This is a genomic window from Candidatus Cybelea sp. (genome assembly GCA_036489315.1).
Taxonomy (GTDB): Bacteria; Vulcanimicrobiota; Vulcanimicrobiia; order Vulcanimicrobiales; family Vulcanimicrobiaceae; genus Cybelea.
Genome location: DASXFZ010000022.1, coordinates 57,495 through 145,798, shown reverse-complemented (window position 1 = coordinate 145,798; position 88,304 = coordinate 57,495). Strand labels below are relative to the sequence as shown.

The following is an 88,304-nucleotide window of genomic DNA, read 5'->3' as shown; positions in this document are numbered from 1 at the left end:
ACGGGTATCCGCCCGGCGGCCCAGCCGGCGGTGTTTAGGGCGCCGCTGCGCTCGGGGGCTTCGACCACGAGGACCGCGTCGCTGAGCGCGGCGACGATGCCGTTACGCTGCAAAAACTGACCCGGCCGGGCCGGTTCGCCGGGCGGATAGGGCGAGAGAACCGCGCCGCCCGCAGCCAGCATCCGCTCGGCGAGTTCCAGGTTACGCCCTGGAAAGAAACGGCGGTGCCCGCCGCCGATGACGCCGACCGTCGGAGCCCTCGCGTCCAAGGCTCCTTCGTGCGCGGCAGCGTCGATTCCAAGCGCCAATCCGGAGACGATGCAGCAGCCCGCACGACCCAGCTCGGCCGCCCAACGCCGAGCCACGCCGCGGTCCGTACGCCGTCGCGGCGCGCGTCCCGACGATCGCAACACAAGGGTGCGCTAGCGCGCTCAAGCTGCCGCTGCACCACAGGCCGCCGGCGACGGCTTCGAAGCCGCGGCCGGTTCGCGCAACCTCGATTCGCTCCCGGGTCTCGAAGATCGGCTCGTGCATCGCCGGCTCCATCACGCCCTGGCCACGCCCGTGCAAGAGATGCTCGCCAGGGGGAATCGGGAGCGCCCGACGGAATAGGCGGGCCGAACGGAGGTAGCACAGTTGGCAGCAGAAGCCTATTGCGTCAAGTGCAAGGCGAAGCGGGAGATCAAAGACGCAGTCCAGATCACGATGAAAAACGGTCGTCCGGCAACCGAGGGCAAGTGCCCCGTTTGCGGGACCAAGATGTTCAAAATCGGCGCCGCGAGCTAATCTTTGGCCGCGCTCCCGTTGCCGGGCCGCTGAAATCAGCGGCCCTTTTTGCTCTCCAGCGTTCCCTAACCCACCACTAGTGACGTATAATACGCTCGCCCACAAGATATGCCGTGGGGGGGATATTTACCACTGACTTGCCCGACCTGTCGTAAGAGCGAGACCCGCGTCGTCGACTCGCGCGACGACGAAACCGTGGTGCGCCGCCGCCGCGAGTGTCTGGATCCGCGCTGCAAGCACCGCTTTACGACCTACGAACGCATGGAAGTGCCGCGCCTCTTCGTCGTCAAAAAGGATGGCCGGCGGGAACAGTACAGCCGTGATAAGATTTTGGCCGGGCTGCGAAAAGCGTGCGAAAAGCGGCCGATCTCCGAAGGGCGTATGGAGGCGGTGGCCGCCGATTTGGAACGCGAACTCTTCGCCCGCGGAGAGAGCGAGGTACCCTCGGCGATGGTCGGCGAGAAGCTCATGGAAGCGCTGCGAAAACTCGATCCGGTCGCGTACATTCGCTTTGCTAGCGTCTATCGATCGTTCCGCGATATCGAAAGCTTCCGAGAAGAGCTCGCTCAGCTTTAGTGGAGACCGCATAGTGGAGCGCGTGCGTGTCGCGGTTGCGCGCCTGCCGCAAGGCGAAGGTCTGCCGTTGCCTGCATATATGAGCGAGCATGCCGCGGGCGCCGATCTCTGCGCGGCGATCGGCGATCAGCTTACGCTGCTGCCGGGGGCGCGCGCACTCGTGCCGACGGGTCTCTCGATCGCTCTTCCGCCCGGCTACGAGGCACAGGTTCGGCCGCGGAGCGGGCTTGCTATTCAAAGCGGCGTCACGTGCCTCAACTCACCCGGGACGATCGACGCCGACTATCGCGGCGAGGTTTGCGTGGTGCTCGCAAACCTTGGAAGCAAACCGGTTCTCATCAATCGCGGCGATCGCATCGCCCAGATGGTCGTCGCGCCGGTCTCGCGTGCCGAGTTTGAAGTTGTCGAGGAGCTCCCGCCCAGTCCGCGCGGCGAAGGAGGCTTCGGTTCGACGGGCGTCGTCCCGTGAACGTGTACATTACCGGCCGGGGCGCGGTCGGTACGTACCTCGGCGACCTGTTGCGTTCGGTCGGAGTCGACGTCGCCTACGCACCGCGCGACCTCTCGGCCGTTCGGCCGTACGATGCCGACGTGGCGATTATTGCGACCAAGTCCTACGACACCGACGGTGCAATCGAAACCCTGCGTGCGGCGATCGCCTATCCGGAGAAGTGCGTCTTCGTCTCGCCGCAAAACGGCGTCGGCAACGAGGAGAAGCTGGCGGCCGCGTTCGGCCCCGACAACGTCGTGGCCGCGGCGCTCACGACCCCGGTCGACCGCGATCGAGACGGAAACGCCCATCCTGCGAAAGACGGCGGCGGCCTCGCGCTCGCGCCGATCGGCTCCAACGCATACAACTGGCTCTCGGCGACCTTCGCGAGCACCGGGCTAAACGTGAAGGTGGTCGAGGACTGGCGTGCGCTCAAATGGAGCAAGCTGGCGCTCAACGTGGTGGCTAACGCGAGCTGCGCCATTCTCAACGTCCTGCCGAACCGCTTCGTGCACTTCGATAAGATCTTCACCCTCGAAATTCGCATGATACGCGAAGTTCGGGCGGTGATGGCGGCTCATCGGATCGAAGCGATCGATCTCCCTCGCTACCCGGTACGCGCGCTCTTCGGCGTCGCGACGCTTCCGAGCCCGGTTGCACGAACGCTGCTGGCGCACACGATCGCCGGAGCTCGCGGGACGAAGCCGCCGTCGCTGCTCATCGATCTCCGCCGGGCGAGGCCGCGCACCGAGGTCGACGTGCTCAACGGGGCGGTAGCCGCGGCCGGACACGAGGTGGGCGTGCCGGTTCCCGTCAACTCGGTCTACACGCGCGTTCTCAACGACATCGCGCATACGCCGCCCCTCTGGGCAAAGTATCGAGAGCATCCGGACCGGCTCGAAGCCGAGGTCGAGGCCGAAGTAAAGCGCGTGAAAGTATTAGCGCGCCGCTAGCACGAACGAAGCCGCGAGCAAATGCGCGATCCTAACGTTCCCGAATCGCTCGAAGGCTGGTGGATTCTCCATCGCATGTTTGCGTTCGACCGGCGCGCGTGGGACGCGCTGCCGGAAAAGCGCCGCAACAGATACTCGGGCCACGCGGCCGACCTCGTCGATCACCTCAAAGGCAGCGACGAGGGCGACGTCGGGCTCACCCAGATCGTCGGTCACAAGGGCGATCTTATGCTCACGCACTACGCACGAACCTTCGACGGCCTCGCCTACGCGCAGACGCTCGTCGATAAGCTCGAGCTGCGCGCATTCTTGCTGCCTGCGGGCTCGTACGTCTCGGTGCTCGAGCTCGGGCTCTACGACGCGACCGGAAAAATTCACGCCGAGCTCAGCGGCCGCGGGCTCGCCCCTCACTCTCCGGAATGGATCGCCGGCTTCGACGAACTCGTGCGCAAGCAAGCCGAGAACCCTCACATCGGCCCGCGCCTGTGGGCGAAGATTCCCGCGCGGCGCTATCAGTGCTTCTACCCGATGAGCAAACGGCGCGGCGAAGTGCAGAACTGGTACATTCTCGGCTTCGAAGCGCGCGCGAAGATGATGAGCGAGCACGGTGTGGTCGGCCGCTCCTATCACGGCCGGGTAACCCAGGTAATCTCCGGCTCGATCGGGTTCGACGATTTCGAGTGGGGCGTCGATCTCTACGCCGACGATCCGCTCGTCTTCAAGAAGCTCGTCTACGAGATGCGCTTCGACGAGGCCAGCGCGCGCTATGGCGATTTCGGGTCCTTTTGGGCCGGCCTGCAGTTCTCACCCGGGGAGCTCCCGGCTTTTCTTGACGGCGACGCGATCCCGCAGTTCGAAGTTCCCGAGCAGTAGCTCGTCGACGTTACGGCGCGGCGAGGCCGTACGGGCCGTTGCCGAGCGGAATCGTTCGCCGCACTCTGCCCGTCGCAACGTCGATGAGCGTGGCCGTATTGTCGCGCGAGGAGAGCACGACGGCGGTGCCTCCGTCGCGCGTGAAGGCAACGCCCGCCGGAGCGCCGCCCGCCTCGAGCGCGGCTCGCGCCGTACCGCTGCGAAGATCGATTGGAGTTATCGTCGAGTTCGCATGGTTCGAAACGTACGCCAGGTTTCCGTCGGGAGAAATTGCGATCGCCACGGGGCCGACGCCGACACGAATCGGTGCTAGTGCCCGGGCGGTTCCCGAAATATCGACCGGCATGACGTCGTTCGACGCGCTTTCCACGACGTAGAGCCGCCGGCCGTCGAGCGAAACCGCCATTCCCCACGGCCGCTCGCCCACCGCGATCTCGCCCCCGACGCTGCGAGTGCGCAAGTCGACGGCGGTGACGGTGTTTGAGCCGCTGTTGCTAACGTAGAGCATCGCGCCGTCGGGACGCACGGCGATGCCGCGCGGCGCGAGGCCGACGTGCAGTGTCGTCGTCGCGCGCAAGCCGGCCGTGTCGATCGCTTCGATCGTGGCGTCGTCGCCGTTGACGACCCACAGCGTCTTGCCGTTGGGTTCGAGCGCGAGTGCGAACGGATCGTTGCCGACGCGAACGTCGGCGACGGCGCGGCCGGACGAAGTATCGATGACGCGGACCGCATTTGCTCCGGCATCGGCGACGTAAAGGCGATCGCCCTTTGACGAAAGGACCGCCGCGCGCGGTTCCTCGCCGGCAGGAATCGTGGGTCCGGCGTATCCGGTCGCGAGATCTAGCGGAGTGACGTCGTTTCCAAAGCGGTTCGTCGCGTAGGCCATCGAAGCCGGGTTGCCGCCGCGCGTAACGCGCACGTAAAGCTCCAGGTGCTCGAGCCGTGCCCGATTGCTCGCGCTCGCATCGATCCGGACGGCGTACAAGCCCTCGGGCAGCGAGGAATCGGCACTCAGGCGCGCCGGGATCGTCCGCGTCTCTCCGGCGCCGACCGTCTCGCTGCCGCGCGAAATGTTCAGGTGCAGACCGCCGGGCAGCGATGCTTGCCAGGTAAGATCGACCGCCGCATTGCCCGCGCGGTTGGAGAGTCGAAAGCTCAATGGCGTCTGCGCGCCCGGAGCGAGAGCGACGCTGGTCTGCGCGGCTCCCAGCTGCGCCGGCGTCGCGGGAGCAAACTCAAGGTGGGATTGCACGAACGACGGCGGCCCGGCGTTCGGGGAGCCCGCCCAGCGTGGATTCGGCGAAGGCGCGAGCACGTAGTCGAGATGCACGGTCCCGCGAGCGGGCAGGTCGATCCAACTTTGGTTGTGCGAGCGGCCGTTCAGCCGAAGCTCCTCGACGTACGAATCGGCCAGCGAGGCCTGCGGCGCGCGGATCTCGATCGTCGGGCCGTTCGGCGACTGCAGGCGAACCGACGAAAACAGCGGCGCACCGACGTCGAGATACCGAACCGCGGGATTCTGCGGGTAGAGGCCGATCGCGCACCAGAGATACCACGCGCTCATCGTGCCGAGGTCGTCGTTCCCGGGCAGACCGGCAGGCGCGTCCGCGTAGAGCGTCGTGAGCGCGCGGCGGACGATCTCTTGCGCGCGCCAGGGCTCGCCGAGCGAGAGATAGACCCACGGAGCTCCGAGGCTGGGTTCGTTGCCTAGCCACGCGTACGGCTTATCTTGGCCGGCATCGAGCTCGGTAAAGAACGCGTCGAGCTTGGCCGTCGCGGGGCGCACGCCACCCATCGCAGCGGTGAGGTCTCGCAGATCCTGCGGCACCATCCAGGTGTATTGGGCCGCGTTGCCTTCCTGGAATCCGCTCTGCCCGTTTTCGGTCAACGGCGTCTGCATAAATGCACCGTCTTCGTCCCGCGGCGCGATCCAGCCGGTCGCGCCGTCGAAGAGCGTCGTCCAGTTCGACGACCGGCGCATGAACGCGTCATACGTCGGGCGATCGCGCAGTTCGAAGGCCAGGCGCGCGATCGAAAAGTCGTCGAGCGCGTACTCGAGCGTTTCGGAGGCGCCGTTGGGAACCGGCGAGACCGACGTGGTGTGGGTATTGACGACGTAGCCGCGGCTCAAGTAGTCGTCGTGCAGCTCCCACCGCTCGAAGTACCAGTCTTGCGCGGGAGGCGGCTGCGTGCTCGTCGCGCCCTTGACCATCGCCATCAGCGCAGCGTGCGCGTCGTAGTCTCGGGCACCGAAAGCGAAGGCCCCGGAGATGACCGGATCGATCGAGTCGCCGCCCATGACGCTCGAAGGGCCGTTGACGAGCGGCCAGCGCGGCAGCCAGCCTTCCTGCATAAAGGCGTCGACGAGGGACTGCATCATGTCGCTGGTCTGCCGCGGCGCGATCAGCGCGATGAGCGGAACTTCGGTGCGGTAAATATCCCAATCCGAGTAGTTGGCGTATTCGTCGTGCCCGGCACGAACGCGGTGGATCCGGCCGTCGAATCCGCTGTAAAAGCCGGTGACGTCGCTGATGACGTTCGGATGGAGCAGCGTGTGATAGAACGCCGTGTAGAACGTGCGCTGCGCATCGGTGACGCCGCCGGAGATCGCGATCCGCCGCAGCATCGTACCCCATCGGTCGGTCGCGCGGTTGCGCACCGTAATGATGTTCCAGCTCCGGCCCTCGGCGGCGAGGTTTGCGCGGGCGCCCGCGAGGCTGACGAAGGAGAGCCCGACTTTAACGGTGACGCTGCGGCTGCTCGTTGCGTCGAACGTCACCCAGCCGCCGGTCTGCGGCCCGTCGGAGACAGACGATCCTAGAGATGCACGCGCGCCTTGCCAGGTGCCGTACTGGCGAAACGGCCGGTCGAAGCGCGCGACGAAGTACGCGGTGTAGCGATCGGGCATTCCGCAGAAGAAGCCGCTCGAGGCCGAACCGGAGACCTCGTCGGGAGCGTCGATGCGCAGATGCGCGCCGGTGACGCCCACTTGATTCGACGAGGCGTTGAAGAGCAGGTTGGCTTGCGATGCCGCCGGGAACGTAAATCGCCCGATTCCGGTTCGCGTCGTTACGCTCAGCTCGGTGCGAATCGCGGGATTTCCCAAAGATACCGCATACCATCCCGGGGCGCTCTCCTCGTCTGCGTGCGAGAACGGCTGCGCCGCGTTCGCCGGGTCGGCCGAAATCTCGCCGGTCGTGGGCAGAACGCCGAAATCGCCGAAGACGCTGCAGCCCGGGCCGCTGAGGTGCGTGAGGCTGAAGCCGGTGATCTGGCGATCGGTGTACTCGTAGCCGCCGCCGGCGTTATGGGAGGGAGTATCGGGGCTCCACTGGACCATGCCGAAGGGCACATCGGCACCCGGAAACGTGTCGATCGGGCCGCCCGTCTGCGTGCCCGATGTCCCGACGAACGTATCGACCAGCGTCGTCACCATCGCGGCAAACACGATTGCAAAAACGTGCACGCCGCCTTGTTGCGCGCGGAGATCGGAGCTGCCTTCCGCTACGCGGCCGCGCCCAGGCGTTCGAGGCTGCGGTATACGATCGCTTCGGCCACGTGCTCGGCGGCGATCGCGTCGCAGCCGGCGAGATCGGCGATCGTTCGCGCGACACGCGCGATCCGGTCGAGCGCGCGCGCCGAGAACTGACGCTTGGAACTCGCGTGCGCGAGCAATCGCATCGCGGGTTCGTCGAGCCGGCAGTAACGCCGCATCGCGTTGCCGGGAATCTCGGCGTTGCAGGTCGGCGATGTCTCGCCGAAACGCTCGCGCTGGCGCTCCCGCGCGGCGATGACGCGACGGCGAATCGTCGCCGAATGCTCGGCGCCGTCGTAACGAACCATATCGTCGAACGGTACGCGGGCGATCTCGATCTGAAGATCGATGCGATCGAGCACCGGACCCGAGAGCTTGCCGACGTACTTCGCAACGGTTGCGTCGTCGCAGCGGCATTCCGCGGTACGCGTGCCGCGATAACCGCACGGGCACGGATTCATCGAAGCAACAAGTTGAAAGCGAGCCGGGTAACTCAGCGTGCCCGCGGCCCGCGCGACGGTCACACTGCCCTCTTCGAGTGGTTGGCGCAGCACCTCGACCGCGCTGCGCGTAAACTCCGGGAGCTCGTCGAGGAAGAGAACGCCGTGATGCGCGAGTGAGATCTCGCCGGGCTTGACGAGCGCGCCTCCGCCGACGAGGGCGGTCTGCGTGATCGTGTGATGCGGAAATCGAAATGGGCGTGCGCGCACGACGCCGGCGCGTCCTCGCAGCAGCCCCGCAACGCTGTAGATCTTCGTTACCTCGAGCGCTTCGTGCGCCGACATCGGCGGAAGAATCGAGGGCAGCCGTCGGGCGAGCATCGTCTTGCCGCAGCCCGGAGGGCCGACGAAGAGTAGATTGTGGCCGCCCGCCGCGGCGATTTCGAGTGCCCGTTTCGCGGCGAGCTGCCCGCGTACGTCGGCGAAATCGCCGTGCGCGCGTTCGTCTTCATCGAGTTCGAGCGCAAGCGTGCGCCGCCGCCATTTTGCGCCGTGGCCCAAGACGACGGCGACCGCCGAGCGTAACGAATCGACCGCGAACAGCTCGAGCCCCGAGACGAGCCCCGCTTCGTCGGCGTTGCACTCTGGAACGATCATCTTGGTAAAGCCGGCGTTGCGCGCGCCCAGAACCATCGGCAGCGCTCCGCCGACCGGCTGCAGCTTTCCGTCGAGCGCAAGCTCACCCAGAGCAAGGAACTCTCGCAGGGCGCAGTGCGGGACTTGCTCGTCGATCCCGATTAACGCAAGCGCAATAGCTAAGTCGAAGGCCGGCCCCGCCTTGCGAACGTCGGCCGGTGAGAGGTTCACCAAAAGTCGCCCCGCCGGATAGGCAAAGCCCGAGTTGAAGATTGCCGCGCGGACGCGCTCGCGGGCTTCGTTGAGGGCCCGGTCGGGCAGTCCGATGATCGCAAAGAACGGCGTGCCCGGAGCGCTGTCCGCCTCAACGCGAACGACGTAGCCTTCGATGCCGAGCATCGCGGCCGAAAAGGCGAGCGAGAGCATACGAAGCCTCTGTGCGGTGCAGGCGGCGTGTCTAGGGGTCGCCGCAAGCCGCCAAGAATGCGGCAAGCCGTGGGCTTGGAAGCGCTTAGCGCCTGGTCGACCGCCGTCGCCGCGGCGGCGCAGCTCGGGACGCTGGCGGTGATCGCCGGCAGCGTGATCGCCGCGCTGGTCCAACTACGCCACGTGCAAGCCAGTAACCAACTTCAAGCGTTGCTCGCGCTCGAGCACGACTTTCGTGCGCCCGAACTGCAAGCCGCGATTACCTATGTCCAAGAGGACCTTTCCCTCAGGCTCGAAGATCCAGCCTATCGCCGCAAGCTCGAACAAATCGGTTTCATCGATCCGGCCGCTCACCCCGAGATGGTCGCCTGCAACTGGCTCAACGAAATGGGGACGCTGGTGAAGCGCGGTCTCGTCTCGGAAGATACCTTTATGGACCTTTTCGGGCGCTTGATCGTGCATTGCTGGAGAAAGCTCGAGCCGGCCATCGCAATCATGCGCCGGCGCCGCGGTCAGGTGCAGTACCATGACTTCGAGTATCTCGCGGTACGGGCGATCGCATGGCTGGAGCGCAATCCCCACGGCACTTCACCCAAGGCCTTTAATCGGCTGACGCTAGGCGACCCGTGGCTTCAGTCCGACACCTCCGCCCAAAAAACCGTTCATCCCGGCGGCCAGCTGGAAAGCAAGGAAGGCTAAGGCACCCTTAAGCCGGTGCAGGCATCGTCCATGCGCAAGCGGCTAAAACCCGAAAAAAGCCGAGATTCTCCACAGAATGCACAAGACGAACGTCACAGGCTGTGGACAGTATTAAAAGGCGGCGCGCTTCAAAACGTTCAAAAGGACCGCCGTTAATGGCTCAGCCGCGAAGGAGAAGAGATTGAAAAGAGCCCCCGCTCCGATTGCCGCCACGCTTCTGACGGCGATTTTGGCCGCTTGCTCGCACGGAGGCTCGCAGAGCTCGGCTTCGCCCGCGCCGAGCTCGCCCGGCTCGGCGCACAAGACGATCGGCGTCTCGATCCAAAACCGCGAGGCGCAGTTTTACCAAGATATGGAGGCCGGCATGCGCGCCGAGGCGGCCAAGTACGGCTACGCGCTGGTCGTGGTCGACGCGAGTCGCGACAACGCGCGGCAGCAGAGCCAGGTCGAGGATTTCATCTCCAAGCGGGTCGATGCGATCGTGCTGACTCCTTACGATTCGGCCGCGATCGGCAGTGCGATCGCCGAGGCGAACGGCGCGAATATTCCGGTCTTCACCGCCGACATTGCGAGCACGAGCAGTCAGGGTCACGTCGTCGCCCACATCGCAAGCGATAACGTGCAGGGCGGGTTCCAGGCGGGCAAGCTCGTCTGTACGGCCGTCGGCAAGAGCGGCAGCATCGCGATCGTCGACGAGCCCGAGGTCACGAGCGTTCAAGATCGCGTCAAAGGCTTCAAACAAGCGATCGCGCAGCTCTGTCCCGGCGTTACCATCGTCGCCGATATCGACTCCGGCGGCACGCGCGATAAGGCCAGCAGCGACACGGGCGACATTCTGCAGGCGCATCGCGATCTCAAAGGCATCTTCGGCATCAATGACGATTCGGCGCTCGGTGCGCTGGCCGCCGTCCGCGCCGCCGGTCTGACCGGAAAGGTCGCAATCGTCGGTTACGACGCGACTCCCGAAGCGCGCAAAGCGATCGCGGCGGGCGAGATGTACGGCGATGCGATTCAGTATCCGGCGAAGATCGGATCTACGACGATCGACGTCATCAGCGGTTATTTCGCCGGCAAGCAGCCGCCGGCAGTGGTGAAGATTCCCGTCGGGGCCTTTACCAAGTCGTCGTCATAGGCGTGCCGCCGCTGCTGGAGATGCGGCGCATCGGGAAGAGCTTTCCCGGCGTGCGCGCCCTCTCCGACGTATCGCTCACGCTCGACGCGGGCGAAGTGCTCGTCCTGGTCGGGGAGAACGGCGCCGGCAAATCGACTTTGATGAAAATCCTTTCCGGCGCGCTGCATGCGGACTCCGGTGAAATCTTCATCGATGGTGCGGCGGTCGCGATCGATTCGCCCCAACGCGCACAGCAGCTGGGGATCGGCATGATCTACCAGGAGTTTACGCTGGTTGGGCAACTGAGCGCGATCGCCAACGTTACGCTTGGCTCGGAGCCGACGCGAAATGGTTTCCTCGACTCGGCCGCCGCCGCGCGGCGCACGGCCGCGGTCTTCGACGAGCTCGGCCTGCGCGTACCCCTCGACGTTCCGGTCTCCGATCTCTCGGTGGGGCAACAGCAGCTCGTGGAGATCGCCAAAGTGCTGGCGCGTTCCGCGCGTATCATCGTGATGGACGAACCGACCGCCGCGCTCTCAGATCGTGAAATCGAGGGGCTCTTAGGGGTGATTGCGCAACTGCGCGCTGCCGGGGCGGGCATCATCTATATTTCGCATCGGATGGAAGAGCTCTCGCGCGTCGCCGACCGCATCGCCGTGATGCGCGACGGCAGCATCGTCGCGGTAAAGCCGGTCGCGGATTTCTCACCGGACGAGATCGTCCGCGACATGGTGGGGCGGCAGCTCGACGCACATTTCCCGGAGTTGGTTTCGCTCGCGCCCGATGCGCCGGCGCGCCTGGACGTCCGTATGCTTTCGCTGCGGCCGGCATTCGAAGACGTGAGCTTCACCGTGCGCAGCGGCGAGATCGTGGGTCTCGCGGGCCTGATCGGAGCCGGACGCACCGAGATACTGCGCGCGATTGCCGGCGCAGACGTGCCCGACGGGGGCGAGGTCAAAGTCGACGGCGCGATGTTGCGGCCGGGAGACATCGCGGGCGACATCGCCGCCGGCGTCGCCTTCATCACCGAGGATCGCAAAGGCCAAGGCTTGGTGCTCGGGATGACGGTGCGCGAAAACGTTTCGCTCGCGCACCTGGCCGACTTCGTCGACCGCGACCTGCTCATCGACGTCGCGCGCGAACGCATTGCAGCGACACGGATGATCGAGCAGCTGCAGATTCGAACCCCGAGCACCGAACAGCTCGTCAGCAACCTTTCCGGGGGAACGCAGCAGAAGGTCGTGCTCGCGAAATGGCTGCTCGGAAACGCGCGCGTCTTTCTCTTCGACGAACCGACGCGAGGAATCGACGTGGGTGCCAAAGCGGAAATCTACCGCATCATGCTCGAGCTCGCGGAGCGCGGCGCGGCGATCGTCATGGTCTCGAGCGACCTGCCGGAGGTCTTGGGAATGGCTCACCGGGTTCTCGTCGTTCGCGCGGGGCGGATCGCGGCGGAGTTCGCGCGCGAGCAAGCCACGCCGGAGCGCGTGATCTCCGTCGCCACGGGTGCGGCGGCGTGACGGCCGCCGAGCGTCGCGCGTACTGGCTGCGCATCGGCGCAGCGTCGCTGGTTTTGGTCGCCTTGATCGCGATCGTAGACGTCGCCTCGCACGGCTCGTTCCTCGAGCCCAGCAATATCGTCCGCGTGCTCCGGCAGATAACCTACAACTGCATTCTGGGCATCGGCCAAACGTTTGTGATCATCACTGCCGGCATCGACCTTTCGGTCGGTTCGCTGGTCGCGCTGACCGGCGTCGTGGCAGCGCTCTTTGCCAACGCGGTGCATTTGAGCGGTTTTCCCTTGATCGCGGCGACCCTGATCGTCGCGGTTGCCGTGGGTTGCGCGGCCGGCTGGGTAAACGCGCTCCCCGTCGTCAAGCTCAACCTGCCCCCCTTCATCACGACGCTTGCGATGCTCGAGATGGCGCTCGGCGCTTCGTTCATTCTATCCCACGGACGCCCGGTGGCGCTGCAGACGACCGATTTCCAAAATACCGGCATCGGTTCGTTTCTCGGAGGGGTGACGAAGGCGTTGCACTTGCCGAGCATTCCCGTGCCCGTCATCTGGATGCTCGCCGTCATTGTGGCAGCCTCGGTGCTGCTGAACCGCACGCGTTTTGGCCGCTACGTCTTTGCCATCGGCGGAAACGAAGAGGCGGCGCGGCTTGCCGGCATCAACGTCGCACGCGTCAAGACGATGGTTTATGTGATCAGCGGCGGCTGTGCCGCGATCGTCGGCTTTTTGTATATGGCGCTTTTTTCATCTGGTTCTCCGCAGACCGGAACCGGCGACGAACTGCTCGAGTCGATCGCGGCGGTCGTAGTCGGCGGGACGAGCCTGATGGGTGGACGGGGCAGCGTCATCGGTACGTTTTTTGGCGCGCTGCTCATCGGCGTGCTTTACAATGCGATGAACTTGCTCAACGTCGATTCGTATCTCCAAAAAGTTTTACTCGGCGCCGTGATCCTGCTCGCGGTCGTACTCGACGAACTGCGCAAACGATACCTTTCGCGCTAGCCGCGACGTCTAGAAAAGTCGCTCGCGCAATCAAGGAAAATCAAAGAAAACTTGTGTTTCAACTGTGAAACACTCGGCGCAACGCGCCCGGTATATTAGGCGGCACACCAAGCTGTCTACTGAAATGGAAAACGACCAAATGATGAATCGAAATTCGCTGCGGCGCGCACTCTGCGCGATGGGATTGTTGCTGGCAATCGGAGGCCAAGCAAGCGTAGCACTGGCAGGTACGAGCGGGGGCATCGGCGGCATCGTCACCGACGCAAAGACCGGCGCGCCGATTTCGGGCGTGCGCCTGGAGATCACCTCCCCCTCTCAAAGCGTCAAGACGACGACCGACGCACACGGCCGATACATCGTCTTTGCCCTGCAGCCCGACAACTACACCGTTTCGGCTGAAAAAGATGGGTACGACGCGCGTTCGGTCACAGATGAGGCGGTCTTCGCCGATCAGACCCAGCAATACGATCTGAAACTCACTCCGGCATCACAAGAATCGAGCTCCGGCGCCGCGACGCATTAAGCCCGGCAGCACTGGTACGAGCATCGTTCGCGCGGCCTACAGCCGTAGGCCGCGCACCGCTCGATCTAAAACGGGAAGTCTTTTTGCGCGAGGCCGACGTTGGTCTTGAGGTCCGTGACGTTCTCGTCGAGTACGATTTGCGATCCGCTGTAGAGGATTTGACGGAGCGGCCAGTGCGTCTCTTTTGAAATATAAAGGATCTGATCGGTGATTCCGAAGTTTGCGTTGGGATCGGATGGCTTCAGCTCGAGACGGTCGGTCTCTACGCCATTGATCTTCCCTCCGTCGACCTGCGTCAACTTGCCCGCAATGGTCCCGTAGTTGTCGACGATCCGCTGCAGTAAGCCGTCGGGGATCGTCACTCCGCGCAGCGACGTCGCGCGCGGGTCGTTGATGCTGACCTTCAGGTGAATTCCCGAGAGAAAGCCGCCCTGGTGACCGCTGACCTGATCGCCGCCGGTCCAGACGCCGCCGGATCCCTTGCCGTCGCCCGCGAGGATCAGGGTCTTCACGTAGTGCGGTTTCATGAACTCGTACTGATAGACGCGGTCCTGCGTTTGAGTGCCTTTGGCTTCGTGCACGTGCAGGACGCACGTGTAGTCGGTGATGGCGGCAAAGGCTTTGTCGAAGGCTGCGATCGCCGTTACTTCGTTGGCGGCGCGGACGGCGACGCAGTTTGCAGCGACGAAAAGGGCAAGCAGCGGCAGAGAACCTCTGAAATTCACGGTTGTCTCCTCAGGTGACGAATCTTTACGTGGTGGACTGCGAACTCTCGTCCATCAATAGCGTACCGTGCTTGCCTTCGACGCCGATGAGGACATCGCATTTTGCGTCTGCAGCGATCTCCTCGATCGTGCGCCCCAGCGGCGCACCGGTATATTTTCCTTCGCGGAACGAGCCGAGAATAATGAGATTTGCCTTAACGCGTTTGGCCACATCCAGAACGGCTTGTTTGGTCGAACGGGCCTTGATCGTCTCGGTCCGGATCGCCACGTTGTGGCCGTTAGCAATCGTCTCGGCCGCACCGAGCGCGTCGAGTGCCGTGCGTTCCTCGAAAGTCATCTCCGCATCCGGCGGCAGCGTGTAGGGAACCTCGATCACGTAGAGCGCCAGCAGCTCGGAGCGCTCGCCCCGCGCGAGCTTTACGGCCAGCGCCATCATGTGCGATGAATCGATCTCCGGAGAGAAGACGACAATCAAGCTGCCGACCAGCCGCTCGAGCTCGCGCTCGGCTTCGGCGGCGATGCGCAACACGTGCGACTGGGGCGGATGCAGCATCCAGTTGAGTGTCGCACCGACCGCCGCAGCGATGAGCAGCGCGATCAGCGCGCCGGCGATCGTGATGTGGACGTCGCCGCCGAAGGAGATCACTGCATCCCCGCAACGCGGGCGATCAGCCTGAGCCGGTGGACGCCGAGCGCAATCATCGCGACGCCGAGGACGACGCCCGGCACAACGGCAAAACCGCCCATCGGCAATACCACGAGCATCCGCACGAGGATGACGATGCCCAAGAGAATCATCGCGCCCGCGAGCACCGCGCGCAGAAGCAGCATTGCGAGGTTCCCTAGCTGCGGCCCGCTGCGCGCCGTTCGTCGCTGGCGCGCAGGTTGCTCAGATACTCGTCCATCAGTTCGAGCTCGCCGGCGCGGCGGAGGATCTCCGTCTGTTCGTTACGCCAGTCGTGTTTCTGCGAGCGAAGAAGCGGAAGGCGGCGGTGTCGCCGGTAGAACAGATAGGCAATCAGTCCGAGCAGCAGCCACGTCGGACCGAAGATGCGCCCGAGCGCGTGCGTGCGCAAGGTAAAAAGCAGAATGGAGAAGATGCCGAGGAAGCCGATGACCGCGACAACCGGAAAATCGACTCGTTCGCCGCGAAATCGCATCGGTATGTTGAACGGAATCTTGAACTTGCGTGGGCTCAGCGGATCCATCAGGCGCAGACCGATCAGGCCTAAGAAGACGAACGAATAGCTCGTTGCGGCTCCGAAAGCGTAGAGGTCTGCGAGGAATTCGAGGCCGTTTTCTCCATGGAAGAACCGGACGTACAGCGACGAGACACCGGGAAAGAGCGCCGGGGCCGCCGCAAAGCCGAGCTCGATGAGCGCGATCGCGGAGAAGAAGACGATCGAGATCGCCGGCGTCCGGTAGGCTCGGTTCACGCGCTGGAAGAGTGACGGCAGCAGGTTGCTGCTGCTCATCGCGTAAGCGATGCGTGAGCTGCCGAAGACGCCCGAGTTCGAAGAGATCAGTAAGAGCACCGCACCCAGCACGGGAACGTAGAGAGCTGCGAACGCCCCGTAGTATGGCACCTGTGCGGCGAGCAGCGCGACCGCCTTTCCTTGATTGTCGGAGTTTTGCGGAAAGATCTGCCAGAATTGCATCGGGTGTCCGGCCGAGTCGGTGATTGGATGCCACGGCTGCAAGCCGAGCGCGAGGTTCGAATAGGCCAGCGCGAAGATCAAAATCGTCAGAATCAGCGCGACCGAAGTTCGCGGGATGATCGAAGCGGGGCGCTGCGTCTCCTGCGCCGCCTGCGAGATCGACTCCAGGCCGACAAACGAGATGATCGCCAGCGAGGTCCCCAGCATCAGCTCGTACGTTGAGGGCCAGTGCAGCTGCATCGTGTGGATTAGGAGCTGCGGTCGAAACGCGAAGAGGAAGCCGAAGCAGAGGATGCAGGTTTCGCTGATAACGTCGAGCGCCGAGACGACGCCGTTGAACGCGGTGCTCTCGCGGACGCCGACGACGTTGAGCAAGCAGAGCCCGATAACCAGCCCGAGGACGACGATGAAGTGCAGCCAGGGGTGTACCGAGTTGACGAGCGCCGGCGCAAGCTGGCTTGTGTAATCGACCGAGGTCCAGGCGAAGAGCGTCACATCGATCGTGAAGTCGAGCAAGACCGCCCACCCGGCGATAAAGCCGAAGATGTCGCCGAGGCCGCGCATTACGAAATACTGGCCTCCGCCGGCGACCGGGTAGGTCGCGGCAAGTTCCGTATACGCTAGACCGATGCAAACGTAGACGACGCCCGCGAATAGGAACGCGACGTTCGAGGCTCCCGCGGCCCACGCCAGCACGAGCCCAAGCCCGACGAAAATATCGGCGCCGACGTCCGAATAACCCCAAGAGAAGGAGCCCCAGGGCGTGACGCTGCGGCGCAGCTCCGGCTTTGGGGTACTGCTCGAAGTACTCACTAAAACGCGTTTCGATGGAGGCTCAAGCGATGACCGTCCAGCGTGACCACGTCGAAGCGAAGCTTCGCCGAAGGTGCGACGATCTGCGCGTAGTCCGCGGCGACCCGCCGAAGCGTGGCGCGTTTGCACGCGTCGACGGCTGCGAGCGCTGAGCCGAACGTTCTCGAGTCACGCCGCTTCACTTCGACGATCACGAGCGTCGGCCCGTCGAGACAAACGGCGTCGATCTCCCCGCCGGGCAGACGTACGTTGCGGGCCAGCACGCGGTAACCGCACGATAAAAGGAAGCTGCTCGCACGATCCTCGCCCTGTCTCCCTTTTTCAGAGTTAGTCTTCAACGAATTGCAGCCCCAACGCCAGCTGCGCGTCGCGAACGCGTGCCCAGTTCGCGCGATGGTGGACGCTCGGCCCGTGCGCGCGCAGCGCCTCGATGTGCAGCGGCGTCGAATAGCCTTTGTGAAGGGCATAACCGTAACGGGAATCCTCCCGATCGAGCTCGACCATCAACGCGTCGCGGAATACCTTGGCGACGATCGAGGCGGCCGCGACCACGGCGCAGCGTGCGTCGCCTTTGATCAGCGGTTCCTGCGGGCCGGCGAACGAGCGTATGCGCACGGCGTCGGTGATCAGATACTCGGGCGCCGCTTGCAATCCGGCTATCGCGCGTTCCATCGCAAGCACGCTGGCCCAGTAGATGTTCAGCCGGTCGATCTCGGCCACGCACGCGCTTCCGACCGACCATGCGGCCGCGCGCAGCTTGATGATCTCCGCCAGTTCGACACGCAGCTCGGGCCGGACTTGTTTCGAATCGTTCAGTCCCTTGATCAGCAGGGGCTGCGTCGCTACGACGCAGGCGGCGACGACGGGGCCGGCCAGCGGTCCGCGCCCAACCTCGTCGATGCCGCCGACGAAGAGAAAGCCCTTGGCGCGAGCGGCGTCTTCGAAGCGGTGCAGACGATGCAGCCGCCGCCGTTCGCGTTCGTAGGCGTTGCGTGCTTTACGTTCTTTCGGAGTCACCGGCGTTCTCGAGGGAGATGCGTCCGAAGACGCCTTCGTTAAAAGCGCGGATGTACGAGTGTGCGGCGTTGTGGTAGTCGAGTTCGCCGCCGTGCCGCACGAAGCCGCGCGCAGTCGCGAACGTGTGAAGATCGGGGACCGTCGTTGCGGGGTGCGAGGCGAGCAGCCATGCATGGAACTCCGCGACGACCTCTTGCGCGTCGTAGTGATCGCTGGGAACGGCGCCGCAGATCGCCAGCCTCCACTGGGCGGCCGCCGTCGAGATTCTCGGCGGGAGAACGCCGGGCGTGTCCATGAGCTCGATCGCCGGCGAGAGACGGAACCACTGCACTTGGCGGGTGACGCCGGCGCGCGCCTCGGTTTTTGCCGCTGCGCGCCGCAAGAGCGCGTTTACGATCGTGGATTTCCCGGAGTTGGGTATGCCGACGATCATCGCCCTCGACACTCCGGACGGCCCTTTGCGGCGACCCGCTGCGGGTACGATTGCGGCCGCGACACGCGCGACGCTGCGGGGGTTTCGCCCGTCCACGGCAATGGCGGTGTAACCGCGCAGCGAGAACTCGCGCAGCCACAGCTTGGTCGCTGCCGGGCTCGCGAGATCGTCGCGGTCGAGCGCGACGACTCGTGTCCTCTCTGCAGCGAGCTCGTCGAGTACGGGATTGCGCCCGCTGCGCGCGATGCGCGCATCGACAACTTCTATCACCACGTCGATCGTCCGAAGATATTCACGAATTCGGCGCAGAGCCTTGGCCATGTGGCCGGGGAACCATTGAACATGACGCTGCAGCTTGGTATTCACAGTGCCCCGCTCGCCTTCCACGTGGTCGCCTTCCCTACAGCGCGCCGAACATCCGCGGCGGCCAGACGCCCGCGATCGCGCGGCCGATCAAGCGGTCGTCGCCGACGGTGCCAAAAATGCGCGAATCTTCGCTGTTGGCCCGGTTGTCGCCGAGAACGTACACGGAGTTCGCCGGGACGACGACCTCGGCGAAGGTGCGGTCGTCGGGATCCTTGACGTATTGTTCGCGCAGCGGCGCGCCGTTGGTATAGACGCGCCCTCGATCGATGCGAATGCGGTCGCCCGGAACACCGACGACGCGCTTGATGAAAACCTCTCGATCGTCGCCTTCGTGGCGGAAGGCGACGATATCGCCGTGCTTCGGGCTGCCGAGCCGATAAGCGAACGTATTGATGAGAACGAACTCGCCGGAGTGGATGTGCGGCTCCATCGAGAGCCCCGAAACCTCCGGCAAACGCATGAAAAAGGCCGCGATCAGAACGGAGAGTACGGCCAGCTGCAGCGCCAGGCTCGCGATCGACCGCCATCGCAAGATGCGGGGCACGCGGTTCGACTTCGCGCAGGCGCCTACAGAATCTTGGCTTCCGAGGGTGGCCAGAAGATCAGAAAGGCGCGTCCGGTGAAGCCGCCCTGCGTCCCTTTGCGCGGCCCGGCGGCGAACGCTCCCTGATCCTGTGCAAAGCCCCAGATATGTGAATCCTCGGAGTCGTTCCGGTTGTCGCCGAGCATGATGTAGCAATGCGGCGGAATCTTGTCCGGGGCGGTCCAGCTAGAGGCGGGCGGAACATTCGCCGAGCTGGGATCGAGGCGCTGCCAGCCGACGCCGTAGCTCACGTAGATGCCGTAGTCGCGGATCTCCAGGCTGTACGCCGGCTTTTCGGCGATATACGGCTCTCGCAGCGCCGTGCCGTTGAGGTACACGCTGCCTCCGGAGACTCGAAGCCTGTCGCCGGGACGCCCGATCACGCGCTTGATGAAGTCGTCCGGCGTCGGGACGGGCGGCGGGAAGACCACGATATCGCCTTCGTTGGGCCGGTGAAAGCGATATTCGAACTTGTCGACGAGCAGTACGTCGTGAATCTGCAGCGTGGGCAGCATCGACCCCGAGGGAATGTAGTAGGTCCGCGCCACGAACGTGATGAGAACCCACGCGGCCAGACCGGCAATGATGAACGGATCGAGAAACTCGCGGGCAATCGCCGTGCTGCGCCCCGCCGATCCAGCGACGACCGGACGCAGCGAGAGCACCGCACGGGCAACGGCGATGATCGCGACGATGGCGAGCAACTCGTAGGGCGTCATTACCGGCTATTTCTCCAAAACGCGCAGGCGGTCGAGCGGCCAAACGATCGCGAACGCTCTGCCGGTAAATGCCGCTGTGACCTTGCGCCGGGCGAGCGGGCCGCCCGCAAAGCGTCCCTGCAGCTGCGCGAAGCCCCAGACGTGCGAGTCGTCGGAATAGTTTCGGTTATCGCCCAGAACGAAATAGAAGCCGTTCGGCACGCGGTCCGGTGCCTGCCAGAGGGCGCGCGGCGGCACGTTTGCGCTCCGCGAGTCCAGCGGCGCGCCGTTGACGTAGATCGCGTAGTTTCGGATCGCCAGGTCGTAGGCCGGCGGCTGGTTCTCGTAGGGCTCGGCCAGGCGGAGGCCATTTCGGAAGACGGCACCGTCACGGATGGCAATCGTGTCACCCGGCACGCCGATAACGCGCTTCACGAAGTCGTTTCCGCCGGCGGGAACCGGTGGAATGAATAGGGCGATGTCGCCGTCGTGCGGGCGCGCCAAGCGATAGGCAATCTCATCGACGAGCAGCACGTCGCGGACTTGCAGCGTCGGCACCATGGAGACCGACGGAATATAGAACGTCCGGATGACGAACGTGATCAGAAACAGCGCGACTAAGCCCACGATGATGAGCACGTCGAGCAGTTCCTTGAGGGTCGCGTTCCCAACGCGCACGCTCCACTTTGCGAAGGCTCCGGCAGAGAGAGCGGCCCGAGCAATCGTTAAAAGGCAGAGGAGCCCTACGAGCTGGAGCGGTGTCAGAGCGGCGCGTCAGGTTCCTTTGGCTTTCTTTTCCTTGATTCGGGCTGCCTTGCCGACCTTCTCGCTCAGATAGTAGAGGCGGCTGCGCGAGACGATGCCGCGCCTCCCGACTTCGATGCGCTCGACGCGAGGGCTGTGCAGCAAAAAGGTCTTTTCGACCCCGACGCCATGCGCGATGCGCCGAACCGTGATCGATTCGGCGGCGCTGCCGCCTTTGCGTACGATGACGACGCCTTCGAACATTTGCGTCCGCTCCTTGCCGCCTTCGACGACCTTGGAGTAAACCTTCACCGTGTCGCCGGGGCGAAATTTAGGGACGTCCTGCTTGAGCTGGTCGCGTTTGAGCGCGTCGATCACGTTCATTTATCTGTCTTCCTGAGTGCTGGCGCGGCGGGCGCAACGAATAGCCGGGCACGGAGCCCGGCAGAACCCCCGTATCCTATCACGGGCTTTCCTCGAGGTGCAAGGCGTTATCGAGCAGCGCATTATCGAGCAGGTCTCGGCGCCGTCCGGCGGTTCGAAGGCGGGACTGCTCGCGCCTCCATCGTGCGATCTTGGCGTGGTCGCCCGAGAGAAGCACCTCCGGCACGTCCACGCCGCGGAACGTTGCCGGCCTGGTAAAGCTGGGATAATCGAGCAGGCCGGCCGAGAACGACTCGTTTTCGAGCGACTGCGGGCGGATCGTCCCGGCAAGCAGCCGGATTGCCGCATCCATGAACGCGAGCGCCGGAATTTCGCCGCCGGTCAGGACGAAGTCGCCAAGCGAATACTCCTGGATTGGATAGAGCCGCCCGAGGCGGTCGTCGATCCCTTCGTAGTGTCCGCAGACGATGACCACGCGGTCGAGGGCGGCGAGCCGCTGCGCGTCTTGCTGGTCGAACGGCTTGCCGCTCGGGCTTGGGACGACGATCAGGCGGCGTTCGTCCGCGGGGGCCCCTGCCAGAACGCGGTCGAGAACGCGAGCGATCGGCTCGATGCGCAGCACCATGCCCGGTCCTCCGCCAAAGGGTGCGTCGTCGGCGCGTTCCCCCTCCTCGAGATAATCGAGGAGGTGGAGGTAGCGCACGTTTGCGATTCCCGCCTCGACCGCGCGTCCGACGATAGAGAGGCCGACGAAGGGCGCGAAGACTTCGGGAAAGAGCGTGATGACGTCGATCTCGAACACCGCGCAGAGTGTTCCGGAATCGACGGGAATTTGCTTGCGCGCTCGAGGCTCTGGGGAGGCGCGATTTTGCCCGAGCCCAAGCAGAGCTCACTGCCCTGCTTGAGGGGGCGTCGGACGACCTGGAACGCGCCTTCCTCTTCAACAAGCGAGGTGTAGCGCGCATCGGGCTCGAGCTGCGCGAGCTTGCGTGTGACGATTTTTCCGCGGCGCTAGAAGCAAACGCGCGCCACGCGCCGGCGCTGACCAATCTCGGCAACCTGCTGCTCGAGGCGGGCCGGGTCGAAGAGGCGATCGCGCACTACGAGCGCGCGGTCGAGAGCGACGGCGATTACGCGGTCGCGTATTTGAATCTCGGGGTCGCTTATAAGCGTGCGGGCCGCATCGCCGAAGGGGTGCGCGCGCTGCGCTGCGCGCAGCGCTTGGAGGACCGGCAGAGAGCTACCGCTCTGCGCTCTTTCCCGCGGTTTCGTTCGCGGTGATCCCTTCGAGATATTGGAACAGCTGCGGCAGGCTGATGCGCTCCAAGGCCGTTTGCTCGTGGATGGCTTCCCCGTCGGCGCCTTCGTCGCGGAGGTAGCAGCGAGTCTCTACCGCGCCTTCACTTCCGCTGACGAACGACACCGCAAAACCGCGGCCGGGAGCTTCGTCGTAGATGCGCATCGTTTCGGGATTGAGAATCTCGATGGAATGCGCGGCGTCGTGCGCATCAAAGATCAGAATTTTCAGGTCGTCGAAGTTCGTTACTTCGATCAGGCCGACGACGAAGATGCTCTTGGTCGAGAAAAACTCGTGCCCGCGCTTGCTGCGGCTCGAAATTTCGTAAAAGACTCGTCGTGCAACGAATCGGTTGAGAATCTTTCGCAGGGTCGCTAGCGAAGCGAGCGTTTCCGTGCGATTGCCGCGGGTATAGACGATCTTCACGGGGGCCCTCATGCTTGCACAGCCCCGCAGGGAAGCCCTTCTCCGGGTCGGCGGAAGTCTGCAGGCGTTCGCGGAAAGGCGAGGCTGCGATGTTCTCGGTACCCGATATCCTCGTCGTCTCGGTGCTCGCGCTCTTGCTCTTTGGGCCGGATCGTCTGCCGGGCCTCATGCGTCAGGCCGGGCGCTTCATGCGCGAGGTCCAGAACACGTCGCACTCCTTTATTTCTGAAATGGAGCGCGCCGCCGATGCGGGCGACGCGCCGCCGAACCTCTATCCGATCGAGCCTCCGCCGGCGCCGCCGCCCGAGCCCCCGACGGGCCCGGCAAGACGGCTAGACGACGACGCTTAAATATTGAAGTTCTGACGGATCTCCGTGATGCGCTGCTGGACGATCGAGCGCACCTGCGAGTGAAGCCGCTCTTTCTGTTCGTCGGGCAGCCGCCGGTAGACCATGTAGCCGGCGGCCGAAAGAAGGCCGCCGAGCAGCCCGGCGAGGACAATTTTTCCGGCCTCACCGGCCCCGTCATCATCGCTCGGCGCGGGTTCTCCGAAGGCGTTCTGGTGCCCATTCCCCGGCCGCGGCGAACTCGACCACGGCTGGTCGGCGGGAGTCGTGCGAAAACTTTCAGACATCGTGTGAGTCTCCTTTGGGTCTGCCAAGCTTGTTACCCTGATTGGAGCGTCCCGTTTCACGTTTTCCCGATTCGTTCGCAGGCGAGGCTTACGTGCTCCGGATAGCGCCGGGCGACCTGCGCGACGGCGAGCTCCGCCGTGGCGAGGATCGCGGCGACGCTTTCTTTATCGCGGGCGCTTGGGGCGCAGTCGATTCGCAGCCTCCCGGACTCTTGCGTGGCCTCGATCTCGCCGCCGGCGTAGTGCTCGAGGCCGAGCCGGGCGGCTTGGAGCACGGCCGAGATCGCAGCGCAGACGATGTCCTGCCCGTACTCGTCAAAATCCGCATGGCCGCAAGCGAATACTGCCGCGAGACGATCGCGGTCGTCCCGGAAAAAGACTACCTCGAGCACACGGCCTGCGCTCCCGCTAAGGGAGTGTAATCTTGGTGATTTTGACTTCGGCGAACGGCTGACGGTGGCCGTTGAGCTTGCGAACGCGCTTCTTGGGCTTATAGCGGAAGACGAGAATCTTCTTGTCTTTGGCCTGGCGCAGAACGGTTCCCGTAACGGAAGCGCCGCTCAAAATGGGGCTGCCGACCGCGACGTCGTCGCCGTTGGCTGCGAGGACGACCTTATCGAAGGTGACGTCCGAGCCAACCTCGGTGGCGACCAGGTCGCAGCGGATAACGTCGCCCTCGGCGACTCGGTACTGCTTCCCGCCGGCTTCGATGATCGCGTACATAACTTCGGTACGATACCAGGGAGGGCGGCCGCAGTCAACGGGGCAGGGCGAGCTACAGTCCGGTTGCTACACCGACGAACGCGCCCCCCTTCTCGCCCGCGATCGTGTCGACGAGGGTCCCGGCGGGATAGGCGTACTCTTCGATCTCGTTGCGCTCGAAGTCGGCGACGAAGAGGCGCGTTCCCTGGCGGTTAAAAGCGATCGACCAGGGCCGGCCGCGATGTCCGAAGCGCCGCAACGGCTTGCTCGCGCCTCGGGCGAAGACCTCGATCTCGCCCGCGTAGTAGTTGGCGGCAACCAGATCGTCGTGCTGGTCGAAGGCCAGGCCGAAGTAGGAGCCGCGCTCGAGCCCGAGGTTGTGCCCCGGCCCGCTGGATCCGGGCGGAAATTTAGCCACCGCGCCGTTTCCCGTTAGGTCGACATAGCTAACGTAAAGATTGCCGTGACGATCGAGCGCCATGCCGTAGAGGTACTCGAAACTCGGGTCGGTGATCTCGTATTCGGCCTCCGTACTGCCGGCGGGATAGTAGTTGACGAAGCCGGCGTCTTCAAGAAGGAACGTGTTCGCGACGTAGGCATTTCCGGAACGGTCGACGGCAACCGCATACGGTTCGTGCCCGGCATCGTCGAGATATGAAAACGGCACGGGCCTGCCGAGATCGAAGATGTAGGCGCCGTTGCCGGCCGCTTCTGCGACGTACACGTTCCCTTTCGCGTCGGTAGCCAGACCCGCCGGCTCGAGATTGAGCTGAGTGAACTGCATAAACGGGCGCTGATGCAATCCGTTTTGGTCGAACACGTCGACGACGTTGTTGAACCAGTCCGAGGCGAAAACGACTCCTCCGCGTACGGCGCGCGCCGGCGGCGCGGTGCGTGCTGCCGCCGAGGGCAGCGTGTGCAGGGCCGGAAACTCGCCGGTGCCGCCCGGCGCGGGTCCCGAGCACGCGGCGAGCGCGAGGACGAAAAGGCCGACGCGTTTCATTTCGCCGCTGCCGGAGAGATCGCGACACCCGCGGCGTCGCCGCCTGGGATCAGTGGAATCGTTTCGATCAGTTTCCCGCGCGGATAAGAGAAGACGTCGACCTGCGGCGTTTCGCGATTCTGATTGATATAGAGCTTGGTCTGCGCCGCGTTGAACGCGAGCCCCCAGGGCCGCGGCGGCGTCGAAAACGTGAACTTCGGCGTTTTCGATTTCGGTGTATAAACGTATACTTCGTTCGCCAGCGCGTCTACCACGACCATGTTGCCGGCGGCGTCGAACGCGATGCCCACCGCGGTGCTGAATTGCAAGCCGAGGTCGATTCCGGGACCGTGCGAACCGGGCGCAAACATACCGATCCGGCTGTTTCCGGATGGATCGTCGTGGACGACATACAGATTGTTTGCGGCGTCCAACGCCATCCCGAAGACGATCGCGATTCCAGGATCGCTAATCGAATACGACGGTGTCAGCGATCCGCCGGTGAACACGTCGACCTTATCCGTGCACCCCGAGCAGTCGGTACCAACGTAGACACTACCGTCCGCACCGACCGCCACCGTCGTGGCGTAGACATCGGGGGAGAGCGTCTCATACGGCCTGCGCGTGCCGGGAGCATAGACTTGTACGTTCCCTGGGTCGTTCACAACGTATAAGTCTCCCGACGCGTCGACGGCCAGCGAGTTCGGATAGTAGATTCCGGCGCTGATCTGGCCGATCGGCGCGCGATTCTTTCCTGACTCGCGGTAAATGAGCACGACGCCGTTGAGATAGTCCGCGACGTAAAGCAGGCCCCGAGAGGCGCGCTTTGCTGCGGTTGGGGCGGTTTGCGCTACCGGCGCGATCCCGGGAATCGAGGCGACGCCGCCGGGGGAACCGTTCCCGCAGCCCGCGAGCGCCGCGAGCGGCAAAACCAAAGAGATGAACTGAAGTCGCACGATAGACACCCGTATCCTTGTGCGTGCTGGTACAGCGCGGATTTCAGAGGAGCCGAACCGGCCTCCCCCTGCCGTCTTGACAAAGCCGGCAGTTCGCAGTATTAAAGAGTAGTCTAGAAAATAGAGTAATCTGGAGGAACAACGATGTACGACGCGAGCCGGCGCTCGGGAATCTGCGCCGGAAAGCTGATCTTGTTTTGGGGCATCTACGGATGCGCAATGGCCTCACTGGCCGCATCGGTGCGAGCGGCCGGCGGCAGCGACCTGGTGGCTTGGGGGCTGGCACTGGGGGCCGGGTTCGCGCTCGCCTTCCTACTGGGAGAGATTTAGCGTGGATCCCGGCCTTACCGCGCCGCAAGCGCGCGATCACATCGAGATGGTCGACCGCATCCTGGCCGAGTCTCACCCGCGGCTCTGCAGCGGCGGTGAGTTTTTCGTCGTTTGGGGCCTGATCTCGGCGTACATTACCGTGCTTTCCGAGCTGGTCGCTCGTGCGGCCCTTCCGAAGCCGATCTTATGGACGATTCCGGCCGTCTTGGCAGCCGGCGCGATCTTTTCGATCGTTCGCGGCGCGCAGACGCGCCGGCGAATCGCGCGTACTTCGCTGGTTCAGCGCGAGTTCTTTAACGTACTCTGGCTGACGCTTGGGTTGGCCTTCGTCGTCGACATCGCCGCGTTTCGAATCTTTCCCGGTCTCGCGTCGGCGGCAATCTGGAGCGTGGCCGAAGCGATCGTGCTGCTCTTTATCGGGATGCACGGCAATCGCCGCGCGCAGCTCGCGGGCGTCATCGTGGTCGTCTCGCTCGTCGCCGCCAACTTCGTTGCCTCGAACCTCGCGGCGTACGTCCTGGCCGCGGGAATGCTCGGCGGATATGCAGGGTTCGGCCTGAGCGAACTGGCTGCTCGCGACTGACGCCAAAATGGACGAGCTGCTGCTATCGAAAGTGCGCCTCGGCGTCGTCGCCGCTTTGCTGAACTACGATTGGGTCGCGTTCTCCGAGCTAACGCGCTCCGTCGACGCAACCGCCGGAAATCTCGGCGCGCACTTGCTCAAGCTCGTTGAGGCGGGCTATGTCGACGAGGAGAAAAGCTTCGTCAATCGACGGCCGCTAACGCGGTACCGGTTGACCAAACGCGGCCGGAGTGCCTTCGCCGCGCATGTCTCGCAGCTGCAGGCTCTCTTGAAGGCGGTACGCTGATGGTATTGCAATTCGAAAACGTCGTGAAGAGTTACGGGTCCGTTCGCGCGCTCGATGGGTTGTCGTTTTCGCTCGAGCGCAACGAAATCGTGGCGCTTCTCGGCCCCAATGGCGCGGGTAAAACCACCGCGCTCGAAATCGCGCTCGGATTGCGCAGCCCCGATGCGGGAAGCGTGACGCTCTTTGACGGCTCGCCCCGAACGCTTGCGGCGCGCCGCCGCCTCGGCGTAACGCCGCAGGAGAGCGGATTTCCCGACATGCTCGCCGTCGAGGAGATCGTCGCTTTCGTTCGGCGTCACTACGAGTCGCCGGCGGACGAAGCGCAGACGCTCGAAGCCTTCGGGCTGCACGATTTACGCAAACGCCGCGCGGGAACGCTCTCCGGCGGCGAGGCGCGCCGTCTGGCGCTGGCCTTGGCGTTCGTCGGCAACCCGGAGCTGATCGTGCTCGATGAGCCGAGCGCCGGGCTCGACGTACAGGCGCGACGCGGGCTCTGGGAGTTCGTCCGCGAGTCAGGTCCCCGGCGGTCGATACTCTTCACGACGCACTACCTCGAGGAAGCGCAGGCCTTGGCGTCCCGGATTTTGCTCATCGACTGCGGGCGTCTGCTCTTCGATGGAACCTCGCAAGCACTGCGCGAGCGCGTCGGCGGCCGCCGATTGACGTACGTTGGTGAAAACGGGCCGGTCGTCTTCAATGCGGGCGATACGGATGCTTACGTGCGCGACCTCGTTGCGTCGGGAGCGGTGTTCAAGGATTTGGAGATCACGAAGCCCTCGCTCGAAGAGGCCTTTCTTTTGCTGACGGGAGGTGCCGCATGAGCACTCTTGGACTCGTCCGCGCGCATGTGAAGGTGCAATTCCTCGACCTGCTGCGCTGGCCCGGATACGTCGTTCCAACCGTCGTCTTTCCGGCGATGTTTTACGTCCTGTTCGATCTGCCGTTCGCCCGCAGGAACGCCGAGGTCGCCGATACGACGGCGCTTGGCTTTATCGCGTTCGCGATCGTCGGCGTAACGCTGTATCAGTTTGGCGTCGGCATTGCCCAGGAACGCGGACGGCCTTGGGAGCGTTACCTTCGCACGCTGCCCGTCGGCGCGGGGGTGCGGCTCTGCAGCCGAATCGTGACCGCGGTGCTCTTCGGATTGATCACCGCTGCCGTCGTGGCCGCCGTCGCGCGGGCGCTGACGCCGATCGATCTGCGCCTGCTGCAATGGCTGCAGGTATTACTCTTTTCGATGGCCGGCGGCGTGCCGTTCGTGCTGATCGGAGTCTCGATCGGCTACTGGACCTCTGCGCGCGCCGCGGTACCGATCGCCACGGCCTGCAACCTGTTGCTCGCCTATGCGGGCGGACTCTGGATTCCGCCGCAATACCTGCCGGATTTCGTGCAGCGGATCTCGCCGTATCTTCCGACGCGGATGTTCGCGGATCTGTTGTGGAGCGTCACCGGGACCGGGCGTGCGCCGGCTGCTCTGGCGGGGCTGGCGCTCTACACGCTGATCTTTGCCGCCGTCGCGACGATCGGATACCGCCGCGACGAGCGAAAGCGTTACGCTTAGGAGCCCGTCGGGCTATGCCCAATTCTCGTCTTTGGGCCGCCTTTTGTCCGAATACGTCGTTGCTCTTCGCTCGCAAAGCGCTGCTTTTGTCGCTCATCGCGCCTCGTCTTCGAACAAAACTCGGCGCCAAATCCGAAAATTGGGCTAACCCGACGGGCTCCTAGCCCAGCTCGTACGCGGCGCGCAGTCCCTCGTCGAAGGCGCGTACCGCGTCCAGCTCCGTTGCCTCTTTTGCGCCGCCGACGACGCGATATGGAACTCCGAGCCGCTGGATCTCGGGCAACAGCGAATCGTTGCGTTCTTGGCCGGCGGCGATCACGACGCTGTCGGCCTCGACGAAGCGAGCGATCCCATCGGCGTCGCGAAAACGAATGCCTCCCGGGACGATCGCGTCGTATTCGACATTGACGAAGCTGTCGACACCGGCGGCGCGCAGCGCCGCAAGGACCGCCCAGCGCGTCGTCTTGCCGATGTGCTGGCCGATCGGGCGCCCGCGCCGAAGCAGCGCGACTTGCTTTCGTCCGGTGACGATCAGCGTTCCGTCTTCGAGCGCGGCCAAACTCTGCTCGTAGAGAAAGCGCGTGCTTTCGGAGGCGCCGGTCTCTCCGAAGCTCAGGTAGTGTGCGACGTCGACCCCGATTCCGCCGGCCCCGACGATTGCCACTCGCGGCCCGGCGTCGGCGTTGCCGAGCAGGAGATCGGCGTAGTTGATGACGTGCGGAAGGTCGCTGCCCCGGAGCGTTATCCGCCGCGGTACGACTCCGGCCGCGAGGATCAGTCCCGCGAACCCTTTGAGCGCGCGAGCGTCGCGGCAGCGTTCGCCCAAGCGTATTTCAACGCCCAGCCGCGCGAGCTCGTTCGCGTAATAGCGAAGCGTTTCGTTGAAGTCCCCTTTGCCCGGGATGCGTCGCGCCATACGGAACTGTCCGCCAAGCTCCGGTTCGGCTTCGAAGAGGACGACTTCATGTCCGAGAGCGGCGAGCGCGCGCGCGCTCTCCATGCCCGCCGGTCCCCCGCCGATCACGGCAAAACGCCGCCGCTGCGAATCCTGCGCTGCCCGCTCGGGAAACTCGAGTTCGTGCGCGGCACGGGGGTTGACCATGCACGAGACCGGAGCGTCGATTAGCGACCGGTCGATGCAGGCTTGATTGCACGCAATGCAGGTATTGACCAAGGCCGCTCGACCGGCGGCGGACTTGGCGACGATGCGCGCGTCGGACAGAAACGGACGTGCCATCGAAACGAAGTCCGCGCTTCCCGCTGCGATGACGGCATTCGCCGCAGCTAAGTCGTTGATGCGATTGCTGGCGATGACCGGCAACTCCGCAGTGGCGCATTTGACGCGTGCCGCAAAGCGTATCCAGGTACCGCTTGGAACCATCTGCTGGACGGTCGGGATCGACGACTCGTGCCAGCCGATGCCGACGTTAAGTGCGTCGACGCCGTCACTGTTCAGGGCGCGCGCGAACTCGAGGGTCTGCGCGGGGGTCGTCGATCCGGCCATCAAGTCGGTGCCCGAAATGCGAAAGATGACTGGATACGTGCTGCCGGCAGCGCTGCGGATCGCGCGCAGGACCTCCCGCGGGAAGCGCATGCGCCGGAAAAAGTCTCCGCCCCATGCGTCGTCGCGCCGGTTCGTTAGCGGTGAGAGAAACTGATTGAGCAGATAGCCTTCGGACGCCATCACCTCGACGGCGTCGAATCCGAGTTCGCGCGCGCGCGTAGCGCCCTGGGCGAAGTCGCCGATCGTCTCGAGTATCTCGGCGTCGCTCAGCGCGCGCGGCGGATCGGGAGAGAAGCGTGACGGTATCGCGGACGGCGCAACCGGTTGGATGCCGAACGACGACCGATAGGCGTAGCGCCCGGCGTGGAAAAGCTGAAGCGCGATGCGCCCGCCCGCGCGGTGCACCGCTTCGACCGCTTGCAGCAACGGCCCGTGCGAAGCCGGATCGTTGATGAAGCTATAGTTTCGTCCGCCGGCTCCGGCTAAATTGACGCACGAGCCGCCGGTCACGATGAGCCCGGCGCCGCCGGCGGCGCGCTGCGCATAAAAGGCGGCAAGTGCCTTGCCGTCCGACTCGATGCCGAGGTGCATCGAACCCATCACGATGCGATTTGCAAGCCGCAGCGTGCCGATCGATCCGGCCTCGAGCGCGTGCTCGAACAACGCGGGCGCCTAGGTTCCTAAAGCGAGAGCGGCGGTGACGTATCTGCGAAGAAGGGCGGGGCGATTACGCTCAGGCCCCCGTCGACGCAGATCGTTTGCCCGGTGATGTACTCCGATTCGGGCGCGAGCAGGAACGCGATCGTGTCGGCAACCTCCTGCGGCGTGCCCATCCGCGCCTTTGGGATCTTGGAGAGCACGCCTTCGATCGGAGCCATTCCCGCGACGTTCTCATAAAAGTAGGCACACGACTCGGTGTCGATGAGGCCGCCGTTGACCGCGTTGACGTTGATGCCGCGCGGCGCGAACTCAACGGCCATGTAGCGAACCCAGGCTTCGACCGCGGCTTTGTTCGAGCCGAGATTTGCATACGTCGGATAGGCTCGCATGCTGCCGTAGCTCGAGAGCGCCACGATGCGTCCGCCGTCGTTCATCAGCTCGATCGCGCGCTGCGCGCCCAGCACGAAGGCCCGCACGTTGAGCGCGTACGACCGGTCGAGATTGTGAGCTTTTAGCTCCTGGATTTTCTTGAACGAGCTGGCCGCTGCGTTGGACACGAAATGATCGAGACGGCCGTATTCGCCGTGCACGCTCTCGAAGAGGCGCTCGATCTGCTCGGGCTCCTCCATATTGGCTTGGACCGCGATCGCGCGCGTACCCAGCGCCTCGATTTCCGCTACCGCTTCCTGCGCGAGCTGCGCGTTGCGATTGTAGTTGATGACCAGCGTCGCGCCGTCGCGCGCGAGCGTTAGCGCGAGCGCGCGGCCGATCCCGCGCGAACTCCCGGTCACCAGCGCAACCTTTCCTTCGAAACGACGGTTCATGCGCTCTCCCCTCCGGAACCGAGCAGCTCGCGGGCGATGACGGTTTTTTGAATTTCGTTGGTGCCCTCTTCGAATCGCTGCGCGCGCGCGTCGCGGTAGACTCGCTCGATCGCGTGGGGCTGCCAAAACCCGCTGCCGCCATGAATTTGCAGCGCTCGATCGGTCACGCGCGTCAGCATGTCGACGGCCTGCAGCTTCGACATCGACGATAGCATCGTGGCCTCGCCGCTCCCGCCCTCCCATTGCCGAGCCGCGTGCAGCACGAGTTGCCGTGCCGCCTCGATATCGGTCGCGTTCTCGGCGATCATGAAGCGGATCGCCTGCCGCTGCGCGAGCTTTTTGCCGAAGGTTTCCCGCTTGCGCGCGTACTCGATGGCGAGCTCCTGCGCCCGTCGCGCGAGGCCGACGCAGCTCATGGCGACCGAGATCCGGCTTGGCGTCAGAAAACCGCCGAGCGCGATATCCAAACCTTGTCCCTCCGCTCCCAGCCGGTTCGCAACGGGAACGGGGGTCCGCTCGAAGGACAGCTGCCCGTGATCCGTTCCGCGAACGCCCATCGACTCGTCCATCTCGACGACCCGCGCGCCCGGCGAGCGGCGGTCGACGAGCAATGCGACGGTTCCTTCGGCGCCGCGCGTTCCCGCAAGCCGCGCGAAGAGCAGCCAGTAGTCGCAGATCGTTCCGAACGTGATCAGGTGCTTTTCGCCGCTAAGGTAGTACGTATCGCCCTCGCGCTCGACGCTGCAGCGAAGGTCGGCTCCCGTCCCCGCCGTCGGCTCGGTCAAGGTGAAGGCGACTTTCAGCTCGCCTTGGATCGATGGCAGAATGAAGGACTGGCGCTGCTGCGCCGTCGCGAACCGGTCCATCGCACGCCACGTGCCGTTGACGACGTGAACGATCATGCGAATCGAAGCGTGTGACATCGAAAAAAGCTCGATGAGCTCGAGATAACGCGAGAACGGAATGCCCCGGCCTCCGTACTCGACCGGCGCCGCCAGCGAAAGGAAGCCTCGGTTGCGCAGTTCGTCCCAAAGTTCGAGCGGGACGTGCCGGTCACGCTCGATGCGCTGCGCCCATTCTTCCCCGCGGCCGGCGACGTAAAGCGCGATCTCGTCGCGAAGCGCGGCGAACGAGGCGTCGTCGAACGCGGGCGCTGCGTCGAGCTGCTTCAAGAAACGTTCGCCTTGTCGCGCTCGTAGGCTCGCAGCTCGCGCGCGCGCTCGCGAAGCAGATATTTCTGCACCTTACCCGACGGGGTGCGGGGCAGCGCGTCGACGATCTCGAGACGTTCGGGCCAATAGTGCTTGGAGGCTTGGCAGGCGTACAGATAGTGCTGCATCTGATCGAAGTCAAAGCGAGATCCCTCATGCAGCGCGGCGAATGCACAGGCGCGCTCGCCGAGACGCGGATCGGGCATGGCGACGATGGCGATCTCCGCGATCGCCGGATGGTCGCTCAACAGCTGTTCCATCTCCGCGACCGGAATTTTTTCGCCGCCGCGATTGATGACGTCGCGCACGCGTCCGGTGATCCGGATGTATCCGGCTTCGTCGATGATTCCGAGATCGCCGGTCTTGAACCACCCGTCGGGCGTATAGGCGGCGGCCGTCCATTCGGGATGATCGGCGTAGCCGACGAACATCGTCGGCGAGTGCACCTCGAAGTGCCCTTCCTGACCGGCCGGGAGCCTGCGCCCTTGCGCGTCGGTGATGCGCAACTCGATTCCGCGCAAGGCGCGGCCGTCGGTTCCCCAGACCTTCGCCGGCTCGTCGGTAGGAGCCGCGAGCGATCCCAGACACGATTCGGTGGTACCCCAAGCGCCGCAGACTGCGGTGCCGAGAACGCGCGTCGCGCGTTCGGCCATGCCCCGCGGCACGGCGGCACCGGTCGCGACGAAGATTCTCAAGGCCGCCGGCGCGCGCTCTCCGCTTTCGACGGCGTGCAGGAGGTCCGCCAAAAACGGCGTTGCCGCCTGCACGAAGGTCCCGTCCCAATCGTTGAGCGCGCGCAGCGCGCGCGATGCATTCCAGACCGGCTGAACGATCTGCGCGACGCCCATCACGAGCGCGAGCCACATGCCGTAGAGAAAGCCGGTCTGGTGCGCGAGCGGCGAGGGGATGAAGATCCGGTCTTGCGCTCCGAGGCCCAGGTGCTCGACTTCCATCGCGGCGGCGCGCATGAGGACGTCGTTACGGTGCAGTACGCCTTTTGGTTCACCCGACGTACCGGACGTAAACAGCAGCTGCGCGATCGCCCGAGGATCGCTGACCCGCGCGTCGAGCGCGGCCCGGTCAATCTGAGTCGTTCGCAGTGCATCCTGATAGCGTAGCCAGTGAACCGATTCGTCGTCGTACTCTTGCACGGGTAACGCGTACGGCTTGCGGCCGCCGGCGCAGACGACGACGTGCTCGAGCCGCAGCGGAAGGTCCCCGCTGAAGACGCGCGTCTCCCCGAGCATCGAAGCAACCTCGCCGGCGTGCCGGCGCCCGCGCGCCTCATCGGGTACGAACAGGACGCGCGCGCGCGACCGCCGCAGGCAGAACGCAATTTCGCGCTCACGAAAGATCGGCATCAACGGGCAGCAGACCGCGCCGATGCGCAGCACCGCCAAGGAGATGATGACGAACTCCAGCTGGTTGGGCAGTTGATAGGCGACGCGTTCACCGTAGCGCACGCCGAGGTTGAGCAGCAGGGTCGCCGTGCGTTCGACGCGTTCGAGCAGCTCTTCCCACGTAAGGGCGACGTCACTTCCTTCGCGGGTTTCGACGACGGCGAGGCCGACGGGCGACTCTTTTGCGTTGCGATTGAGCAGCTCGTTGATCGTCAGCGCGGCAGCACGGTCGGGTTTCGGGATCGCGGGTGCGTTCTTGCCGCCCGCGAGGCGGGCGTTCGCGGGGGTGTCCGACGTCGCCATCGCAACGCCGATGCTGCGCATCGCGTCGAGAAAGCGCGGATACGAGATCCGGTACGCGTTTGGGTACGTCAGCGTGCTCTGACCCTCCGCGCGCGAGGCCGCGACCGCCAGCGACATCAGAATCCGGTGATCGTTGAACGACGACAGGTGGGCTCCGAAAAGCTGCGAAACGCCGTGCGCCACCAGCCGGTCGTCGTGGAGCTCGAGGTGTCCGCCCATGCGGTTGAGCTGCAGCATCGCCGCGACGCGATCCGACTCTTTGAGGCGGACGTGTGCGATGTTCTCGAGCACCGTCTGCCCTTTCGCGAACGTACCGAGCGTCGAGAGGATCGGCAGCATGTCGGGAATGTCGCGGCAGTCGACGCGCACGCCCCGCAATTCGATTCCGTCGTGGCGCACGCGCACCGCGTGGGCGTGCGTGTCGTATTCGATCGGGAGGCCCATTTCCCGAACGATCTCCATAAACGCCCCCTCGGGGTGGTCGGGAAGCTCACCCGGGAGCTCTTGCAGTCCGCGAAAGAGCACGTCGGAGGGATGGAGTGCGGTGACCGCGAGCCCAAAGGCCGCCGAGCCGATATCCGGCGGCAGCGCGACGGTCGCGGGGCGCGCCTCCTGGCCCGGCTCGACGTCGAAGCGTCGCCAATCCGGCGAGATGCGGACGTGAAGATTGAAAGCGCGCATCATCTCGACGGTCAGCGCGATGTACGGGCGTTCGTTGAGCTCGCCTTCGACTTCGATCGTCGTGGATTGCGTCGCGAAGGGAGCCAGCAGCAACACTCCGGATATCCATTGAGAGAGCGTGCCCGGGATGACGATCGTCCCGCCCCGCGGCCGGCTCGGCGAGATCGCAATCGGTGGACAGCCGGCGGCGGATTCGAAGCGAACGCCCAGCTGCGCGAGCGCATCGAGCAGCGGTCCCACCGGACGGCGGCGGAAGTACTTCTGTGCCGTCAACGTTACCGGCGAGTCGGCCAGGGATGCCAAGCCGATCATGAAGTAGAGCGTCGAGCCGGAGCTGCCGACTGAAACGACCTTGCGCTTCACGCGATACGGGCCGCCGGAGACGAGCAGCGTTTGCCCTTCGACTTCGATCTTCGTCCCTAACGCCCGCAGCACGTCCATCGTGAACTGCACGTGGCGAGCGTCGGAAAGCCCGAGTATCCGGCTCGTTCCCGGCGCGAGCGATGCCAGAATGAGCGCCCGGTGCGCGTGATATTTCGAGTTCGGTACCTCGACCTCACCGGTCAGCGGCCCGCTCGTTCCTTTGACGAGTAGATTCATCGGCGTCCTACCTCGAGGCGTTTAGCCTGCAACCTTCCGAGCATTAAGGAACGCGCCCTGCTCGTCATCGAGAGACGACCAGCGACGCGTTTTGACCGCCGAAGCCGAACGCGTTCACTTGAAAGGCAGAGTAGGCGCGCGCTCGCGGCTCCCCGATCACCAAGTCGAAGCGCGCGGCGGGATCGATTCGTTTGGTTCCCATCGTCGGGGGAATCTGCGATTCGTGCATTCCCGCGATGCCCGCGACGACGCACATAGCCCCGGCGCTGGCCATGCTGTGGCCGACGTGTCCTTTGATCGAGGTTACAACCGGCCGCCGATTTGCGAACGCTGCGTCGATCGCCGTTGCTTCGGCAGCGTCGCCGACGATCGTCCCGGTCGCGTGGGCGTAGACGACGTCGCAGCTTTCACCGGCTTCCTGCGCGGAATCCATTGCGTCGCGCATCGTCTGGACTTCGAAGCGGGCCGATGGATCGGGCGAGGTGATGTGGTGGGCGTCGGCCAGCGAACCGTACCCGCGAATGCGCGCGAGCACGTGCGCGCCGCGCCGATCCGCCCGCTCGAGCCGCTCCAAAACAACGACCGCCGCGCCGTCGCCCATTACGAATCCGTCGCGGTCGACGTCGAACGGGCGCGACGCGAGCGTCGCGTCGGAATTGCGCGAGAGCGCGCCGGCACGTACGAGGCTTTCGTAAACCAGCGGGCTCAGCAGCGTTTCGGTCCCCCCGGCGACTGCGGCGTCGATCTCGCCGCGCTCGATCATCCCGGCCGCCAGGCCGATCGCGTCGAGTGAAGATGCGCACGCCGTGCTGATTGCGAGTTGTGGTCCGTGAAGCTTCCAGCGCATTGCGATCAGCGCGCTTGGCATATTCGGTATGACCAGCGCCATGAGTTTCGGAGTCACGTTGCGGCCCCCCGACTCGAGCAGCCGTGTCTGAGCCTCGGCGACGAGCGGAAAGCCGCCCATCGTATTACCGATGATGACACCGGTGCGAGAGGGCGGCGCATCGAGGCGAGCGCCTTCCATCGCTTGCGCCGTGGCGATTAGTGCGTACTGTGTGAAGCGGTCGGTATTGCGCAGGACGGTCGCATCGAGCGCGTTGGGTGCGAGAAAACTGTCGGGGACCGCCGCCCAGAATCGATTTCCCGAGAGCCTCGGGAGCGGCGAGCGCATCGGGCCGACTGCACGCTTGCCGATGAGAAGGCTTCGCCAAAAGTCGTGTGCCCCGGTGCCGATGGGCGAGACGACCCCTACTCCGGTTACCGCAACATGCTCCACCGCGCGTGATTTGCGGGAGCCGACGCGACCTGGCCTGCTGGAGCGCTCCGGGCATGATGAGCGGGAGAGCCGTCGAAGCGAGAGAGGTGGAGCGAGGGGTAAACGTACCGCAATCGTACCGGCTGGTCCGCCGGGACGCGCGCGCGCAGCGCACGATCGTGCGGCTGCGCAGCGGGGCGACCTTCGGAGGCGAGGAGGTCACGATCTGCGCCGGGCCGTGCGGCGTCGAGTCGGAGGAACAGCTCGAGCAGGCTGCGCGCGCAGTAGCGGCCGCGGGCGCGAATGTTTTGCGCGGCGGCGCCTACAAGCCGCGAACCTCTCCCTACTCATTTCAGGGTCTGGGTGAAAAGGCTCTGAAGATGCTGCGCGAGGCCGGGGATCGCCATGGCCTCGGCGTCGTAACGGAGGTCCTCGATCCACGCGATGTCGAGAAGGTGGCCGGCTACGCCGACATGCTGCAGATCGGCACTCGCAACATGCAAAACTTTCCGCTGCTGCGTGAAGTCGGCGCGACGAGGACGCCTGTGCTGCTCAAGCGCGGCCTCTCCGCGACGGTTCAAGAATGGCTTCTCGCGGCCGAGTACGTGATGCTCGGCGGCAACGAGAGCGTCGTGCTCTGCGAACGCGGAGTGCGCTCCTTCGACGTGGCGACGCGCAATCTGCTCGACATCTCGGTGGTGCCGCTGCTCGAAGAGATGACGCACCTGCCGGTGATCGTCGATCCTTCGCACGCCGTGGGGATCGCGCGGCTGGTCCCGCCGATTGCGATCGCGAGCATCGCTGCCGGCGCACACGGGCTGCTGATCGAGGTCCACCCCGATCCGCCCAACGCCCTATCGGACGGCGCGCAATCGCTCGACTGCGAACAGTTCGATCAGTTAATGCGCAAGTTGGAACGGATCGCCGAGTTTGCGGGGCGTAGGCTGCCGCCGCGTCCTTCCGCGAAATCCGCCGACTCGCGCAAAACCGACGGCGAGGTCCGATCGAGCAAAAGCGGCGTCAGACTCGCGTAACCGGCGTCGACGGCGCCGATGTCGGTTCCGGTCGTTTCTCGATCCGTCGCGAAGGGCGACTCCCAGGCACGATAGTAGCGCGTTGCGCCCCCATGCTCCTCGCCGATCATCCGGCCGCAAATGCGTTTACGGCCGAGCCGTGTAACGCGGATTCCGCCGATCTCTTCGAGCGGGAGATTGGGAACGTTCAAGTTCCAGTAGCAACTCGGGTTCTCACCCGCAGCGGCCACGCGTTCGATGCAGCGCAATGCGATGAGCGCGCCGCTGCGCCAGTGACGCTGCGCCAGCGGTTCTTCGTGATCGGCCGCCAGCGAGACGGCAAGCGCGGGAATTCCCAGCAGGCAGGCCTCCACGGCGCCGGCAACCGTACCGGAGTAGTTGACGTCGTCGGCGAGATTCGGTCCATGGTTGATACCGCTTACGACGAGCTGGGGCCGCTCCGCGAGCACCGTTGCGCCCAAGAAAACACAGTCGGCGGGCGTTCCCGAGCACGCGTAGGACGGTACTGCCCAGCCTTCCCGCCGCGCCATCGTTATCGCTTCGTCGGCGGTGATCGCGTGCGAGACGCCGCTGCGGTCTCCCGCGGGCGCGACGACGATCACGGAGTGCTCCCCGCGCAGCGCGTCGGCGAGCGCGAGGATGCCGGGTGAGTCGATGCCGTCGTCGTTGGTGACTAAGATGCGCGTACGCGAACTACTTTACGCCGGGACGAAGCGAAGGGCGAGACCGTCGATGCAGTATCGCAGGTGTGTGGGCGCCGGACCGTCGTCGAAGATATGCCCGAGATGGCCTCCGCATTGCCGGCAGTGCAGCTCGGTGCGCTGCTCGACGAGCGCGTAATCGGCTTGCGTTCGCGTTGCGTTGGGCAGGACGTCCCAGAACGACGGCCATCCGTCGCCGCTGTCGTACTTCGTCTTCGAGGAGAAGAGTGCCAGGGCGCAGCCTGCGCAGCGATAGACTCCGGCTCGATTTTCGGCGATCAGCGCGCTCGAGAAGGCCGGCTCGGTTCCCCCCTGGCGAAGAATGCAGTAGCGATCGTCACCGAGCAGGGCGCGCCATTGCGCATCGGTGCGCGCTACGCCGTAGGTTTGCTGCGCGGCGGATCCGCGAGCCACGCAGCCGGCAAAGGCGAGCGTGGCTGCCGCGGTCAGAAACTCGGTGCGTTTCACGTCGCGACCTTCGGAATGATGTGGCACGACGCCCCGCCGTTCTTCTCAAAATAGCGCTGGTGATACTCCTCGGCACGCGAAAATCGAGAAGCCGGCGCGATCTCGGTTACGATTGGGCGCGCGTGCTTTTGCTGTTCCCGGTCGCGCGACGCTGCGGCCGCACGAGCCTGCTCGTCACCGTGCGTAAAGATCGCCGAGCGATATTGGTCGCCGACGTCGGGCCCCTGACGATTGAGCTGCGTCGGATCGTGAATCTGCCAGAAGAAATCGAGCAGCTGGTCGTACGATATCCGCTGCGGATCGTAGGTAACTTCGACGGCCTCCGCGTGGCCGGTCGTGTGCCCGCAGACCTGGCGATAGGTCGGGTTGTCGGCGTGGCCTCCGGTGTAGCCGGAGACGGCGTCAATAACGCCCGGCAGCTGGCGAAAGGCGTCTTCGACACCCCAGAAGCAGCCGGCGGCAAAGGTTGCAGTCTTACTCTCCATACACCCTTTACAACGCTCCAGCTCCCCTGCCGGATGCATCGAGCCCCGCACGCACGCCAGGAGCCTAGACGGCGTCGTTGCGGAGGATATCCTCGACGCTCTCGCGTCGCGCCAAGGGCCGGCTAAGACCCTCGTGCACGCCGACGACGGCAGGGCGCGGTATCCGGTTGTAGTTGCCCGCCATGCTGTAGGTATACGCGCCGGTCGAACACATCGCGACGAGCGCGCCGGCGGCGATGCCGCCCGGCAAGCGAACGTTGCCGAGCTCGTCGTTTTCGCAGGAGCGGCCGCAGAGCGTCATATCTTCGCCGGTGCCCGAAACGGGGGACACGGTTACGACGTGATGGTACGCGCCGTACAGCGCGGGTCGCGGATTCTCGCCCACGCCGCCGTCGACGACGAGGAACGTACGTTCCGACTGCCGCTTGACGGCGAGAACGCGATAGAGCGTCGTTCCCGCCAGCGCGATGATCGCGCGCCCCGGTTCGAGGCCCAAGCGAGGGACCGGCAGCGAGCGCGCGACCGCAGCCGCTCGCAGACTCTCGGCCGCGCCGGCAATAGCGGTTTCGACCTCGAGCTGCTCGGGCACGGCGCCCGGGTGGGAGGGCACGCCGAAGCCGCCGCCGATGACGATCTGCTCGGAGTTCAGACCAACGTCTGCGAAACGGCCCGCGGCTTCGACGAGTGCCGACGCATTCTGCGCGTAGGCGGCGCTCTCGTAGATCTGCGAGCCGATGTGGGCGTGCAGGCCGGCGAAGTGAAGCTGCGGGTTATTCCTGATCAGGGCCGCGGCCGCGTGCTCGTCGCGAAGGTGAATGCCGAACTTCGTGTCGTTTCCGCCCGTGCGAACGTACGCGTGACTGCCGGCTTCGATACCGACGTTGAGGCGAAGCATCACGTTGACGCGCGATGCAGCCTGTGAGAATGCCGCGAGTCGCGCGAGCTCTTCGAGGCCGTCGACGACGATGCGCCCTAGCCGTCCCGCCGCGGCGGCGGCGAGCTCTTCGTCAGACTTGCCGGCACCGTGCAGGGTGATGCGTTCGGGGCTAAACCCCGCGCGTTCGGCAGTGACGAGTTCGCCGAGCGAGCAGACGTCGACGCCGATCGGATGCGCGGCGAGATGGCGTAAGAACTCCGTCGTTGCGAAGGCCTTCGCTGCGTACGATACCTCTGCACCGGACGCCGCTGCCGAGTCCGTAAGCGCGCGCACCGCGTCGTCGACCACGCCGAGGTCGATGACCAGCAGCGGCGTTCCGTAGCGGTAGGCCAGTTCGCGCGCCGGAACCTCGCCGAGAAGAAGTTCGCCGCCGTTGTCGCGGCGATGCCCGGGCGCGAGCTCGCCCTGCCACCCGAGAAGCGACGTCAGAACTGCTCCAAGAACCCGTCGATGACGTCTTGTGCGATCCCCGCCGCGATCAGCCGGCTCGCGAGCTGCTCCCGGTCGAGCGGCGGCGTGACGAACATGAACGGCGCCGCCTCGCCGCGCGCAGCGCGGACGGTGCACCACTGCGAGGCCGCTGGAATCAAAACGGTTTGGTAGGGGGTCAGCGCGACGCCATCGCCGTTGCCGGAAACTTCGAGCGGCTCGTGGAGCGACATGATGATGAGCGGGCGCAGACCGGTTCCAAGGGACGCCGGCTCGCTGGTAGCAACGATGCGTTCGACGACGAAGTTGGCGTCGGCGATGAGCGCCGTACGGTCCAGCCCTTCGAAGTGGTAGGGAATTTGCAGCAGCGTTCCGGTGGCCGTGGCCTCGTAATGCAGGACGTCCGCGGCTTTTTCAACATTGAGCTCCCGCGGTTTTCCGTCGAGCCCGAGGCGGTTGTAATCGAACATCCGGTAGGTCAGGTCCGAAGCCTGCTGCGTCTCGAAGACGGTCACTCCCGGCCCGATCGCGTGAACGACGCCGTGAGGTATGTAAACGGTATCGCCGGTTTTCACCGGGATGTGCCGAAGCAGTTCGCCCAGCGTTCCGTCGGCAACGCGCTGCAGATATTCCTCACGAGAAGTATCGCGCGTCCAGCCGTAGACCAGCTGGGCATCGGGCTGCGCGGCGAGCACGTACCAGCATTCCGTCTTGCCGAACGGCTGGTGCTCGACTCGCTGGGCGTAGGCATCGTCGGGATGCACCTGCACCGAAAGCCAATCGTGCGCCGTGATGATCTTCGTCAGAATCGGAAAGATGCGCTTGGGATCGATGTTTCCCAGCAGCTGCGGGCCCAAGCGGCCGCGCAGATCGGCGACCGTATCACCCGCCAAGGATCCGTTGGTGACGGGATCGGTGTCCCAGCACTCCCACGATTCACCGAGCTTTGCATTTGGATCGCCGTGCTTGCCGTAGACGTGCACGAGTTCGTCGCCGCCCCAGACCTGCGTCGTCAGCTTCGGGTCGAGAATGTAGGGATAAAGCGAGGCGCTTTGCATGGCCCGGCTACGATACGATGCGTTTGAGTCGAATTCCGGCTCGTAAACGGGCCCGCGTGCCGGCGGCGAGAAGAGCGCCTGGTGCACGAGCTCTATATCGGCATCGGCTCGAACCTCGGCGACCGGCAGGCAAACATCCTCGGCGCGCTGCAGCGGCTGCGTGCCCGCGCGCAGATCCTCGCGGTTTCGGCTTTTTACGAGTCCGCGGCCGCCGACGGGGCAGAGGGGCCGCCATATCTCAATGTCGCCGCGGCGTTGCGATCCGAATTAGATGAGGAACGCTTCGCGAGTTTTGCCCGAGAAGTCGAACGAGCGGTCGGCCGCGCGGGAGGTGCCCGGCGTCTCGAGCCGCGTCCGATCGATATCGACCTGCTCGTTTTCGACGAGCGGGTCGTACAGCAGCGGCTCGATGCCCGTCCCTACAATGCCGTGCCGCTGGCGGAGATTGCGCCGGGCCTGGTTAGAGTCTCGCTCAACGGGGCTGTCCGCCGGCTCGAGCGCGGCCTTCGCTTCGATACCGATCGGCAGTCCGAAGAGCCCGAGGTGCGGCTCTCACTCGCCCGCGCCGGCGTCTCGGGCGTGCGCCGCGTCGTTCACTTGGAGGTCGACGGCCGCGCGCGCGTCTATAACGGGGAGTTCTCGATGGTTGCCGATCTTGCCGCGGACAAGGCCGGCGTGCACATGTCGCGCTTCTCCGAGATCCTCGAGGAGGCGACGCTCGACGTGCTGGCCGAAGCAGCGCAGCCGGCTCGTGTCGAACGCCTTGCCGAAGCGATTGCCACGCAGATCGTTCGCAGCCAGCGCGCGATTCGCGCCGACGTACGGCTGCGGGCGCAATTCGGACTCGAACGCTGGACTCCGGTGAGCGGGAAGCGAGGCGAGGAGACGTACACGCTTATCGGAATTGCACACGCCGACGAAGCCGGTACGCGCCGCGTCGTCGGCGTTGAAGCCGAGGGTATGACCGCGTGCCCCTGCGCCCAGGCGATGGTCCGCGAGCACTCTCTGCACGAACTACAGGAAGCGGGGTTCAGCGAGGGCGACGCGCAGCGCGCGCTCGATGCCCTGCCCGTCGCGACGCACAATCAGCGGGGTCGCGGCACCCTGCTGCTGGGCGTCGCGGACGATCGCAGCGAGGCCGTTCGCGCCGAAGACCTCGTAGAGATCGTGGAAAACGCGATGTCGAGCGAGACCTACGATTTGCTCAAGCGGCCCGACGAGTTCTTCATCGTCAACAAGGCCCATCACAATCCGCGGTTCGTCGAAGACGTCGTGCGCGGTATCCTCGCTCGGACGCTCGACATGTACGACGACCTCGGCGACGACACATTCGTTTTTGCCGGTCAGGTCAACGAGGAGTCAATCCACAAGCACGACGCGTTTGCGGAAGGGTTCGGGCTGTTCGGCGAGTTGCGGCGCGAACTGCACGCAGCTGAGAGCGAGGCGAAGACCGATCTCGCCGCGTGGCTGCGCACCCGGTCGACTCTAGGCTTCGTCGAGCGCGGCGATTCGCGCTCGCAGTGACGGATGCGACGCGAAGAAGAACTCGTACCATCCCGGAGGATCTTCGTCGGCAAGATTCTGGTCGCGTAGGCGGCGGAACGCGGAGGCCCCGGCCGCGGCATCGCCGGTTGCATCGAGCGCAAAGCGATCCGCGGCCCACTCGCGCGAGCGCGAGAACGCAAAGAGCAGCGGACGCAATATCTGCGTTGCAACCAGCATGAGCGCGTAGAGCCGTACGATTAGCAACGGACGATCGCGAAGCTCTTCGCGCTCCTTTTCGGAGACGGCGAGACTTGAAGTGAGAAAGAGAACGATCGCCAAGGCTTCGCTGAGGGCGATTAGGCGCCACGTGTCCTTGTTCACATAGTGGCCGAGCTCGTGCGCGACCACGAACTCGGTCTCCGTCTCCGGGAATGCACCGATCAGCGTATCGCCGAGCACGATCCGGTGCGTGCGGCCGATCCCGGTTACGAAGGCATTGGCTTTGCGGGTTTGGCGGCTCATGTCCATTCGCAGAATTGCCGCGTCGCCGACGCCGAAACGTTTGGCGAGCGCGCGGAGGCGCTCTTCGAGCGATCCGGTTATCGGTTCGAACTGGTTGAAAAGCGGCATGACGTACAGGGGAACGATGATGTTGCCGATCACAAAGAGCGGAAAGGCTCCGAGGCTCGCCCAGAGCGGCCACGACCGTGACGCCCGGCGCAGCGCAAAACCCAATAACGTCGCGAGCAGTCCCGAAAGCGCGGTTGAGAGGATCGAAGACTTCGCATAGTCGGTCACCCATCCGGCCCGCGTTTGATCGCTCAAACCGAAGCGGCGCTCCAGAGCGTATCCCTCGACGAACGAAACCGGAAGCTCGAATGCCGACGATATCAGCGAAAAAGCGCCAAAATACGCTGCGGGACGCAGCCATACCGGCAGGCCGGCCGTGGCCTCATCGGCTCGACGCGAGACCGGGGCGTAAGCGAAGGCCGCGAATTCAGCGGTTGCGCGAAGAGTCCCGACGACCTCGAGTGCCCGGCGAGCGCTGGAGTAGGCGCGCGCGTCTTTCGCGACTGCTCCGGCCGGTTCGCTCCACTCGCGCCACGCTTGCACCGCGCGCACGCAAGTGTAGCCTGCGCCGAATCCGACGCCCAGGCCGACGAGAATCTGGCGAAGGCTCACCGTCCGGTTCTACTCTCGCCCGAACTCGGCGCGCAGCGCATCCTTCGCCCGCTCGAGTATGTCACGGCGCTCTTGCGGAAGGCTTCGCCCCGCTCGATTAATGTAAAAGGTCAGCATCGACATCGCCGACCGATACGGAGAACTCTTACGCCGCGTGCTTTGCTGCGCGGATCGCTGCAGCGATCGTGCGATCGCTTTCGGGTCCTTCTTTTCGAAGACGCCGGGCTCGAGGTCGAGCGCGTTGCTGCCGCGCGTGACTTCCTTCGACCACTCTTTTTTCGTGCTCATCGCCACGTTGTACCCAGGCCGCTTCAGACCAGCGAGATCGTCTCTTTGGGCTTCGGATGTGCCTCGAGCGCGGCAACGAGCCGGTCGGCGAGCAGGTCACAGACGGGGTCGTCGAGCTCTTCGATTCTCCCTTCGTCGGCAAGCGTGAGCTTCACCGGGTCGATGGGGATGCGAGCGAGGACCGGCGCCTGCGCGAGCTCCGCGACTCGCTGCGCGTACGACGGTCCGAAGATGTCGTATTGTCTGCCGGTATCCGGGGCGACGAAGTACGACATGTTCTCGACGATCCCCAGGATCGGTTTCTTCAACTGGTGGATCAAGTTTGCGGCCTTGCGCACGACCATCGTAGCAAGCGCCTGCGGCATCGTGACGAGGACGACGCCGTCGATCGACAGCGACTGAAGGACGGTCAATGGGGCGTCGGAGGTTCCGGGCGGCAGATCGACGAGCAAAAAGTCGAGCTCGCTCCAGAGAACTTGTTCGTAGAACTGACGAATGACGCTGGCCACGATCGGTCCTCGCCAGATCATCGCGGTATCCTCGCGATCGGTTAGCAGATTCGAGCTGACGACTTCGATCGCGCTGCGCGTGATCGCCGGCGACATCAGCGGCTGCGGCTGGCCCTGCGGCGTCGTTTTGACCGGGTCGGGCTGGATGTCCAGGGGTTCGTGCAACCCGAAGAGGCGCGGGATCGAAGGTCCGGTGATGTCGGCGTCGAGGATGCCGACGCGGAAGTGCTTTCGCCGCAAGCCGATCGCGAGCAGTGCGGTGACCAGCGACTTGCCGACGCCGCCCTTTCCCGACATGATCGGTATCGTGTGCGCGATCTTCGTTCGTCCCGCAAATGCTCCGGGGGCGCGCGCGGCCGGGCGACGCGCATCCGCCGGGATCGGCGGCACGCCGCCCGAACGGCGAGCCTCCTGCAGGGCGGCGAGAACCGGCTCTACGCGTAGGCCGTGGGCGCGCGCTCCCTGCTCGACCGTCTCATATTTGCTCACGCCGCAACCGCTGCAGCCCAAACCGAAGGCGGTCAAAACCTCGGCGGCGAGCGGCCAGTGCGCCACCAGCTCTTTGATATTGGTCTGCGCGGCGATCTGAAGTTCGGGCATGGCTTCTTGGTTGAACCTGCGAACGGCGGCGGGGTATGCAAGGGTCGATCGATCGCGCTCTCGACGTGCTCGCCGGCGGCTGCGATTCGCCGGTCCGTTCGGGGTGGGGAGTTGGCCTTCCCATGTTCGTCCAGAACTCGGCACGCGGCGCCTATGCCTTCGACGAAGCCGGGCGGCGGTACATCGACTATGTCATGGCGTATGGCCCGCTGCTCTTCGGCCACACGCATCCGGCGCTGGTCCAAGGGCTCGACGCGCTCGCTGCCGGCGGCTTGGTTTGGGGGACGACTCATCCCCAAGAGATTCATCTCGCGCAGCGCGTCAGAGGCCACCTGCCCTCGATGCAGCGCCTGCGCTTCGTCACGTCCGGCACCGAAGCGATGATGAGCGCGGTTCGCGTCGCGCGCGCGTACACGGGCCGCTCGCACGTGCTCAAGTTCGCCGGGAACTACCACGGGCACTTCGACCTCGCGCTGCTCGATGCGGGAGCGTCGGCGGGTCTGGCGAGCGCGCGCAGCGGAATTCCGCAAGGCGTATCCGGCGACGTGCTCGTTGCGAGATACAACGACCTCGACTCCGTCGACGAACGCCTCGAAAAGGCGCGCGGCGTGCTCGCGGCGATCGTCGTCGAACCGATCGCCGCGAACATGGGCCTCGTACTTCCGGCTGAGGGCTTCCTCGAAGGGCTGCGGCGGCGTGCGACCGAGATCGGCGCGCTGCTGATTTTCGATGAAGTCATAACCTGGCTTCGCTTCGGATTGGGAGGCGCGCAGGGGCGCACGGGAATCGTTCCCGACCTGACGGCGCTTGGTAAGATCATGGGCGGCGGCGTTCCCATTGCCGCGTTCGGCGGCCGCAGGGACGTGATGGAAGCGCTCGCGCCCCACGGCTCCGCGTTCACCGGCGGTACGCACGGCGGCAATCCGTTTGGGGTGGCGATGGCGCATCGCGTACTCGATCTGCTCGAGACCCATCCCGAATACTACACGCAGATGAGCGGGGTCGCAGGCCGCCTCGCCGACGGTATCCGCACCATCTTCGCACAGCGCGGCCTCCCGTACGCGGTGTTGCAGCTCGATTCAGTCGTCGACTTCAAGTTTCGCGCGGGTGCGCCGTCGCGCGACTTCGACGATGCGCGCCGTTCGAATCGGCAGGCATACGCGGCCTATTGCGCCGCGATGCTCGAGCGCGGCGTTCTCTTGCCGCCTTCGCAGAACGAAGTGATGTTCGTCTCCACCGCGCACGGGCAAGTAGACGTCGAGGAGACGCTCGAGGCGATCGCCGCCTCATTGCCGGCCTCCTAGGACTGTCTCCCTAAACGCGAATCTTTCGAATCTGGGGCCGTTGGGGCAGCAGGTTCGTCGCGACCAGCGCGACGGGGATGCCGAAGAAGACGACGTGCGCGACGAGGATGTAGAGGAAGACTCCTGGCGAGGGAAACGGCCGCACGAGCGCGTGTCCGAAGTGAATGAGCAAACGCATCACCCCCATCGCCACGACTCCGAGAGCGATCCCCGCGGTCAGCGCGTGCTTTTGCAGCCCACGGATGCGCAGGGCCGCAAAGACGAAGAGTATGCCCCAGACGATGCTGACGGCAAAATGCATCAGCGTCCCCAGCGCGGCCGTCGCCCAGCCCCCGCGGTACGCGGCCGCGCCTAAGGCGTTGGACGCATCCCACTGCATGACGAGCAGCGCGGTCACGTGCTTGGCAACCCAAGGCTCGCTAATTACGAGATAGAGGTCGATGAGAACCGCGCCGCACAGGCCGGCGAGGGCGCCGATCCCAACGGAGCGGGCGCTCATCCGGGCGGCGCGCCCTTCGGAATCTCGCACGATTCGAAGGCGAAGTCGTAAAAGCCGACACCTTCGCCCTTCGGCGCGAGCCTGATCTCGTGCTGGCCGTATCGAGCATTCATGATAATGTCGTACGCTCGAGGCGCGTCTACTGTGACGTACGATCCGCCGGGGTCGTAGCGGAGGTCTTTTCCGGCGTCTTCCTTCGGCACCGGCTTTCCGTCCTACGTGACCTCCACGCGCGTGTTCCCCCCGCGTTCGGGTTTTAAGACGGCGACTAGTTGGATCGCATGATAGCGCAGCGCCAAGTACCCGCCGCTCTCTCCGGAGACGGCGGCCTGCGGCGAGAGGTGCCAGTATCCCTGAAGCTCGATCGCGCCGTCGCGCGGGCCGGCGCCGCTCGGCGAGTAATTCGTGTCGCGCGAGGGATCGTTCTGCGCGGTCGCGTCGGCGATGTTCTGATGCCCGACCAAGAGCTCCGGCGTATGCGGATAGCAGACGGCACCGGCCTTGTCGTAGCTGTCCTGCGGCAGCAGCGCCATGATCGGCGGAAGCTTGCGAACCGCCTGATCGCTGCGAAGGAGTGCTTGAATGCGAGCCTCGGTGTCCTGATAACCGCCCTCACCTTCGAAACTCTCTACGAGCTGGCCGTTACGGCCGTAGAGGTACTCGTGTGGCCAGATGGTGTTGCCGTAGCGCTTCCAGATCGCGAACGAGTCGTCGAGTACGACCGGCCAATCGACGTTCAAACGTTTCACCGCGGCGGCGACGTTGGCGTGTTCCCCGGAGAAGCGGAACTCGGGCGTGTGTACGCCGACGATCACGAAGCCGTCGTCGTGATAGCGCCGATACCACTCTCGCAGATACGGCAGCGTGCGAAGACAGTTGAGACAGGTGTACTCCCAAAAGTCGACGAGAACGATCTTTCCGCGAAGTTGCGCGGCATCGAGCGGTGGGCTGTTTATCCAGCCGGCGCCGCCGTCAAAGCTTTGCAGGGAGGGAGGCTCCGCGCCGAGGCCGACCTGCCACGGTCCCGGCGCGAAGGCGGCTATCACTGCCGCAACCACGAGCGCTGTGCGCACGCAGAGCCCTTTCCTAGATTTTCACCTGGGCGTTGAGGTAGATGTTGAAGGGCTGCAGAACGCCTCCGATGGCGCCATTGTTTCCCAACGTCGGCAGATAGCTTTGCTGAAATGCGGCCGGCGTGCGAGCTTTGTTGGCCGCAAAGTCGTTGATCCCGGTGCCGTTGTAGAAGTTGCTGGGATAGAGGGTGCTATTGAGCGAGCTGCCTGCCGGAGTGTATCCGCAGATGTTGCCGCCCGCCGGATAGTACGAGGTCCAGGGCTCCGACGAGCCTCCGAAGCACGCGTGGAAGAGATTCGTGCCGAGCACCATCAGCCGAATCTTCGGCGTGAGGTCGTAGGTGACTTGCAAGTTGCCGACGAGGAAGTTCGGATTCTGGTACGACCCGAACCCGAAGCTTCCCGTTTGAGGATCGGGAATGTAGAGGTAGCCGAACGCTCCGCTTCCAGCTGAGGTCGTCGTGAGGTAGTTGCACTGCAAGGGATTCGTTTTGGGCGAAAGCTTCGTAATTCCGGTCGACGCCGAGTTGAGCGTGCAGGTGCGCGGATCGAGCCCTTCGATGTCGAGCGGGCTGCCGTAGTAGCCGCCCGATTGGAACGAGAGGCTCGGCGTTACCGCGAGCTTGTGCTTGCGGTAGTTGAGAATCACCGAGGCGACCTCGGGGGAGATATAGCTGATCACCGCGCCATTGAGATTCGGAGCGACCGCGGTCGAGTACGGATTGTACCATCCGTTGGGGTCGATCAAACCCTGCTGCGGCTGCTTGTAATACGGATTGAGAACCGTGTCGAAACCGGCGGCCACCTTGCCGTTCGCGGTGTTGCACGGGACCGGCTTACCCCCCTGATAACACGGGCTGCCGCCGCCGGCCTTGGTCAGGGCGTTGTATTGTGAGATCACTTGGTTCAGAGCGATCGTCGTATTCGGGATGACGCCGCCGGTAGCCAACGGGACGTTTTGAAACTGAACCTTCGAGTTGGTGTACGTGAAGGCGATCTGCCCCGAGAATCCGTCTCGGCTGAAGTCACCTTTGTTCAGCTGAAACTCGGCGCCGTAGACGCGATTAACGCCGACCGGAACCTGGGTTACGAAGCCGGCACCGATGAACGTCTGCTGCTGCCAGTCGTTGACCCAAGTGTAGAAGGGCGTTAGCTTGAGGCTCACGTCGGTGTTACGGAAATGGTGCTCGAGGGACGCGTCGTACTGCGCCGACGAGACGCCCGGAATGGGATGGAACGGTGAATAAAAACCGAGGTTCATCGTATTGTTCCATACCGAGCGTTCGTCGCCCGACGGGCTTAGGTACTGTACCGACGCCGTAATCGGCGGCTGCGTGAAGCGGCCCGCCGAGAAGCGCCAAACGGTGTCGGGCGATTGCGTGTACGTGGCCGAGATTCTCGGTTCCCAATAGTCCAGCGAATACGATGCCGGAGAAGCCGCCGAGAAGTTCGGTGCAGCGACGCCGTTTTGCGTCGTTCCGTTGGGGTGAACCCAGCCGGTGTGGGGGCCCGAAGGGTGAAGGGCCGCCGCCGCTTGATTGCAGTTTCCGTTGACGAACTGCGCCGGCGCCGGCGGAAACTCGCCCGACTGGAGTGGGATCGTTAGGACCTGGTTGGTAGCGGCGAACACGCACGTGTAGTTTGCGGTCATTCCGGCATAGAACGAGTCGCCCGGGGTCAACGAGTCGGGCAAGTTGTAGGTGAAGTTGTCGTACCGTACGGAGGCGTTGACCAAGAACTTGTCGTTCGGGCGAAACTGGTCGCTGAGCGAAGCATTGGTAAAGCGCGGTTGAACCTCATTGAGCGAACCCGTAATATTTCCGCTCCAGAGGCTGTCCCACGTGGCGCCTGCGGGTCCGCCGAAACCGGTCGGGCCGGCCGTCGCGGTGCTGCTCCACGTCGGCGTCACAAAGCACTGCGGGACGGATTTTAGCGCGCAATTAAAGCGCTTGCCGGAGGCTTTGCCCTTGAGATTCGTGTCGTAATAGTCGTTGTTCTCGCCGCTCGTGCCGAGGACGCAAGCTTCTGGCGTCCCTTTTGTCGGGTCGTAGCAGGTGTACTGTCCCCCCGCACCGGCCGTCATGTACCCGATCGGCGAATCCTCGACGCCTGCGATCGCCGAGTTGTTATTGAGGCGGCTGACGCCGGCGGTCGTGTAGTTACCGTTTAGCGTCAAAAGGTTCTGATCGTTGAGCTGGTCTTGAAAATCCAGCGCGCCGCCCGCGGTATGGGTTATCAACTGGTATTGGGCGGCGCCGTTGAAGCCGACCAGCAGCTGCCCAGTCGCACCGTTGAACGGTGCGTTCTCCAGCCAGTCCGAGTAGAAGCTGTAGGCGTACGCTCGCAGGTAGGCCGACTGGCTCAGCGCGTGCGTGTACTGCAGCTTCACGATCCCCGTGTCGTTTTGGTTGACGTCGACATCCGGGTTGTTCAGCGGAAAGGGGCCGTCGAACGCGTGCTGGGGCGTGTCGGGCGCGAAGTACGGGGTCGGCGCCTTGATCGACGACATGCTCTTGGCGATGGGCGTGCCGAACGGCAGATTATAGGCGACTCCGTCTGCGTACGCGAGATAGGTCGGTGCGCATTCCGGTCCTCCCGTCGCCGGGTTGCACGCCGGGAAGATCGACGACGGGATGCTCGCCATCGAGATGATCTGCCCGTTGCGGGAGCATCCGTTGAGCGTCAGCCCGGGGGCGACGGATTCGGGGCCGCACGTCGGCGCCTTATAGTTCGTATTGTAGAGCGAGTAGATGAACTGCCCGTTGCCCGGGCCGACCGCATCGGGAGTCAAGTACGCGTAGTTGTTTTCGGCAGAGCCGCTCCAGAGCAGCTGCACGTCGTCGCGCAGCCCGTTCTTGTAGGGGATTCCCATGTGCAGGTTGACGACGTTTTCTCGATCGGCGATCTGTGACGTCACGCCTGAGAGACCGTTGTAATACTGCCAGCAGCCCTGCTGTCCCAGCGTCGCGACCGGCTGATCCCACTTTTGTCCGTAGAGCGGGCACACGGGCTTGACGCCTTGGCAGGTCCCGATCAGGCAGGTGTAGCCCGTGGACAAGACCTGATTGCTTCCAAACCCGTAGCCGATGGCATTCTCGACGGTGGCGTTGCCCGAAAAATAGTCGCCCGGCGTCATGAAGCTTTCGCCGTTATCGTTGTCGATGATGCCGAAGGCTGAGTTGTAACCGCTCAAGCCTATGTAGTAGCTGAAGGTGCGGTCCGGCGTTGCCCCCGCGAGTTCGAACTGCGCTTGATGGTAGTACAGCGGCGTGCCGATCCCGACGTTCGCGGTCGCGAACCCGGGGAACGTTCCGGTTTTGATGACCTGGTTGATGAAGCCGGAGGTGCCCGCCGATGCGACCGAGGCGGGACCGCCGCCGGTGTAGACTTGAAGTTCCTGCAGCCCCAGCGTGGATTCGGTCGACGAGTTGTAGTTGTCGAACGCGCGGTTCACCGGGATTCCGTCGTACTCGAATCCAGTGTAGTACTGGTTCTGTCCGCGCACGTAGGCCGCGTTGGTCATCCAGCCGGCGCCGGTCATCGATGTCTGAACGCCGGGTACCGACGCCATCGCGGAGTAGGCATTGTTGAGATTGCCTCCCCCGCCAAGGGCCGCGGCCGCCGCTGCCTGCGCGGAGTTTACGCTGTAGAGGTCGCCGCCGACGCCGGACTTGACGAGCGATACCCCCGCCTGCGACGTGACGCGGCCGATCGTCCGCAGCGTCTTGGTCAGGGTCAGCGAGACTTGTTGCGTTTGATCTGCGAACACGACGTTACCCGAGAAGGAGACGGGCTGATACCCGCCCTTGGTTAGGCTGAGCGTGTACGTATCGGGAACGAGCGAGAGCAAAAGAAAGTGACCCGTTGAATCCGTCGTGGCGGCCGCGCTCTGGGACGGCGAAACCGCCTCGACCTTTACTCCCGCGATGGGTGCCCCGGCCGTGTCGCGAACGATGCCGTTGAGATTTCCGGTTACTCCCGCCAGTGCCCACGTTTCCTGGAACAGGAGGAAAGCCAGAAACAGAACGGACGCACGCGTGAAGCGGAGCGTGAGTTGCCGTTTCATTGTTTGCACGATTCCTTCTTGCGTAGAGTTCGAGTGGTGCGTCGAATACGACGCCCTGCTCGCCTTAAGAAAGCCTGGGTTCGCGACCTTTTGATGTTCGTTGACGTACGCGCGAAGCGGACGACTTTCGCATCAACGGCTTTCAACGACGCAAGACACTGCATTGCACAACCGGTTATCGTGTTGCCATGTCGACGACGACGGAGCGGTACGTTTTTACTATGCTGCACCGGGCGAAAGACGAAAGCGCGCTCGCCGCGGTGCCGCTGATCGCATCGCTCTGCCGCCGCACCGGCATCGAATGCTCGACGGCCGCCTTGGCACGCATCGTACGGCGTGCGCTGCCGGGCAGCGATCCCAAGACGGCCCGCCTGCGCAGCGCGATTCTCGACGTCGACTTTGCCCGCACCTCAAGCAACGCGGAGTTAGCCGCTCGCACGGGCATCTCGCGGCGGCACTTTCAGCGCCGGCGTGCCGCGGCGGTCAGCGCGATCGCGCGCTACGCGCAACGGTTCTTGGAAGAGGAGCAGGGTTCGCGGCACGATTCCCGGTCCCAACGAGAGCTGCACGCCTTTTGCGAGGCGCGCGAGCGCGGACTCTCGCTCGAAATGCGCAGCATCGCGAAAAACCTCGTGCGGCTCGCGCCCGATCGCGCCGGGCGGCGGACCGCGCTCGCCTCGCTTGCCGAAGCGAACGTGCACTGCGGCCGAATCGAAGAGGCAACCGGCCTGCTTGAATCGATGGCTCCCGCCGACGCAACGTTGGCGCGCGCAAAGCTCGAGCTTCTTGGCGGCGCAGCCGGCGAAGCAGACGATCTTGCGCGCAAAGCCGCGGCTGCGGGCGCCGCTGCGGAGCGCGACCGTGCGGCGGCCTTGGTATTCGCCTTGCAGGCGTGTCGCGACGGAGTGCGTTCGCTCGAGCCGGTGGTGCCGAAGGTGCCTCCACGCTCGTGGACCGCGCTATCGTGGGAGGTGCAGCGCGCCTGGCAATCGCTGGACTCGGGGCGAATCGCTCGCGCCCGAACGATTGCGACTGCGGTTTTTGCGCGGGCGGAGCGACTCGGTTTTCTCGGAGTCGCCGCTCGGGCCGCGGCTGCGCTTCATTGCGTTGCGTCGGCCGGAAACGACCGCCGCACGGCCCGGGCGTGGTGTTCGATCGCCCTCGCCCGGTTGTTGCGAAGCGGCGATCCCCTAACCGCAGCCGGTCTTTTTCGCGGGCGTGTCGAGATTCGCGAGTTGGACGATCCGTCGCTTGCTGCCCTGTACGAGCGGCTTTGCGCGATAATTCCCCAGATGATCGCCGACTCGCCCGCGCAGCGCGCGGCCGTCTGCGAACTGGTGGCGGCCGTCCTCGAGCGGCAGGTCGACGCGCCGGGCGGCCATCGACTCGCGTCCGCCATCGAGGTCGTGATCCGCGCGGACTCCGCGTTCGCCCACTACGTGCGGGCGTGCTTCGAGCAAGTACACGAGGCGTTCTCGCTCGTTGCGGCGGCAACGCAGTGCCTGCGCTGGAGCGCCGCCGTGCATTGCGCTCGAGAGTCGCTCGGCCCCGTCGCGAGACTGCAGCCGAGTCACCGGCGCGCGATTCCTATCGCACTGACCGGAGGAACTTTGTCACAAATCCCCTTCTTCGAGCATTTGAGGATTGATGATGGAGCGGGCGGAGGCGAAGAACCCAAACCGGACCTCGCCGGTCTACGCGTTCGGATCGTTTCGCTTCGATCCAGCGCGAGCGGTGCTCTTTCACGGCGCGACCACTATTCCGCTGCCGGAGCGTCTCGCGCAGCTGCTGATTTTACTGATTCACGCTAACGGCGACGTCATCGACAAAGAGACGATCGCTTCGAACCTTTGGCCCGCTGCCTCGCTGAGCGACGGCAACCTATCGCAGCACATGTACATGCTGCGGCAGCAGCTCGACGAGCGCGCAAAAGATCGAGCCTACGTCGTGACCGTGCGCGGACGCGGGTATCGTTTCGTCGCTCCAGTTACCGTCGTCGGACCGGTCGCTGCCGAAGGAGCCGCGCCTGCCGAAGACTTCGGCGACGCGCTGCTGAGCTGTGGCGCCGAAGCGTTTGCCCACTACTGCCGCGGCTGCTACCTGCTGGAGAAGCGGACGGCGACGGCGCTCACCGCCGCGACCGAGCAGTTTCAAGCCGCACTGCAGATTGACGCTGAGTACGTCCCGGCGTTGATCGGCTTGGCGCGCGCGCACGCCCTGCAAGCCGAGTACTGGTACGCATCGGGCTCCTACATGTTTCCAAAGGCGAAGGCCGCGATCGTTCGCGCGCTCGAGATCGATCCGGGCTGCGCCGAGGCCCGCGCGACGCTCGGGAACCTCGTCCTGTTTTGCGATTGGAACTGGACGGAGGCCGAGCGGGAAATCGAAAGCGCGGTGCGGCTCAACGCGAAGTCAGTCTGCGTCTACGTCAACGCCGCGTGGTTCTACCTGTGCAAAGGCGCCGGCGCCAAGGCGCTGCGAGCGATCCAGCATGCCCTCGCGATCGAGCCGTCCTCGCCCGCGCTCCAGCTCTCCCTCGCCCGCACGTTCGTGCACACGGGCGAGTACCGTCGCGCGATCGACGTGTTTTCGAGCCTGATCGAAAGCGGGCCCGATTTTTCAATCGCGAGGCGCTATCGCGCGCAAGCCTTTATCCTCTCGAAGCAGCCGGCACGGGCGATCTCGGACCTGCTCTTGCTTCCCCAGGATCGCGCCGAAGATATTGCACTGCGGCTCCCGTTGCTGGGGCGTGCGTACGCCGATTGCGGCGAGAACGAGCGCGCCGAGGGCATCTATCGGACGCTACAGGAGATGTCTCGCACGGAGTTCGTGTGCGAGTTCAATCTCGCCACCGTCGCCGTCGGCCTCGGGCGTCTCGAAACGGCGCTCTGTCATTTGGAAGAGGCGTTCGCGAAGCGCGAGCCGGCGCTGCTCATGCTGCGCAGCTTGCCGTGGTTCGCTCCAATCGAGCAGCGGGCGCGTTTCAAGGCGCTCCTGGCCGCGATTTGGCCTCGTCCCGAGGCGCCCCCGAAGACGCTAGCGTATTATTCGCGCGCGGCGGCGGGGTACACGGCCGGGCTCGGCAGCCCGTTGGCGTCGACGCTGCGAACGCCTAGGATATAGTCGTCCTTCGAAACCGGCACGGTCGCCTGCGTGACGTCGCCGGCGTTGCGTGCGTACTGCCACTGAGACGCGTCGGTCGCTCGCCAGAGAATCTCGTAAGAGGCGGCATCGGCCGCGGGACTCCAGCGCAGCGTCGAGTCGTAGCCCAAGTGCGAGAGCACGAGGCGTACTTTACCCGGCGGCGCCGGGCCCAAGGCGAGGGTCCCCAGCGACGCGACGTTGGCTTCCGTCGCACGCTGTAAATACTGCCAGTCCATGAAAAGGGGCAGGTCTCCGAATTGGACGCCGTCCTGCACGCGAACGTCTTGGTGCTGGTGGGTGAAATTCTCGTGCGCCTCGACGAAACGCACCGCGGAGGCGAAGCCTGCATCCTGGAACGATTCCTGATCGCCGCCTCGCAGAAAGCGATCGGCGCGATAGATCTGCCGCACCGAAAGATCGATGTAGGCGGGCACGACCGAAGCGATAAAGCGAGACAGCTCGCGCGAGGGCGAGTCGTTCTCGGAGCCGACGAGGTTCACACGGGCGATGTCGGTGCCGGCCGGCAGCGCCTGGCTGAAGACGCGAATCACGTTCTTCTCGGAGCTTCCGTCACCGCCGGTGGAGTTACCGATGATATCGTCGTTCAGAACGGCGAGCACGGGCGCGTGGGCTGCCGCCAGCTCCTGCGCGTAGTGATTGCTGCCCCACAGTCCCAGCTCTTCGCCGTCGAAGCACGCGAAGACGATCGTTCCCCGGAAATGCGTACCCGCCATCACGCGCGCGGCCTCCAAGACCGCCGCGACGCTGGAAGCGTTGTCGTCCGCGCCGGGTGCGGTTCCCACGCCGTCGGTACAATGGCCGTCGCAATCGTCGAAGTGGCTCGACATCACGTAGATCCGGCCCGGCTCGCTGCCTTGCAGGGTTGCGATCACGCTCGATTCGGATACCGCCCGGGGTGTCTTGGGCGTCTTTGCCTGCAGGTACGTATCGAGCTTGACCGTCATCCGTCCACCGGTCGTGGCGGCGATCGCTTTGAACCTTGCCGTGATCCAATCGCGCGCCGCGAAGACGCCGTGCGTAGCGGTCGACGTCCGTTCGGAGAAATCGTTGCGCGTTCCAAAGTTTACCAGCGTCTCGACGTCGCTCTTTAGACGGTTGGCGCTGACGGCCGCGACCATCGTCGCGATCGGCGGATAGGGGGCGGTCGCCGGCAAGGCTGCATCGGCGCCGGCGCCCAGCAGCGATCCGGCGGCGACGAAGCAGGCAATCCGCGCAAAACGAGGCAGGTTGAGCAAGGTCATGACCCAACGTTGCACGGCGCCGTGCGATCCTCCTGATGCGCAAGAGGCACTAGCCGCAGAACCCGCCGTCTACGTGCTCCGCTGCCGCGATGGATCGCTCTACACCGGCGCTACGGTTGATTTGCCGCGCCGCCTGCTCGCGCACCGGGAGCGTAAGGCGGCAAAGTATACCCGCGGCCGGCTGCCCGTGTCGCTGCTCGCGTGGTGGCATCCGGGCACCTTTGCGCTGGCAAAATCGCAGGAGGCTCGCTTCAAGCGGCTTACGCGTGCCGCGAAGCTCTCGGCGTTGCGGTCCCGCGAAGTCTACGGCTGCCGAGTTCAACTTGCGGGCGAGGCGTAGCGCCTGCGCGCGGAAAGATAGACATCGCGAGTAACCGCGTGGATCGCCGCGTACGCGGCGGCGTAGTCGTATGCGTCCTTCGTCATGATCGCCAAAACGAACGGATCGCCGCCGTAGGGTGACACGACCGCGACGTCGTTGCGCGTCCCTTCGATCTCGCCGGTCTTGTTAGCCACCGCGGTGTGCGCCGGAAGCGCCGCCGGTATTCCGTCGCGGTCGGTTTGACCGCGCATGATGTCGAGCATCGCGCGGCAGTGACGCGGGCTGACGATCGTCGGGATTCCCTCGTGCGCGCCGAGCTCGATGAGGTAGAGCAGGTGTCCCATATCGGCCGGTGTCGACACGTTGTCGTTGTGATGCGCGATGGCCGAGTAGTCGAGGAACTTGCGCGCGAGGTGCGTTCGAGTCATTCCCGCTCGCTTTCCCACGGCGTTGATCGCGTGGACGCCGAAGTGTCCGATCAGCAGATTCGCGGCCGTGTTGTCGCTCACCGTGATCATCGGGACGATCAGCTCGGCGACGGTAAATCGTTGGCCGTCTCGCGCGCTCGCCATGAAGTCGGAGCCGCCGATCAAATCGCCGCTGCGATAGACGACGACCGCGGAGAGCGCGCCGGGATGCGCCTCCTGCTTCGCATAGGCCGTCGTCATCACGAGCACTTTGATGACCGACGCGGTTGGGAAGTGCTCGCCGGCGTGGTAGGCGGCCAGCGGCGCGCCCGGCACGAGCGTGCGCGCGTAGACGCCGATCCTGCCGGGCAGCTCGCCGGCGATGCGGGCGATGCGGAGATTGAGAGAGCGTGCGACTGCGCGACCGGAAAGCAGGGCGGCGCCGCCGCCGGCCAAGAATGCGGCGCGCTTCACGACCCCGTTCCTTGGTAGTGCCGCAAACCGAAGATCCAGAAAACGTAGGAGGCGCCGAACCACGCTAGGCCGATCGCGGGGGTGACCAAACCGATCGCCGGACTGAGGTGCAGCCCCGTATCGGCCTTCTGCAAAAAGTACGCTGCGGGGAAGTAGTTCATGAAGGCAAACGGCAGAACGAAGGCGAGGACGATGCGCACGCCGCGGTTGTAGATGCTGATCGGGTACCTCGTGAAATCCTGTTCCAGGGACATCACGACCCAGCGCAGCGTGTCGACGCGGATCACCCAGAACGAAAGCGTGGCGATCGCTAACGAAATGCCGAGGTCGATCAGCGCGCCGCCGGCGACGATACACGGAACGAAGAGCACGAAAAACCAGTCGACGCGCACTCCCGCCGCCTGCGTCGCGACGACGAGCGTCGCGACGCCGAGGATCAAGCCGTCGGGCACGATTTGCTGCGGCACGGTCAGGACCTGGAAGAGCGCGTCGAGCGGGCGCACGAGGAAACGGTCGAAGCGGCCTTCGCGCACGTACTCCGGGACGCTGACGACGGTGAAGAACAGCGTGTTGTGGAGTTCGTGCCCGCACATCCAGAGCGCGTAGAGGAAGAATATCTCGCGGAAGCTCCAGCCGTTCATCGACGGAAAGTGCTCCATCGTCACGTAGAGCGCGCCGAGCGCGACGCCGTGGTAGATAATCGTGAAGAAGAACCACATCACGAAGTTGGCTCGGTACTCGAGCATCGTGAGGATATTGATCCGCCAGTACTGCGCGTAGGCGCCGAGCATGTTTAGCCCTTCGTGCCCCTCCGGCGGTTCCCCATCCCCGGCGCAACCCGGCGGGAGGCCCCGGCGGTCAGAGAGGCCATGAGCACGGTAACTTCGCGTCTACCCGTTTTTCAGGTGATCCCGGCCGCGTCGCGGGAGCACGTCGATGCCGGCTGGCTCGATACCTATTATTCGTTCAGCTTCGCGGATTATTACGACCCGGCGAACCTCAACTGGGGGGCGCTGCGCGTCTTCAACGACGATACCATCCAAGGGGGCGAAGGCTTTCCAGAGCACCCGCACCGCGACATGGAGATCGTCACGTACGTCCTTTCCGGAGAACTCGCCCACCGCGACAGCATCGGCAATCACGGTGTCGTCGGGCCCGGCGGGGTCCAGTTCATGAGTGCCGGCACCGGCGTTCGCCATAGCGAGTACAACAACGATCCGGTCGAGCCGCTGCACCTCGTGCAGATGTGGGTTCTCCCGGGGCGTGTAGGAACGCCGCCTTCCTACGGGCAGCTGGCGCTGGACGAAGGCGATCGGCGCGATCGCTGGCTCGACGTGGTCAGCGGCGATCCCGACGTTGCAGCGCCGATTCGAATCACGCAGGACGCGACGTTCAAAGTCGCCCGGCTCAGCGGTGCGGATCGCGTGCTCGAAGCAAAAGTTGCCCCGAACCGATATGGGTTTCTCTTCGTCGCCTCCGGATCGGTGCAAGCGAACGGCAGCGGGCTTTTGGCGGGCGACGCGGTGCGCTTCTACGACGTCCCGGAGCTGCGCGTCAGCGGCGAGGCCGAGCTCGTGCTCTGGGACGTACCCGAGGTCCCCGAAACGGCCCGATAAAAAGCAAAAAGCGAACTGGACCCCCGTTCGTCATCCGCCTTGGATGACGACGCGACGCGCGGCGGCCTGCCAAACCAGTGAGGAGAGCGCGGCGAAGAGTAGGAGCCAGAGGACCTGTACGCCGATGCTGATCGCCCATTGCGAGGGCGGAATGATGCCGACGTAGATCAGCAACGGCGTCGAGTAGATCGCCGCAAACGGCAGTGCGAAGACGAGCCGGCCTAAGAGGCCTGGGAAAAACGTCAACGGGATGATCTGGCCGGAGAGCAGATCGGACGCCCAGCGTACGATCAGCTGTGCGGCAAACGTTTCGAGCGTCCAGAAGGCGATGCAGTTCATCAAGAAGTTGAGAAAAAAGTTCACTCCATAACCGATCGCAAACGTTACGAGGAAGACGCCGAACGTTGCGGGCGGCGGAACGTCGATGTGCACGAGCAGCAACGCGCAGAGCAGCGACGGTATGACGAGCAGCCCGTGCAGCACCGTCTGCCCGAGTCCGTCGCTGAAGAAGTAGAACGGCACGCTGATCGGCTTCATCAAATCGGTCGCGATCGTCCCTTCACGAATCTTTTCGCGAATGAGGCGCGTCGCGTCGACCTCGAGGATCAGCGACATCAACATCGCAACCGTTGCATAGGTGATCATCGAGTGCAGCGGCAGGCCGGCCGGCGCGGCGTTCTGCGTGTAGAGCGCGGTCCAGAGCGAGCGCAGGATATAGACGCGAAGGACCAGCGAGCCGATCTCGGTGAGCACCTCGACCCGGTAGGTAGCCTCGCGCGCGAACGCTTTCTTTGCGAACTCGATATACGGAAGAAGCGCCGCCTCCAAACGGACTCCTAGCGGCCTTTTTGCCGTTTGATCGCCGCTTGGCGGCGCTGCTCCATCTCTTCGAGCTCGAGCATCATGACGTCGACGACTTTGTCGACCTCGGCCACCTGTGTGGGCGGCGGCTCCTCTCCCGAACGACGCGGCGGCTTGACGTTTCGATGCTCGTCGAGCGCGGAGTCTTGCGCGTGAACCTTTCGCAGAAACTTCGAATACGCCTCGGCCGCGCGAGCGCGCGGCGCGTCGGTTCCCTCCAAGTTGAAGACGTCGGCGAAGAACTGTATCTTTGCGTGGAGTTCGGGCGCCTTCTCCGGGGGATAGACGATGGCCGGGTCGCCGAGCGCGATGTGCTGCATTGGAACGCTGCCGCCTTTGGTGAGGCGCGAGTTTACGTGAACGATTGCGCCGAGCGCCACGCCGCTGCCGTCCTCCAGCGTGGCGCCGTTGAATATCTTCGCCCCGCTGGCAATGAAACAGCCGTCTCCGATCGTCGCGCCGACGACGTACGCCTGCGGGCCGACGATGCAGCGGCTGCCGATGCGCAGCGGAAACTGCAGCGCGCTTCCGCCGCTGGCCTTGAGCACGGCGTTCTCCATGACGACCGTGTCGGAACCGATGGTGATCGGGGCGCCCTCCGCGACGACGACCGCGCCGTGCAATATCGCGCAGCCGGCTCCGACCGTTACCTCTCCGCCGATCGTGGCGGTCGGCGCGACGTAAGCGCTCGAGTGGACCTTCGGCCGCTTCGTGTTGCTTGATAGAATCATCGCGCGCCCTCCTTTGGCCGCTCTTCTGGGCGCTCTTCGTAGCCTTCGATGTAGATGCGCCGAATGATCGATTCGAGATCGGGCTCCTCCAGGCTCACGTCCTCTACAGGATATCGCTCGCTCGCTTGCCGCACGAGCAGATCCGCGCGCTGCCGGTTGCGATCGAAGCGGAATCGCGCGACCGAATCCTCGACGCCGGCAAGCTCCGTGCCTTCGAGCTCCGGATGGGCGATCGGCTCGCAGAAACGCACGACGAGCGTGCGGAAGCGGCCGTACTCGCTCTTGATGCGATCGATGTCGCCGTCGTAGATGAGCGAGCCGTTATCGATCAGTACGATTCGCCGGCAGAGCCGCTCCACGTCCGCGAGGTCGTGGGTCGTCAGGACGATCGTTGCGTTGCGCTCGGCGTTGATCCGCGCGATGAACTCGCGAATCGCCTGCTTTGCGACGACGTCGAGCCCGATCGTCGGCTCGTCCAGGTAGACGACGCGCGGGCCGTGCAGTAGTGCCGCCGCAAAATCCCCGCGCATCCGCTGGCCGAGCGACAACTGGCGTACCGGGGTTCGCAGAAAATCCTCCATCTCGAGGATCTCGACAAACTCGCCCAGGTTCCGGCGATAGCGATCGGCGGGAACGCCGTAGATCGCCCGCAGGAGTTCGAATGACTCGATGAGCGGAAGATCCCAATAGAGTTGGCTGCGCTGGCCGAAGACCACACCGATGTTGCGCGCGTTCTCCTTACGGCTTCTCCACGGCACGAGGCCGGCGACTCGGACCTCGCCGGAGGTGGGAACCAGGATGCCGGTGAGCATCTTGATGGTTGTGGACTTGCCGGCACCGTTCGGGCCGATGTAGCCGACCAGCTCGCCGGGCTCGAGCGCGAACGAAACCCCGCCGACGGCGACCCGCTCCTCGTATTCGCGCGTGAAGAGGGAGCGCAGCGCGCCGAGTGCTCCCGGCGTGCGCTTCGTCGTCCGAAAGACCTTGCGCAGGTCGCGCGCTTCTACGATCGGCAGGACACGGCGATTCGCCATTGCGTATTTCATCCCCGGTGATCGTAACGGTCTCGAACGAATACGGATCCGGCGCGCTCGCGATTGCCTCGCGGGCCGCCGAGACGTTGGGATACGACTACGTCGATCGGCAGCTGCCCGTGGTCGTGGCAAAGCGGCTGCGCATCACGCCCGAGGCCGTTGAGGCGAGCGAAGATTCGCCACGGTCGTTGGGAGAGCGGCTGATCGACAGTCTCGAACGCGCGACGCCGGAGCTCGCCGAGGCCGCGGCGACGCAACCGCTCGACGAGGAGCTTGCACAGGCCGTCGCTCAAGCGGTGCGCGACGCTGCATCCGCAGGGCGCTGCGTGATCGTCGGGCGGGGAGCCTACGCGATCCTGGGAGAGCGGCCCGATGTTCTTCGGGTCTTCATGCACGCTCCGCGCGATTGGCGGATAGCCCACGTCGTGAAAACCTCCAACGTCTCCCCCGAAGTCGCGCAGACCGAGGTCGATCGGATCGACCGGGCACGCACCGCCTACATCCGCCAGTGGTACGGGCTGACGTTTGGCGACATGCGGAACTACGATCTCTGCATCGACACGTCGCGCCTCGACGTCGCGCAGAGTTGCGCGACGATCGTGGCGGCCGTGCGAGCGCGCGCGTGACGTTCGCGGCCCCGCTTCGCTATCGCGACTTTCGCCTTCTGTGGATCGGTCTGCTCGTCTCCAACCTTGGGACGTGGATGCAGTTTACGGCGATGGGGTTCTTCGTCGCGAGGATGGCCGGCTCGGCGCATCACGCCGCGCTCGACCTCGGCATACTGGGCGCCGCTCGAGCGATTCCGGTACTGCTCTTCTCGCCGCTGGCCGGAGTCGCCGCCGATGCGCTTCCGCGACGGCGCGTCTTGCTGGTAACCAACACGACGATGGCGCTGGCCGCATTGGTGCTCGCCCTGCTGGCGACGACGAATACCTTGAATCTCGCCGGTCTCGTCGTGCTTTCGGCGGTGAATTCGGCCGCCAACGCGTTCGACTCGCCCGTGCGCCAGAGCTGGGTACCGTTGCTCGTCGACCGCCAATATGTCGGAAACGCGATCGGTCTCAACTCGGTCGCGTTCAACGCGCCGGCGGTCGTCGGGCCGGCCGTCGCGGGCCTGCTGATCGTGTGGATCGGCGTCTCCGGCGCTTTCTATTTCAACGCGGCCGCGACGCTCGCAGTCGTCGTCGCGGTGGTGATGATGAGTCCGTCGCCGCCGGTGGTGCGCCATCGCGAACCGCCGTTGCGCGCGATGCACCAAGGCATCGCGTTCATCGTGCGGCATCCCGCGCTTCGCTGGATCGTCTTCGGTCAGTTCGTTACCGCCATCTTGGTCCGGCCCTACAGCCAGCTCATCGCGGCGTTTACGGTCAACGTTCTGCACGCCGGCCCTCGCGGCTTGGGTTGGGCGGTCTCGGCAATCGGAGTCGGCGGTTTCGGCGGGGCGCTCGTCACCGCGTACTTCGCCGGACGGGAGCGGCGCTCGCGCCTATGGCTCCAATCGGGGATGCTGATGTCGGTCGGGCTGCTCGTGCTGGCGTTCGTCCCGTCGCTGCAGGTGGCGCTGGGCGTGCTGTTTGCGATCGGTGTCGGAACGATGGCGATGATGGGCGCCACGAACACGCTGATTCAGATGCTTTCGCCGGACGAAGTGCGTGGGCGAGCGCTCTCCGTTTACACGATGATTGCCATCGGCGTCGTGCCGCTCGGGTCGCTGGTCGACGGTGCGATCGGCGCGGTAGCCGGGCTGCGCGAAACGTTCGCCTTTGCCGGCGCGGTCTGCGCGGTGCTCTTTGCGGCGACCTGGCTCTGCGCGCCGGCCGTGCGGACCGTATGAAAAAAGCGAGCCGCGTAGGCGGCTCGCTTAATCAATTCCGCACCGGCGGAATCATGAAGGTTCGAGGTTAGGCGGCCTTTTTGCGCCGGACGCGCTTGCGGACTACCTTGCGGGCCACCTTCTTGCGAACGGCCTTGCGGGCTACTTTGCGAGCCACTTTCTTGCGAACCACCTTGCGGGCCACCTTTCTGCGAACCGCCTTGCGGACCGCTTTGCGGCGGACTTTCCTGCGCACGATCTTGCGCGCAACTTTGCGGCGAACGGCCTTACGAACCAGCTTTCGTCGCACCTTCTTGCGGATCGCTTTGCGGACCAACGCTCCCACGACCGCTTTTCTCACGGCCTTGCGAGCGGCTTTCTTTCGAACTGCCATTGTTGGTACGAGTCATCCTTTCTCTGGTCACCAAGCGACCAGGGGTATTGCCCTTCTTATACCGTATTGCGAGCGTCAATGCAAGTTTTGGCCGATGACGGAGCGCGCATCGAAGCGCGCGTAAGCGGGCGACAACACCGTAACGCGGTCGTTTTGATCCATGGATTCCCACTCTCTGCGAGCATCTTCGACGCGCAGTCGCTAGCTCTCGAGCGCGAGTTTTGTGTCGTTCGTCCAGACCTTCGAGGCTCCGGTGCATCGAGCTCGCCCGATGGTCCATATCTAATGGAAACGCTCGCCGCCGACGTCGCACTCGTTCTCGACGCGCTCGGCATCGAGCGTGCGGCGATCGCGGGACACTCGCTGGGCGGATACGTTGCGCTCGCGTTTGCGCGGATGTTTATCGAACGGGTGGAGGGCCTCGCGTTGATTGCTAGCCGCTTGCGGGCCGACACCCCGCAAGAAGCGCGGAGGCGGCGAGAGCTGGCGGATCGCGCCGATCGCGAGAAGAGCATCGAGCCGATTGTCGAGGCCATCGTGCCGCGACTGCTCGCTCCGCAAACCGTTTCAAAGCAGCCGCAAATCGCCGAAAACGTCTATCGCATAGCCCGTGCCAACGATCCGGCGGGTGCGGCCGCGACGCTTCGCGGGATGGCGCTGCGCGCGCCGGCGGAGGATATCGCGGAGGACCTCGACGTACCGGTGCTGGTCATCGCCGGGGCAAACGACACGGTCGTCGGGGAAGAAGAGGCGCGTACGATGACGCGGCATTTTCCGCGCGGCGAGCTGGCGGTTTGCGCGAACAGCGCGCATCTGCCGATGCTCGAGGACCCCGGATGCACCAACGAAGCGCTGCGCGCGTGGCTAGCGCGGCAAGTCTAGTCTAGCGTCAGCACGCTAGCGAATGACTGGGTACTTGTTGCGCCGGAAGAGGTTGTAAACGAAGAAGCAGCCGATGACGATGGCTGCGATGACCGCGGCGATGATGACGGCCTTGAGCGCGAGCAGGAGCAGGTGGCTCAGGATGACCAGGAGCACCAGCCCAACCGCGATGACCGCCGTAAGCCGGAGAAAGAGCGCGAGTGTCGGGTTCACGCCATCATCTACCTTGCGGCGGGGCCGCGGGTTTCAGCGATCGCCCAGCGCCCGGAGGTAATCCAAGGCTCGATAGCCGGCGGCGATCGACGCCCCTGAATCGATCGTACCGTCGGCGAGCATCTCTCGAAAGCGCGCCAGCGTTGCCAGCTCGACCGTCAGATGCTCGGTGGCATCGAGCTGGGGCTCCCGGGTCTTGCGCGCATCGTAGCCTATATAAACGTAGGCGCGCGCGGTCGACCGGACGGGCTCGGGGAGATATTCGGCGGCGGGCTCGCTGCGGGCGACCTCGTAGCCGGTCTCCTCGGTCAGCTCCCGGAGCGCACAGGCCTGCGGGTCCTCGGCGTCCTGCAGCATTCCAGCCGGCAGCTCGAGGTGAATCGAGTCCGCGCCGTATCGGTACTGGCGCACCAGGACGACGTCGCGGTCGGGCGTGAGCGCCAGAATCGTCGCGAAGCCGTAGGACTCGCGGACGTAGTAGTCGGAAACGATCGTGCCGTTCGGGAGCTCGACCTCGTCGGCACGCAAGCGCATGTACGGCGAATTGACGACGTAACTCGAGGATCGGACGCGCCACTGCGGCTTCTCCACAGTAGGCGAAGTGCGACGAAGCGTTTATCCCTCCTTTAACGAAGTGCGCCCCATGCCCGAACGTGTAATGGTTGTCGGCGGTGGAACGATGGGCGCCGGTATCGCACTCCTCGCCGCCGGCGCGGGGTTCCAGGTGACGATCGTCGAGCCGCAAGCGAGCGCGCGCGAGCGCGCCGTCGGTTCGTTTGCTCGCGAGGCAAAGCGTTCGGGCGATGCGTCGCCGGCGCTTCGGATCGAGTGGGCCGATCGCATCGAGCCGCGCGACCGCGTGATGCTTGCGATCGAGGCCGTCCCGGAGGTGTTCGAACTCAAACGGAACGTCTTCCTCGAGCTCGCCAACGCGTTGCCTGCCGATGCACTACTGGCGTCGAATACTTCGTCGTTCTCGGTCGGCGAACTCGCCGGTATCGCGCCGAACCCGGCGCGTGTCATCGGTCTCCACTTTTTTAATCCGCCCACGCGCATGCGGCTCGTCGAAGTCGTGCAGGCGGAGCAGACCGCGCAAGAAGCGATCGATCGTGCTTTCGAGTTTGCGGAGCGCTGTGGTAAGACGCCGGTTCTCGTCGCGGATACTCCCGGCTTCATCGTGAATCGCGTCGCGCGTCCATACTATCTGCAGGCACTGCGCGCGCTCGAACGCGGCGTCGCCTCGGTACCGGAGCTCGACGCGCTCGCGCGTTCTGCCGGCTTTGCGATGGGGCCGTTCGAGCTGATGGATCTCATCGGCCTCGACGTCAATTTGGCGACCAGCGAGTCCGTCTACCAAAGAACCGAGGCGGAGCGGCTCGAACCCGCGCAAAGCCAGCGTATCATGGTTGCGGAAGGACTGCTCGGGAGAAAGTCCGGACAGGGATTCTACTCGTACGCAGACGGCAAGGCGGAGCGCTTTGAGCCCGAGGCGGCGCAAATTGACGAGCAGCCCAATGCCGACGAAGTCGTGGCGATCGTCGGGCTCGGCGTCCACGCACAGGACCTCGCGGAGCTGATCGGCCAGCGCTATGCGAACGTCCAAGTCGTCGCCAACGATGAGATGCTCGACGAAGTGCTGCCGGAGAGCACGATCATCGTCGATGCCGGCGATGGCGCTTCCGACCGCAGCGAGATCATTGCGCAACTCGATGCGGCGTTTGAAAAAGAATGCATCATCATCGCCGACGCGTACGCGACGAACCTTTCCGCAAGCGCGCGGCGAATGCGGCACGGCGAGCGGCTCGTGGGGTTCGGCGCTCTCGGTTCGGTCGCGAGCCAGTCCGCCGTCGAGATCGTCAACTCGGAGGAAGCCTCCGACGACGCGCTGGAGCTCGCGCAAGAGCTCTTCGCTTCGATCGGCAAAGCAGCAATTCTGGTCGAGGACGTGCCGGGGCTGTTTTTGGGAAGGACAATCGGTTCGATCGTTAACGAGGCGATGATTGCCGTTGCCGAGGACGTCGCGTCTCCGGAGGACGTCGACGAGGCGATGATGCTCGGTGCGAACTATCCGGGCGGCCCCATAACCTGGGGGCGCGAGATCGGCGGCACGCGCGTACGCACCATTCTCAAGCGGCTCGCCGATGCCGAGGGAGAGCAGTTCGCGCCCCATCGTTCGCTCTGGCTTCTCGACGTCGAAGCCGTGCCGGCGCAGGAGACGCCGGAATGAGCCGCGAGGTTTGGGTCATCGACGCCGTTCGGACGCCGATCGGCCGATACGGCGGACGACTGGCGTCGGTGCGACCCGACGACCTTGCTGCCGTCGCAGTGCGCGCGATCGTCGAACGCACGCGCGTCGCACCGGAGCGCATCGACGACGTGTATTTCGGTGCCGCCAACCAGAGCGGAGAGGATAATCGCAACGTCGCGCGGATGGCCGTGCTGCTTGCGGATCTGCCGCTCGAGATTCCCGGAACGACGCTCAACCGTCTTTGCGGTTCGAGCCTCCAAGCGATCAACTCGGCGGCGCAAGCCATTGCTTTCGGGGAGGGCGACGTCATGATTGCCGGCGGGGTCGAATCGATGACGCGCGCGCCCTACGTTCTGCCCAAAGGCGAGTCGCCGTTTGCGCGAGGACAGCAGATCTTCGATACCGTTCTCGGCTGGCGCATGATCAATCCGAAGATGCCGCCGGAGCATACGGTATCGCTCGGCGAGACCGCCGAGAACGTCGCTGCGCAGTACGGCATCACGCGCGAAGCGCAAGACCGGTTCGCCTTTGAGTCGCAGATGAAGTGTAAAGCCGCGGTCGAACGCGATGCTTTCGCGCCGGAGCTGGTCTCGGTAGCGGTAGCGGCAGCGGGTGCGCCGCCAAGCGAGGTAACCCAAGACGAACATCCACGCCCGGCCACCACGATCGAAGCGTTGAGCAAGCTAAAGCCCGCGTTTCGAAAAGACGGGAGCGTAACGGCCGGCAACTCTTCGGGCATCAACGATGGTGCGGCTGCCGTGCTGCTCTGCGAGGCGGACGCGGCGCGGAGCCTCGGCCTGCGCCCGATGGCGCGCTTCATCGCATCGGCTTGCGCCGGGGTTGCACCCAGCGTTATGGGCTTAGGGCCGATTCCTGCAACGCGCAAGGCCTTGGCCCGCGCGAAACTCGGCGTCGAACGGCTCGATCTGATCGAGATCAACGAGGCGTTTGCCTCCCAAGCAATCGCGTGCATGCGCGAGCTCGGATTCGATCCCCAGAGAACCAACGTCAACGGCGGCGCGATCGCACTCGGGCATCCGCTGGGAGCCAGCGGCGCGCGCATCGTCACGACCCTGCTGCACGAGATGGAGCGCAGGCGGGCGCGCTACGGCCTCGCCACGATGTGCATCGGCGTCGGCCAGGGGATTGCAACGGTATTCGAGCGGGTCGAGTAGAAGGCGCCGGAGATGACTTCAACGCAGACGATGCCCAAAACGCAGCTTCTGATCGGCGGAGCGTGGCGAGATGCCGCGGACGGGGCGACGTACGAAATTCGAAACCCCGCGACCGGTGTCAAGCTTGCCGAAGTTGCGGATGCGACCAAAGACGATCTCAACGATGCGGTCGCTGCCGCTCGCCGGGCCTTCGATACCGGAAAGTGGGCGACGATGGCCGCATCGCGCCGCGCAAAGGTTATTTACAAACTGTCGCAGCTGATCGCCGAGCACGCCGACGAGCTCGCGCTGCGCGAGGTGCGAAACAACGGCAAGACGATCGGAACCGCGCGCGGCGAGCTCTCCGCGATCGTCGATACGTTCGAGTTCTATGCCGGAGCGGCAACCAAGAACTACGGCGACACGCTCCCGCCGCCGCTGCCGACCTATCTCGCGAACACCGTGCGCGAACCGGTCGGCGTCGTCGGCGCGATCGTCCCTTGGAACTTTCCCATGCTGCTGGCATCGTGGAAGGTTGCGCCCGCGCTCGCCGCCGGGTGCACGATCGTGCTCAAGCCGGCGCACGTGACGCCGCTTACGGCCATCGAGTTGGGAAGGCTCGCCCTGGAAGCCGGCGTACCCGAAGGCGTTCTCAACGTCGTAACCGGATCGCGCAGCGGCTTGGGCGCCCTGCTCGTCGAGCATCCTGGGGTCGACAAGATTGCGTTCACCGGGTCTACCGAAACCGGCAGAACCGTTGCCGCGGCGGCGGCTAGAACGCTCAAACGGGTTACGTTGGAGTTAGGCGGCAAGTCGCCGTCGGTCATCTTCGACGATGCGGACGTCGACGCGGCGATCGCCGGTGCGCTCTACGGCGTTTACTATAACGCGGGTCAGTGCTGCGAAGCCCGTTCGCGGATCCTCGTTCACACGCCGATCTTCGATCGCTTCGCGGAGGGCTTCGCGCAGAAAGCGCAGCGGCTGCGCGTCGGCGATCCCGAGGATACGCAGACGCAGATCGGGGCGATTACCACGACGGAGCAGTTCGAGAAGATTCGCAGCTATTGCGAGGTTGGCGCTGCCGAAGGGGCGCGCGCGCTCTTCGGCGGAGGCTCCCCGACGCTCGGCGATTCGTTCGAAGGCGGGACGTTCTGGAATCCGACGGCATATGAAGCCCAAAGCTCGCACCGCATCGTGCGGGAGGAGATCTTCGGGCCGGTCGCGGTCTTGGTCCGTTTCGACGACGAAGCGCAGGCAATCGCGCTGGCCAACGACAGTGAATACGGTTTGGCTGCGAGCGTCTGGACTTCGAACATTGGACGCGCGAACCGCGTCGCGCGCGCAATCCGCAGCGGTTCGGTTGCGATCAATACGCCGTACGCGGTCTTTCCCGGCGTTCCGTTCGGCGGGTACAAAGCCTCCGGATACGGCCGCGAGCTGGGAATGGAGACGATGCGTCTCTACAGCGAAACCAAAAGCGTCCTCACCTACATCGGAGAGAGACCGATGGATCCGTTTCGAGTATAGCGGCTGGGGCATGGTGGAAGGATTCAAGATCGGCCAGCGCTACAACACGACATACGGTACGCTGTGGAAAGACGGAACGTACTTTCCGCGCGGTACGGAGGTCAGCGTGGTCGGACTGCATCTCGAACAGGGATTCTGCGTCCGCTTTCCAGCAACGGCCGAGGGGGAGCCGCTCGAGACATGGGAGGACTGGAGCGAGGTTGATTTTCTAGCCGAACACGGTACCGTAGAGCCGCCGAATCGCCCGCTCTCGGGCGCCGTGCTGGCCGAGGCGCGCGACGTGCTGTCGGACGCGGAAGACGGCTGCCACCTTCACCTGCATGAGGACGACTGAAGGTCGCCCGGAACCCAAGGTACCTACGTTCCCAGCAGGATCGTGCTCGTCTGCCAGATCTCCCAGTCGGCACACTCCGACGAGCTGTGGCCGGATCCGAAGTCTGCAACCCAGCAATACGTCTTCTTCGGGTCGAGCATCAAGAAGTGTACGAACCCCTTTTTACCGGTTGTCTCTGTGTCGAACGGCGTGCCCGGACGAGGGCTCGTTGGGTTCGCCGGCGTTGAGATCGCGACCGGAATCATTGGTTGCGGCGTGCTGTTGATCGTTACTTCGACGGTAGCTTTGTGATCTTTGGGATTTGGCGAGGGCGACGCGGGCGAACTCGACGGAGTCGGAGTCGTCGAGGTGGAGCTGTGGCAGGCGGCGACGGCCAGCGCGGCAACGGCTAGTGCGATCATGAGGCGTTTCGGCATGGGCGGGTCGCTTCGACGTGCGCAACGCCTGCCCCGTCCGCTCACTGCGCGCAAAGATGAAAGAACCGTTGTGATTTCTTTTCGATCGCGGCGTAGTACTCGCGAAAGAGCGCTGCCGCCGCCGTCCCCGGCCAGTGCGCCGGAAGGAGCTCGCTAGGGAGGCCCGGGTCTACATAGGTAAATCGCCGGTAGTCGTGGACCAGCCAGAGCCGCTCGACGAGAGCGGCTTCGTCGCCTAGGTCGCCGTGTGAGAGTTCGCGCTCGAACCGGGGGCTGTATCGGGCGACGAACTCCCGATATGCCGCCGCGATTCTGTTGACGTCCCAGCATCGATCGAGCAGTTCGCGATCGCGCAACGGGCCGCTGTATTGGGCCGTAAAGAGATGAATGGCGTCGAGAGTCTCGGTCGCCGCCGCCGCCTCCCGGGCCGCCCCCAGCGTATCCGAGGGCGATATCCACGTTGACGGGGAGAGCGGAGCCCAACCGAGCGCCGAGAGCTCCTTGCGGAGGCGTTCGCGGTGCCGGCGGTGCGCCTCGCCGATCGCGTAGCTCAGCAGGCGCCAACGGCCGTCCCACTCGATGACCGGCCCGTAGATACGGGGGCTGAGCTCTTCGATTCTTCGGCGGCCCCGGGGAGTGACGGCATAGTACGCCCGGTTTCCCTCACGGCGCGCGACCAGCCAGCCCTGCCGGCTCATCCGTGAAACGGCCTGGCGTACCGCCTGGGAAGAGATTCCAAAGGATGCCATGATCCGGATCAAGGCCCCAATCCAGAGCGTTCCGTCGGGTTCGAGTCGATGCACCATATCGCCGTAGAGCGTGAAAATGAACGAATTCGGGCGGCTTACGGCTCGGGGAGCGACGGGCGCCGACTCAGGCATTTCTGCGATTCTTCCTCCTTAGAAGAGGACCGCCCGCTTCACTTGACTTTCCCGGGCGCGGGCCGTAATATGACGGTATTCTCGCCGTTCGCGAAATTTCCGTTATACGATTGAGGCAGCAAAAATGAACCGTGTATCGACCTTTGACGACTGGATCGGGATGCTGGATGAGTGGCGCCGCGACATCGGGCTCGACCGTGAGCTCGTCGACCGCTTTATGCCCGGCTATCGCTTCGAGGCCAAATACGGCGAACTGCCGACGCCCGAGATCTACTTCGGCGATTTCAAGGGGGACCGCCGCTGGGAGCGTGTCCGCGAGATCCCCGATCAGCGGATGCGCGACGCCGTGCTCAATATGGTCGTTTATCAGGGCGACACCGAGTTTGCCTCCAACGAGCAACAGCGGTTTCTCGTAAACAACGCACCCAGCGAATACGATCTGGCGTCGCTGGTCCGCATCATGGTCGAAGAGACTCGTCACGGTTATCAGATGTGCCACCTGATGGTCGAGCACTTCGGCAGCGAGGGCAAAATCGAGGCGCAGAAAATGCTCGAACGGCGCGCGTTCGGAAAGAAGAACCGGCTGCTCAATGCGTTCAACGAGGACGTTACGCACTGGCTCGACTTCTTCGCCTACACGAACTTCATGGACCGCGACGGCAAGTTCCAGCTGACGATGCTCTCGCACTCGAGCTTTGCGCCCTTAGCCTCTTCAATGGGGCCGATGCTGCGCGAAGAGGCCTTCCACATGGGAACGGGGATCACGGGTCTGCGACGCATCGCCAAGGCCGGCGTGATTCCGGTCGAGATCCAGCAGAAGTACTACAACAAGTGGATCTCGGGTTCGCTCGACCTTTTCGGCACCGATCACTCCGGCTCGGCGCAGTGGGCCTATACCTGGGGCATTAAGGGCCGGGTCGATGAGGATAAGGCCGGCGACGCAGCCGACAAGGAACACCTCAACGAACGCGCTCGCCGGCAGTTTTACGACGAAGTTGCGGCGACGGTCGCGCGCGTGAACGAAGTCAACGCCGCCGAGACGGCTTTCTACGTTCCCGACATGCGTTTCAATCGAATGATCGGCGAGTTCGCGGGTCAGCGCTACAGCGTCGACGGCCGCAAGCTGAGCGAAGCGGAGTGGGAAACCTACGCGCGCGGCGTTTTGCCGAACGCCGCCGACGACGCCACCCTCAAAGAATTTTTCAAAGATCCCAACTGGATCGCCCCTAAAGGAAAACTCGCATGAACCACGGCTGCCGGCGATCCAGTCGGGGCCCCGTTTTTTTAACCGGCGCTGCGTCCTTCGGACTCCGCGCCCCCCGTGCGCAAAGCGCACGGGGCCCCCGCTGGATCGCCCCTAAAGGAAAACTCGCATGACAACGACCGTTAACGGACCCGCACAACAGACGCCCTTCGGCCGCGAGGCGCGCACGCTCGATACCAAGCGCGTCATTAACTATTGGAAAGACGGCCACGTCGGATTCGTCGAGATGGACGACCCGCCTGCAAACACCTACACCCACGAGATGATGCGTCAGCTGGACGAAGCGATTTTGGACGCGCGCTTCGATCCCGAAGTCGAAGTCATCGTGCTCACCGGCAAAGGCGAGAAGTTCTTCTCGGCCGGCGCGAACATCGGGATGCTCAACCAAGTGACGCCCGAGTTTAAGTACATGTTCTGTTTGCACGCCAACGAGACGCTGTCGCGCCTGGAACAAACGCCGAAGCTCGTCGTCGCCGCGCTCAACGGCCACTGCATCGGGGGCGGTCTGGAGATCGCAATGGCGGCCGACCTGCGGATCGCACGCAAAGACGCAGGGAAGATCGGCCTTCCGGAAGTCGCGCTCGGCGTGCTTCCCGGCACCGGCGGCACGCAGCGATTGGCGAGGCTCGTCGGCAAGTCGCGCGCGATCGAGCTGATGACGACCGGCAAGACGGTCAGCTTCGAACAGGCGCTGGACTGGGGCATGATCAACGACCTCTTCGAAGGCAGCGCGGCCGAGTTCCGCGAGCAAATCACCGATTACGCAAAACAGTTCTGCTCGCCGAACAAGGCGCCGATGGCCGTCGGCCATATCAAACGCAGCGTGCAGACCGGCGCGGAGTTGCCGCTCCAGGATGCGCTCGCGCTCGAACGCGAACTGCAATCGCTGCTTTTCAAGAGCGAAGACGCCAAAGAAGGCCTCGCTGCTTATAACGAAAAGCGCGTCGCCCGCTTCAAGAACAAGTAGAGGTTCACCAGGGTTTAGTCGACGGTAAGGATCAGCTTACCGTCGACCGACCCGCTTTTACTTTCATCGAGCGCGGCGACGGCGTCGGCCAGGCTGCGCTCGCCCCCGATCATTACGCGGATTGCTCCGCCTTCGAGCATCTTGAGCAGCTCTCGCAAACCTGCGTGAGAAGACGTCGGCGTTTCTGCCATATTGATATTGATTGCGAACAGGCCGCGCTCGGAGAACCATTTCACGTCGGCGGCACCGATGGTCGAGACGATTTTCCCACCCTTCTTGAGCGTGCCCGCCATCGCGGAGATCGCGTCCGGGCCGTCGACCAAGTCCAAAACCGCGTCGACGCCGTGCGGATGGGCAGCCCGGATTGTTTCCACGACGTTCTGCTCATCATAGGCAATGAACTCGTCGACTCCGAGCGAGCGCGCGAGCTGCTCGTTCGATCGACGCGCGGTTCCAATGACGCGCGCCCCGCGGTCACGCGCGATCTGCACCGAAAAGCTCCCGACGCCGCCGCTCGCTGCCAGCACCACCACGATCGAACCTTTTTCAACGCCGAGCGCGTCGAGCGCGGCCAGCGCAGTAAGTCCGGCCGTCGGGAGCGCCGCGGCTTCCGCATCGCCGACGTCGTCGGGGATCTTGGCGATCGGCTGGGAGTGATCGTCATCGGGAACAAGCGTGTACTCGGCGTACGCACCGTGAGCGCGCGCGATGCCGAATAGGCGCTCGCCTTCGTGGTATTTCAAAACGCCTGGGCCCGTCGCGCTGACAATGCCGGCGAAGTCCTGCCCGAGGACGAACGGCATCGCGCGCCCACCTCTATCGCGTATTTTCCAATCCATGGGGTTGACGCCCGCCGCCGTAACGCGGACCAAAATTTCGTGGGACGCCGGCTGGGGAACCGGAATTTCTTTGAGCTCCCCGCGGTCGCCACGGTGCTCGATAACCGCAGCTTTCATCGCCCGAGTTTTTGCCCTCTCGCGTCAGGCTCCAAACGGCAGGAGGGCGGTTTCGGCGGCCGCCCAAAGAGGGCGGAATGGTAAGCGCCTTCATCCTCATGAGGGTCGAACGGCAGCGGCTGCGCTCGATCGCTGACGATTTGCTCGCCGTCGAGGGGATTGCCGAAGTCTACTCGGTCGCGGGACCCTACGATCTCGTTGCCATCGCTCGCGTGAAACGGCACGAAGAGCTCAACGATCTGGTGACCGAGCACGTCGCAGCGCTCGACGGCATCCTCAGCACCGAAACGCTGATCGCCTTCAGGTCCTTCTCGAAGAAGGATCTCGGCCTGCTCTGGGACGTCGGCGACTGACGCGCTACGGCAGCTCCATCCGGTAGAAGTGCGTGTCGTCGATGCTCAAGCGCTGCGCGCGGCCGCCGGCGGACGCGTCGAAGCGCACGATCGAATCTCCCAGCGCGAAGTTGCCGTTTGCGAGCGGCCGCAGCGGGCTGACCCCGTCGAGGGTGAGCTTGTCTTTGACGATCACCGCTCGGGTGATCGCCGGCTGACCGAAGAACGTGTTCTCGTAACGGCCAACCAGTGCATTCCAACTGGCCGGATGAGCAAAGGTCTGTGGTCCGCGGTAGCGCTCGTTTGCCAACCAGCGCGAGCCGTAACTCATCTCGACGACCTTGCTCTGCCGGTCGCGTCCGAACGCCAGCAAAAAGACTGCGAACTGCGGTGCGTCGGCCCAAAAGAGATCCGTTCCGCGTGAGTAGAGCGCGATCTCTCTACCGGCGTCTTCCAGGTAGAGCCGGTCACCTCGTGCGGCAACCCGCAGTGGCGGCGAGCCTGCGGCCGAATAGGTTCCCTCGTATTCGGCAGCTCGCGCGACGTGCGCCGGATCGGGCGCCGGCGGCGCCGCAGGCAGCGGCTCGCCGAGGCTTTGCGCCCGCAGTACCTTCATTGCGTAAAGCACGATCGCGCACGGATGAAGCGGCGCTTCGACGAGGTTCGCAAACGCAATCACGCCGTATCCGCGCGTGAGGTTCGCTTGCATGCAAGCGGTGTATCCCGAGATGCCTCCGGTGTGCCCGATCAAGCGGTCACCGCCGTCGGCGAACGTCGCCAGCCCGTAAGCGTACTGTCTGTAAAACGCCGGCGCTTCCTCGAGTACGGTGCTCGGCGACCCGGCCGGTCTCCCATTCGAAAATGTGTCGGCGGAGGTCATCGCGGCAAACGTCGCCGGCGAGATCAGGCGGCTTCCGCCGGCGGTTTTCCCGCCGTTTAAATAAAAGCGAATGTAGCGTGCCATATCCTCCGGCGTTGAGAGCACCGAACCCGCCGGATCGACAAAGTCGAATGGCGGTGAGGGAACCAGCGGCGGTGCGAGCGACGCAGGCCGGTCGTTATCGCGGAACTGATAACCGACGGCGGCATCGGTCATTTGGTCAGGCGTAAAGACCGGTGAGCTCGCCCTCATTCCGATCGGTTGGAGGACGCGCGCTTGGAGTGCGTCGGCCCACGGCTTCCCGTCGAGACGCGCGAGTACGGCGCCCGCCGTCGCATAACCGTCGTTCGAATACGACCAAGATGTGCCGGGCACAAAGAGCGTTTTTGCCGTGCGTAAGGCCCAAACGTCGTAGACGTACCCCGGCTCGGCGGCGTAATCGTCCGGAATCCCTGCGGTGTGGGAGAGGAGCTCGTGCACGAGAATCGGGCCGCCCAGCGATTTGATTGCAAACCACGGAAGGTAGCGCCGAACCGGCGCGCTCAGATCGAGGCGTCCGGAGTCGCGCAGCTCGAGCAGCGCAAGCGCCGTCATCGACTTCGTTATCGAACCGATCGCGAATCTCGTTTCACCGGTAACTGGTGACTGCGTTTCGCGATTCGCGAAGCCTAGGGTAATGATTCGCAGCGTTCTCGTCCGGTCGGTGATCGCCACCGAGAGACCGGGCGTACCTTGTTCGCGCATCGCTCGCGGCGCGTACGCAGCGATTGCGTCGAGCGCGTCCGGCATGCCCGAAGCTGCTCCGGCGCGCGCCGGCGCAAGCGGCTGGAGCGCTGCGATGCCCAGCGATGCGAGGGTTCGGAGGAGGAGACGGTTATGCATCGGCAATGAGTCATCCCTCGAATCGCCCGCTTCCTTCCGCTCTGCGATCGTGCCCGAGGAGCCGGAACTGCCGGCGTGCAACGCTGGGCGAAAAGCGAGGGTTATCCACACTACTATGGCACGTATCTACGACAATTTGGCCGATACGTTCGGCAACACGCCGCTGGTCAAAATACCGCGTCTGAACGAGGGCGTTCCGGGCACCGTCCTGGTGAAGATGGAATCGTTCAATCCCGCGGGTTCCGTGAAAGACCGCATCGGCGTCTCGATGATCGAGGCCGGCGAGCGCGAAGGGCGGCTTCTGCCCGGAATGACGATTCTGGAGCCGACGAGCGGTAATACCGGCATCGCGCTTGCGTTCGTCGCCGCGGCCAAGGGGTATCCGATCATCCTCGTGATGCCCGACACGATGACGATCGAACGCCGCAGCCTCCTCAAAGCCTATGGCGCGCAAGTCGTGCTGACTCCCGGAGCGGAGGGAATGCCCGGTGCGATTCGCCGCGCGAGCGAGATCGCCGCGGCAGCGCCCGGAAAGTATTTCGTGCCCGCGCAGTTCGAGAATCCCGCGAATCCGGAGGTTCATCGCCGCACGACGGCCGAAGAGATTTGGCGCGACACCGACGGCGCGGTCGATGCCGTCGTCTCGGCGGTCGGCACCGGCGGCACGATCACCGGCGTTGGTGAGGTTTTGAGAGCGAGAAAACCCGGCGTGCGAATTATCGCCGTCGAGCCCGATGCTTCGCCCGTTCTTTCGGGCGGCAAACCGGGCCCGCATAAGATTCAAGGTACCGGCGCCGGCTTCGTGCCGAAAGTTCTCAATACCGAGGTCTACCAGGAGGTCATTCGCGTTACGGACGCCGACGCAATCGCGACCGCGCGCCGCCTCGCACGCGAAGAGGGTATGCTCGTCGGCATCTCCGCGGGCGCGAACGTTTGGGCTGCGCTGCAAGTCGCAAAGCGGCCGGAGATGCGCGGCAAGCTTATCGTCACGATCGGCTGCGATACCGGCGAACGCTACCTGAGCAATCCGGTATTCGCCGACCAAGAAGCGACGATCGTCGAACCAGCGCTGGTTTGATTTCTCCGGAGCTTCTGGTCGACGTAACCCGCGGCGACTACGTCGAGTCCGTCCATCGGGTGGCGGCCTGCGCGGCAGACGCGAACGGACGCGTGCAGTTCGCCGCCGGCGATATCGAATCGCCGGTCTACCTGCGCTCGACCGCAAAGCCGTTCATCGCCGCCGCAGCGATCCAAGCCGGCGTCGCCGCGCGGTTCGGGCTCGAACCGCGTGAGATCGCGGTGATGACGGCGTCGCACGTCGGAGAGCCGTTCCATGTGGCCGCCGTCGAATCTATTCTGAGGAAGATCGGCTTGGACGCATCTGCGCTGCAATGCGGCGTGCATGCGCCGTATGACGAAGCTGCGGCGGCGGCATTGCGCCGGACCGATACCGCCCCGACCGTGCTCCACAATAACTGCTCCGGAAAGCACGCGGGGATCCTCGCTCTGTGCCTGGCGATCGGCGCCGACATCGCCACGTACCTGCGCGTCGACAATCCCGCGCAGCAGCGCATTCTCGCGCTGTGTGCGCGAGTCTCGGACGACGACGCGACGAGGTGGCCGCTCGCCGTCGACGGCTGCGGCATACCGGTCTACGCTACGGGGCTGCGAAATGCGGCGACGTCGTTTGCGCGTTTGGCGACGCTGGCAGAGGTCGACGACGCCGATGCGCGCGCACTCGAAGTCGTTCGAGACGCTATGCTCGCGTATCCGCAGTACGTTGCCGGCACCAGCCAGTTCGATACCGAACTGATGATCGCAGGCGCGGGTAACCTCGTTTCGAAGGCAGGCGCGGAGGGCGTGCAGGGTGCGAGCGCGGTCGCCGAGGGCTACGGTTTTGCCGCGAAGGTCGTCGACGGCGCATCGCGAGCGAGGGGACCCGCCTCAATCAGCGCGCTTGCGCGCCTGGGACTTCTCGACGAGGTAAAAGCCGCTCGGCTGGCGCGTTTTGCGCGGCCGGCCGTGTACAATCGGGCCGGAGTTGCCGTTGGGGAGATAGCCGTCCGGGATCGTGTCTGAGTACCTGAGCGAACTCGCGCAACGCGTCCTAATCTTCGACGGCGCTATGGGGACGCAGCTCATGGCGCTGGAACTCTCCGCTTCGGATTTCGGCGGCGCCCCGCGGGCCGGCTGTAACGAGGTGCTCGTCCTCACGCGCCCCGATATCGTGCGTACGATTCACGAGTCGTATCTCGCCGCCGGTGCCGACGTCGTGGAGACCGATTCGTTTACCGGGTCGCGAATAAAACTCGACGAGTACGGTCTCGGCGAGCAAACCTACGAGATCAACTTCCGTGCCGCCGCGATCGCTCGCGAAGCCTGCGACGCGTTCTCGACGGCGCAGCGGCGCTTTGTCGCGGGCTCGATGGGACCGACCGGGATGCTGATCTCGTCCTCCGATCCGACGCTCTCAAACGTTACCTACGCGAAGCTGCGCGAGACCTACGGCGAACAGGCGAGGGCGTTGGTCGAAGGCGGCGCCGATCTGCTCGTGCTCGAGACGATGCAGGACCTGCTCGAACTGAAGGCGGCGATAGCCGGAATCGTGCTCGAGTTCGAGCGCGGATTGCGACGCGTCCCGATTCAGGCTCAGCCAACCCTCATCACCGAAGGTCGCATGCTCCTGGGTACCGACATTCGCGCGATTCGCGCGACGCTCGACGCGCTCCCGATCGACGTCATCGGCCTCAACTGCTCGACAGGTCCCGCACAGATGCGCGACTCGATCCGTTTTCTTTGCGAGAACTCGCGCTGCTTCGTAAGCGTCGTGCCGAACGCCGGCCTTCCGCTGATGGGACCGCACGGTGAAACGATCTATCCGGAGAGCCCGGACGAGCTTGCGGCCGAGCTGAGTGCCTTCGTTCGCGATTTCGGAGTCGACGCGGTCGGCGGGTGCTGCGGCACGACGCCCGCGCACATCACCGCGCTGCGCGATGCGGTCGCGGCGGTACGGCGGCGAACGAGGCCGCACGTCGAGCGGCCGCAAGAAGTCGCCTCGGCAATTACGGCCGCATCCCTCGAACAAGAGCCGCGTCCGCTTCTGGTCGGCGAGCGCATCAACGCACAGGGCTCGCGCAGAGTAAAGCGTTTGCTGTTGGAGGAGAGTTACGACGATATCGTCCTGCTGGCGCGAGAGCAAGTCGAAGGCGGCGCCCACGTGCTCGATCTCTGCTGCGCGCTAACCGAACGAGCCGACGAGGACGAGCAGATGCGAACGCTCGTGCGACGGCTCGCTCAATCGATCGAAGCGCCGTTGGCTATCGACTCGACCGAGCCCAAAGTGATGCAGACCGCGCTGGAAAACTATCCGGGCCGCGCGATCCTCAACTCCGTCCATCTCGAGGCGGGGCGCGCGAAGATCGACGTGATTCTTCCGCTGGCAAAAGAGCACGGGGCCGCAGTCGTCGCCCTTACGATCGACGAGCAGGGAATGGCAAAGACCGCCGAGCGCAAACTCGAAGTCGCACGCCGCATCTACGAGATCGTCGTGGGCGAGTACGGGCTGCCGCCGGGAGCCCTGATCTTCGACGCGCTGACCTTTACGTTGTCGACCGGCGATCCCGAGTTTGCCGATTCGGCGGTCGAGACGATGGAAGGGATTCGCGCGATCAAGCGCGATCTTCCCGGATCGCTCACATCGCTGGGAATCTCGAACGTTTCCTTCGGGCTGCGCCCCGACGCCCGCGCGGCGCTCAACTCGGTCTTTCTCTACCATTGCGTGGAAGCCGGTCTCGATTGCGCGCTCGTCTATGCCAAAGAGATCGTTCCGTATTTCGAGATCGAAGCCGAGGTGCGCGAGCTGTGCGACGATCTCGTCTTCAATCGGCGTCCCGATGCGCTGCCGCGGCTCATCGAACACTTCGAGGCCGCGCGCTCGCAGGGACGGCCCGACGGCGAAGGGGTCGAGCTGACGGAGTCGGCGGCCCAAGACGTCGCCGTGGAGGAGCGCATCCATCAGGCGATCCTGCGACGGCGTAAGGACGGCATCGAGAAGGCGATCGATGAAGCGCTGCTGGCGCGCACGCCCGTCGAAGTGCTCAACGAGATCCTCCTGCCGGCGATGAAGGACGTGGGCGACCGCTTCGGCCGTGGAGAGCTAATTCTGCCGTTCGTCCTGCAATCGGCCGAAGTGATGAAGCGAGCCGTCGCGCATCTCGAGCAGTTCCTCGAGCGAACCGAGGGCACGACGAAAGGAACGGTCGTCCTCGCGACGGTGTTCGGCGACGTGCACGACATCGGAAAGAATCTAGTGCACACGATTTTGGCGAACAACGGCTACACGGTTCACGACCTCGGAAAGCAAGTCCCGATGAGCTCGATACTCGAGAAAGCGGTGGAGGTCAAGGCCGACGCAATCGGTCTCTCGGCGCTCCTCGTCTCGACCAGCAAACAAATGCCGGTCTGCCTCGAAGAGCAAGACGTCCGCGGCCTGCACTTTCCGGTCATCATCGGGGGTGCGGCGATCAACCGCGATTTCGGGCGCCGCATCGCGCTGCTGCAAGACGGCTCGCGCTTCTTCGAACCCGGCGTCTTCTACGCGCGAGATGCATTCGAGGGGCTCGAGCTCGTCGACGCGCTCACCAGCGACCCGCAAAAGCGATCGGACCTCCTCGAACGAACCAAACGCGAAGCGCTGGCGCAGCGGGAGCGGCGCGCTGTGGTTCCGGCAGCCCGCGTAGCCTCGGTTTCAGCGATCAAAACCGAGCTCGCACCCGTACCCGTTCCTCCGTTCTTGGGCGTTCGAACCCTGGAGATCGACTTCGAAGAGCTATGGGGGTGCTTTGATTTGCGCAGTCTTTACCGTCTCTCGTGGGGCGCGTCGAATACGAAGGGCGAGGCCTTCGAACGCCTCGTGCGCACGGAGTTCGAGCCCCGGCTGGCTCGCTATCAAGCGGCAGCGCCGCGCGAACGGCTGATCGAACCGGTCGCCGTCTACGGTTACTTCCCGGCCGCTGGGCTAGGCGACGACGTACTTATCTACGACCCGCTCCGGCCCGATCGCGAGATTGCACGCTTTCCATTTCCGCGTCAGGCGGGCGGAGAGCACCTAAGCCTTGCGGACTACCTGCGCGAGCCCAATAACGGCGCCGCGAGCGACGTCGTGGCCCTGCAAATCGTTACCGTCGGGCGCAATGCCGGTGCGCAAATCGAACGGTTGCAGGCGGCGGGTGACTATAGCGAATCGTACTTCCTCCACGGCTTCTCCGTGCAGGCAGCCGAAGCGCTCGCCGAGTACGCGCACCGCAACATTCGTCGTGAGCTGGGGCTGCCGGCGGCGCGCGGAAAACGCTATTCGTGGGGCTATGGGGCCTGCCCGGATCTCGACCAGCACGCAACCGTCTTCACTTTGCTCGACGCCGCTGCGAGGATCGGCGTAACGCTGACGGAGGCATTCCAGATCGTACCCGAGCAGTCGACCGCGGCGATCGTTATGCACCATCCGAAAGCCGCATATTTCAACGCTGCCGCGACCAAAGAGATCGCGGTGTGAGTATTCCCCGGTTGAATTTGAGGGGCCAAGCGACCCGCACGAGCTCCGGCGCTCGCTGAGAGGGCGCCCCGCGAGGAGCCTGCTCAGCAGGCCGTGGCCGGTTGTGGGCGTACCGTTGCTTTTCAATGACCGTCCGCACGATTCTCACCATCGGCTTGGTCATCGTCGCGCTCGCGCTCATCGTCGCGCTCGTCCGGGCGTTGCCGCGGCATCGTCCGGTGATGCCCGAGCCGATGCGAGGCCTGATCGGGGTGCTGATCGGCTTTCTGACCAACTTTTTCGATACGCTGGGCATCGGCTCGTTTGCCACGACGACGTCGTTGTTCAAGTTTCTGCGGCTCGTTCCGGACGAAAAGATTCCTGGAACGCTCAACGTCGGCCACGCGCTGCCGACGGTTGCGGAGGCCGCGATCTTCATCACGATCGTCTCGGTCGAACCTCGCACGTTGATTTTGTTGATCCTGGCCTCGGTCGCCGGGGCCTGGCTCGGTGCCGGTTTCGTCGCGCGTCTGCCGCGCCGTTACGTACAGATCGGGATGGGCACCGCGTTGCTCGCGGCGGCGGTGCTCTTCGTCTTGAGCAACCTCAAAGGAAGCCAGTTCGGCCTGGTCGGCAGCGGACTCGGGCTCGAAGGCACGCGGCTGTGGATCGGCATCTTCGTCAGTTTCTGTTTGGGAGCATTGATGACGATCGGGATCGGGCTCTACGCACCGTGCATGATAATGGTAAGCCTCCTCGGCATGAACCCCATCGCCGCCTTTCCGATCATGATGGCGTCGTGCGCGTTCTTGATGCCGATCGCGAGCCTGCGATTCATCCGCTTCGACGCGTTCTCGATGCGCGCGGCCCTCGGTCTGACGCTGGGCGGTATACCGGGCGTTCTAATCGCCGCCTTTTGGATCAAGCAGATGAATCTCGTTACGCTGCGCTGGATCGTCGTCGCGGTGGTGATCTACGCTGCCGTCGTCATGCTGCGCTCCGCGGCCCAGCGGGCCGCCGGCGAGACAGAGTACGCGTACGCCGAGGGGCAATAGCCGCCGCTAAGCCCCCGAACGGTCGACACCAACGAACGATGCCGCTACGCGGCGACTTCGATCGTGCTGTAGACAAAGCGTCCGCCGACCATCGTCGCGACGACGCGATACTCCTTATCCCAGAACGACAGATCGGCGCGCAGGCCGCGCGCGATGCGCCCCATCTCCGTTTCGTGCCGGATCATCCTCGCCGGCGCGTGTGTAGCGGCGACGATCGCCTGAGCGAACGGAATCTGCGCGTACGACATGTAATTCCGCAGCGCCTCGTCCATGCGCAGCGCGCTTCCGGCGATCGTGCCGTCGGCCGAGCGGACGACGCCGCCTTCGATATGATATCCCGGATCGGCGACGGGCATTGCGTCGGTGACGAGCACCAGCCGATCGCCCAGCGTGCGGTGAAGAATGTCGACCATGACCGGCGAAACGTGGTAGCCGTCGCAGATCACCTGAACCAGGGTGCGGCGGTCCTGAATGAACGCCGCCAGAATCGATGGATCTCGGTGGTCGAGGGGCGGCATCCCGTTGAACGCGTGCGTCAGCGAACGGAAGCCCAAGCCGATCGCGAGCATTCCTTCGCGGTAACGGGCCCCCGTGTGGCCTGCCGAGCAGACGACGCCGTTCTCGAGAAAGACGCGCAGGGCTTCGCTCGCGCCGTCGATCTCGGGCGCCATCGTTACCAGAAGGCAGGCGCCTTTGCACGCGTCAACCATCTCCTGCGCGCGCACCGCGCCGGCCGGAAGCAGCCACTCGTGGCGATGAATTCGGCGAAACTTCGCGTTGAGGAACGGGCCCTCGAAATGAATGCCGAGGCAGCGGGCGCCGCTGGGCTCGTCTTCCTCGAGTTGATTCGCCGCTTCGACGATTTCGTAGGCCGCGTGAAGCATCGATTCCCAGGGTGCCGTCATAACGCCGGCGACGAAGCCGGTCGCTCCGGTCTGCGGATAGGCGGCGGCAACGACGCCGACCGCATTGCCTTGGTCCCGGTTGAAGAGATATTCGCCGGCACCGTTCGTGTGAACGTCGATTAGGCCGGGCGCGATCGTGCTGCCCGGGGGCAGCGGGTAATCGGAGGGCCCGTCGGCGGCCAGCACTCCGGCGATTCTACCGTTTTCGATGGCCAAACGGCCGAAGGTGGACGTTCCGTCGCCCACCGCTACGAAAGCCGGCCCTAAGAGTTGCGTAGACATTTTCTTTAACCTCGAATCAACGCGAGGGCTTCGTCGCGGTGCTCCTCCATGAGCGCGCGCGTGTCGCCCTCGACGTTAAGCCGTAGTAACGGTTCGGTGTTTGACGGCCGCACGTTCATCCACCAGTCCGGATAGCCGATCGAAAGGCCGTCGAGGCGATCGATCGCGGCATCCGCATAGCGCTGCTCGAGCTGCGCGAGTTTCGCGGCGGCGCCGGCGACTTTGCTGTTGATCTCGCCCGAGCGAAACCGCGTGTCGATCGGGGCAATGATCTCGCTGACCGGCCGCCTCGCCTCGCTGAAAAGCTCCAAGCATGAGAGAAATGCGATCATGCCGGAGTCGGCGTACCAGTTGTCGCGAAAGTAAAAGTGTCCGCTGTGCTCTCCCCCGAAGACGACGTCTTGCTCGCGCATCATCGCTTTTATAATCGAGTGCCCGACCCTCGAGCGAATGGGAACTCCGCCCGCTTTCGCGATCAGTTCGGGAACGCTGCGACTGCAGATAAGGTTGTACAAGATCTTTGCGCCGGGCTGCTTTTTGAGCGTGAGGAGCGCCACCAGCGCGGTTACCGTGCTGCCGTCGATCAAGGCGCCTTTTTCATCCACCAGAAACATCCGGTCCGCGTCGCCGTCGAAAGCTACACCGAGATCGCAGGAGCGCTCGAGCACGGCGGCCTGCAGATCGACCATGTTCTCGGGCTCGATCGGGCTTGCCGGATGGTTTGGAAAATTCCCGTCGAGTTCGAAGTACAGCGGAACTATTTCACACGGCAGCTTACCAAACACGTACGGGATCGTCTCGCCCGCCATCCCGTTGCCGGCATCGACCGCGATGCGCAGCGGCGCGATCTTCGCGCGGTCGACGAACGATAGGCAGTGTTCGGCGAAGTCTTCGAGAACGTGGCGCGAAGCGACGCTCCCTTTCTTTTCGGCCGCCGGCGGAAGAGCGTTGGCGGCCAGCTCGTCGCGCAGCGTCGCCAATCCGGTATCGAGCGAGATCGCTTGCGCCTGGGAGCGCGTGAACTTCATGCCGTTGTACGCGGCCGGATTGTGGGATGCCGTGATCATTACGCCGCCGTCAAAGTCGTACTTCCCCACGGCGAAGTAAAGCGCATCGGTCGAGACCAATCCGATATCGACGACGTCTGCCCCGGCCTCCGAAGCTCCCCGCGCGAAGGCCTCGAACAGCGGGCCGCCGGAGGCCCGCATATCGCGGCCCACCACGACGGTCGGCTTGGACGACGAGCTGCCCGAGCGCAGCAAAGGTACGAAGCACCGGCCGATCCCGTAGGCGACGTTATCGCTCATTTCAGACGGATAAACGCCCCGAACGTCGTAGGATTTGAAAATCGTGGAGTCTATCCGGTCCTGCACCGCCCGCAGTTCTTCGACCGCACGCTCGTGACGCCTTTGTGACGAACGGGCCCTTCGTTCGCGTTACCGGAACGCTGTTGCTCACGGCGTTCTTGCTCTTGTCGCTGGGTGTCGCCATCCAGGGAACGTTCGAAACGCGCGCCTCGATATCGAATACCTTCGCACGGCAGTCGCAGATCCAGCAGGCGCAGATCGACCTCGAGGAGCTCCTGCGCCTGCAGATCGACGAAGAAAATTCGCTGCGCGGCTATCTGCTAACCAGGGACCCGTTTTATAAGAGCGAGTACCGATCGGCCTCCGCCGGCTACGACGCGAAAGAGAGCGCGATTCACGCAACCCTGCAGGAACGGCAGCTCACGGGTGCGGGGCAGCTCCTTGGAGATTACGCGAACCTCCAGCGCGAATGGCGCAGCAGCGTCGCCGTACCGTTGTTCGCGCATCCGCGCGTGCGCCTCGAAGAGCTCGACAAGCGCAACAAACTCTTCTCCGACTACGAAACCATGACGGTGGCGGCGATTCGCCGGGCGCTCGCGCAAACCGGCGACGACCTCGCTCGCAGCACGCAAGACGAGCTCGATCGTTCCTCGTACGCGCGCGCCTCATGGGTGCTCGTTTTCGGCCTGCTCGCCATCGTTTTCAACGCATACCGTTCGCAGCTGAACCGCGAGCTCGAGGAAGAGCGCAGCTTTACACGGATTCTTCAGCGGGCGTTCCGGAGCGAATCGACCCCGCTGCCGAACTGCGACATCGGCAGCGCGTACCTCTCGGCGACGAGCCACCTTGCAGTTGGCGGCGACGTGTTCGACATCTACCGTCTCTCGGAGGATCGTGCCCTCCTGTTGATCGCCGATATCAGCGGCAA

Annotated in this window: 90 protein-coding genes and 1 pseudogene (1 of these 91 only partly in view); 38 read left to right on the top strand and 53 right to left on the bottom strand. The window is 64.5% G+C overall.

Going from position 1 to position 88,304, the window contains the following annotated elements; genetic code table 11:
- Positions 1 to 365, bottom strand: a 365-nt coding sequence (locus VGG51_06120; GenBank protein ID HEY1882602.1) for a DNA-processing protein DprA, incomplete at its 3' end; no start/stop codon positions are given.
- 529 nt (positions 366 to 894) lie between these two features.
- Here VGG51_06120 and nrdR point away from each other — a divergent pair.
- Genes nrdR through hemQ form a run of 4 tightly spaced genes read left to right on the top strand, consistent with a single transcriptional unit; the run spans position 895 to position 3,678 of the window.
- Positions 895 to 1,362, top strand: coding sequence for a transcriptional regulator NrdR (gene nrdR / locus VGG51_06115; GenBank protein ID HEY1882601.1), 468 nt, complete (start codon positions 895 to 897; stop codon positions 1,360 to 1,362).
- Between the two features lie 13 nt (positions 1,363 to 1,375).
- On the top strand, positions 1,376 to 1,831 hold the full coding sequence (gene dut, locus VGG51_06110; GenBank protein ID HEY1882600.1) for a dUTP diphosphatase: 456 nt from the start codon (positions 1,376 to 1,378) through the stop codon (positions 1,829 to 1,831).
- Positions 1,828 to 2,805 carry a ketopantoate reductase C-terminal domain-containing protein gene (locus VGG51_06105; GenBank protein ID HEY1882599.1) on the top strand — a complete coding sequence of 326 codons (978 nt, stop codon included), beginning with the start codon at positions 1,828 to 1,830 and terminating at the stop codon, positions 2,803 to 2,805. The genes dut and VGG51_06105 overlap by 4 nt, the downstream gene beginning before the upstream one ends.
- A 21-nt stretch (positions 2,806 to 2,826) precedes the next feature.
- A complete protein-coding gene (gene hemQ / locus VGG51_06100) occupies positions 2,827 to 3,678 on the top strand; it encodes a hydrogen peroxide-dependent heme synthase (GenBank protein HEY1882598.1) in 852 nt (283 codons plus the stop codon).
- Between the two features lie 10 nt (positions 3,679 to 3,688).
- Here the strand turns inward: hemQ and VGG51_06095 are convergent, their stop codons facing one another.
- Positions 3,689 to 7,144 carry a GH92 family glycosyl hydrolase gene (locus VGG51_06095; protein HEY1882597.1) on the bottom strand — a complete coding sequence of 1,152 codons (3,456 nt, stop codon included), beginning with the start codon at positions 7,142 to 7,144 and terminating at the stop codon, positions 3,689 to 3,691.
- 38 nt (positions 7,145 to 7,182) lie between these two features.
- The gene (locus VGG51_06090) at positions 7,183 to 8,715 is read right to left on the bottom strand and encodes a YifB family Mg chelatase-like AAA ATPase (GenBank protein ID HEY1882596.1); all 1,533 of its coding nucleotides are present in this window, start codon (positions 8,713 to 8,715) and stop codon (positions 7,183 to 7,185) included.
- Positions 8,716 to 8,772: 57 nt separating this feature from the next.
- Between VGG51_06090 and VGG51_06085 the strand changes: the two genes are divergently transcribed.
- The 5 genes from VGG51_06085 to VGG51_06065 all read left to right on the top strand — a co-directional run bounded on the left by VGG51_06085 (position 8,773) and on the right by VGG51_06065 (position 13,566).
- The gene (locus VGG51_06085; protein ID HEY1882595.1) at positions 8,773 to 9,414 is read left to right on the top strand and encodes a hypothetical protein; all 642 of its coding nucleotides are present in this window, start codon (positions 8,773 to 8,775) and stop codon (positions 9,412 to 9,414) included.
- A 181-nt stretch (positions 9,415 to 9,595) separates the two neighbouring features.
- Positions 9,596 to 10,546, top strand: coding sequence for a substrate-binding domain-containing protein (locus VGG51_06080; protein ID HEY1882594.1), 951 nt, complete (start codon positions 9,596 to 9,598; stop codon positions 10,544 to 10,546).
- 2 nt (positions 10,547 to 10,548) lie between these two features.
- Complete coding sequence (locus VGG51_06075) at positions 10,549 to 12,045, top strand: sugar ABC transporter ATP-binding protein (protein ID HEY1882593.1); 1,497 nt, start codon at positions 10,549 to 10,551, stop codon at positions 12,043 to 12,045.
- The gene (locus VGG51_06070; GenBank protein ID HEY1882592.1) at positions 12,042 to 13,043 is read left to right on the top strand and encodes an ABC transporter permease; all 1,002 of its coding nucleotides are present in this window, start codon (positions 12,042 to 12,044) and stop codon (positions 13,041 to 13,043) included. The genes VGG51_06075 and VGG51_06070 overlap by 4 nt, the downstream gene beginning before the upstream one ends.
- 139 nt (positions 13,044 to 13,182) lie before the next feature.
- Entirely contained in the window at positions 13,183 to 13,566 is a 384-nt protein-coding gene (locus tag VGG51_06065; GenBank protein HEY1882591.1) for a carboxypeptidase-like regulatory domain-containing protein, read from the top strand.
- Positions 13,567 to 13,631: 65 nt separating this feature from the next.
- Here the strand turns inward: VGG51_06065 and VGG51_06060 are convergent, their stop codons facing one another.
- The 12 genes from VGG51_06060 to trmD all read right to left on the bottom strand — a co-directional run bounded on the left by VGG51_06060 (position 13,632) and on the right by trmD (position 21,789).
- A complete protein-coding gene (locus tag VGG51_06060; protein ID HEY1882590.1) occupies positions 13,632 to 14,291 on the bottom strand; it encodes a hypothetical protein in 660 nt (219 codons plus the stop codon).
- Positions 14,292 to 14,316: 25 nt separating this feature from the next.
- A complete protein-coding gene (locus VGG51_06055; protein HEY1882589.1) occupies positions 14,317 to 14,937 on the bottom strand; it encodes a universal stress protein in 621 nt (206 codons plus the stop codon).
- Positions 14,934 to 15,122 carry a hypothetical protein gene (locus VGG51_06050; GenBank protein ID HEY1882588.1) on the bottom strand — a complete coding sequence of 63 codons (189 nt, stop codon included), beginning with the start codon at positions 15,120 to 15,122 and terminating at the stop codon, positions 14,934 to 14,936. The genes VGG51_06055 and VGG51_06050 overlap by 4 nt, the downstream gene beginning before the upstream one ends.
- 11 nt (positions 15,123 to 15,133) lie before the next feature.
- Positions 15,134 to 16,762 carry an APC family permease gene (locus VGG51_06045; GenBank protein HEY1882587.1) on the bottom strand — a complete coding sequence of 543 codons (1,629 nt, stop codon included), beginning with the start codon at positions 16,760 to 16,762 and terminating at the stop codon, positions 15,134 to 15,136.
- The gene (locus VGG51_06040; protein ID HEY1882586.1) at positions 16,762 to 17,100 is read right to left on the bottom strand and encodes a YraN family protein; all 339 of its coding nucleotides are present in this window, start codon (positions 17,098 to 17,100) and stop codon (positions 16,762 to 16,764) included. The genes VGG51_06045 and VGG51_06040 overlap by 1 nt, the downstream gene beginning before the upstream one ends.
- Positions 17,090 to 17,779 carry a ribonuclease HII gene (locus tag VGG51_06035; GenBank protein ID HEY1882585.1) on the bottom strand — a complete coding sequence of 230 codons (690 nt, stop codon included), beginning with the start codon at positions 17,777 to 17,779 and terminating at the stop codon, positions 17,090 to 17,092. The genes VGG51_06040 and VGG51_06035 overlap by 11 nt, the downstream gene beginning before the upstream one ends.
- On the bottom strand, positions 17,760 to 18,599 hold the full coding sequence (gene ylqF / locus VGG51_06030; GenBank protein ID HEY1882584.1) for a ribosome biogenesis GTPase YlqF: 840 nt from the start codon (positions 18,597 to 18,599) through the stop codon (positions 17,760 to 17,762). Before ylqF ends, VGG51_06035 begins: the two co-directional genes overlap by 20 nt.
- Positions 18,600 to 18,612: 13 nt before the next feature.
- Positions 18,613 to 19,122: a signal peptidase I gene (gene lepB, locus VGG51_06025; protein ID HEY1882583.1), complete on the bottom strand. Its 510-nt coding sequence runs from the start codon at positions 19,120 to 19,122 to the stop codon at positions 18,613 to 18,615.
- Between the two features lie 23 nt (positions 19,123 to 19,145).
- Positions 19,146 to 19,880: a signal peptidase I gene (gene lepB, locus VGG51_06020; GenBank protein ID HEY1882582.1), complete on the bottom strand. Its 735-nt coding sequence runs from the start codon at positions 19,878 to 19,880 to the stop codon at positions 19,146 to 19,148.
- Positions 19,881 to 19,886: 6 nt separating this feature from the next.
- A complete protein-coding gene (gene lepB, locus VGG51_06015) occupies positions 19,887 to 20,537 on the bottom strand; it encodes a signal peptidase I (protein HEY1882581.1) in 651 nt (216 codons plus the stop codon).
- 96 nt (positions 20,538 to 20,633) lie between these two features.
- Positions 20,634 to 20,987: a 50S ribosomal protein L19 gene (gene rplS / locus VGG51_06010; protein ID HEY1882580.1), complete on the bottom strand. Its 354-nt coding sequence runs from the start codon at positions 20,985 to 20,987 to the stop codon at positions 20,634 to 20,636.
- Positions 20,988 to 21,066: 79 nt separating this feature from the next.
- Positions 21,067 to 21,789 (bottom strand): tRNA (guanosine(37)-N1)-methyltransferase TrmD, encoded by a 723-nt coding sequence (trmD, locus tag VGG51_06005; GenBank protein ID HEY1882579.1) that lies wholly within the window; start codon positions 21,787 to 21,789, stop codon positions 21,067 to 21,069.
- Positions 21,790 to 21,797: 8 nt separating this feature from the next.
- Here trmD and VGG51_06000 point away from each other — a divergent pair, with 8 nt between their 5' ends.
- Positions 21,798 to 22,268: a tetratricopeptide repeat protein gene (locus VGG51_06000; protein ID HEY1882578.1), complete on the top strand. Its 471-nt coding sequence runs from the start codon at positions 21,798 to 21,800 to the stop codon at positions 22,266 to 22,268.
- On the opposite strand, the gene VGG51_05995 is transcribed toward VGG51_06000, so the two are convergent.
- Positions 22,228 to 22,710, bottom strand: coding sequence for a hypothetical protein (locus tag VGG51_05995; protein ID HEY1882577.1), 483 nt, complete (start codon positions 22,708 to 22,710; stop codon positions 22,228 to 22,230). The genes VGG51_06000 and VGG51_05995 overlap by 41 nt on opposite strands.
- A gap of 89 nt (positions 22,711 to 22,799) precedes the next feature.
- Between VGG51_05995 and VGG51_05990 the strand changes: the two genes are divergently transcribed.
- Positions 22,800 to 23,060: a twin-arginine translocase TatA/TatE family subunit gene (locus VGG51_05990; protein HEY1882576.1), complete on the top strand. Its 261-nt coding sequence runs from the start codon at positions 22,800 to 22,802 to the stop codon at positions 23,058 to 23,060.
- Here the strand turns inward: VGG51_05990 and VGG51_05985 are convergent.
- Genes VGG51_05985 through VGG51_05965 form a run of 5 tightly spaced genes read right to left on the bottom strand, consistent with a single transcriptional unit; the run spans position 23,057 to position 25,984 of the window.
- A complete protein-coding gene (locus tag VGG51_05985) occupies positions 23,057 to 23,344 on the bottom strand; it encodes a hypothetical protein (protein ID HEY1882575.1) in 288 nt (95 codons plus the stop codon). The two genes, VGG51_05990 and VGG51_05985, sit on opposite strands and share 4 nt — an antisense overlap.
- A 56-nt stretch (positions 23,345 to 23,400) precedes the next feature.
- Positions 23,401 to 23,736, bottom strand: coding sequence for a ribosomal-processing cysteine protease Prp (locus tag VGG51_05980; GenBank protein ID HEY1882574.1), 336 nt, complete (start codon positions 23,734 to 23,736; stop codon positions 23,401 to 23,403).
- A 16-nt stretch (positions 23,737 to 23,752) separates the two neighbouring features.
- The gene (gene rplU, locus VGG51_05975) at positions 23,753 to 24,067 is read right to left on the bottom strand and encodes a 50S ribosomal protein L21 (protein ID HEY1882573.1); all 315 of its coding nucleotides are present in this window, start codon (positions 24,065 to 24,067) and stop codon (positions 23,753 to 23,755) included.
- 52 nt (positions 24,068 to 24,119) lie between these two features.
- Positions 24,120 to 25,049, bottom strand: a complete 930-nt coding sequence (locus VGG51_05970; protein ID HEY1882572.1) for an NHL repeat-containing protein — start codon at positions 25,047 to 25,049, stop codon at positions 24,120 to 24,122.
- Positions 25,046 to 25,984 carry a hypothetical protein gene (locus VGG51_05965; protein HEY1882571.1) on the bottom strand — a complete coding sequence of 313 codons (939 nt, stop codon included), beginning with the start codon at positions 25,982 to 25,984 and terminating at the stop codon, positions 25,046 to 25,048. The genes VGG51_05970 and VGG51_05965 overlap by 4 nt, the downstream gene beginning before the upstream one ends.
- A 144-nt stretch (positions 25,985 to 26,128) precedes the next feature.
- Between VGG51_05965 and VGG51_05960 the strand changes: the two genes are divergently transcribed.
- From VGG51_05960 to VGG51_05940, 5 genes are read left to right on the top strand one after another with little or no spacing between them, the layout of a single operon-like run.
- Complete coding sequence (locus VGG51_05960; GenBank protein HEY1882570.1) at positions 26,129 to 26,314, top strand: hypothetical protein; 186 nt, start codon at positions 26,129 to 26,131, stop codon at positions 26,312 to 26,314.
- 1 nt (position 26,315) lies between these two features.
- On the top strand, positions 26,316 to 26,897 hold the full coding sequence (locus VGG51_05955; protein ID HEY1882569.1) for a hypothetical protein: 582 nt from the start codon (positions 26,316 to 26,318) through the stop codon (positions 26,895 to 26,897).
- Positions 26,898 to 26,904: 7 nt separating this feature from the next.
- Positions 26,905 to 27,183: a transcriptional regulator gene (locus VGG51_05950; GenBank protein HEY1882568.1), complete on the top strand. Its 279-nt coding sequence runs from the start codon at positions 26,905 to 26,907 to the stop codon at positions 27,181 to 27,183.
- Complete coding sequence (locus VGG51_05945) at positions 27,183 to 28,004, top strand: ABC transporter ATP-binding protein (GenBank protein HEY1882567.1); 822 nt, start codon at positions 27,183 to 27,185, stop codon at positions 28,002 to 28,004. Before VGG51_05950 ends, VGG51_05945 begins: the two co-directional genes overlap by 1 nt.
- Entirely contained in the window at positions 28,001 to 28,744 is a 744-nt protein-coding gene (locus tag VGG51_05940; protein ID HEY1882566.1) for an ABC transporter permease, read from the top strand. Before VGG51_05945 ends, VGG51_05940 begins: the two co-directional genes overlap by 4 nt.
- Before the next feature lie 160 nt (positions 28,745 to 28,904).
- On the opposite strand, the gene VGG51_05935 is transcribed toward VGG51_05940, so the two are convergent.
- From VGG51_05935 to VGG51_05915, 5 genes are all read right to left on the bottom strand, one after another.
- Positions 28,905 to 30,911, bottom strand: a complete 2,007-nt coding sequence (locus VGG51_05935; GenBank protein ID HEY1882565.1) for an FAD-dependent oxidoreductase — start codon at positions 30,909 to 30,911, stop codon at positions 28,905 to 28,907.
- A gap of 17 nt (positions 30,912 to 30,928) precedes the next feature.
- On the bottom strand, positions 30,929 to 31,732 hold the full coding sequence (locus VGG51_05930; protein HEY1882564.1) for an SDR family oxidoreductase: 804 nt from the start codon (positions 31,730 to 31,732) through the stop codon (positions 30,929 to 30,931).
- A complete protein-coding gene (locus VGG51_05925; protein ID HEY1882563.1) occupies positions 31,729 to 32,904 on the bottom strand; it encodes an acyl-CoA dehydrogenase family protein in 1,176 nt (391 codons plus the stop codon). The genes VGG51_05930 and VGG51_05925 overlap by 4 nt, the downstream gene beginning before the upstream one ends.
- Positions 32,901 to 35,927 (bottom strand): 3-phosphoshikimate 1-carboxyvinyltransferase, encoded by a 3,027-nt coding sequence (aroA, locus tag VGG51_05920; protein HEY1882562.1) that lies wholly within the window; start codon positions 35,925 to 35,927, stop codon positions 32,901 to 32,903. Before aroA ends, VGG51_05925 begins: the two co-directional genes overlap by 4 nt.
- Before the next feature lie 64 nt (positions 35,928 to 35,991).
- Positions 35,992 to 37,206, bottom strand: coding sequence for a beta-ketoacyl-[acyl-carrier-protein] synthase family protein (locus VGG51_05915; GenBank protein ID HEY1882561.1), 1,215 nt, complete (start codon positions 37,204 to 37,206; stop codon positions 35,992 to 35,994).
- Positions 37,207 to 37,292: 86 nt separating this feature from the next.
- On the opposite strand from VGG51_05915, the gene aroF reads away from it, so the two are divergent.
- Entirely contained in the window at positions 37,293 to 38,219 is a 927-nt protein-coding gene (aroF, locus tag VGG51_05910) for a 3-deoxy-7-phosphoheptulonate synthase (GenBank protein ID HEY1882560.1), read from the top strand.
- A 29-nt stretch (positions 38,220 to 38,248) separates the two neighbouring features.
- Here aroF and surE read toward each other — a convergent pair.
- From surE to VGG51_05885, 5 genes and pseudogenes are all read right to left on the bottom strand, one after another.
- A pseudogene (gene surE, locus VGG51_05905) lies at positions 38,249 to 38,899 on the bottom strand (5'/3'-nucleotidase SurE).
- 18 nt (positions 38,900 to 38,917) lie between these two features.
- Positions 38,918 to 39,388, bottom strand: coding sequence for a peptide-methionine (R)-S-oxide reductase MsrB (gene msrB, locus VGG51_05900; GenBank protein HEY1882559.1), 471 nt, complete (start codon positions 39,386 to 39,388; stop codon positions 38,918 to 38,920).
- Positions 39,385 to 39,873: a peptide-methionine (S)-S-oxide reductase MsrA gene (msrA, locus tag VGG51_05895; protein HEY1882558.1), complete on the bottom strand. Its 489-nt coding sequence runs from the start codon at positions 39,871 to 39,873 to the stop codon at positions 39,385 to 39,387. The genes msrB and msrA overlap by 4 nt, the downstream gene beginning before the upstream one ends.
- A gap of 64 nt (positions 39,874 to 39,937) precedes the next feature.
- Complete coding sequence (gene lysA / locus VGG51_05890; protein HEY1882557.1) at positions 39,938 to 41,239, bottom strand: diaminopimelate decarboxylase; 1,302 nt, start codon at positions 41,237 to 41,239, stop codon at positions 39,938 to 39,940.
- Positions 41,236 to 42,297 carry a type I phosphomannose isomerase catalytic subunit gene (locus tag VGG51_05885; GenBank protein ID HEY1882556.1) on the bottom strand — a complete coding sequence of 354 codons (1,062 nt, stop codon included), beginning with the start codon at positions 42,295 to 42,297 and terminating at the stop codon, positions 41,236 to 41,238. The genes lysA and VGG51_05885 overlap by 4 nt, the downstream gene beginning before the upstream one ends.
- Positions 42,298 to 42,378: 81 nt before the next feature.
- Here VGG51_05885 and mptA point away from each other — a divergent pair, with 81 nt between their 5' ends.
- Positions 42,379 to 43,821 carry a GTP cyclohydrolase MptA gene (gene mptA / locus VGG51_05880; protein HEY1882555.1) on the top strand — a complete coding sequence of 481 codons (1,443 nt, stop codon included), beginning with the start codon at positions 42,379 to 42,381 and terminating at the stop codon, positions 43,819 to 43,821.
- Here the strand turns inward: mptA and VGG51_05875 are convergent.
- The 3 genes from VGG51_05875 to VGG51_05865 are packed head-to-tail and all read right to left on the bottom strand — an operon-like array spanning position 43,783 to position 46,361.
- Positions 43,783 to 44,964, bottom strand: coding sequence for a M48 family metallopeptidase (locus VGG51_05875; GenBank protein HEY1882554.1), 1,182 nt, complete (start codon positions 44,962 to 44,964; stop codon positions 43,783 to 43,785). The genes mptA and VGG51_05875 overlap by 39 nt on opposite strands.
- Before the next feature lie 9 nt (positions 44,965 to 44,973).
- Entirely contained in the window at positions 44,974 to 45,252 is a 279-nt protein-coding gene (locus VGG51_05870) for a DUF3175 domain-containing protein (GenBank protein HEY1882553.1), read from the bottom strand.
- 23 nt (positions 45,253 to 45,275) lie between these two features.
- Complete coding sequence (locus VGG51_05865) at positions 45,276 to 46,361, bottom strand: P-loop NTPase (GenBank protein ID HEY1882552.1); 1,086 nt, start codon at positions 46,359 to 46,361, stop codon at positions 45,276 to 45,278.
- 35 nt (positions 46,362 to 46,396) lie between these two features.
- On the opposite strand from VGG51_05865, the gene VGG51_05860 reads away from it, so the two are divergent.
- Positions 46,397 to 47,665 (top strand): glutamate-1-semialdehyde 2,1-aminomutase, encoded by a 1,269-nt coding sequence (locus tag VGG51_05860; protein ID HEY1882551.1) that lies wholly within the window; start codon positions 46,397 to 46,399, stop codon positions 47,663 to 47,665.
- Between the two features lie 10 nt (positions 47,666 to 47,675).
- Here the strand turns inward: VGG51_05860 and VGG51_05855 are convergent, their stop codons facing one another.
- The 4 genes from VGG51_05855 to VGG51_05840 are packed head-to-tail and all read right to left on the bottom strand — an operon-like array spanning position 47,676 to position 53,303.
- Entirely contained in the window at positions 47,676 to 48,164 is a 489-nt protein-coding gene (locus VGG51_05855; protein ID HEY1882550.1) for a hypothetical protein, read from the bottom strand.
- The gene (locus VGG51_05850) at positions 48,161 to 48,367 is read right to left on the bottom strand and encodes a hypothetical protein (protein ID HEY1882549.1); all 207 of its coding nucleotides are present in this window, start codon (positions 48,365 to 48,367) and stop codon (positions 48,161 to 48,163) included. Before VGG51_05850 ends, VGG51_05855 begins: the two co-directional genes overlap by 4 nt.
- 12 nt (positions 48,368 to 48,379) lie before the next feature.
- Positions 48,380 to 49,237, bottom strand: a complete 858-nt coding sequence (locus VGG51_05845) for a redoxin family protein (GenBank protein ID HEY1882548.1) — start codon at positions 49,235 to 49,237, stop codon at positions 48,380 to 48,382.
- Between the two features lie 13 nt (positions 49,238 to 49,250).
- A complete protein-coding gene (locus tag VGG51_05840) occupies positions 49,251 to 53,303 on the bottom strand; it encodes a TonB-dependent receptor (GenBank protein ID HEY1882547.1) in 4,053 nt (1,350 codons plus the stop codon).
- 188 nt (positions 53,304 to 53,491) lie between these two features.
- Here VGG51_05840 and VGG51_05835 point away from each other — a divergent pair, with 188 nt between their 5' ends.
- On the top strand, positions 53,492 to 55,114 hold the full coding sequence (locus tag VGG51_05835) for a hypothetical protein (GenBank protein HEY1882546.1): 1,623 nt from the start codon (positions 53,492 to 53,494) through the stop codon (positions 55,112 to 55,114).
- A complete protein-coding gene (locus VGG51_05830) occupies positions 55,038 to 56,426 on the top strand; it encodes a tetratricopeptide repeat protein (protein HEY1882545.1) in 1,389 nt (462 codons plus the stop codon). The genes VGG51_05835 and VGG51_05830 overlap by 77 nt, the downstream gene beginning before the upstream one ends.
- On the opposite strand, the gene VGG51_05825 is transcribed toward VGG51_05830, so the two are convergent.
- Positions 56,348 to 57,709, bottom strand: coding sequence for a M28 family metallopeptidase (locus tag VGG51_05825; protein HEY1882544.1), 1,362 nt, complete (start codon positions 57,707 to 57,709; stop codon positions 56,348 to 56,350). The two genes, VGG51_05830 and VGG51_05825, sit on opposite strands and share 79 nt — an antisense overlap.
- Between VGG51_05825 and VGG51_05820 the strand changes: the two genes are divergently transcribed.
- Positions 57,708 to 58,049, top strand: a complete 342-nt coding sequence (locus VGG51_05820) for a GIY-YIG nuclease family protein (GenBank protein ID HEY1882543.1) — start codon at positions 57,708 to 57,710, stop codon at positions 58,047 to 58,049. The genes VGG51_05825 and VGG51_05820 overlap by 2 nt on opposite strands.
- On the opposite strand, the gene VGG51_05815 is transcribed toward VGG51_05820, so the two are convergent.
- Both VGG51_05815 and VGG51_05810 read right to left on the bottom strand, forming a co-directional pair.
- The gene (locus VGG51_05815) at positions 58,028 to 58,912 is read right to left on the bottom strand and encodes a serine hydrolase (GenBank protein ID HEY1882542.1); all 885 of its coding nucleotides are present in this window, start codon (positions 58,910 to 58,912) and stop codon (positions 58,028 to 58,030) included. The two genes, VGG51_05820 and VGG51_05815, sit on opposite strands and share 22 nt — an antisense overlap.
- Positions 58,909 to 59,703, bottom strand: a complete 795-nt coding sequence (locus VGG51_05810; GenBank protein ID HEY1882541.1) for an ABC-2 family transporter protein — start codon at positions 59,701 to 59,703, stop codon at positions 58,909 to 58,911. The genes VGG51_05815 and VGG51_05810 overlap by 4 nt, the downstream gene beginning before the upstream one ends.
- 78 nt (positions 59,704 to 59,781) lie before the next feature.
- On the opposite strand from VGG51_05810, the gene VGG51_05805 reads away from it, so the two are divergent.
- A complete protein-coding gene (locus tag VGG51_05805; protein HEY1882540.1) occupies positions 59,782 to 60,528 on the top strand; it encodes a pirin family protein in 747 nt (248 codons plus the stop codon).
- A 30-nt stretch (positions 60,529 to 60,558) separates the two neighbouring features.
- Here the strand turns inward: VGG51_05805 and VGG51_05800 are convergent, their stop codons facing one another.
- The 3 genes from VGG51_05800 to VGG51_05790 are packed head-to-tail and all read right to left on the bottom strand — an operon-like array spanning position 60,559 to position 63,154.
- Positions 60,559 to 61,356, bottom strand: a complete 798-nt coding sequence (locus VGG51_05800) for an ABC-2 family transporter protein (GenBank protein ID HEY1882539.1) — start codon at positions 61,354 to 61,356, stop codon at positions 60,559 to 60,561.
- A gap of 8 nt (positions 61,357 to 61,364) precedes the next feature.
- Positions 61,365 to 62,120 carry a hypothetical protein gene (locus VGG51_05795; GenBank protein ID HEY1882538.1) on the bottom strand — a complete coding sequence of 252 codons (756 nt, stop codon included), beginning with the start codon at positions 62,118 to 62,120 and terminating at the stop codon, positions 61,365 to 61,367.
- Entirely contained in the window at positions 62,117 to 63,154 is a 1,038-nt protein-coding gene (locus tag VGG51_05790) for an ATP-binding cassette domain-containing protein (protein ID HEY1882537.1), read from the bottom strand. The genes VGG51_05795 and VGG51_05790 overlap by 4 nt, the downstream gene beginning before the upstream one ends.
- Before the next feature lie 17 nt (positions 63,155 to 63,171).
- On the opposite strand from VGG51_05790, the gene VGG51_05785 reads away from it, so the two are divergent.
- Positions 63,172 to 63,780: a cytidylate kinase-like family protein gene (locus tag VGG51_05785; protein HEY1882536.1), complete on the top strand. Its 609-nt coding sequence runs from the start codon at positions 63,172 to 63,174 to the stop codon at positions 63,778 to 63,780.
- The gene (locus tag VGG51_05780; protein ID HEY1882535.1) at positions 63,777 to 64,988 is read left to right on the top strand and encodes an MFS transporter; all 1,212 of its coding nucleotides are present in this window, start codon (positions 63,777 to 63,779) and stop codon (positions 64,986 to 64,988) included. The genes VGG51_05785 and VGG51_05780 overlap by 4 nt, the downstream gene beginning before the upstream one ends.
- A 67-nt stretch (positions 64,989 to 65,055) precedes the next feature.
- On the opposite strand, the gene VGG51_05775 is transcribed toward VGG51_05780, so the two are convergent.
- Complete coding sequence (locus VGG51_05775) at positions 65,056 to 65,304, bottom strand: hypothetical protein (GenBank protein HEY1882534.1); 249 nt, start codon at positions 65,302 to 65,304, stop codon at positions 65,056 to 65,058.
- A 135-nt stretch (positions 65,305 to 65,439) separates the two neighbouring features.
- Between VGG51_05775 and VGG51_05770 the strand changes: the two genes are divergently transcribed.
- Positions 65,440 to 66,243: an alpha/beta hydrolase gene (locus tag VGG51_05770; GenBank protein HEY1882533.1), complete on the top strand. Its 804-nt coding sequence runs from the start codon at positions 65,440 to 65,442 to the stop codon at positions 66,241 to 66,243.
- A gap of 15 nt (positions 66,244 to 66,258) precedes the next feature.
- Here the strand turns inward: VGG51_05770 and VGG51_05765 are convergent, their stop codons facing one another.
- Positions 66,259 to 66,456: a hypothetical protein gene (locus VGG51_05765; protein HEY1882532.1), complete on the bottom strand. Its 198-nt coding sequence runs from the start codon at positions 66,454 to 66,456 to the stop codon at positions 66,259 to 66,261.
- A 33-nt stretch (positions 66,457 to 66,489) separates the two neighbouring features.
- Positions 66,490 to 67,047, bottom strand: coding sequence for an NUDIX hydrolase (locus VGG51_05760; protein HEY1882531.1), 558 nt, complete (start codon positions 67,045 to 67,047; stop codon positions 66,490 to 66,492).
- Positions 67,048 to 67,099: 52 nt separating this feature from the next.
- Here VGG51_05760 and VGG51_05755 point away from each other — a divergent pair, with 52 nt between their 5' ends.
- The 4 genes from VGG51_05755 to VGG51_05740 are packed head-to-tail and all read left to right on the top strand — an operon-like array spanning position 67,100 to position 71,719.
- Positions 67,100 to 68,683, top strand: coding sequence for a 3-hydroxyacyl-CoA dehydrogenase NAD-binding domain-containing protein (locus VGG51_05755; protein ID HEY1882530.1), 1,584 nt, complete (start codon positions 67,100 to 67,102; stop codon positions 68,681 to 68,683).
- Entirely contained in the window at positions 68,680 to 69,879 is a 1,200-nt protein-coding gene (locus tag VGG51_05750; GenBank protein HEY1882529.1) for an acetyl-CoA C-acyltransferase, read from the top strand. Before VGG51_05755 ends, VGG51_05750 begins: the two co-directional genes overlap by 4 nt.
- 12 nt (positions 69,880 to 69,891) lie before the next feature.
- Complete coding sequence (locus VGG51_05745; protein ID HEY1882528.1) at positions 69,892 to 71,385, top strand: aldehyde dehydrogenase family protein; 1,494 nt, start codon at positions 69,892 to 69,894, stop codon at positions 71,383 to 71,385.
- A 10-nt stretch (positions 71,386 to 71,395) separates the two neighbouring features.
- Entirely contained in the window at positions 71,396 to 71,719 is a 324-nt protein-coding gene (locus VGG51_05740; GenBank protein ID HEY1882527.1) for a hypothetical protein, read from the top strand.
- Between the two features lie 23 nt (positions 71,720 to 71,742).
- On the opposite strand, the gene VGG51_05735 is transcribed toward VGG51_05740, so the two are convergent.
- Both VGG51_05735 and VGG51_05730 read right to left on the bottom strand, forming a co-directional pair.
- The gene (locus VGG51_05735; GenBank protein HEY1882526.1) at positions 71,743 to 72,135 is read right to left on the bottom strand and encodes a hypothetical protein; all 393 of its coding nucleotides are present in this window, start codon (positions 72,133 to 72,135) and stop codon (positions 71,743 to 71,745) included.
- Between the two features lie 41 nt (positions 72,136 to 72,176).
- Positions 72,177 to 73,016, bottom strand: a complete 840-nt coding sequence (locus VGG51_05730) for a PaaX family transcriptional regulator C-terminal domain-containing protein (protein ID HEY1882525.1) — start codon at positions 73,014 to 73,016, stop codon at positions 72,177 to 72,179.
- Positions 73,017 to 73,140: 124 nt separating this feature from the next.
- Between VGG51_05730 and VGG51_05725 the strand changes: the two genes are divergently transcribed.
- Complete coding sequence (locus tag VGG51_05725; GenBank protein ID HEY1882524.1) at positions 73,141 to 74,262, top strand: Phenylacetic acid catabolic protein; 1,122 nt, start codon at positions 73,141 to 73,143, stop codon at positions 74,260 to 74,262.
- Positions 74,263 to 74,389: 127 nt separating this feature from the next.
- Complete coding sequence (locus tag VGG51_05720; protein HEY1882523.1) at positions 74,390 to 75,247, top strand: enoyl-CoA hydratase/isomerase family protein; 858 nt, start codon at positions 74,390 to 74,392, stop codon at positions 75,245 to 75,247.
- A 14-nt stretch (positions 75,248 to 75,261) separates the two neighbouring features.
- Here VGG51_05720 and VGG51_05715 read toward each other — a convergent pair whose 3' ends face one another.
- On the bottom strand, positions 75,262 to 76,203 hold the full coding sequence (locus VGG51_05715) for an NADP-dependent oxidoreductase (GenBank protein HEY1882522.1): 942 nt from the start codon (positions 76,201 to 76,203) through the stop codon (positions 75,262 to 75,264).
- A 77-nt stretch (positions 76,204 to 76,280) separates the two neighbouring features.
- Between VGG51_05715 and VGG51_05710 the strand changes: the two genes are divergently transcribed.
- Complete coding sequence (locus VGG51_05710; GenBank protein HEY1882521.1) at positions 76,281 to 76,556, top strand: Lrp/AsnC ligand binding domain-containing protein; 276 nt, start codon at positions 76,281 to 76,283, stop codon at positions 76,554 to 76,556.
- Between the two features lie 4 nt (positions 76,557 to 76,560).
- Here the strand turns inward: VGG51_05710 and VGG51_05705 are convergent, their stop codons facing one another.
- On the bottom strand, positions 76,561 to 78,297 hold the full coding sequence (locus VGG51_05705) for a serine hydrolase domain-containing protein (GenBank protein HEY1882520.1): 1,737 nt from the start codon (positions 78,295 to 78,297) through the stop codon (positions 76,561 to 76,563).
- A 115-nt stretch (positions 78,298 to 78,412) separates the two neighbouring features.
- On the opposite strand from VGG51_05705, the gene cysK reads away from it, so the two are divergent.
- The 4 genes from cysK to VGG51_05685 all read left to right on the top strand — a co-directional run bounded on the left by cysK (position 78,413) and on the right by VGG51_05685 (position 84,882).
- Positions 78,413 to 79,375 (top strand): cysteine synthase A, encoded by a 963-nt coding sequence (gene cysK / locus VGG51_05700; protein HEY1882519.1) that lies wholly within the window; start codon positions 78,413 to 78,415, stop codon positions 79,373 to 79,375.
- A complete protein-coding gene (locus VGG51_05695) occupies positions 79,372 to 80,376 on the top strand; it encodes an asparaginase (protein HEY1882518.1) in 1,005 nt (334 codons plus the stop codon). The genes cysK and VGG51_05695 overlap by 4 nt, the downstream gene beginning before the upstream one ends.
- On the top strand, positions 80,369 to 83,848 hold the full coding sequence (gene metH / locus VGG51_05690; GenBank protein HEY1882517.1) for a methionine synthase: 3,480 nt from the start codon (positions 80,369 to 80,371) through the stop codon (positions 83,846 to 83,848). Before VGG51_05695 ends, metH begins: the two co-directional genes overlap by 8 nt.
- 125 nt (positions 83,849 to 83,973) lie before the next feature.
- Entirely contained in the window at positions 83,974 to 84,882 is a 909-nt protein-coding gene (locus VGG51_05685) for a sulfite exporter TauE/SafE family protein (GenBank protein ID HEY1882516.1), read from the top strand.
- Between the two features lie 44 nt (positions 84,883 to 84,926).
- Here VGG51_05685 and VGG51_05680 read toward each other — a convergent pair whose 3' ends face one another.
- The gene (locus VGG51_05680; GenBank protein HEY1882515.1) at positions 84,927 to 86,069 is read right to left on the bottom strand and encodes an amidohydrolase family protein; all 1,143 of its coding nucleotides are present in this window, start codon (positions 86,067 to 86,069) and stop codon (positions 84,927 to 84,929) included.
- Positions 86,070 to 86,074: 5 nt separating this feature from the next.
- Positions 86,075 to 87,442, bottom strand: coding sequence for a hypothetical protein (locus tag VGG51_05675; protein ID HEY1882514.1), 1,368 nt, complete (start codon positions 87,440 to 87,442; stop codon positions 86,075 to 86,077).
- Positions 87,443 to 87,480: 38 nt separating this feature from the next.
- Here VGG51_05675 and VGG51_05670 point away from each other — a divergent pair, with 38 nt between their 5' ends.
- On the top strand, positions 87,481 to 88,304 hold the 5' portion of the coding sequence (locus VGG51_05670) for a SpoIIE family protein phosphatase (GenBank protein HEY1882513.1). The gene runs 547 nt beyond the window's last position; only the first 824 of its 1,371 coding nucleotides appear in the window; the start codon lies at positions 87,481 to 87,483; its stop codon lies off the right edge, out of view.

Excerpts from the sequence above, each read along its gene's own strand:
- VGG51_05860 (HEY1882551.1), top strand. The coding sequence starts at position 46,397 with ATGCAAGGGTCGATCGATCGCGCTCTCGACGTGCTCGCCGGCGGCTGC.
- VGG51_05720 (HEY1882523.1), top strand. The coding sequence starts at position 74,390 with ATGACAACGACCGTTAACGGACCCGCACAACAGACGCCCTTCGGCCGC.
- VGG51_05790 (HEY1882537.1), bottom strand. The coding sequence starts at position 63,154 with ATGGCGAATCGCCGTGTCCTGCCGATCGTAGAAGCGCGCGACCTGCGC.
- VGG51_05990 (HEY1882576.1), top strand. The coding sequence starts at position 22,800 with ATGTTCTCGGTACCCGATATCCTCGTCGTCTCGGTGCTCGCGCTCTTG.
- VGG51_05680 (HEY1882515.1), bottom strand. The coding sequence starts at position 86,069 with ATGTCTACGCAACTCTTAGGGCCGGCTTTCGTAGCGGTGGGCGACGGA.
- VGG51_05835 (HEY1882546.1), top strand. The coding sequence starts at position 53,492 with ATGTCGACGACGACGGAGCGGTACGTTTTTACTATGCTGCACCGGGCG.
- msrA (HEY1882558.1), bottom strand. The coding sequence starts at position 39,873 with ATGGAGAGTAAGACTGCAACCTTTGCCGCCGGCTGCTTCTGGGGTGTC.
- aroA (HEY1882562.1), bottom strand. The coding sequence starts at position 35,927 with ATGAATCTACTCGTCAAAGGAACGAGCGGGCCGCTGACCGGTGAGGTC.
- VGG51_05710 (HEY1882521.1), top strand. The coding sequence starts at position 76,281 with ATGGTAAGCGCCTTCATCCTCATGAGGGTCGAACGGCAGCGGCTGCGC.
- VGG51_06090 (HEY1882596.1), bottom strand. The coding sequence starts at position 8,715 with ATGCTCTCGCTCGCCTTTTCGGCCGCGATGCTCGGCATCGAAGGCTAC.
- VGG51_05810 (HEY1882541.1), bottom strand. The coding sequence starts at position 59,703 with ATGCTCGGCGCCTACGCGCAGTACTGGCGGATCAATATCCTCACGATG.
- VGG51_05685 (HEY1882516.1), top strand. The coding sequence starts at position 83,974 with ATGACCGTCCGCACGATTCTCACCATCGGCTTGGTCATCGTCGCGCTC.
- VGG51_05735 (HEY1882526.1), bottom strand. The coding sequence starts at position 72,135 with ATGCCGAAACGCCTCATGATCGCACTAGCCGTTGCCGCGCTGGCCGTC.
- VGG51_05960 (HEY1882570.1), top strand. The coding sequence starts at position 26,129 with ATGTACGACGCGAGCCGGCGCTCGGGAATCTGCGCCGGAAAGCTGATC.
- VGG51_05985 (HEY1882575.1), bottom strand. The coding sequence starts at position 23,344 with ATGTCTGAAAGTTTTCGCACGACTCCCGCCGACCAGCCGTGGTCGAGT.
- VGG51_06085 (HEY1882595.1), top strand. The coding sequence starts at position 8,773 with ATGCGGCAAGCCGTGGGCTTGGAAGCGCTTAGCGCCTGGTCGACCGCC.
- VGG51_05930 (HEY1882564.1), bottom strand. The coding sequence starts at position 31,732 with ATGAACCGTCGTTTCGAAGGAAAGGTTGCGCTGGTGACCGGGAGTTCG.
- rplU (HEY1882573.1), bottom strand. The coding sequence starts at position 24,067 with ATGTACGCGATCATCGAAGCCGGCGGGAAGCAGTACCGAGTCGCCGAG.
- VGG51_06065 (HEY1882591.1), top strand. The coding sequence starts at position 13,183 with ATGATGAATCGAAATTCGCTGCGGCGCGCACTCTGCGCGATGGGATTG.
- VGG51_05945 (HEY1882567.1), top strand. The coding sequence starts at position 27,183 with ATGGTATTGCAATTCGAAAACGTCGTGAAGAGTTACGGGTCCGTTCGC.
- VGG51_05740 (HEY1882527.1), top strand. The coding sequence starts at position 71,396 with ATGGTGGAAGGATTCAAGATCGGCCAGCGCTACAACACGACATACGGT.
- VGG51_05840 (HEY1882547.1), bottom strand. The coding sequence starts at position 53,303 with ATGAAACGGCAACTCACGCTCCGCTTCACGCGTGCGTCCGTTCTGTTT.
- VGG51_05795 (HEY1882538.1), bottom strand. The coding sequence starts at position 62,120 with ATGATTCTATCAAGCAACACGAAGCGGCCGAAGGTCCACTCGAGCGCT.
- lepB (HEY1882582.1), bottom strand. The coding sequence starts at position 19,880 with ATGACGCCCTACGAGTTGCTCGCCATCGTCGCGATCATCGCCGTTGCC.
- VGG51_05870 (HEY1882553.1), bottom strand. The coding sequence starts at position 45,252 with ATGAGCACGAAAAAAGAGTGGTCGAAGGAAGTCACGCGCGGCAGCAAC.
- VGG51_05970 (HEY1882572.1), bottom strand. The coding sequence starts at position 25,049 with ATGAAACGCGTCGGCCTTTTCGTCCTCGCGCTCGCCGCGTGCTCGGGA.
- VGG51_05855 (HEY1882550.1), bottom strand. The coding sequence starts at position 48,164 with ATGAGCGCCCGCTCCGTTGGGATCGGCGCCCTCGCCGGCCTGTGCGGC.
- VGG51_05715 (HEY1882522.1), bottom strand. The coding sequence starts at position 76,203 with ATGAAAGCTGCGGTTATCGAGCACCGTGGCGACCGCGGGGAGCTCAAA.
- VGG51_05885 (HEY1882556.1), bottom strand. The coding sequence starts at position 42,297 with ATGCAAAGCGCCTCGCTTTATCCCTACATTCTCGACCCGAAGCTGACG.
- VGG51_05725 (HEY1882524.1), top strand. The coding sequence starts at position 73,141 with ATGAACCGTGTATCGACCTTTGACGACTGGATCGGGATGCTGGATGAG.
- VGG51_05820 (HEY1882543.1), top strand. The coding sequence starts at position 57,708 with ATGACCCAACGTTGCACGGCGCCGTGCGATCCTCCTGATGCGCAAGAG.
- VGG51_05730 (HEY1882525.1), bottom strand. The coding sequence starts at position 73,016 with ATGCCTGAGTCGGCGCCCGTCGCTCCCCGAGCCGTAAGCCGCCCGAAT.
- rplS (HEY1882580.1), bottom strand. The coding sequence starts at position 20,987 with ATGAACGTGATCGACGCGCTCAAACGCGACCAGCTCAAGCAGGACGTC.
- VGG51_05940 (HEY1882566.1), top strand. The coding sequence starts at position 28,001 with ATGAGCACTCTTGGACTCGTCCGCGCGCATGTGAAGGTGCAATTCCTC.
- nrdR (HEY1882601.1), top strand. The coding sequence starts at position 895 with ATGCCGTGGGGGGGATATTTACCACTGACTTGCCCGACCTGTCGTAAG.
- VGG51_05950 (HEY1882568.1), top strand. The coding sequence starts at position 26,905 with ATGGACGAGCTGCTGCTATCGAAAGTGCGCCTCGGCGTCGTCGCCGCT.
- VGG51_06050 (HEY1882588.1), bottom strand. The coding sequence starts at position 15,122 with ATGCTGCTTCTGCGCGCGGTGCTCGCGGGCGCGATGATTCTCTTGGGC.
- cysK (HEY1882519.1), top strand. The coding sequence starts at position 78,413 with ATGGCACGTATCTACGACAATTTGGCCGATACGTTCGGCAACACGCCG.
- VGG51_05750 (HEY1882529.1), top strand. The coding sequence starts at position 68,680 with ATGAGCCGCGAGGTTTGGGTCATCGACGCCGTTCGGACGCCGATCGGC.
- VGG51_05755 (HEY1882530.1), top strand. The coding sequence starts at position 67,100 with ATGCCCGAACGTGTAATGGTTGTCGGCGGTGGAACGATGGGCGCCGGT.
- VGG51_05745 (HEY1882528.1), top strand. The coding sequence starts at position 69,892 with ATGACTTCAACGCAGACGATGCCCAAAACGCAGCTTCTGATCGGCGGA.
- hemQ (HEY1882598.1), top strand. The coding sequence starts at position 2,827 with ATGCGCGATCCTAACGTTCCCGAATCGCTCGAAGGCTGGTGGATTCTC.
- VGG51_05705 (HEY1882520.1), bottom strand. The coding sequence starts at position 78,297 with ATGCATAACCGTCTCCTCCTCCGAACCCTCGCATCGCTGGGCATCGCA.
- VGG51_05825 (HEY1882544.1), bottom strand. The coding sequence starts at position 57,709 with ATGACCTTGCTCAACCTGCCTCGTTTTGCGCGGATTGCCTGCTTCGTC.
- VGG51_05865 (HEY1882552.1), bottom strand. The coding sequence starts at position 46,361 with ATGCCCGAACTTCAGATCGCCGCGCAGACCAATATCAAAGAGCTGGTG.
- VGG51_05770 (HEY1882533.1), top strand. The coding sequence starts at position 65,440 with ATGCAAGTTTTGGCCGATGACGGAGCGCGCATCGAAGCGCGCGTAAGC.
- VGG51_05805 (HEY1882540.1), top strand. The coding sequence starts at position 59,782 with ATGAGCACGGTAACTTCGCGTCTACCCGTTTTTCAGGTGATCCCGGCC.